This window comes from Streptomyces sp. NPDC019937, from assembly GCF_040631655.1.
GTDB lineage: Bacteria > Actinomycetota > Actinomycetes > Streptomycetales > Streptomycetaceae > Streptomyces.
Window position 1 is genome coordinate 1 of sequence record NZ_JBEYAL010000013.1, and the last position, 115,343, is coordinate 115,343.

Genomic DNA, 115,343 nt, shown 5'->3' on the forward strand with positions numbered 1-115,343 from the left:
GCAACCCGCGTGAGGAGAGCGCAGCGGCGCTGCGTGCGACGAGCGCGGGGCCGCGAGGTGCCGCCCGCCGCGGCAGCGGCTGATGTCACAGCGGCATCGGGAGCCCGGCATGATCCACACGACACCCCCTAGTCCAGGTCGCCCTGGCAGATCCCGTTCTCCCAGGCCCAGGCGGCGATTTCGACACGGTTGCGGGCGGCGAGCTTGCGCTGCACATTGCCGAGGTGGGTCTTGACGGTCGAGAGGGTGACGTAGAGGTCGGCGGCCACCTCCTCGTTGGTGCGGCCACGGGCCACCCGGCGTACGACGTCCAGTTCGCGCTGGGTCAGCGGCTCGATCAGCGCGTCCGGCCCGCCCCCTGGGGTGCGGTCCGGCCGGGCCTCGGAGGGGGCGGGGCCGCGGCGGTGGGGGGCCATCCGCTCGAGGAGGCGGACGGTCACCGAAGGGGAGATCAGCGAGTTGCCCGCCGCCGCGGCCCGCACCGCCTCGGTGAGCAGCCCGGGGGCGCCGTCCTTGAGGAGAAAGCCGCACGCGCCGTCGCGCAGCGCGCGGTAGACGTACTCGTCGAGGTCGAAGGTGGTCGCGATGAGGACGTTCAGCGGGTCGGGGACGCCGGGTCCGGCGAGCAGCCGGGTGGCCTCCAGACCGTCCAGCCGGGGCATGCGGATGTCCAGCAGGCAGACGTCCGGGCGCAGGTCACGGGCCTGCTCGACCGCCTCGGCGCCGTCCGCCGCCTGGGCGACCACCCGCATGTCCGGCTGCGAGTCGATGATCATGCGGAACGCGGCGCGGACCATCTCCTGGTCGTCGGCGAGGAGCACCCGGATCGTCATACCCGACATGATCGCAGGCGTCTGGGCCGTCAACCGGGCAGGGCTCAGGGGGCGTCCAGCGGCAGCACGGCCAGGACGCGCCAGCCGCCGCCGTCCCCCGGCCCCGAGGTGAGACGGCCACCGGCCCGCTCGATCCGCTCGGTCAGGCCGACCAGCCCGTAGCCGCCCCCGTTCCACGCGCCACCGGTCCCCGCGCCACCCGCCTCCGCGCGGGCGGCCGGTGTGCCGCCGCGGCCGTCGTCGGCCACCGACACCTCCAACTCCTCCGGCGTGCCGGGGCGCAGTGTGACCGCCACCTGGACCCGGCCCGCTCCGGCGGCGTGTTTGCGGACGTTGGTCAGGGACTCCTGCACCACGCGGTGGACCGCGGTGGTGATCTCGGGCGGCAGCGGACGGTCGGTGAGCCGTGCGTCGAGGGTCAGTTCGGCGGAGGGGCCCGCCGAGGAGAACTCTGCTGTGAGGTCGCGCAGTCCGGCCAGGCCGCCGGTGGGGCTGGTGGCGGCGGGTGCGGAGGGGTCCCGCAGGCTGGAGACCATGGCGCGCATCGACCCGAGCGCCTGCGATCCGGCCCGCTCGATGTGGGCGAGCATCTGGTCCAGGTCCTCCGGGGACTGGGTGTGACCGGCCGCCGCGGTGAAGCGCGCGGCCTTGGTCTGGGCGACGATCGCGGTGACGTGGTGCGCCACGAAGTCGTGCAACTCCCGTGCGTGTTCGAGTCGTTGAGCCTGGAGGATGGCCTCGCGCCGCCGGGCCCTGAGCGCGTCGTACAGGCGCAGGCACAGCCCCAGCACCGCCATGAACGGCACGAGACCGGCCGCGATGAGGACCATCACGCCGTTGATGTTCTCGCCCCGTTCGGCGATCCGCAGCGGGAGGACGACGGCGGCGAGGGCGGGGGCCGCGGGAAGCAGGAAGGCCATCAGCGGGGAACAGCGCCGCACGACACGGGTGACGAGGCACAGCAGGACGCCCAGCTCGATGAGTCCCGGGGTGTTCTCGGGGCGCCGGGACATCCCGGCTTCCACCAGGGTCAGCCCGCCCGAGAAGACCGTGGCGAGCACGGTGCACCGGACCAGGAGGCGCTGCGGCACCCCCAGGGCGGCCAGGCACAGCGTCCCGGACATCGTCGCCGCCAACGCCACCGCGAGATAGGGGGCGTTCAGCCCCTCCAGGGCGATGAGGACGACCGACACGGCACCGGCCAGGCACAGCTGGACCTGCCGGAGACGGGAAAGGGCCCGGAACTCGGTGATCATGGCAGGTCACGTTACGGCCGTGCCTCCCGTGCCACATCAGCCTTTCGGCCGAGGGCAAGGCGCGGCCCGTCTCGGTCATCCGGTGGATCCGGCGGCCCGCGTCCTCTCGGAAGGATCGGGCCCGCTCGCACCACTCGACACACGCTCTCCTCTAAGGCCGCCGATGCTCCGCACCGCACTGCGCACCCTCCGCTCCCACCGGCTCCGCTTCGCGATGCCCGCCCTGGCCGTCCTGCTCGGGGTGGCGTTCGTGACCGGTTCGCTGCTCTACGGCGACTCGGTGGAGGCGGCCTTCGCCCGGGCGCGGACCGACTCCCCACCCGATGTGTCGGTGACGGTCGCACCGGACTCCCCCGACCACGCCTCCCGGGTCGACGACACCCTGCTGCACGAACTGCGGAAGCTGCCCTCGGCGGCCGCGGTCCGCGGCGTGCTGGAGGGCCGTTCCTTCGTCGCGGGCACCGACGGCGGCCTGGTGGGCGACCTGGCCCGGGCCGTGGGCGTCAACTACGCACCCGACAACCGTGGCGAGGACGCCCGCCATCCGCTCACCGCGGGCCGTGGCCCCCGTACCGCCGGGGAGATCGCCCTGGACCGGCGGACCGCCGAGCGGGCCGGGTACCGGGTGGGCGACCGGGCACGCGTCGTGGTGGGCGGCACGGCCCGAAGCGCCCGGCTGGTCGGGCTCTTCACCGCCCATGACAGCCGACTGCAGGCGGGTGGCACGCTCACCGCCTTCGACACCGCCACCGCCGAGCGGTACTTCGCCCCCGCCCCGGGCAGCTACTCCGCGATCACCCTGCGCGCGGCCCACGGCACCTCGGACGCCCAACTCGCCCGACAGGCACGGACGTTGCTGCCGTCCGGGGTCGAGGCGGCCACCCGGGCGGAGCTGGAGTCCGCGGACGACTCCCTGGGGGACGGCGGCAAGCTCACACAGCTGCTGCTGAGCTTCGCCGGTGTCGCTCTGTTCGTGTCCACCTTCCTGGTCACCAACACCTTCACGATGCTCAGTGCCGCCCGCGCCCGGGAACACGCGCTGCTGCGGGCCGTCGGCGCCACCCGGGGCCATGTGATGCGCAGGGTGCTGACGGAGGCCGCCCTGGTCGGAACGGCCGCCTCGGCCGCCGGATACGCGCTGGGCATCGGCGTCGCGAGGCTGCTGGGCGGCCTGTTCGGCGTCACCGGGGGACCGGCCGCCCCGCCGCGGCTGCTGTCCGCCACGCCCCTGGTCGCGGCGTTCGCGGTCGGCATCGGCGTCACCGTCCTGTCGGCCTGGCTTCCGGCCCGCCGCGCGGCGGGGGTGCCACCGGTGGCGGCGCTGCGCACCGTCGAGCCCTCGACGGCCGCCTCGCTACACCGCCGCACCCGCGTCGGCGTGGCCGTCACGGTGTGCGGCGCGCTGCTGCTGGGCGCCGCCCTCGACGATACGGACGTGCTCTTCGGCGCCGTACCCGTCCTCCTCATCGGCCTGATCGTCCTCACCCCGCTGCTCACCCTGGGCGTCACCGCGCTGCTGCGCGCCCCGCTGACCCGGCTGGCGGGCGTCCGCGGCAAGCTGGCCGTGGAGAACGCCCGCCGCAACCCGCGGCGTACGGCGGCCACCGCGACCACCCTCATGGTCGGGCTCGCGATGGTCACCGCCGTCACGGTGGCCGTGGCCTCGGTGAACCGCATGGACGAGCGGGAGGTCGACCGCTCCATGACCTCGGACCTGCGCATCACGGCCGTCGACTTCGCGGAGGTCGGCGAGGACACCGCCGCGCGGGTGGCACGGCTCGCCGACGCGGAGGCCGTCACCGCCCTCGTGCCCACCTCCTTCGACCTGTCCGGCGACGACTCCCTCCAGGTCACCGCCGTCGACCCCGCGACGGTGGAACGGCTGGCGCCGGTCACCGTCCGGAAGGGTTCGCTGGCCCGTCTCGGCCAGGGCATCGCCGTCACCGAGGAGCTGGCCGCCGACCGCGGCTGGCGGCTCGGCTCCCGCGTCAGCGGCGCCTTCGCCGGCGCGGACGGGCGGACCACGCTGCCCGTCGTCGCGGTCTACGACGGCCCGGACGGGCTGACGCCCGCCCTCGTCGGGGACCGGTCCCTGCCCCGCCCGGCCGGTGCCGAGGACCGGCCGACCATCGAATCGGTGCTGGTCAAGGCCGCCCCCGGCCGTACGGACGCGCTCCGGCGGGAGATCCGGCGCGCCCTGGACAACCCCGCGCTGCTGGTGCGGGACCGCGCCGACGCCCGGGCGGCGGTCACCGCGCGGACGGCCCCGTTCCTCACCATCATGTACGCCATGCTCAGCGTCACCGTGCTGATCGGCGCCCTCGGAGTGGTGAACACCATGGGCATGGCCGTCTTCGAACGGGTCCGGGAGATCGGCATGCTGCGCGCCATCGGCCTGGACCGCCGGGGCATCGCCTCCGTCCTGCGCATCGAGTCGGTGACCATCTCCCTCCTCGGCTCCGCGCTCGGCGTCGCCGTCGGCGGTGTCTTCGGCGCGGCGGCCGTCGCCGGCGAGGGCGTCCCCGTGGTCATCCCGTGGGGCAGGGCGGCCCTGTTCTTCGTCGCGGCCGCCGTGATCGGTGTGCTCGCCTCCCTGTGGCCGGGTCGCCAGGCCGCGCGCGTGCCGATGCTGAAGGCCATCGCCACGGACGCTTCGTAGAGCGTGCGGACGTATCCTGAAATCCGAGGTACCGCGACCGGTGAGCGCGGGAGGTTGCGATGACCGTCGCCCGGAGCCTTCGTCCCCGCAGGGCGGATACACCCCGCTATCTGCCCATCGCGGAGCACGGCCTGATCGGTGATCTGCGGACCGCCGCGCTCGTCGGCACGAACGGCACGATCGACTGGTACTGCCCCACCCGGTTCGACGCGCCCAGCGTCTTCGCCTCCATCCTGGACGCCGACCGCGGCGGCGCGTTCGAGCTGGCCCCGGACGCCCCCGCCCGGACGAAGCAGTTCTACTTCCCCGACACCAACATCCTCATCACCCGCTTCTTCGCCGACGACGGGGTCGCCGAGGTCCAGGACTTCATGCCGGTCGAGGACGACTCCCGGGAGGCCGACCGGCACCGGCTGATCCGCCGGGTGCTGTGCGTGCGCGGTTCGCTGCCCTTCACCGCGCGGGTGGCGCCCCGCTTCGACTACGGGCGGCAGACGCACACGGTGAGCGACCGGCAGGGCCACCTCACGGTCTTCGACTCCCCGGACCTGTCCCTCGCGCTGACCTCCAGCGTCACCGTGGAGACCGACGGCGTCGACGCGGTGTCCTCGTTCAAGCTGGCCGAGGGCGAGGCCGCGGTGTTCGCGCTCGACCGGATCGGCGGCGCGGTGCGGCCACGGTCGTGTCCGCTGGCCGAGGCGGAGCACCTGTTCAACGCCACGGTGCGCTACTGGCGCCGCTGGCTCTCCCAGTCCCGCTACCGCGGCCGCTGGCGGGAGATGGTGCACCGCTCCGCGCTCACCCTCAAGCTCCTCACCTACGCGCCGACCGGCGCCATCGTGGCGGCCCCGACGGCCAGTCTGCCCGAGCAGATCGGCGGGGAGCGCAACTGGGACTACCGCTACGTCTGGATCCGCGACGCCGCGTTCTGCGTCTACGCGCTGCTGCGGCTGGGATTCACCGACGAGGCCGAGGCGTTCGTGCGCTTCCTGTCCGAGGACATCCGGCTCCGGGACGGCCCCGGCGGGCCGCTGCAGATCATGTACGGCATCGACGGGCGCAGCGAACTCACCGAGCAGAACCTCTCCCATCTGGAGGGCCATCTGGGCTCGTCCCCGGTCCGGTCCGGCAACGGGGCCGTCGACCAGCTCCAGCTGGACATCTACGGCGCGCTGGTGGACTCCCTCTACCTCTACGACAAGTGGGGGAAGCCCCTGGCCAGCGACCACTGGGACACCGTGTGCGAGATGGTCGACTGGGTCTGCGAGCACTGGGACCAGCCGGACATGAGCGTCTGGGAGACCCGCGCCGGCCCGCAGTGCTTCCTGTACTCACGGCTGATGTGCTGGGTCGCGATCGAACGGGCGATACGCATCGCCACCCACCGCGGCCTGCCCGCGAACATGCCCCGCTGGTCGCGGACCCGCGACCAGATCTACCGCAGGATCATGCGGCACGGCTGGTCCCCGCGGCGGCACGCGTTCGTGCAGCACGAGGGCGACGACGTACTCGACGCCTCCGTGCTGATGATGCCGCTGGCCAAGTTCATCTCCCCCGCCGACCCCAAGTGGCTGTCCACCCTGGACGCGCTGGGCGAGGAGCTGGTGTCCGATTCGCTGGTCTACCGCTATGACCCCCAGGCCAGCCCGGACGGGCTGCGCGGCGAGGAGGGCACCTTCTCGATCTGCTCGTTCTGGTACGTCGAGGCGCTGTCCCGGGCCGGACGGCTGGACGAGGCGCGGCTCGCGTTCGAGAAGATGCTGACGTACGCCAACCACTGCGGGCTGTACGCGGAGGAGATCGGCCGCACCGGTGAGCAGATCGGCAACTTCCCGCAGGCGTTCACCCATCTGGCGCTCATCAGCGCCGCGTTCAATCTCGACCGTGCCCTGGGCTGACCCGGGGGCGGTCAGGCGCGTGGTGGTCAGGCGCCCGGGTCGAAGGGGATGCCCGACGGCTTGGCCTTCTGGAGGTGGGCGGCGAAGTTGCCGTCCTTCAGGCCGAAGTTGGCGCTGCCGAAATCGGCCTGGCTCAGCTTGTCGCGCAGGCCCGCGGGATAGCCGTTCCAGCCGACCAGGGTGGGGAACTGCCAGGTGTGGTGGTCGTTCTCGGGCGGTTCGTCGCCCGTGTTCGCGGGGCGGAACGCGTGCGTGCTCAGCCCGTCCTTGTGGTAGACGACCTTCGGGTGGTTTCCGTCCCACCGGATCTTGTCGCGGCTGTAGGTGGTGAACCCGCCGTGGGCGGAGGTGGAGACGTACTGGGCCTGGTTGTTCTGCACCCACACCACGACGTGTTCCCAGTCGTGGCGGTGTCCGCCGATCGACGCCTGGTCCTTCTCGAAGTAGAGGCCGTACATGACGGCGCACCATCCGTTGTCGCACTTCGAGCGTGCGTATCCGTTGGTGTTGTCGAGGTCCGGGGCGTCGTGGCACTGCCCGCTCGGTGACCCGGACGGGTTGAGCCCGCCGTTCAGCGTCCCGTCGGGGCCGATGGCGGGGGTGGGGTAGCAGCCGTCGGTGTCGTAGTCGTAGGCGGGCTGGAACGTCGTCTCCAGCGCGTCCGCGTTGCCCGGCAGGGCCTTCGGCGGGTCCGCGAGAGCGCTTCCGGGTAAGGCGACGACCAAGGCGATGGCGCTGCCGAAGACGAACGAGACCTTGCGGATGCGCGAGCTTCCGGGCACTGCGTCCTCCTGGTTGACCTCGTACCACGCGGGCGAGAATGTCAACCAGGAGACTACGTCAACTGCCCATCGCGCAGGGCGTGTTCAGGATCGCTGGGGTGGGATGGGCTGTTCCGTCCAGATGCACTTGCCGTCGGCGGTGTAGCGCGTCCCCCAGCGCTGGGAGAGCGCCGCGACCAGTTGCAGGCCGCGTCCTCCCTCGTCCATCTCGGCGGCCCGGCGGATCCGGGGTGTCGTGGCGCTGCCGTCCGAGACCTCGCAGATGAGCGACCGGCCGCGGAGCAGGCGCAGGTGGACGGGTCCCTTCGCATGCCTCACGACGTTGCCGACCAGCTCGCTGGCGAGGAGTTCGGTGGTCATGACCAGCTCGTCGAGATGCCACTCCCGCAGCCGGCCGCGGACGTGGTCGCGCGCGAGGGAGGCCGCCACCGGCTCGTCGGGGAGCCGCCAGACGGCGATGTTCTCGGGGGCGGTGCGGTGCAGCCGGGCGACGAGCACGGCGGTGTCGTCCGCGGTCAGCTGCTGGGCGGGCAGCATGGTGTCGATGAGGGTGTCGCAGAGGCGGTCGAGCCGCCTGCGGTCCTCGCGGTGGTTCTCGCCGGGTCCGCGGGCCGGGGGCGGACGGCCGGGTACGGCGAGGCGGTGGCCGAGGTCGGTGGCGAACACCCGGGAGCACTCGGCGATACCCACGTCGATGTCGCGGGTGGCCGACTCGACCAGGCCATCGGTGTACAGCACCAGCAGGCTGTGCCCCGGCAGCCGCAGTTCGGCGGTGGTGAACGGGGGGTCGGCGGCGCCCAGGGGCGGGTCGGGCTCGATGTCCAGGCACTCCACGGTTCCGTCCGGGCGCACCAGGAGCGGCGGGGGATGTCCGGCGCGCGCCATGGAGCAGACCCCGGAGGCCGGGTCGTAGACGGCGTACAGGCAGGTGGCGAAGGAGTCGTCGCCGAGGTCGCCGACGATGTCGTTGAGGTGGGCGAGGACCTCCTCGGGCGGCAGCTCCAGGTTGGCCAGTGTGTGCACGGCGGTGCGCAGGCGTCCCATGGTGGCGGCCTCGGCCAGCCCGTGGCCCATCACATCGCCGATGACGAGCGCCACCCGCTCCGCGGACAGCGGGATGATGTCGTACCAGTCGCCGCCGACCTCCGTGCCACTGCTGGCCGGCAGATACCGTACGGCCGCGGTGACGGCGGACGGCGTGGGCAGGTCCTGGGGCAGCAGACCGCGCTGCAGCGCCTGGGCGCGGGCGTGCTCGGCGTCGTAGAGGCGGGCCCGGGCCAGGGCGTGGGCGACCATGCCGCTGAGGGTGGCCAGCAAGGTGCGCTCGTCGTCGGAGAAGCGGTGGGGCTCGGCGAAGGCGACGACGCACACGCCGTTCGGCTCGCCGGAGGCGATCAGGGGCAGCAGGGCCCAGGCGTTCTTCTCCGCGAGGGCCGGATAGCCGGCGAGACCGGGCGCCAGCTCGACGTACTCCTCGGCCGAGGAGATGAAGCGGGGCTGGCGCGAGGCGAGCACATCGTGGAGCAGCGGGTGGCTGTCGGCCGCCGCGATCCCGTCGATCTTGTGCAGGAACGCCTGCGGATACCCCGCGGCCCCGACGACGTGCAGCCGCTCGCCCTCCAGCACCTGGGTCAGCAGGCCCGAGGCGGCGAACGGGGACAGCATGTGGGTGGCGGCCACGCGGACGACGTCGTCGGTGGTCACCGCCTCGGCGAGCGCGCTCGTCAGCCCGCGGATCCTGGCCGCCTGCTCGGCGGCGGACCGTTCGGCCGCCTCGCGCCGCGCGGCCCGGTTGCGGGTGTCGGTGACGTCGGTGAGGTAGGCCGTCAGCCCGTCGGGCCCCGGGACCAGCCGTATGTGGTACCAGCGGCCGTCGGTGGGCCACCGGAGGTCGAATCCGGCCGGTGTGCCGTCGAGCGCGGCGTGCCGGCAGCGGGCCTCCAGACCGGGGACCAGGCCAGCGGGACCGTCCCACAGCGGCCCGCCCAGCACGTCCACGGACGGGCCGACGAGGCGCTCGGCCTCGACGTTGAGGAAGGTGATCCGCCACTCCCGGTTCACCGCCAGGAACGCGTCGCTCATGAAGCGCAGCGCCTGCCCCACGGACTCCCGCGCGATACGGCTCTCGGTGGTGTCCCACACCCGGCCGATCATGCGGATGGGTTCTCCGCGCCCGTCGAGCACCAGATGGGCGCGGCTCTGGACCCAGCCGGTGGTGCCGTCGGGACGGCACACGCGGTACTCGGCCTCGTACACACCGTGCCCGTGCAGCGCCTCCTGCGTGGCGGCCATGACCCGCGGCACGTCCTCGGGGTGGATGAGGCCGACCCAGCTTTCGATGCGTTGTTCGTAGTCCTCCGGTATGCCCAGGAGGGTGAGCCCCGCCGCGTCCCAGACCATCTCGCCCGTACGGATGTCCCACTCCCAGGAACCGACCGTGGCCGCCACCAGCGCCTGACGGACCCCGGAGGCGACCGGCTGCTGCTGCCACCAGGGGTGGGCCCGGCCCGCCACGGGGGAGAAAGCCGAAAGACGCCCGGAGGCCCAGCGGGCCATCCTCACCAGGAATCCGCGCTGCTCGGCGGTGGGCGCGCCGGGCCCGGTGAACACGGACAGCGCGCCGACGGGGGCGCCCTCGGCGAAGAGGGGGACGGCCGCCACCATGGTCGCCCGGGGAAGCCTCCCGTACGCGTACGGCCGGGCACTCCCGGTATCCGGACCGTGGCCGTCGAGGGCGGGCATCCAGACGAACGCGGCATCCTGTACGGCCCGGGCGGGGGCGAGCGCCGGGTCGCCCTCCCGGATCTCCTCCCAGTCCCGGAGGACGGACCGGGGCAGCCCGCCGGCCAGCACCAGGCGCAGCTCATGGCTGCCCGCGGGCCCGCACGACCAGTGCACCGCTCCCGCGATGCCGCCCAGCTCGGAGACCGCCTGCGTCAGGGCGTACTCCATCACCTCGCGGTCCGTGAGCTGCGCGCCGACCGCCGAGAGCAAGGGAAGCCGCTCGTCGCACCAGGTATGCGCGCGACCCACCGGATCCATTGACATATCGGGATATACCCTAAGGTGCGTTCGCGGCACGATCGAGGGTCATGCGGCGCCCTGTCGAATTCTTAGCGCCCGGTCGGCCATGCCGAACGCCCCGGCCGGACGTGTCGCAGAGCGGACCGGTCGCCTGGTACCGCGCCCTGACGGCCGTCACCGTGTTTCCCATCGGCGCGCGACGCGTCATTCACGCAACGCGTCGATCACGCCCTCGAGGTGGGTGCGGACGGCCGCCTCGGCCGCCTGCGGGTCCCTGGACCTGATCGCTTCGATCATGGCCAGATGCTCGCTCAGGGACCGCTGGGGGCGCCGCGGCCGCAGAGCGAGCTGGAAACGGTGGCGCACCAGCTGTGCGTTGAGCCGTTCCAGCAGTTCCACGGTCACCTGCCGACCGGAGATCTCCCTGATCCGGGCGTGCAGTTCTTGGCCACGCACAGCCCTTCGAGGACCATGCGGCATTCGGTGATGGCCACCCCCTCCTCGACGGACACCACCCGCACCCGCGATCCGCGGTTGCGGATCCGTTCCACCAGCCCTTCCGACGCCAGATCGATCAGGGCCGCGCGGATGCTGGCCCGGGTCACGCCGAACTGCTCGGCGAGTTCGTTCTCCACCAGCCGCTGGGCGGGTGCCATCTCGCCGCACAGAATCGCCTGCCTCAGCTGGGTCAGCGCGTGCTGCTGGGCCGGTTCTCCGGTGCCTGGACGGGCTTCCTTCGGCATCGCGCTCTCCCTGAGTGAGTGCGCGTCGCAGGTAATCCAGGTCAACAAGATTGACACCGATTTTGTTGGCCATATCGCCGACAGGGGTCACCACATCGCTCCGACTATGCTGATCACGCGCTGATGCGCGCGACGCAGCAGGCCACCTCGGTGGCGGGAAGGTGGGACGTGTCCAAGCCTGTGCGTGCGGCTCTCGGGGACCGATGGATCACGTGCATGTTCTGCGAGGGGAGCTTCTTCCGCGACCGCGAGGTGAAGCTCAACAGCTCGGGGGCGAGGTCTGACGCCCGCCGCCCGGTGCGGTGTTCAGACCGGGTGGATGGCCAGCTTGAACTCGGCGAGCACCAGCCTCGCCGGGGAGCTGCCGTTGTGAGAGACCATCAGCGCCAGCGGTGTCCGCGGATGGACGAACATCTCGTGGTGCTTGGTGAAGCACTGCATACCGTGGCTCGGGGGCCGGTGGTCGGTGGCGGTCGAGTCCGCGCCCGTCGACAGCCCGAGCGGATCCCGTACGAACCGGTCCCGTAATTCGCCGTATCCCCCGGCCTCCCACTGGATCATCGCCGTCAGCGCACCCCACCCGTCGGCCGCGGGCCATATCAGCCCCGCGCGGTCATCGGTACGCCAGTTCTTGATCGTGTAGCCGTCGGGCTGGGCCACCTGATGCATGCCCAGGGCGTCATAGGACTCGGCGGTGCCGAAGGGGAACCGCACCACGCGATACCCGCCGGGCGGGATCACCTGCGGCTCAGCGACGATCAACGAACAGATCTGCACGGCCACGACGCCTCCAGCGGGTCGGCCGGGGCGAGCCCCGGGATGTGCGGGGTGATCCTGAAGCGTGGGGTCAGTCTGCGTCGGCGCGTGCCGCCTGTCCAATGAACCCCGCCGCACGGACCGATGAGCGGATGTTCCGAGGTGTATCAGGTCTTTACAACGATGTAAGCGGGTGATGGCATACCCCTGCCCGCCGAACCGCTCTTCCCCGCACCGGAGTTGACCATGTCTCGACCCGCCACATCGCCGCTCGATATCCCGAACAACGTTCTACTGCCCGAATGCCCGCACCCGTCCGGCGAGGAGCGACGATGACCGGTCTCACCCGGCGCGGCCTGCTGAGAGGAGCGGTGTACGGCGCGGGCGCGGCCGCCACCGGGTCCGCGCTCGGCGGCTGCGGTTCGATCGCCGGGAGCGTGACGAGCGGGGACGAGATCCGTTACTGGAACTTGTTCACCGGCCCCGACGGCGGGCTGATGAAGGACATGACGCGCAGCGTCGAGAAGCGCGTACCGGGTCTCAAGGTCAGGACGACGGTGCTGGAGTGGGGCCCGCCGTACTACACCAAGCTCGCGATGGCCTCGGCCGGCGGCCGCTCACCGGATGTGGCCGTCCTGCACCTCGCCCGGCTGGTGGGCTACGCCCCCGGCGGTCTGCTCGACCCCTGGGACATGGGCCTGCTGGCCGAGTTCGGCCTGAAGCGGGACGACCTCAACCAGACGCTCGTCAAGCGGAGCCTGTACCAGGGCACTCCGTACGCCATCCCGCTGGACACCCACCCGTTCGTCGTCTTCTACGACCGGGACGTGCTGGACAAGGCGGGGCTGCTCACGAGCGAGGGGCGGCTGGTGCCCTTCGAATCGCCCCAGCACGCCCTGGAGCTGATGGACAAGCTCCGCCGGTCCGGCGGCAAGCTCGGGCCCGTCTTCGGCCATGCCAACGACCCGGCGATGAGCTGGCGGATGTTCTGGTCGCTGTACAGCCAGACCGGCGCCACCTTCGACCTCTCGGGCGAGCGGGCGGAGATCGACGAGGACACCGCCGTGGAGGTGGTGGGCTTCATGGCCGAACTGGCGCGTGACAGCCGCACGATGGACGTCCAGACGGCGATCGCCGCCTTCGCGGGCGGCCGGTCGCCGATGATCTTCTCCGGCGAGTGGGACATGGCCACCTACCGGACCACCCTGAAGGACAGGCTGGGCGGCGCGCCCCTCCCCACCTTCTACGACCGTCCGGCGGGCGCGGCCGACAGCCACGCACTGGTGCTGCCGCACCAGGACAACCCGGACCCGGAGCGCCGGCGGCGCACCCACCAGTTCGTGGCGGAGCTGGTCCGGTCCGGGCTGACGTGGGCGACGGCCGGCCATATCCCGGCGTACCTCCCGGCGGTCTCGTCCGCCGGGTACGCCAAGCTGCGGCCGCAGTCCGAGTACGCGGACGCCGCGAAGCAGCTCGCGCTCGACCCGCCCGTGTGGTTCGCGGGCTCCGGCTCGGACTTCCAGACGCGGATGTCCCAGGCCCTCGACCCCGCGATCGGCGGCTCCTCCGCTGCAAAGGCGGTACGCACGATGGTCTCCCAGATCAACACCCTGCTGGCCCAGCCGAATCCGGCCTGATGGCGACGGCACCGCAACGGAAAGGAGCATCGTCATGACGTCCGTCCCCACCCCCACGCGGCGGGCCGCGTCCGGGTCCGGGTGGCTGTTCGCCACCCCCTTCCTGGTGTTCTTCGGGCTCTTCCTCGTCGTGCCGCTCGGCATCGGCCTGTGGATGAGCCTCACCGACGCGAGCCTGACCGGCTCCGGTGGCAGCACCTTCGTCGGCCTGGACAACTACACCGAGGCGCTCGGTGACAGCCAGGTGTGGCAGACCCTCGGCAACACGGTCTGGTTCACCATCCTGTCCACCGTCCCCCTCGTGGCTCTCGCCCTGGTGATGGCCCTGCTGGTGTACACGGGGATGCCGGGGCAGTGGCTGTGGCGGCTGTCCTTCTTCGCCTCGCATCTGCTGCCGGTCGCGGTGGTCTACCAGATCTGGAACATGCTGTACCAGCCGGACCGGGGCATGCTCAACGGCCTGCTGGACGCGGTCGGGCTCGACGGGATCGGCTGGCTGACGGACGAGAAGTACGCGATGTGGTCCATGGCGCTGGTCACCCTGTGGTGGACGGTGGGCTTCAACTTCCTGCTCTACCTGGCCGCGCTGCAGGCCATCCCCGACCACCTCTACGAGGCGGCCGCGCTCGACGGCGCCGGGGCGTGGCGGCGGCTGTGGTCGGTCACGCTGCCGCAGCTGCGCCGGACCACCGGGATGATCGCGGTGTTGCAGGTGATGGCGTCGCTGAAGGTGTTCGACCAGATCTACCTGCTGACCAGGGGCGGCCCCGACGGGACCACCCGGCCGATCCTGGAGTACATCTACGACACCGGCTTCACCAACTACCGGCTGGGCTACGCCTCGGCGATCTCGTACGTGTTCTTCGGAGTCATCATCATCCTCTCGCTCGCCCAGTTGAAGATCTTCTCGCGCAGGGAGGACTGATCGCGCCATGGCCCCCGACACACTCTCACCCCGTACACCGGGCAAGACGCGCTCGACCATGCCCCGGGAAGTCGCCCGGCGGCGCCGCCACGGCGGCGGCCGGGCCTGGCACCCCACGCTCGGGACCGGGCCCCTCCCCCGCGTGGTGACCCTGCTGGCGCTGGCGCTGATGGCGCTGGCCTGGCTGGTGCCGTTCGGCTGGGGCGTGGACACCTCGTTCAAGTCGGAGGTCGACGCGAGCGCGTCGGGCGTCGACTGGCTCCCCGACGCGGGCTTCACCCTCGACGCCTACCGGACCATCTTCGGCCAGGGCAATCTCCCGGTGTGGGCGGTGAACAGCGTGGTGATCGCGGTGTGCGTCACGGCGCTCACCGTGGCCGTCTCGGCGATGGCGGCGTACGCCTTCTCGCGCACCCTCTTCCGTGGCCGCCGGGTGCTCTTCGCCGTCACCGTGGCCTCGATCATGGTGCCGCCGCAGATCCTCATCGTGCCGCTGTTCCGGCAGATGCTCGCCATGAACCTGGTCGACACCTACGCGGCGGTGATCCTGCCGCAGGTGGTGGCGCCCGCGATGGTGTTCATCCTGAAGAAGTTCTTCGACGGCATTCCGCGCGAGCTGGAGGAGGCTGCCCGGATCGACGGGGCGGGCAGCTTCCGGGTGTTCTGGAACGTGGTCATGCCGCTGTCCCGGCCGATCCTGGCCGCGGTGGCCATCTTCGTCTTCATCAACACCTGGAACAACTTCCTCTGGCCCTTCATCAGCACCAGCGATCCTCAGCTGATGACGCTTCCGGTGGGGCTGTCGACCGTGAAGGACTCCACCGGGCTGCGCAACGCCCAGGAGTCCGCCGCCTCGGTCCTCGGCTCCCTGCCGCTGCTGGTCGTCTTCATGCTGTTCCAGCGCCGCATCGTGAAGTCGGTGGCCACCACCGGCCTGGGAGGCCAGTGATCAGGCGCCGCCCTCGGTCGACTCGCGGGTGCACAGCGTGTGCCCCACGACGACCCCTTGGGGCGGCCGGCCCGGCGCGTCGATCCGCTCCAGCAGCAGGCTGACGGCGTGCCGGGCGATCGCGCCCTTGTCGGGTGCGACGGTGCTCAGGCTGGGCGTGCTGTAGCGGGTGGCCTCGATGTCGTCGAAGCCCATCACGGCCACGTCCTCGGGGACCCGCAGCCCGCGCTCGTACAGGGCGCGCAGCGCGCCGAGGGCCAGCGCGTCGCTGAAGCAGAACACGGCGTCCGGTGGTTCGGGCTCGTCCAGCAGCGCCTCCATGGCCCGCGCGCCCTCCCGCAGGTGGTAGCGGGGTGTCTTCCGCTCCAGCCGGGGATCCAGCGGCAGCCCGGCCGCCTCCAGCGCCTGGCGGTAGCCGGTCCTGCGCAACAGGGGGGTGCCGAGGTACGGCTCGGGCCGCGGGCCGACGGCGGCGATCCGGCGGCGGCCGCCGCGGATCAGATGGGTCACCGCTTCCCGGGCGGCGGCCACGTTGTCGATGACCACGTGGTCGGTGAGGCCGCCGCTGGGGCGTTCGCCGATGAGCACGAGCGGCACCGCGCCGAGATGGCTCGCGAGGGCGCTGCCGTGCAGGGCGAGCGGGCTGACCACCAGGCCGTCCACGAGCTGCTCGCCGAGGCCGTGGATGACGGACACCTCCCGGTCCCGGTCACCGAGGGTCTGCTCGATGAGCAGGGTGCGGCCGTGTTCCTCGGCCGTGGTGAGGAAGTGGCGGCCCAGCTCGGCGAAGTACGGGACGTCCAGCTCCGGCAGTACCAGCGCGATCATGCCGGTGCTGCCGCGGCGCAGATTGCGGGCGGCCCGGTTGGGCCGGTAGCCGAGCTGCCGGATCGCCCGCTGCACCCGCTCCCGGGTCGCCGGCGACACATGGACGAAGCCGTTGATGACGTTCGACACGGTCTTCGGGGAAACCTCGGCGAGCGCCGCCACATCCTTGACGGTGGCGCTCCGGGCCGCGCCCGCACGCGCCTCGCCCGATGACGCCTCACTCTTCGCGGTCTGCTGATTCGCGGCGGTCACCGGGCGATCCTAGGCGCTGCCGGTGACGGACGGCACTCCGCCGGGGCGCCACGGTCACTCGAGGGCGCCCAGGGTGACGCCGGTGCGCCGGTAGCGGCGCATCGCGGTCATCAAGGCGGGCGCGGTGAGGTGGAGAAACCGGTTACGACAGTGGTATGTCGCGGTCGTCAGGAACGGCGGACCGGCGGCTGGACGGAGTTCCGCACGACGACATGCGTACCCAGCACCAGATGGGTACCGTCGCCGCCCGCGCGGCGGCCCGTGCCGCCCTCGCGCCGGTCGGCCACCGCGCGCAGCGCGGCCCGCCCCATCTCCTCGTACGGCACATGAACGGTCGTCAGCTGCGGGGTGAGCTGGGAGGCCAGCGGAATGTCGTCGTAGCCGACGAGCGAGACGTCCTCGGGGACCCTGAGCCCGGCGGCGCGCAATGCCTGCATGGCGCCCGCGGCGACCACATCGGTCCCCGCCAGCACCGCCGTGAAGTCCAGTTCGCGCCGCAGACCCTCCTCAACCGCCTGATACCCGTGGCCGTAGTCGTACGGTCCGTGGAGCACCATGCCCGGGTCGAACGGGACGCCGTACGCCTCGAAGGCCCGCCGCGCGCCCCGCAACCTGCCCTGGGCCGTGGCGAGTTCGGCGTGTCCCGGCAGCACGAGGACCCGGCGGTGCCCGGCGGACAGCAGGTGGCTGGCCATGGCGTAGGCGCCGCCCTCGTTGTCGTAGTCCACCGTGGTGGCCGCCACGTCGCCCTCCAGTGGCGGCCTGCCGACCAGGACCAGGTGCGATCCGGCGGCGTCGAGGGAGCGGGCGAACCGGGCCATCCTCAGCTGGTATTCGTCGAAGTCGTACGCGCCGCCGAGCAGGACCACCGCGGCGACGCCCTGCTGCCGCATGAGGTTCACCAGCGCGTTTTCCCGCTCCGGGTCGTCGCCGGTGGTGCCGACCAGGGAGAGCCAGCCGCGCAGCGTGGCCGCGCCCTCGACTCCCTTGGCCACGTGGGCGAAGGCGGCGCCGGTGATGTTGTTGATGAGGATGGCCACGGTGGGCGTGCCGCCGCCGGCCAGTGAGCGGGCGTGGGCGTTGGTGACGTAGTCCAGGTCCCGTACGACCTTCGTCACCCGGCGGCGCAGCTCGTCCGACACCGGATAGTTGCCGGACAGGACACGCGAGACGCTGGCGACGGAGACGCCCGCGCGCTCCGCCACGTCGCGGATGGTGGCCCGTCCGGCGCCGCCCGACGCCTTGCGCTCGCTCACCGTAGCGGCTCCTTCACCGTAGCGACTTCCCCACCGGCCGGGCCGGGCCCCGCGGCTCCCGCCGGTGCGGAAACCGTATCCCATCGTTACTCCCCTCCGGTGGGCCGCCGGGGCGGCCTTCAGGCGACGCGGGCCAGATCCGCGTGGCGCACCTCGTGGGCCAACGGCAGCCCCGCCGCCACGCGTTCCAGCTCCTCGGCGACGACGCGGCCGAGCCGGGCCAGCTCGTTGCCGAGCGAACCGGCGATGTGCGGGGTGAGGAAGACGTTGGGGAGCGTGTACAGCGGGGACCCGGCGGGCGGCGGTTCGGGGTCGGTGACGTCCAGCACCGCGCTGAGGCGGCCCGCGACCAGCTCGTCGGTGAGGGCGTCGGTGTCGACCAGCGCGCCCCGGGAGGTGTTGATCAGCACGCCGCCGTCCCGGATGAGGGCGAGCCGCTCGCGGTCCAGCATGTGGCGGGTCTCGGGGATGTCGGGGGCGTGCAGGCTCACGATGTCGCTGCGGCGCAGCAGGTCCTCCAGCGGCAGCGGTTCGGCGCCGAGGGCCGCGGCCTCGGCGGCGTCCACGTAGGGGTCGTACAGCGAGACGGCGAAGTCGAAGGGGCGCAGCAGTTCCAGCAGTCGGCGGCCCACGCGTGAGGCACCGATGACGCCGACCCGGCGGCCGAGGTTGCCGATGGCCGCGGTGTCGGCGGGGGTTGGGTGGGTGTGGGTGTGCCGGAAGCGTTCACGGTGTGCGAAGGCGTCCTTGCCCGCGAGCAGGATCATGGCGAGCGTGTATTCCGCGACCGGCAGGGCGTTGCCGGTGACCGCGCTGGACACGGTGATCCCGCCGTCCCACAGGGCGTCCCCGATCAGTGGGCGGACCGAGCCCGCCGCGTGCAGGACGGTGCGCAGCCGGGGCGCCGCGGCGAGGGTACCGGCGTCGAGGCGGGGGCAGCCCCAGCCGGTGATCAGCACGTCGGCCCGGGCCAGCGCGGGGGCGGCGGCGGGGTCGGTGAGGTCCCGTACGACGAGCGCGGTGTCGATGTCGGCCACCTGCCGCAGCCGCGCCATGAGCGGTGGCGGGAAGAGCAGGGGCAGGTGCACCGGGTTCATGGCGAACACGGCTCTCGGCGGCTGGGCAGTGGGCATGACTCTCCTGAGAAGCCGGGGAAACGGTTTCAGAAAGCGCCTTCCACCGTAGATCTGACGGAAAGGCGGGTCAATCGGCAGGCCGCGTCGCGCATACATCGCCGGCGACCGATCCTCTCGAAAGTGCACCCAGGCCCTTGACTCCGGTTCCGGACAGGGCCGAAGCTCCGGCCACGTGGCCGCAGTAACCGGTTTCCGTATGCCACTGCACAGGGAGTCAACCACCCTTCACGCGGCAGGTGCCGGCGTGCACGCCTCGGGCCTGACCGCCACCACCGCCACGGCCGCCCGGGCCGGTGAGGCCGGCGGCGCGGCACGGCCGTGCGGCATCAGCCCCCCGGGTACGCGGCAAGGCGGCCCGGTGCCGGCTCACCGAGTCGCGCGACCTCACCGGGCACGGTGTCATCCACGCGGCGCCCGGCGGCGGCGCCACCGTGGAGGGGTCACCCACCGCTGGGACTACAGCCACGCGCGCCGAGTCCCGGCCCGGCCACCCTCGTGGCCGGTCCGGTTCACCTCGTGGCTACCCTGAATCCCCGAGCTGGGCCCTCCTCACTGCTGACGGCGCCTGAGCCACACCGACGACAGCGAACAGGAGAACGGCCCGACATGAACGCCCGTGTCCGCATCCCCTCCCCCGGCGCCCTGCCACGCTGGGCGCGCCGCGCGGCGCTCGCCCTGGGGCTGGTGGCCTCGGGACTGGCGGCGCTCGTCACCCTCGGTGCGATCATCCCGGCCGTGCCCGTGCTCGGGTATTACGCGACCACCTGGGTCGGGCCCCGGCCGCTGTGGTACGTGGTCTTCGGCCTGGTCATCGCCGCGGGCGCGATGGTGGCGTGGCGGCGCGGGAAGCGCGGAACGGCGGTGTGGACCACCGTCACCTCGGCGGTCACCGCCATCGGTGCGGCCACCGTGCTGATCACCCAGCTGCTCTACGCCCACTCCCAGAACGTGCCGCTGTCCGCCGCCGACGTGCTGGCCGTCGACCAGCCCACGGCACCGCCGGACCAGGTGATCGCCTACGACCGGGTCGAGGGCCGCACGCTCAAGGCCGGGCTGTGGGCGCCGCGCGCGGCACACCGCCAGGGGGACAAGCCCATGGTGATATGGATCCACGGCGGCGGATTCGCCACCGGCAGCAGGGACCAGCGGGCGGGCGACTACCGCTGGCTCGCGAACCACGGCTACCCCGTCCTGTCCATCGACTACCGGCTCACACCGCCACCGCGCTGGAAGGACGCGTCCGACGACGTCGTCTGCGCCATGTCCCGGCTGGCGAGGATGGCCCGCCCGTACGGCGTCGACACCTCCCGCACCGTGCTGGTGGGCGGCTCCGCGGGCGGAAGCCTCGCGCTGAACGTCGCGTACGGGCTGAAAAACGGCCATATCGCCAGCAGCTGCACCGCGCGGCTGCCCGCCCCACCCGTCGCCGTCGCCGGGTTCTACCCCGCCTCCGACCTCAAGGGCACCTGGCAGGACAACGGCCTCATGGGCTTCGGCCGTGAGATCACCGAGGCCTACACCGGCGGCACCCCGACCCAGCACCCGGAGCGCTACCGTTACGCCTCCGCCACCAGCCGTGTCCGCCCCGGCCTGATGCCGTCCCTCCTGGTCACCGGCGCCTCCGACCACCTCATCCGGCAGTCCCGGGTCCGCGGGCTCGCCGACCGGCTGCGCCGGGCCCACGACGACGCCCGGTTCCACGCCATCCCCTACAGCGACCACGCCTTCGACGACACGTACCACAGCATCGCCGGCGCGGCCGGCCGCAACCTCCTCCTGCGCTTCCTGAACGGCACGACACCCGGCGCCTGAGCGCGGTCCAGGAAGTCCCGCCGCTGCCGGGCAGCAGGCTTGATGTTCGCGGTGCCACTACGTGCCCCTACGGGACCCAGTAGCAACGGAGCTGAGAACCGGTGTAGCTGTCAAAATTTTTGCGGGGTGTGAGTCGGGCTGCCAGGGTGGGGGCCCGAGTGGGGCGGGGCGGCCAGCTGGTTCTGGCTCAGAACAGCAGGACGGGACGGCCTCGTACGCCGCCGGCTTCGAAGAGCCGGTGCGCCGCTTCCGCCTGGTCGACGGAAAATGTCGCCGCGACGCGGAGCGTGAGGATACCGGCCTCGGCCTGGTCGCGCAGTTCCGTCAGGGTCGCCGTGTCCCGGACCCGGTCGCGCACGAAGACGGGGCACCAGCGCACACCACGGTCCGCGATCCCGGTGAACCCCTGCACCGTCGCAATGCTTCCGCCGTCGCGTACCGCTGCGGCCACCGTGCCGTTCATCACCGCGCCGTCGATGATCCCGTCCGCGCCGCTGGGGCACAGATCGCGGACCCGTTCGGCGAATCCGTCCCCGCGCGGGAGCACGTGATCGGCACCCAAGCCGATGACGAGGTCCCGGTCCACCTGGGCCGCGTCGGCGATCACCGTCAGCCCGGCGGCCTTGGCCAGTTGCACCGCGTAACCGCCGACCGCACCGGCCGCACCGGTCACCGCGACGGTTGCTCCAGGCGGCAACTCAAGGGCCTCCAACGCCATCCGCGCGGTCAGCGCGTTCATCAGCAGGGTCGACGCCGCCGTCAGGCCGACCCCCTTCGGTGCGCGGATCACCGATTCCGCCGGTGCCACCACGTACTCCGCCTGCGCACCCAGCGCCAGCTTCGGCTCCAGCAGAGCGATCACCTCGGCGCCGGCCGCCAACTCGGCGCGCACTCCCTCGCCGACCTCATCGATCACCCCGGCCGCATCCCATCCCACCACATACGTCTCGGCGGGCGGAAACCATTCCTGGCTGTAGTCGGTGATTACCCCCAGCCGCGCGTTGACATCGGACGGGTGTACAGCGGCGGCGGCCACCTTGATCCGCACCTGCCCGGGCCCGGCATGAGGCTCTTGCAGATCCAGAACCCGCATGACCTCCGGGCCGCCGAACTCGGTGAAACCCACAGCTTTCACTACGCCACCTCACGATCAAGTTGATCATTTCAGAACCCGAGACAAGTGTGTTCCGGGTTCATGCCGGACGCTAACAGCCCGATAGGCTCGATACAAAGTGGTCCTAGTGTGAGAAGAGAGCAGGCATGCCCGATCCCAGTGCGCGACTGCGCCGTCCCCCCGGCGCCTCGGGCCCTCCACGTGACCCCGCCCGGGATGTCCAGATCCTGCGCGCGGCCAGCGAGCTGCTCGCTGAGGGCGGCTATCCGGCGCTGACCATGGACAAGGCCGCGGCACGAGCGGGAGTGGGCAAGGCGACCGTGTACAGGCGCTGGGGGTCCCGCGCAGAGCTTGCCGCCGAGGCGCTGGACCACGCTGGTCTCACCGACGACCTCGTCCCGGTCACGATCGGTCGCGGCCAACTCCGCGCGGAACTCATCGCGACCATGACCCGCGCCACCCGGAGCCCGGACCACTCTCGCGTCGGCCTGCTCTCAGCCCTGCTCGACACAGCTCGCCAGGAACCGGAACTGTGCAGCCTCATCCGCCAGCGCTATATCGACTCCCTGCACCAAGCCGTCGAGGGCGTGCTGGCGCACGCGGTGGAGCGCGGCGATCGGCCCCCGGGCCGGACCGATCCGTCAGGAGATCACCCGATCGCGGTCTCCGCCGCCCTCGCTCTCCTGCTCTACTGGCAGCTTGTCCGCGGCCGGCAGATCACCGACGACGACATCGCAGCGATCGTCGATGGCATTCTCATGCCTCCGTCCTGACGAACGCGTACAGCGGCCACCGGCAAGCGATTGATCAGAAACGCCTGGGCTTCGTGCGCCGCCCGCGCGTCAACTCACGTGCGAGGAACGGGTGAACTGGTTCCCCCGTCATCCCCGTCACCTGACCGGCCCCGCGTCAGGTGCCCGTGCCGGCCCCGCCTGCCCGTCCGGGCGACCCTCTCGCAGGACCGCGAAGAAGATGACGGGGGACCGGCGGGCCGGCTCTCCGGTGCCGACCGGCCGGAACGCGGCCGGCGGGTCGTCGGCCCGGATCCCGGGAGCGGGTCGGCCGCCGGCCGGGGGTCGAGCCTCGTGCGCCCCCGCTCAGGGCGCGGCGTCGCCCCGCTCCGTGGCCCGCGCGAGCACCTCCGGCAGATCGCCCAGCCGGTCCAGTCCCCGGACGGCCTGGACCATGCGGTGGTTCCCGGCCAGGCGCCCCCGGTGCCGGTGCAGGAAGGACCAGTAGCCGGTGGTGTACGGACAGGCCCGCTCACCGGCCCGGTCGCCAGGGCGGTAGGCGCAGGGCCCGCACAGGTCGCTCATCCTGTTGATGTACGCCCCGCCCGAGGTGTACGGCTTGGTGGTCATGAGCCCGCCGTCGGCGTACTGCGACATGCCGACGACGTTGGGCAGCATCACCCAGTCGTATCCGTCGACGAAGCAGCGGTGGAACCAGTCGGTGACCGCCGCCGGGTCCCAGCCGTCCTGCAGCGCGCGGCTGCCGAGCACCATCAGCCGGGGGATGTGGTGGGTCCACCCGGTGTCCCGGACCTGGGCCAGCACCGTGGACAGACAGCGCGCGGTCACCGCGTCGGCGTCCAGCTCCAGGAACCAGCCGGGCAGCGGGGCGGTGTGCCCCAGGGCGTTGCGGCCGCGGTAGTCCTCGCCGAAGTGCCAGTACAGATGCCACACGTACTCCCGCCAGCCGGCGATCTGCCGTACGAATCCCTCGACCCCGGCCAGCGGCGCGGCGCCCTCGCGCCACGCGCGCTCCGCACGGTCCACACACTCGGCCGGATGCAGCAGCCCGAGGTTCAGCGGAGCCGACAGCCGGCTGTGGCACATGGCCGGGTCGGCCGCGAGCATCGCGTCCTCGTACGGTCCGAAGCAGGGCAGCCGGTGGGCGACGAAGTGGCGCAGCGAGGCCAGCGCCTCGCGCCGGGTCGCGGGAAAGCGCCGCGGGCCGTCCCGGCCGACGAAGGAGACCGTGCCCTCGCGTTCCCAGCGGTCCAGGTCATGCCGCACCCGGTCGTCGATCTCGTCCTCCTCGGGGCGCCAGGGCCCGGGGGCGTCGAGGGTCCGCGCCCCGCGCGGCGGCGGCTCGCGGTTCCGGTCGTCGAAGTTCCACCGGCCCCCGGCGGGCTCGTCGCCCTCCATCAGCAGCTCGTGTCCGCGGCGCACCCAGCGGTAGAAGTCCTCCATCAGCAGCCGCCCCCGGGCGTGCTCCCCGGCCCATGAGGCGAAGTCCGCCATCGTCACCAGGAAGCCCTTCGCGGGCAGCACCTCGACCCGGTCGAGCGACCCGACCAGTTCCAGCGCCCGCCGGGAGGTCGGATGGCACACCGTCACCCGGTCCCGGCCCGCGGCCTCGGCCAGCCCCTCGCGGTAGGTCCGGGCCCGGACGTACCGCACCCGGTCACCGAGTTCGGCCGCCCGGTGCCGCATCGCCGACAGCAGCAGATGCGCCTTGGCCCGGTGGAAGCGGCGGCGGCTCAGCACCGACCGCGCCTCGATCATGATCAGTGGGGCCTGGGTGTCGGGGCCGTGGTGGCGGTGGTCGGCGAAGTGCGGGCCGAGCTGATCGCCGAAGAGCCAGTGCTGACGTGCCGCCATCGTTCGCACACCTCTCCGCGGACGCCGGTATGTCAGGCTATGCTCCGCGGCCGTCCCGCCCGCCCCACGACGCGCCACACCGCGCCGCCGACCGCCCGGCGACCGGCGGACAGACAGTAGTGACATCGGATTTAAGGCTTTTGATCACTTGAGGCGTTCCCGCCCGAATGCCGCCCGGGAGCCTCGACAATGTGCCCATGGCCGAACACTGGAAGCGAAAGCTGGACCGGCTCCACGCGGATCTGGTGCGGCGCGACGACCCCGCCGAATGGGTGACCGAAGCCGACGCCGTGGACGCGTCCTCCCGCTATCCGCATCTCGCACTCCGCGGTCCCGTCTTCGGCCTGGCCGTACAGGACCCCGCCGCCGGGGCGCACTGGCGGCTGGTGAAGCCGGTGACCAGCGGCACGCCCCAGGAGGTCCGGGACGAGCTGAACTCGCTCCTGTGGTTCAGGGCCAAGGACGACACCGACGACGCCGCCACCCGTCGCAAGCTGCTGGCGGCGGTCGCCCGGCTCGAGAAGGAGCCGGTCAACGAGATCACCGTGCTCGGCGTCCGCTACCGGATCGTGCGCGGGGACGAGTTCGCCCGCACCGGCGAGCGCAATCTGGAGCCGCCGCGGCCCACCGACCCGGAACCGTCCCTCATCTCCTGGGACGGACGGCACGAGGCGCGGTCGCCCGACACCGGGTTCGTCCTGGACCCCGAGCGGGACGGGGCCGGGCTGATGGCGAGCGCCATGAAGCTGGCGCTGGCCACCTTCGCCTACACCGGCCCGCGGTTCCCCGCCGTCGTGCGCAAGCACTCCGAGCGGGCCGTCACCACCCATCCGGACATCATCCTGCTGCCCGTCGGCTTCGGCGTGGCCGAGCGCTCCGGGCAGCGGTGGCGGCCGCAGGGCGCCCTGATGCCCACCCCGCACGACGCGCGGCGGCTGCTCTACCAGGGCATGGCCGAAGTGTGGCCGCTGCTCTACGAGTACGGCGAGGCCAAGCGGGCGGTGTACGCGCGGGCCGCCGAGGAGTACCGGCGCGCCCGCCGGGCCGACGAAGCCCGGGTGGAGGGCCGCCTGTTCCGGATCTGCCGCATCGAGCGGATGGTGCGCAGCGGCCCCGACGGGCCGGAACCGCCGCGCCCCTCGGACCTCGACACCTACGGGCCCATGAAGATGCACCCGACCATGGACGAGCACGGCACCATCCTCGACAACGGCTGAACCCGCCCGCGTTTCACCCTTCGGCGGCCGCCTGATCCGCGCGGCCCCCGGCCCCGAGGAGCCCGGTCGCCTCGAAGCGGGTCCGCTCGGCCAGCCGGGGCAGCTCCCGCGCGGAGAACCAGGTGACCAGCGGCGGCAGCAGCGGGCGGACCGGCTGGGCGAGGCGCAGCCAGGGCGGTGCGTAGACGGTGGCGGCGCGGCGCTCGATGGCGGTCACCATGCGGGCGGCCACCGTGGCGGCGGGGTGGACGCGCCGGGCCGGTGGCGGCATGTGGGCGCGCAGTTCCCTCAGCACCCCGTACCGGTCCACGTCGCGGATCATGTCGGTGGCGGTCCAGCTCAGATAGCCGATGCCCACCGCGACTCCCTGATGGGCGAGTTCGGCGCGCAGGGACTGGGCGAAGGACTCGGCGCCCGCTTTCGAGGCGCAGTAGGCGCTCATCATGGGCGCGGAGCCGAAGGCGGCCGTGGAGGCGATCTGGAGGAAGTAGCCGCGGGTGGCGAGCAGACCGGGCAGAAAGGCCCGGGCGGTGTTGGCGCTGCCGATGAGGTTCACCTCGATGACGCGCCGCCAGGTGGCCGGGGGCGACTCCCCGAAGGGCCCGCCCTCGGCCACGCCCGCGTTGGCGACGACGACCGAGGGTGTGCCGATACGGTCGTGGATCTGCCCGGCCACCCGGGTCATCGCCGCGTCGTCGGCCACGTCCGCCGCGTAGCAGTGGGTTTTAGTGGGCAGCGATCCGGCCACCCGCGCGAGGCTTTCCTCTTCCCGGCCGAGGAGGACGACGCGTGCGCCGCGCCCGGCCAGTTCCCGGGCCATGGCCGCGCCCAGTCCGCGGGCGGCACCGGTCACGACGGCGAGGCGTCCGGTCAGGGGGCTGGGGTTCCGCACGGCGCGCTCCGGGGCAGCTGGTCGTCGAGGCGGGGCTCAGCCGACCGTACAGGCCCGGCCCGGGCACCGGCCGGACCACCGCCGTGGCCACCGGGCGGCGGCACCTGTTCGGCGGTGGCCCGTCCCCCGCCCGTGGTCCCCGCAAGTGGCCCCCGCCGGTGGCCGGTCATGGCCACCGGCGGGGGCGCCGTCGGAGCGCCGCCGGGTGTCGCGCGGTCGGCCCCCGGCGGGTCAGGCCGCCGCGGGGCGGGGTTCGGGCACCACCGGTGCCAGGCGGCCCGTGCGGTGCAGTCCGAAGAGCGCCGCCGCGCAGGCCAGGCCGAGCGCGAGCAGCACGATCCACGGGACGGCGGGCATGCCCGCTTCACGCGCCGCGTCCAGCGCCGCGCCGGTGAGCAGGTTCCCGAGGGTGATGCCGACCCCGCAGATGGTGTTGTACAGCCCGTAATGGGTGGCGACGAGCCGCTCCCCCGAGAGCCGGACGATGGTGTCCATCTCGAACGGGTAGGCGATCATCGTGCCCAGCGCCAGCAGGAACGCGGCGAGCGCGGGCGGCACGGTCGCGAGGAGCCATCGGCCGGGCCCGCCGTCCGGCACCGGCAGCGCGGTCGCCACCAGCAGCGGCAGGAACGCCACCCCCATGAGGACCAGCCCCCAGCCCAGCGCCCGGCCGGGCGCCATGCGCGCCTTGCACCACGCGGTCACCCGGGTCTGCCCGACGATGGTGCTCAGCCCGGAGACGGCGAAGAGCAGCGCCACCGCCGCGGTGCCGAACTCCCCTTCGCCGCCGAGCCGTCGTACCTCCAGCGGCAGGGCCAGATAGACCTGGAAGGACAGCACATACGAGCCGATCATGGCGACGGAGAACAGCAGGAACGGCCGGTTGGCCACGATCCCGCGCCACTGGGCCAGCACCCGCTCATGGCCCTCCCGCCCCGGGGCCGCGCCGTCGTCGGCGCGGCGGGGCGGCAGCGACCGGATCTGCACGACGCTCAGCACCGCGAAGATCCCGGCCGAGACCAGGCAGGTGACCTGGAAGTCGACGCCCGTCAGCACCATGCCCACCAGCGGGCCGAGCAGGATCCCGGCCTGGTAGAAGATGTTGAACAGGGCGAACGCCTCCACCCGGCGCTCCCCCGCGTCCGCGGCCAGATAGGCCCTGACCGCCGGGTTGAACAGGGCCCCGGCGAGTCCGGTGGCCGCGGAGGCGGCCAGCAGCGCGGGCAGCGACTCCACGAGCCCGAGCGTCGCGAAACCGGCGGTGCGCAGCACACACCCCGCCACGATCAGCGGCTTGTAGCCGAACCGGTCGGCCAGGGCGCCGCCGACCAGGAACATGCCCTGCTGGCTGAAGTTCCGTACGCCCAGGACGAGTCCGACCAGCCATCCGGCCAGCCCGAGCGTCCCGGACAGATGGGCGGCCAGGTAGGGCATGAGCATGTAGAAGCCGAGGTTGATGGTGAACTGGTTCACCATCAGCAGCTGGACGCTGCGCTCGTACGACCGCACCTGGGTGAGTGTCGCCTTCATCGGGCGGCCTCCGGTGCGGCCGGGGCGGCGGGCCGCGACGGCCCGGCGGGGGTGCCCGGCTCGCGCGCGGCGAGCGGGTCGACCACGGCGGTGCAGCGGGTCCAGCGGGTCACCTCCCGCTCGCCGGGGTGTCCCATCATGTCCGGTTCGGGCGCGGGCGGCTGGTCCAGCAGGCCGTTGGCGGCGCAGTAGTCGTCGTTGTACACGGTCTCCAGATAGCGCTGCGGGCCGTCCGGGAACACCGCGACGATCCGGGCGTCCGCGGGGTGGGTACGGGCCAGCCATCCGGCGACCAGCGCGACCGCGCCCACGCTCCAGCCGCCGGTGGCGTAGTGCGACGAGGCCAGCCGGCGGCAGGTCCACACCGCCTCGTGCGGGGCGACCCAGTGCACCTCGCTGAAGTTCTCGTAGGCGACGTTGCGGGGGTAGATGCTCGACCCCAGGCCGCGCATCAGCCGGGTGCGGGCGGGCTGTCCGAAGATGGTCGAGCCGATCGTGTCCACTCCCACCACCGTGATCTCGGGGTAGAGCTGGCGCAGCACCCGGGAGACGCCCGCGGAGTGGCCGCCGGTGCCGACGCTGCACACCAGGATGTCGATGTGGCCGAACCGGGAGGCCAGTTCGAGGGCGAGCGGGGTGTAGGCGGCGGTGTTGTCGGGGTTGTTGTACTGGTCGGGGCACCAGGAACCGGCCTGCCGGGCGAGGAGTTCGGTCACCCGGTCGCGGCGGGCCTGCTGCCACCCGCCTTCCGGATGCGGTTCGGTGACCATGTCGACCCAGGCGCCGTAGGCGGTCAGCAGCCGGGTCATCGACGGCTCCAGGCCGGGGTCGGTGACGAGGGTGACGGGATGGCCGTACACCAGTCCGGCCAGGGCGAGGCCGAGGCCGAGGGTGCCGCTGGTCGACTCGACGATCGCGCCGCCGGGGCGCAGGTCGCCTCGGGCGCGGGCCCGTTCGACCATGTGCAGACCGGGCCGGTCCTTGATGCCGCCGGGGTTGAAGCCCTCCAGCTTGGCCCAGAAGCCACGGTCGGCCGGGGTCAGGGGCTCGGACACCCGCAGCACGGGCGTGTTGCCGACCAGCCCGGACAGGCCGGGGGCGGTGGGGGTGGCGTCGTTGAGGATCAGAGATCGCATCTGTCCGCTTTCGGTGGTTGATGGCTCGTCGGATGCTCATCTCGGGCACGGTGCCGCCCGGTGGGGGCGGGCACCGATCCGCGTCCGGTCGCCGAGGGGCGGCGGCCGGGGCGCGGGCCGCGACGGCCGCCTCTATATGCGCCACCGACTGGTCGAGCAGAGGGTGGATCTGACCGTCGGCGCGCGCGGGGAGAGCGTGCGCGGACGGTCCGGATCCGCCGCGGGGACGATGGCCCGGCAGGTCTCGGCCGCGGCGCAGACGGGCAGGTCGCGCACCGACGGATGGGCGGCCCGGCCGGATGTTTCCCGGGGCGCCGCGGCGCAGTGCTCATGGCCCGCCGGACCGTCGGCGGACGGCTGCCCGGCGATGTCGGCGACCGGGGGCCGGCCGGCGATGTCGGCAGGCGGGGGCTGCCCGGCGGTGTTGGCGACCGGGGGCTGCCGGGAGTCGTCCGCGATCCGCGGACCCTGGGCGTGTTCCGCGCCGGCCGCGTGGCCGAGACAGCCGGGTGCGGTCAGCAGCAGTGCGCACAGGACGAAGGCCAGGAGCCGGCGTGGCCACCATGGGTGGCGAGCGGCCCGGGCACGAGGGCGTGAAGCAGGGAACGGCACGGTTTCTCCGCACGGCGGCCGCCCTCCCGCCGCGTGGCGCGGGAGGTGGCGGACAGGAATCGGCAAGGACGGGTCCGATACCGGTCCGTACTAGACGCGCAGCACCGCGGTCCGCTGGAGATCCGGCGGCACGGAACCGGCCGCCGTGGTCGCGGCCGCGCGCGAGGACGGCGCGTGCCCCTCGGCGCCGGGCGCGCCCCCGGCCGGGAGGGCCGGGCACGGGGCCGCAGGCTCGGGCCCGTGCTCGGGCTGGGCGAGGACGCATTCGTGCGCGGAGTGGGCCGACTCGTCGTCGTGATGCCCGGATCCCTTTTCCTCCGGGGTCCCGCCGTGCGCGGCGGAGGCCACCGGGGAGGACGAGCAGCCGGTCACATGGCCGGACACGGCTTCGGCGCTCACCGCGTGCAGGGACACGAAGCCCAGCAGCAACGCGGCCAGGCACAGCAGACGCAGCGGGCTCGCCACCCCGCGAGCCCACCGGATGCCGAAACGCGACCGGGCCGTGATCATGCGGTGATCCTAAGCGCTTCGTACAGCTACGCTGCGACACCGCCCGGAAACGGGTCGTTAACAAGCCAGACCCGGCCCGCGCACGACGCCCGGAGCCCGGCGCGGCACCGTCGGCCCCGGCGATGTTCCGCCGGATGACCAGGCGGATCGCACTCGGCCCCGGATCGGCCGGAACATGATCCCGCGAGCGCGGCGGCCGACCCTGTCGGCTGGCCGAAAGGAGATGTTATAAATGCCGACATGAGCAATTTTGCTCGTATGGTCCGGGGCCGAATACGGGCGCTGTCACGAGTGCCGAGCGTCGCCGGGCAGGTTTTCGTCCTGCAGGTCCTCCTGACGCTCGCCCTGGTCGCCATGGCGGTGGCGGCGCTCGCCCTGGAGGCCCGCAGCCACGCCACGGACGAAGCCCGCCAGCGGTCCCTGGCCGTCGCCAGGACGTTCGCGCAGGGCCCAGGGACCGCCCGGGCCATGACCGGCGCTCATCCGACGTCGTTGCTCCAGCCCCGCGCCGAGGAGACGAGGAAGCGCACCGGGGTCGACAGCGTCGTGGTCTTCGACCGGCACGGGACGCGCTTCACCCATCCCGAGACGGCGCTGATCGGCAAGCGGATCATCGGCCCCGAATCGGTGGTACGGCAGGAACTGGCCGGGAAGACGATCGCGCGGACCTTCCGCGCGAGCCAGGGCCCCTCCGTGATCTCGGCGGTGCCCGTCACCACGGCCGACGGCGCCCTGGTCGGCGGGGTGTCGGTCGGGGTCCGGATCGAGAGCGTGAACAACGCGGTGGACCGCGAGCTGCCGCTGCTGTTCGGGTCCGGCGGCGGGGCCCTCGCCCTGGCGACGGCCGGGACGGCGCTGGCCGGCAGGCGGCTGCGGCGGCAGACGCACGGCCTGGGACCCGCCGAGATGACACGCATGTACGCCCACCACGACGCGGTGCTGCACTCGGTCCGGGAAGGCGTACTGATCATGGCCGACGACGGGCGGCTGCTGCTGGTCAACGACGAGGCCAGGCGGCTGCTCCAGCTGGCCTCCGACGCCGAGGGGCGGCAGGTCACCGAGCTCGGCCTCGAACCGCCGCTGACCCGGCTGCTGGCCGCCGGACAGCCCGTCACCGACGAGGTGCACGCCGCCGGGAACCGGCTGCTGGCCGTCAACATCCGGCCCACCGACCGGGCGGGCGGCCCCGCCGGGAGCGTGGCGACGCTGCGGGACACCACCGAGCTGCGCGCCCTGTCCGGCCGGGCCGAGGCGGCGAGCGAGCGGCTGCGGCTTCTGTACGACGCGGGGGTACGGATCGGCTCGACCCTGGAGCTGACCGGCACCGCCGAGGAGCTGGTGGCGGTGGCCGTCCCCCGGTTCGCCGACATCGCCACCGTCGAACTGCTGGAGCCGGTGCTGCGGGGCGAGGAGCCGGCGGCGCCGCACGACGTGCTGCACCGCACGGCGGTCGGCGGCGTACCGCCCGAACACCCCCTCTTCCGCTCGGGCGAGCGGGCCGTCCATCCGCCGTCCTCGCCGCAGCGGCAGGCGCTGGAGAGCGGGCAGGCCGTCCTGCGCGCCGATCTGAGCGACACCTCCGCGTGGCCCGCCGGGTACGAGGCCGAGGCCGGGCGCCTGCTCGACCAGGGGATCCGCTCCCTGGTCGCCGTGCCGCTGCGGTTCCGCGGCGTCCCCCTGGGCGTGGCCAGCTTCTGCCGGACCCGGCCGAGCGGGCCGTTCGACGACGAGGATCTGGTGATCGCCGGGGAGCTGGCCGCGCGCACCGCGGTGTGCGTCGACAACGCGCGCCGCTACACCCGCGAGCACACCATGGTCACCACCCTGCAACGCAACCTGCTGCCCGGCGCGCTGCCCGACCAGGACGCCGTGGAGGTGGCCTCCCGCTATCTGCCCGCACGGGCCGGGGTGGGCGGGGACTGGTTCGACGTGCTCCCGCTCCCCGGGGCCCGGGTCGCCCTGGTCGTCGGCGACGTGGCCGGACAGGGCCTGCACGCGGCGGCCACCATGGGCCGGCTGCGCACCGCGGTCCAGAACTTCTCCGCCCTGGACCTGCCTCCCGACGAGGTGCTGGCCCTCCTGGACGAGCTGGTCGCCCGGCTCGACCTGGAGCGCGAGACGGACGCCGACAGCGCCCGCATCACCGGCGCCACCTGTCTGTACGCGATCTACGACCCGGTCTCCGGCCGGTGCAGCGTGGCCCGGGCCGGTCACCCGGGACCCGTCCTGGCATGCCCGGACGGCACCGTACACACCCCCGAGGTTCCGGCCTCCCCGCCGCTGGGCCTGGGAGGGGAACCCTTCGAGGCGGCCGACCTTTCGGTGCCCGAGGGCAGCCGGCTGGTCCTGTACACCAACGGACTCGTCGCCGGCCACGACCGGGACCATGACACCGGCCTGGACCTGCTGTGCCGCACCCTCGGCGCCGCCCCGGAGCTCGATCCCGGCGCCACCTGCCAGGAGCTGTTCGCGACCGTCCTCCCCTCCCGTCCGAGCGATGACGCCGCCCTGCTGGTGGCCCGCACCCGCCGGCTCACCCCGGAGAACGTGGCCCACTGGGAGGTGCCCTCCGACCCGGCGGCGGTGGCCCCGCTCCGCGCCGCCTGCGTCCAGCGGATCCGCGACTGGGGGCTGGGCGACACCGCCTACGCCGCCGAGCTGGTCATCAGCGAGCTGGTCACCAACGCGCTGCGGTACGGCGCCCCTCCGGTACGGATACGGCTGCTGCGCGGCCGCAGCCTGATCTGCGAGGTGTCCGACGGCAGCAACACCTCGCCCCATCTGCGGCGGGCCGGGGTGACCGACGAGGGCGGCCGGGGGCTGTTCCTGGTCTCCCAGCTCGCCCGGCACTGGGGCACCCGCTACACCGCGCGGGGAAAGGTGATCTGGGCCGAGCAGACGCCGCTCGACCCCGGACACCAGCCGCAATGACCACCGTGAGAAGCCCGGCCCGCACCCCTTGGGGGGAGGGCCGTCAGCGGATGGCCGCGGGATAGCCGCGGATGAGGTCGGCGGCCTTCTCCGCGGCCATGATGACGGGGGCGTTGGTGTTCCCCCTCGGCACCGTCGGGAACACCGACGCGTCGACGACCCGCAGCCCCGCCACGTCGAACACCCGCAACTCGGGGTCGACCACGGAGCCGATGGCGCAGGTCGACGTCGGGTGGTACAGCGTCTGCCCGACCCGCTGGGAGAAGGCGAGCAGGTCCGCGTCGGAGTCGGAGTCCGGCACGTCGAACGGCCCGGTGGTGATCCCGGCCAACGCGTCCTGTGCCGCGATCCGCAGGGCGATGCGGACCCCCTGGACCATGCAGTACTGGTCCTCGGCCGTCATCAGGTAGTTGTGCGTGATCCGGGGCGCGGCGTCCGGGCGCGCGGAGCCGAGCGTCACCCGGCCGCGGCTGGTGGGGGCGAGCACACACGGGCCCAGCGCGAAACCGTGCTCGGTGGCGGGGCCCAGCCCCTCCTGGTGGAACAGCACCGGGGCCATGTGGAACTGCACGTCCGGGGCGTCCAGTCCGGCCCGGCTGCGGAAGAAGCCACCGGCCTCGCCGATGTTGCAGGTCAGCGGGCCGCGCCCCTCGTTCGCCAGCAGCGCGGCGTTCTCCGGGCTCGCCGCGGTCATCAGCGATTCGACATCGGTACGGAAGTTCAGCAGCGACATGTAGTGGTCCTGCAGGCCCTCCCCCACCGGGAGGTCGCACACCACATCGACGCCGAAGGCCGACAGGGTGGCGGCGGGCCCGATCCCGGAGAGCATCAGCAGCTTCGGGGATTCGTACGCGCCCGCGGACAGGATCACCTCACGCTCGGCGCGGATCGCCTCCACCGTGCCGCCGCGCTCCACCTCCACCCCTCTCGCCCGGCCGCCCTCGATCAGCACGCGGTGGGCGTGGGCGGAGGAGAGCAGGGTGAGGTTCGGCCGCCCCAGGACGGGGTGCAGATAGGCGACGGCCGCGCTGCAGCGCATGCCACCGCGCTGGGTCAGCTGGAACCGTCCGACGCCGAACTGCGTGGCGCCGTTGAAGTCGTCGTTGCGCGGGTACCCGGCCTGCTCGGCGGCCTCGAGGTACGCGGTGGCGAGCGGGTGGCGGGACCTGCTGTCGCTGACGGTGAGCGGCCCGCCCACCGAGTGGAACGCGTCCTCGCCGCGCTCGTTGTCCTCCGCGCGCCGGAAGTACGGCAGCACATCGGCGTAACTCCAGCCGTCGGCCCCGGCGGCGGCCCAGCCGTCGTAGTCGGCGCGGTTGCCGCGCATGTAGATCATCGCGTTGATCGAGCTGGAGCCGCCCAGCACCTTGCCGCGGGGCAGATAGGGCCGCCTGCCGCCGAGCCCCGGTTCCGGGCCCGAGTGGAGGTCCCAGTCGACCTCGCTCTTGAACAACTGGGCGAAGGCGGCGGGGACATGGATCTCCTCCGCCGTGTCGGGGCCACCCGCCTCGATCAGCGCCACCCGGACCTCGGGGTCCTCCGACAACCGGGCCGCCAGCACACATCCCGCGGATCCGGCGCCGACGATGACGTAGTCGTAAGTGTTCATCCGATTTCCTTCGACGGAGGCTGCGGCGGACCGTACGCACCCCATTGTCGCTGGTGGGCATCATGTGCCCGTCAACCAGGTGGATCTGACGTCGAATCAGAAGGTCCGGGGTTCTTGCCCATAAAGTCCCCCACTGCCACACTCATGCGCGGTAAGCGCTTACTGGACCGAGTACCTGCACTCATCCCCGTTCGAGATACGGAGAAGACAGTGAGCCGACACAGTCGCAGGCACGTGATACGGACCGGTCTCGGCGCGGCGGCCGCGTCCACGGTCCTGGGCGCGGCCGGTGGCACCGCGCGCGCCGAGGCGGCCGCCCGAGGGGCGGCCACCACAGGCCCGGAGGCCGCGGGCGCGCAGGCCGCCCCGGGGCGGGGGCGGCTGCCGTGGGTGGCCGACCTGGGAGACGGCCGCTACCGGAATCCCGTGCTCAACGCCGACTGGTCCGACCCCGACGCGATCCGGGTGGGCGACCACTTCTACCTGGTCGCCTCCACCTTCAACCGCGTCCCCGGACTGCCCGTCCTGCGCTCCACCGACCTGGTCAACTGGACCATCATCGGACACGCCCTGACCGAGCTGCTGCCCAAGGACCACTTCAGCGAGCCGCGACACGGCCAAGGGGTGTGGGCCCCGGCCCTGCGCCACCACGACGGCAAGTTCTGGATCTTCTATCCGGACCCCGACTTCGGGATCTTCGTGGTGACCGCCACCGACCCGCGCGGCCCGTGGAGCACACCGCATCCGCTCAAGCCGGGCAAGGGCCTGATCGATCCATGCCCGCTGTGGGACGACGACGGGCAGGCGTATCTGATCCACGCCTGGGCGAAGAGCCGCAGCGGCATCAACAACCGGCTGACGCTGCACCGGATGAGCCCGGACGGGACCGCCCTGCTGGACGAGGGCCACGTCGTCGTCGACGGCGACGCGTTGCCCGGCTACACCACGCTGGAGGGGCCGAAGCTCTACAAGCGGGACGGCTGGTACTGGATCTTCGCCCCGGCCGGAGGTGTCACCGGCGGCTGGCAGTCGGCGTTTCGCTCCCGCTCCGTCCAGGGCCCCTACGAGGACCGCGTCGTGCTCGCCCAGGGCGACAGCCCCGTCAACGGGCCGCACCAGGGGGCGTGGGTGAGCACACCGGGCGGCGAGGACTGGTTCCTGCACTTCCAGGACCGTGGGGCCTACGGACGGGTGGTGCATCTCCAGCCGATGCGGTGGCGCCCCGACGGCTGGCCGGTGATGGGCGACGACGACGGCAGCGGCCGGGGCACTCCGGTGCTGGTGCACGCCAAGCCACGGGTCCACGGCCGGGCGAGGGTGACGGCACCCGCCACCGGCGACGAGTTCACCGGGCCGGAGCTGGGGAAACAGTGGAGCTGGCAGGCGAACGCCGACCCGGCCTGGTGGTCCTTCCGCCACTTCCCCCGCCGCCTCGCGCTGGCCTGCCACCCCAGCCCCGTCGGTCACGACCTGCGACTGCTGCCGAATGTGCTGGGCCAGCGGCTGCCCGCCGAATCCTTCACCGCCACGACCTCCATGACGCTGTCCGCCACCACCGCGGGAGCCCGCGCCGGGCTGGTCATGCTGGGCGCGGCCTACTGCTGGGCCGGGCTGTGCCACGACGGCGACCGGATCGTCCTGGTGTGCCGCACCGCGCGGGAGGACGCCGCCGAGGTGGACGCCGCGCCACCGGTGGCGCTGGGGAGAGGGCGCGCCACGGTACGGCTGCGGGTGACCGTCGCTCCCGGCGCGGTGTGCCGGTTCGCGGCCGACACGGACGGCCGGGGATTCGCCCCGCTCGGTCCGCCGTTCACGGCGAGTGCGGGCACATGGATCGGGGCGACCGTGGGACTCTTCGCCACCGGTCCGACGGCCGCCACCCGGCGCGGCGCGGCGGAGTTCGACTGGTTCCGGGTGGCCCCGGCGCCCTGACCCTCACCGGCGGCCACGTCTATCCGGTACCGCCCCTTTTCGGCCATCTCCTGTTTACTCGCGTACGGCCCGATCGTCTCCGGCGGTTGGGCCGCTTGGCACACTTTTCTTCAAGAAGGAGGAGGTCGGGGCCGAGGGGTGACAGAGAAGCGCACCAATTGGCCGTAAGGGGGAGCCGAGACGGCCGAGACCTGCGAGGCTGTCTTGATGCAAACCCTTTACAGAAGACTGCTGAGTGTGCTCCCCCGGCTCGGAGTGCAGGTGCTCGACCTCGGCTCGGGTACGGCGGTGCTCTCCCGGCGCGGCAAGCGGAACCGCGTCCCCGTGGGCCGGGAGGCCGACCTGGTGACGCGCGGCAGCAGCCGTTTCGCGGTGACACGGGTGCGGCCGGACACCTGGGTGGTGGCCCGTGGCCGGGGCGACCCCCCGTCCGACGCGTGGACGAACGTACGGCTCGGTGACACCGGCGCCCATCTGCTCTTCGACGCGAAGGCCTCCGACGAACGCTCGCTCCAGCTGGCGGCCGCCACCTATCTGTGCGGCCACCATGTGGCCGGGCTGCTGGAGAAGTACGAGGTGAACTGCGTCTTCGACGTGGGGGCCAACGCCGGTCAGTACGGCAGGCGGCTGCGCGGACTCGGCTATACGGGCAGAATCGTTTCCTTCGAGCCGACCGAGGAGGCGTTCGCGAAGCTGGAGAAGGCCGCCGAGGACGATCCCGAGTGGTGGGTGTTCCCCTTCGCCCTCGGCCGCGAGGAGGCGACCCGGTCCATGCACGTGGGCTGGGCCACCATGAACTCGCTGCTCCCGGCCAGCGACTACGGCAAGGACCGCTACCGGCGGTTCGCGAAGGACCGTACGGAGGAGATCGAGGTCCGCAGGCTGGACAGCGTGATGGACAAGGCGCTGGCCGGTCTCGCCGACCCCCGCCCCTATCTGAAGATGGACACCCAGGGGTACGACCTGGAGGTGTTCGCGGGCGCCGGGGAACGGATCGAGGAGTTCGTGGGGATGCAGTCGGAGGTGGCGCCCCTGCGGCTCTACGAGGGCAGCCCCGGGATGAGCGAGGCCATCGCCGCGTACGAGAAGAGTGGCTTCGGCATCACGGGCATGTACCCGGTGACCCGCGAGGACACGACGGGCCGCGTGGTGGAGTTCGACTGCGTCATGATGCGCGCGGACGCCGTTCCCCGGTGAAGCGATGCCTCACGGGGCCGGGGTCCGGCCCCGTGAGGCCACGGCGGCCGTGCCGACGCCACGTCGCATAGGGTGTCGCACAACTGGTCGCTTGGGGGAGGAAGTCCATGTCGCTGCCGACACCGCCCGGCAACCCGTACGGCGCGGTTCCCGGTACGGGGTACGGAACGGCGCGGCCCGTGGCCGATCGGCCGCCGCTGCCGGGGTATCCCCTTCGCCCCGCTCCGTCGGAGCGCCCGGCCGGGCCGGAGGCCCCGTATGCCGCTCCGTGGCAGCTCGCGTGCCAGCTGTGCGGCGGGTCGCCCGCGGCCACGATGGCCCTCAGGCACCACCAAGGGCTGTTCTTCATCATGCTGTTCCGGAAACGGAAGGGCCAGTTCTGCCGGACCTGCGGCACGGCGCTGTACCGCAAGCACACCGCCATGACGATGTGGCAGGGGTGGTGGCATCCGCTGTCCGCCATCCTGTTCAACCCCGTCACCATCATCCTGAATCTGCGGGTCCACTCGAAGATCGAGCGTCTGCCGGAACCCGGCCCCGACCCCTTCCACAGCCGGCTCCCCCTGGGCAAACCCCTCTTGCTCCGGCCGGGCACCCTCATCGGCCTGCTGCCCGCCGCGGTCGTCCTGCTCTTCCTCACCAATCTGATCACGGGGTAGCGCGAGCCCGGCCGGTGGCGCTCGGTAGAGTCCTGTGTCATGGGTTACGGGGAGGCAAACGCGGTCGGCCATACGGAACTTCAGGCGCCGCCCGCATGGCAGGCGCCGAGTGAGGTCGAGCGGAGGCTGTACGAGGCCAAGCTGCGCGGTGACTGGTCCGCGTTCTTCGATTGTCTGGCCGAGGAGGATCTCTTCTTCGCCGACTCCGTGGCCCTGATCGAGGCCGACCCGGGGACGTATCTGTGCACGCCCTACTGGTACTCCCAGGTCCGGGCCAACTGCCTGCCCCTCCTCACCCATGGCATGCTGCCCGCTCCCGACGCGGAGACCGCCTTCTGCCGCACCGACCTGGGTTGGCTCGCGGACGGGTGGCGGGACAGCGACACCTCATGGATCGTGATCAACCCGGGGAGCCCCTGTGAGGTGTTCTTCCCCGCGACACCGTCCCATCGCGCGCTGTGGCAGCAGCATGTGCGGCGCCTCGAGCAATGCGACTGCGGCCGGCCCCACCACCGCATGCGGCTGCGCGCGCTGGAGGGAAGCGGGGCGGCGACGGGGGCGGTGGCCCACGGGCTGGGGCTGATCGCGCTGCTGTCCGTCAGCAACGGGGATCTGTGGAACGCCATCGACTACCACGGCACGGGCTACAAGGGGGAGAAGAACCGCCTCAAGGAGTGGTGGGGCATCACCAGCCGCGAGGAGTGGCGGCATCACCAGGAGCAGTTGCTCGAAGCGGGTCAGGTCGGCGGTGGCGCCTGGGAGTTCGTCCTCGGGATCCGGCGGTCGCTGTCCCGGGAGTTCGGCGGCCCCGTCGAGGTGGACCAGTGGCGGCAGGCGGCCGAGAAGGTGCTGCGGCGGGGCACCGAGACCACCGAGTACCGGCTGAGCGCCGACGGGGTGACCAAGGTCGGCCCCCTCGACGGCGCCGAGGTGGCGGCGCGGATCGCGGGAGTGCAGCGGCTCATCGGGCGCATCGCCCGCTACGAGAAGCGTTTCCGCGCCGACGGGCTGCTGGCGGAGGGGAAGTTCGTCCCGTCCGTGGAGGCGTGGGATTACGGGCGGGCCGCCGGAATGGCCCGCTGGGGGCTGGGCGCCCGCTACTGCGACCAGCGGGAGGCCGAGAACGCGATCGCCCGTGCCAGCAGGCTCGGCAGGCTCAACTACCGCTCCTGGGAAGAATTTTCCGCCTCCTTCATCCTCGGCCGGTGTCTGCACTTCGACGAGGAGGAATTCGGCACCTGGTACCAGGACATGCTGGAAGCACACCGCATCCTCACCACCGACCCCGGCAGCCCGTGGCTCACGGTCCCCTGGAAATAGGCGCTCAGCCGGACAGGCCCAGCTTGCGGCGCAGGCCCGCCGCCTTGGATTCGGCGTCGCGGGCGGCCCGGGCGCGCAGGGCCAGCACGTAGTTCTCGCGCGTGCGCATGATGTGCGCCTTCAGGATCTCCTCGAGCTCGTCCGTACGGTCCGCGGCGAAGATCTCGATGATCCGCCGGTGTTCCTCGAACGAGCGCGCCGGTTCGGTGGTGGCGAGGAAGGTGAGGTGGACGCGGAGCGCCGAGACGCGGGCCAGGCTCATCTGATAGGCGTCGCCGAGGTAGCGGTTGCCGCAGTGGGCGAAGAACGCCTCGTGGAAGGCGGTGTCGGCGCGCCCGTACGCCTTGGTGTCGTTGCCCGCCAGGGCGTCGGTCATGGCCTCGACGGCGCGGCGCATGGCGGCGAGGGCGGGGCCGGGGTTGCGTTCGAGGGCCAGTTGGGCCGCGCGGACCTCCAGGGTGGTGCGGTATTCGCACAGCTCGAAGATCTCGTCCTCGGTGGGCTGGAAGACGTACGTCCCGGACTTGGGCACGATCTCGACCAGGCCCTGGAGGCGCAGCATGCGCAGGGCCTCGCGGACCGGTGTGCGGCTCACCCCGAGGGCGGAGGCGAGGCCGTCCTCGGACAGCGCCTCGCCGAGGTCGAACTCGCCGTCCACGATCGCCGCACGGAGACGGCGCGCCACCTCGGAGGCCAGCGACGAGGACCGTCCGCCACCCGTCGTGCGTGCCATGCCCCTCCGTCCATGGGTGTGTGTCCGGGGGTATGTCCCCGCCTATCCCGAACGCTACCGTAGCTGCCGTATCGCCGGATCCGGCCCGGCCTGGGCGAGGCGGGCGGTGCGGTGGGCGGCCGTGCGGACGGGGGCGTTGGCGGCGCCGTAGCCGGTGTACCCGCCGACGCGCTGGACGAGTTCGAAGAAGACCGCGCCGCCCAGGATCTCCGTGTAGCAGTGGAGGAACGCGCCGTCGGCGTCGCGGTCGTAGAGGATGCCCAGCTCGCGGAGGTCGGTGAGGAGCGCGGGGCCGGGGCCGAGCCGGGCGTCGAGGTCGTCGTAGTAGTTGTCCGGGACGGCCAGCAGCGGTGCCCCGCGGTCGCGTACGGCACGGGCGGTCGCCACGATGTCGTCGGTGGCGAAGGCGATGTGCTGGGGGCTGGTGACCGGTGGCGCCCAGTCGCCGCGGCGCAGCAGGGTGACCGACAGCGCGATGCGGAGCCGTTCGGCGGGGTCGGTGAAGGCCCGGCTGCGGACCAGGCCGAAGGGGGCGGCGTATTCGGCGGTGGGCTGCGGGCTGAGGCCGAGGACGGCGCGGTAGAAGAGGGTGGCCTCGTCGAAGTGGTCGAACGGCTGGGTGAGGGCGATGTGGTCGACGTGGGTGATGCCCGCGCCGGGCCGGTCCGGTGGGTCGGCGGCGGGTGTGAAGTCGGCCAGCCAGTCGTCGCCGGTGCCGCAGAAGAACACCTCGGTGCCGTCCGGGGCCGCGACGGCGGCGAGGTCGGCCTCGGCCGGGCCCCGGGTGCGCGGCAGGACCGGGGCGAGCAGTGCCTCGGCGCGGGCGGCCGAGGCGGCCGGGTCGGCGGTGTGCAGGCCCAGGGCGCTGATCGCGCCGCCGGGGCGGGTCACACCGGTGTTGAGGAGGAGCCGGGCCTCGCCCTGGGTCCACAGCTGGACGGGTTTGGTGCGGTGGTGTCCGGTGTGGGTGAAGCCGAGCGCGGCCAGCGCCTGAGCGATCAGCGGCCCGGATTCCGTGTCGACGGCGACCTCGGCGAACGCGACGCCGCTGGGGGCGGACCCCGTCGGCACAGCCGGTACGGCGGGCGCGGCACCCGCCGACGGGGCGTCCGCGCGGCGGGCGGTGGCATCGCGCAGCGCCAGCAGCGAGCGGTGGGCGTCGATGGCCGTGCGGCCCGGGTCGGCCTGGCGGAAGACGTCGTTGAAGACTTCCAGGGACAGGGGTCCCCGGTAGCCCGCGGCCAGCACATGGCTGAGGAACGCGGGCAGGTCCCAGGCGCCCTGGCCGGGGAAGAGCCGGTGGTGGCGGCTCCACTGGAGGACGTCCATGTCCAGGTGGGGCGCGTCGGCGAGCTGGAGGAAGAACAGCTTCTCGGCGGGGATGTCCCGGATGCCCGCGGGGTCCGAGCCGCGGGAGAGGATGTGGAAGCTGTCCAGGCACAGTCCGAGCGCCGGGTGGCCGGCGCGCTCGACCACGTCGAGGGACGCCTCGTAGGTGTCGATGTGGGCGCCCCAGGCGAGGGCTTCGTAGGCGATGCGTATGCCGTGGTCGGCGGCGCGCCCGGCCGCCGTGTGCAGCTGCCCGGCGAGCAGGTCGGGGTCGGGGACCGCGTCCGGGGAGACCGAGGAGCACACCAGCAGGGTGTCGGCGCCCAGCCGCCGCATCACCTCCAGCTTGCGCTCCAGCCGGGCCAGGTTGGCGGCGAAGCGGTCCGGCGAGGTGGAGTCGAGGTCGCGGAAGGGCTGGTAGAGGTCGATGGACAGGCCGAGGTCGGCGCAGCGGGCCCGGATCGCGGCGGGGGCGAGCGGGGAGGCGACGAGGTCGGGTTCGAAGATCTCGACCCCGGCGAAACCGGCGTCCGCCGCGGCGGTGAGTTTGTCGTCCAGGGTTCCGGACAGGCAGACCGTGGCCACCGCTGTACGGGTCATGTGGTGCGTCCTCCTCCGGGTCGGGTGATGGCGCGCGGGGCGGGGACGGCGGTGTGCCGCACGTCGTGGTTGACCAGGTAGGTGGGCAGCCGCCCCTGGGCGACTTCTACCACGTTGCGCGCCGTCTTCGTGCGGATCTCGATCTCGGAGTCCTCCGAGTACCAGGCGGTGTGCGGGGTGAGGACCACGTTCTCGCATCGCGCCAGCGGGCTGTCGGGTCCGATGGGTTCGTGCGCGAAGACGTCCAGGGCGGCGCCGCCGATACGTCCCGAGCGCAGCGCGTCGATGAGCGCGGTCTCGTCCACGATCGGGCCGCGCGCGGTGTTGACCAGGCAGGCGGTCGGCTTCATGACGGCGAACTGCCCGGCCCCGATCATCCCTTCGGTCTCCGCCGTCAGCGGGGCGTGCACGGACACCACATCGGCTTCGCGGCAGAGGGTGTCGAGGTCCACGAGCCGGACGCCGAGCGCCGCCGCCCGGGAGGTGTCGGGATGGGGGTCGTGGGCGAGGAGTGTCATCCCGAAGCCGCTCATCTTCTCGGCGAGCCGCTGCGGGATGCGGCCGAAGCCGACGAGCCCGAGTGTGCGTCCGCGCAGCCGCCGCAGCGGCCCGGCGACGGTGTAGTCCCAGGTGCCCCGGCGGATCGCGGCGTCGTAGCGGTGCAGGCCCCGGGCGAGGGTGAGGATCTGTGCGGCGGCGTGGTCGGACACCTCCTCCAGGGAGCCGTCCGGCACGTTGGCGACGGCGATGCCCGCCGCGGTCGCCGCGGGGACGTCGATGGTGTCGAGCCCGATGCCGTAGCGGGAGATCACCTGGCAGCGGGTCAGCTGGCGGATGACGTCGGCGGTGACGGGGGCGTACTGGTTGATCACGGCGTCGGCGTCGGCGCAGATCTCGATCAGCTCGGCCTCGGTACGGGCCCGGGCGGGTACGACGGTGAGCCCGGCCGCCTCCAGGACCTGCCGCTCGGGCTCGAGGTCGGCGAATTCGTAGTCGGTGACGACCACGGTGAACATGATGGCGCTCAGCTCCCGAAGCGGTGGTCGAGGTCCTGGTGGAAGCCGAGGTCGACCAGGTCGCAGAACTCGGCGTAGGTGTGCTGGGCCGGGCCGCCCGCGGGGGTTCCGGCGGCGCGCAGGTGGTCCAGTGCGCCGACGACCGCGCGGGTGGCGGTGAACAGCGCCGTGACCGCGTAGAAGACGATCGAAAATCCCATGTCGGCCAGGTCGGTGGCGGTGAGCCGGGTGGTCTCGTTCCCGTCCACGATGGAGACGACCTTGGGTCCTTCGACGGCCGCGGCGACGGCCTCCACCTCCTCGACGCGTTTGATGCCGTCGACGAAGACGAGGTCGGCTCCGGCGTCCCGGTAGCGGCGGGCGCGGCGTACCGCCGCCTCGATCCCGGCGGCGGGCAGCGCGTCGGTGCGTCCGATGACGAGCAGGTCGTCGTCGCCCCGGGCCTCGACGGCGCAGGCGATCCGGGCGGCGCTCTCGTCCTCGTCCATCAGCCGGATGCCGCTCATCTGGCCGCACCGCTTGGGCGCCACCTGGTCCTCCAGGTGGATGGCCGCCACCTGGGCCTGGACGTACTCGCGCACGGTGCGGTGGACGTTGGAGGGGCCGCCGTATCCGGTGTCGGCGTCCGCGATGACCGGGATGGTCACCGCGCGGGTCATGTTGCGGGCGTGTTCGGTCATCTCGGTCTGGGTGAGCAGCCCGATGTCGGGGGTGCCCAGCCGGCTGGCCGTGGCCCCGAAGCCGGTCATGTAGACCGCCGGGAATCCGGCGGCCTGGACGAGGCGGGCCGTGGCCGAGTCGGGCGCGCCCGGGGCCTGGATGATGCCGGGGCCGTTCAGGAGGGCGCCCAGCGACGTGGCGGCTGACACGGTCGGCTCCTTTCGGTGGGTGTCGAAGAGGGCGCGCTTCAGCGGGTGGTGGCGGGCGCGTCCGCCACGGTCGCCGGGCCGGTTCCGGAGCCGGGCTGCCGCGCGGGGCTGCGCCACAGCAGGATCAGCACGACCGAGACGGCCAGGGACACCACGGGGATGAGCAGGCCCGCGGTCACGGTGTCGCCGTCGGTCTCCTTGCCGACGATGTAGGGGCCGAAGAACCCGCCGAGGTTGCCGATGGAGTTGATGGCGGCGATGCCGACGGCGGCGTGCGTCCTGGACAGGCTGTCGGTGGTGAGTGCCCAGAACGGCGGCAGCCAGGCGAAGGCGCCGATGCCGGTGATGGCGAGCGCCACCACCGCGGGCCCGGGGTGGTGCCGCAGGGCGATCACCGCGGCGAGACCGACGGCCCCCATGGCGAGCGGCACGGCGACCAGGTATTTGCGCTCCCGGGCACGCTTGGACAGCTGGGCGGTGAGCAGCAGCGCGAGCGCGGCGCAGATGTAGGGGACGGCGGCGGTGAAGCCGATGTTGGTGGCCGAGTAGGCCGGGTTGATCTGCTTGATGATCAGCGGCAGGAAGAGGTTGAACCCGTAGGTGCCGATGGCGAGCGCGAGATGGGTGGCGGCCAGGTGCAGCACCCGGCGGTTCCGCAGGGCGACGAGCTGCGCCCGTACACCCTCGTCGTGGCCGGTGCCCTGCTCGGCCTCCAGGGAGGTGCGCAGCCACTCGCGGTCGGCGGGGGCGAGCCAGCGCGCGGTCGCCGGGGAGTCCGGGAGGAAGAGGTACGTCACGACGGCCATCAGGACCGCCGGCAGGCCGGTCAGGATGAACAGCCAGCGCCAGCCCGCCATGCCGAACCAGCCGGTGTGGTCCAGGATCAAGCCGCCGAGGAGTCCGCCGCAGAGGAACGAGACCGGCTGGGCGAGCACCAGCCAGCCGAGCGCGACGGCCCGGTCGCCGGAGCGGAACCACAGGGTGAGGTAGACGATGATGCCGGGGAAGAAACCGGCCTCCGCGACACCCAGCAGGAAGCGCATCACGTACAGCATCTGCACATGGGTGGTGAACCCGGTGATCACGGTGATGATCCCCCAGGTCGCCATGATGCGGGCGAGCCAGGCGCGGGCGCCGAAGCGGCGCAGCAGCAGATTGCTCGGCACCTCGAAGAAGAAGTACGCGACGAAGAAGATCGAGGCGGCGAGGCCGTACGCGGCGGCCTTGATGCCCAGTTCGGTGCCCATGCCCAGCTGGGCGAAGCCGATGTTGGTGCGGTCCACGTACGCGATGACGTAGCCGACCGCGATGAGCGGAAGGAGGCGCCAGGTGATGCGCGAGACGGCTGCCCGCTGCCCGGCCTCGTCCAGAGGCGTGGCGGGGGTGCCGCTGGGTGGGTGTGTCATGTGCTTCCTCGGTCGTGCGGGGAGGAGGGCGGCTCAGCTCATGATCAGTCCGCCGTCGATGTTGACGGCCTGGCCGGTCATGTAGTCGGAATCGGATGAGCAGAGATAGAGGGCGAGGCCCGCGACGTCGTCCGGCCTCTGGGGGCGGCCCATCGGCACGACGGCGGTGCGCCGCGCCCATGCCTCGCCCGCGGTCCACCCCTCGGCGGCGGACCACTCCTGGTCGATCTGGCGCCACATGTCGGTTTCGACCAGGCCGGGGCAGATGGCGTTGACGGTGATGTCCGGCGCCAGCGCGTAGGCCGCGGTCTGGGTGAGGCTGATGACGGACGCCTTGCTGGCGCGGTAGTGGGGCGTGAGGGGTGCCATCGGACCGGCGCCGTACCGTCCGGCGATCGACGACATCGTGATGATCTTCCCGCGCGGACGGGTGCCGTGCGGGGGTTCCTGGGCGCGCATCCGGGCGGCGGCGGCCTGCATGGTCAGGAACGCGCCCTTGACGTTGACGGCGAAGGTGGCGTCCCAGTCCTCCTCGGTGATCTCCAGGAAGGGCTTGACCTGCACGATGCCCGCGTTGCAGACCATGACGTCCAGCCGCCCGAGGCCGTCGGCGGTGCGCCGCACCATCTCGGCGCAGTCCGCCGCGCGGGTCACATCGCCCGCCACGGCGAGCGCCGGACGGCCGAGGTCGGCCACCTCGGCCGTCACGGCCTCGGCGCGGGAGGCGTCGCGGTCGATGACGGCCAGGTGCGCGCCCGCCGAGGCGAGCCGCAGGGCGATGGACCGTCCGATGCCGCGCCCGGCACCGGTGACCGCGACGCAGAGACCGCTGAGGTCTGCCACTCTCGTCCCTTTCGTCGGTGCGCCCGGCCGCGTGGGTGGGCGCGCCGGGCCGCTGAGACTGGGACACTAGAGTTCGGCAATCTGGGATACAAGACATGTGCACAAGATTGCCGCGCGGATGTGGCACGCCGCGTTCCGGTCTCTCGGGGCGGCTGTACGCCTCATACGGGACGCGGGGCGGCGCGGTGTCACCCTCCGCCGAAGTCTCCCCCGCCGAAGCCGCCCCGGAAATCGCCACCGCCGAAATCGCCACCGCCGAAATCACCCGGGTCGAAGTCGCCGCCGGAGTAGTCGCCGCCCGAGTGGTCGCCGCCGGAGTAATCACCCGCCGGACCGGCGCCGTAGTAGTCCCCGTACGCGTAGGGCGAGGCGAGCGAGGCGCCGAGCAGGGTGCCCGTCAGCAGGCCCGGCAGCAGCGCGCCGCCGAAGTAGCCGTACGCCCAGGGCGCGTAGACGGGTCCGGCATCCCAGTACGGGCGCCGCCCCGCGGGGGTGTCGACCTGCCGGGCCATCGGCTCCCGGCCGTCGTCCAGCCGGGCCGCGTCCGCGGCGCAGACCGGAACGGTCCGCTCGGAGGTGCTGCCCGCCGGGGTCCACCGCCGGTCCTCGGCCGAGGGGCCGTGCCGGGGGTCGAAGAAGCACGGGGGCCGGCGCTCCGGCAGCGGCCCGCCCGCCAGCCTGGCCTCCAGGGTGGCGAGCGAGAACCGGCCGTCCGCCAGCGTCTCGCTCACGTCCCGCACCTCCCTGGAGCCCCGCGCCTTCTCCATCGTCGTCTTCGCGCGCTCGTAGGCGTCCAGGGCCCGGGTGTAGTCCTCGCGCATCGCGTCGTCCGCCTTCGGGGACGCCGGGTCGAAGGCGATCCGGGTCAGCTCCTCACCGAAGGCGGTGATGTCCTCGTCCACCAGCGGGCGGAGTTCTTCCAGCCGGACCCGCTCCTGCCGCTGCCGCCGCCTGGTGACGCGCTTGCTCACCAGGTAGGTGCCGCCGACGCCGACGACGAGCAGGATGCCGAGCGTGATGAGGAGCCCCAGCGCGCCGGTGCTTCCGCTGGGGGTGGCGGCACCGTTCCAGGTGGCGGGCGCGTCGCCCTTGGCCTGCCGCACGGCGTGACCGGCGAAGTCGGTGAGCATGGCCCCGGAGTCGTCGGGGTGGGCCCGCCGCGCGGCGCCGGTCAGGTTCCGCACGGCGTCCCGGGAGAGGACCGAGTGGTCGGCGCCCGCGTCGAAGCGGTCGCCGAGCGCGACCGCGTACACGCCGGTGACGCCGACCTTCGTCCGCAGATCCCGCAGCAGGGTCGGCCGGTCGTGCTTCTCGGCGGCGGGGAGCGCGACGGCGAAGACCGGCTTGCCCGCCTTCTCGATCTTCCGCGCCAGGGCGTGGGCCTCGGCCCGGGGCAGGATGTCCCGGGCACGCGGATCGACGTAGACGGGCCCGTCGCGCAGGGAGGCCGCGGCGGTGTCCAGGGAGTCGGCGGCCCGTGCGCCGGGAGCCGCGGCGACGGCGGCGAGCAGCAGTGCCGCGATGACCATCGGAAGCACCAGCGCCGACCGGACGACGCGTCGTACGGTCTCCATGACTACGACGCTAGCCCATTTCGCCCAGTGTGCACGGTTTCCCGCTGGCGGGGGCCCGCGCGCTCCGGCCAGGGCGGTGATCATCGCCGCTCGTCGCGGTGGGTACCGTGGCGGGGACGCGGTACGGGGACGACGACAGGGTTGGGGGCCGGGCGTGCTGATCGAGGAGCTGCGGCAGGAGCTGCCGGACGGGCGGCTGATCGAGGACGAGCGGATCGCGGCCGGGTTCACGCACGACGAGGCGGAGTGGGCGCCGTACGGCACGCCGCGCGTGGTCGTACGGCCGCGTACGGCGCGGGAGGTGCGGTCCGTGGTGCGCGCCTGTCTGCGGCACGGCGTTCCGCTCGTCACCCGGGGCGCCGGAACCGGCCTCTCCGGCGGCGCCAACGCCGTCGAGGGCTGCGTCGTGCTCTCCACGGAGCACATGAACACCGTCCACGAGATCGATCCCGTGGAGCGGCTCGCGGTCGTCGGCCCCGGTGTGGTCAACGACGATCTGCGGGCCGCGTGCGCCGACCACGGGCTCTGGTATCCGCCGGACCCGGCCAGCGCGCCCTGGTCCACCATCGGCGGCAACGTGGCCACCAACGCGGGCGGGCTGTGCTGCGTGAAGTACGGCGTCACCCGCGACTACGTCCTCGGCCTGGAGGCGGTGACCGGCACCGGTGAGCTGGTGCGGCTCGGCCGCAGGACGGCGAAGGGCGTCGCCGGATACGACCTGGCGGGGCTGATGGTCGGCTCCGAGGGCACCCTCGGGGTGATCACCGAGGTCACGGTGCGGCTGCGCCCCCAGCGGGAGGCGGAGCGCACGGTCGCCGGATACTTCTCCTCGGTGGTGGCCGCGGGCCGCGCCGTCACCGCGGTCGGGGCCGCGGGGCTGACCCCGTCCGCGCTGGAGCTGATCGACCGGCACTGCCTGGCCGCGGTCGACCGGTGGAAGAACATGGGCCTGTCCGTCGACGCGGACGTGGTGCTCCTGGGGCGTACGGACGCGCCCGGCCCGGCCGGGGCGCAGGAGGCCGAGCGCATGCTCGCCTGCTTCGAGGAGGCCGGGGCGACCTGGGCCGCGCAGTCCACGGACCAGGAGGAGGCCGACGCGCTGTTCGCGGCGCGGCGGCTCGCCTATCCGGCGCTGGAGCGGCTGGGTCCGGTGCTCACCGAGGACGTGTGCGTGCCCCGGGCGGCCGTACCGGAGATGCTGGCGCGGATCGAGCGTGCGGCCACCCGGCACGACACGCTCATCGCCAACATCGCCCACGCCGGTGACGGCAACCTCCATCCGCTGCTGATCACCCAGCCGGGCGACACCGCGGCCCGGGAGCGGGCCCAGGCCGCGTTCCGCGACATCATCGCCGACGCCATCGACCTGGGCGGGACGGTCACCGGCGAGCACGGTGTCGGACTGCTGAAGCGGGACGGCCTGGAGCGGGAACTCGCGCCCGCCGTGCTGGAGATGCACCGCGCCGTCAAGGCGGCCCTGGACCCGCGGGGGATCCTGAACCCCGGCAAGGTCATCAGCCGCGGCTGAGCGGACATCGGGCCCGCGCCCGTACCCCTCGGTGAGACCTTTCCGGTGACGCCCTGAGCCGGGCGGTGTCCGGCTCCCTGGTGGAGCGCGCGCCGGATGTACATCATCGCGACGTCAGCGGTAGCCCCGGTAGCCCCCTCGTTCCCAGCCGCCGTCGTGTCCGGCCCAGCCCGAGGCCCAGGGCGCCTGCCCGTACTGCCCGTACCCGCCGTACCCGTACTGTCCGTGCCATCCGCGCTGTCCGTACTCTCCGCGTGGCCCCTGGCGGCCGTACCAGGAGCCCGCCTGCCGCGGCGGGGGCGGATCCGCCGCCGGGGGCTTGGAGCGGTGCGGTGCCGTGGACGAGGGGCGCGACGGTGGCGGTGGCGCGGACTTCGGGGGCGCCGAGGGTTCGGGCGTGCGCGCCGGTGGCGCGGTGCGGGCGGGCTTCGGGCGGACGGCGGACACCTGACGGGGCGCCGCCTCCCGGTCCGGGCGGCCCGTCTCGGTCCGGTACCGGTTGTCGTTCGCCGCGCCACCCGCCAGCCAGCGCTGTGACCTCGCGGAGTCGTCACGTGTCTTCAGGACCAGCCCGGCTCCCTTCTCCGTGGAGTCCGGGGTCAGGGCCAGCTCCTGGTTCCAGCGCGGCACCAGGGTGCCCTGGAGGGTGAAGTCGTACCGCACGTTCGCCGCGGCCCGCTGTGACGTGGTGGCGCAGGAGCCCAGCTGAACGGCGAAGCTCAGGCGGGAGTTGAGGCAGAGGTCGGGGTCGGCGCCGCTGCGCAGCAGGCCGTCGGCCTCGTACGACCACTGCTGGGTGGCCGCGGAGGTGCACGGCGTGGCCTCGGTTTCGGCGCCCGCCTCGGGCTTGCCGCCGACGATGTCGAGGCACAGTCCGTTCGCGGCGTTGCGCAGCCGTCCGCGCAGTGTGTCGTCCGGGCGGCCGTCGGCGCCGATCCAGGAGGGGTCCGAGCCGGGGGCCGTCGTGTCGCCCGCCCCCGCGTCCGGCTGCGAGGAGGGGGTGTCGCGGTCGTACGCGGCGTTCTCGCCACCGCCGGAGGGGAGGACCGAGGCCACCGCCACCGACACCAGGACGCAGCCGCTCACGGTGGCCGCCGTCATCACCAGGAGCCGGCCGCGGGTGAGCCCCGGCCGTCGTCTGCGCGCCGCCGGGCGCGCCTTCCACCAGGGGTTCTTCCCCGCGGAGTGGCGGGGGCCGCCGCCACGTGGCGGAACGGAGGGCATGGGAGGGGGAGCCGCGACGGGGCCGGGGTCGGGGATGCGGCGGCCCGGCCGGGAGTCGAGATAGTCCCGCGCGCCCCACCCCAGGACGGCTTCGGCGAGCAGGACGGCCGCCCGGCCGGTGGAGTGGTCCAACTGGTCGGCGGCATGGCGGCAGTGCTCGCACCGGCCCAGATGCTGCCGCAGATCGGGGTCGAGCCGGGTGTCGCCGCGGCGGAGCGAAACGTCCAGCAGCCGGCTGTACTGGCGGCACTCCTCCTCGGGGGCCGTGTCGCGGTGGGCCTCCAGGCAGGCCTGACGCCAGCGCAGCCGGGCCCGCTCCAGCTCGGCGGGGGCGTCGTCGGACAGCCCCAACAGCCCGGCCGGTACGGCCAGTCGCTCCGCCTCGACCTCGGTGTGCCACAGCAGACAGCGGGCCGCCTCGGGGAGCTGCTGGAACGCGCGGAACACCAGGCGTCTGTTCTCCGGCGGACGGAACCGCCCGTCCGCGCGTCCCCGTTCCCTGGGAACGGCCCGCAGTCCGGGATGGAGCAACGCGGCGCGCGGGCCCGCGTTCCACTCCTCCGCCATGCCGCGCACGGTGGCCAGCACCCGTGGCCGCCACGCGGTGGCCGGTGCGTTGCGCCGCAGCACCTCGCCGAACAGCCTGGTGAACGCGGCGGAGGTGAGGATCCCCGCCGGGTGGGAGCCCGTGGTGCACAGGCTCGCGTAGGAGAAGGCCGCCTCCCAGTGACGGCCCAGCAGCTCCCCGGCGGGCTGTTGTTCGGACGGTTTCCCCGAACACTTCTTCATTTCGGCCGTGAGCTGTTCGTCCGTCACGCCGAAGAGGGGGGCGGGGGTTAAAAAGTGCGCCAGGGCGGCATCGTTCACGTCTTTTCCCTTTCACGGGGCAGGGAGAAAAGTCCGTACCAATGGGGAGTGTCGACCCTGTTGGCGGCGCCGAAAACACCTGGCCCAGCTGGCGACACCTGCACCTTTGCACACGGAACCGATGCGGAACAAGGGAGTTCACATTTTTCGGGTTCGGGCGCTACGAGGGGCCACCGAAGTGTGGACTGACGTTGCGAAATGCAAAGTGGCGAACGAATTCACCCATTGCGCCGGGCTACCAGACGGTAGGCATTGGACACCTTCCCCAGCCCGGCCAGTGGCTTGAGCAGCAGCCGGTCCAGTGTGGTGGCCACGACGAGCGGAGGAATGGCCACCAGCAGGCCCGCGCAGCGCAGCAGCCAGCGCGCGCGACCGGTCGGCCTGGCCAGCCAGGGGGCGTCGTCGGGCGGCAGGACCGCGTTGGCAGCCAGCCACACCGCGCCCAGCAGGTCGACGGTGTCCGACGACTCGCGGTGCTGTTCCAGGACCACGGTGAAGCCGAGCGCTTCCAGTTCCTTCCGCAACGCCGCAACGGGGAGGAAGTACAGGTGCTGGGGCTGGAGCCAGGGCAGCCAGAAGCGGCCGAAGAGGCGGGCGAACCAGCACTCGGGGTCCGGCACCTCGATGAGCAGATGGCCGCCGGGGCCCAGGGCGCGGTGGGCCGCGCGGAGTTCCGCGCGGGGGTCCGTACTGTGCTCCAGGTAGTGGAACATGCTGACCACGTCGTAGCGCCCGGCCAGCCGCTCCCCGGCCAGCTCCGGGAAGCTGCCCCGGATCCCGTGGTCGATCCGCCCCTCCCGCTCGGCCAGTTCGACGCCCTCGGTGAAGTCCAGCCCGTCGAAGACCGTGTGGGGGAAGGCGGTGCGGGCCACTTCGGGGAAGTGGCCGTGGCCGGTGCCGACGTCGAGCCACTTCGCCGGGGAGTCGGCGGAGGGCTTCAGGGCCTCGGCACGGCCGAGGTACATCTTCCGCCGGCCGGAGAAGACGTTGCCCATCCCCTCCTCCCCCAGCCCGTCGTAGAAGTCGCGGTAGTAGAACTCCAGCCCGTCGGCGCCCAGCCGGGGGTTCTGGAACACCAGGCGGCAGTCCCGGCAGGTGTCCAGCCGGAAGCCGCCCGGCTTGTTCTGGAACCGGTCCCTGGTGCGCAGGCGGCGCTTCAGCCGGGGCGAGCCGCACCAGGGGCAGTCCGTGCGGCGCGGCTCGAAGAACCGCTCGGTGCCCTGGTCCAGGTCGGCCTGGTAGCGCGGCCGGAGGGCGGCCACGGCCTCGGCGCGGGACGGTCGCGGGGCTTTCGCCCCGGGTCTGCCGGAGGTGGCGTTGTCCTGGCTCATCGTTCCCCCCTCGGGGGTGGTGGTGGGGTGGGTGGCGGCCGGGGCGGCGGCCAGTCGTTCCAGGTGGGCGGCGGCCGCGCGGGCGCCGCCCGCCGCGCGGAAGGACGCGCCGACCCGCTCGGCGGCGGCGCGGTGGCCCGGTTCGTCCAGTACGGCGTCGACGGCCTCGCCGAGCGCCGCCGCCCGGACCCTGCCGAACCTGACCCGGACGCCCGCGCCGGCGGCCACCACCTGGGCGGCCACCACGGGCTGGTCGTCCCGGATCGGGGCCACCACGAGCGGGACACCGTGCCACAGGGCCTCGCACACGGTGTTGTGTCCCGCGTGGCACACGACCGCCGCCACCCGCTCCAGCAGGCGCAGCTGGGGGATCCGCGGGACCGTCAGCAGGTTCTTGTCGCTCTCCTCGGCCACGGGGCCGAGGGTGCCCGCCGGATCGACGATGACCGTCTGGAAGCGGTCGGACCGGGCGCGTACGGCCTCCCGGGACGCGGCGAGGAAGCGGGCGCCCGCGTCGGTGTTCGCGGTGCCGAGGGTGACCAGGACGGTGGGGCGGGCGGGGTCCAGCCACTCCCACGGGAAGTCGGGTTCGTCCGGGCGCCCGGCGATGGACGGGCCCACGTACCGGATGTGGTCGGCCGCCCGGACGGGCCGCCCGGCCAGCTCCTCGGTGGTGAACGCCAGCACCAGATCGGGCGAGAACCGGGGGTCGGCCGTGCCGCGCGGGTCGCCGATCCGGTCCCGCACCCCGGCCAGCAGCCCGTCCAGCCAGGCGTCGATCTTGGGCATGCCGTCCAGCGCGCCGGTGAACTCCGCCGAGGTGGTGGCCGAGGTGGCCCACCGTACGCCCAGCCGCTCGGCCACCAGGGGGCCCGCCACGGTCTGCTGGTCGGCCACCACCACATCCGGGCGGAACTCCTCGACGGCCCGGGCCACGCCGGGGGCCATGGCCTCGGCGAGCGGCACCAGGAAGTCCTCCCACAGGAACTTCAGCGCGCCCGGGCCGCGCACCTCGGGCGGGCGCTCCGCCCCGCCCTCGCCGATCACCGGCCCGGCGCAGCGGTGGACCGTGGCGCCGGGGCCGACCAGCCGCTGGACGACCTCCGGCAGCCCGGCCCAGGCCACCTGGTGGCCACGGGCGGTCAGTTCGGCCGCGACGCCGACGGTCGGGTTGACGTGGCCGACGAGCGGCGGCACGACGAAGAGGAAGCGGCGGCCCGGGGACGTCACGGTCATGAGACATCAGCTCCCTCGGCCCCGGCCGCCACCGGGACGGCGGTCCCCTGTTCGCGGATCCAGGACAGCAGCAGTGCGCGTATCCGCGCGGGCGCCTCGGCCAGCACCGAATGCCCCTCCCCCGGCAGCATGACCGTGCGGGTGCCGGGCGGCAGCGTCTTGAGCCATCCGTCCTCGGCGGCGAGTTCGGAGTCCGCGCCGTACACGGCGAGCGTCGGGCAGCGCAGGGAGCGGACCTGCTCCTCGCTCACCGTCCGGCTCGCCGCCACGTCCTCGGCGATCGTGGTCGTACGCACCAGCCGGGCCGCCGACTTGGCCAGCCGCGCGGTGTGCGCGCCCCGGTGGGCGGTGACCCAGGCCAGCGACTCCGCCTCGTGTGCGACGAGTTCGACGACGACGCGCCGCATGATTCCGCTGATGTCCGCAAGCCAGCTCTCGGTGGCGGGTTTCGCCTCGATCGTCGCGATACCGGCTATCCGTTCCGGGTGGCGCAGGGCGTAGCCGTACGCCACCGTGCCACCGAAGCAGTTGCCCACGAGGTGGACGGGCGTGGTGATGTCCAGCTGGTCCAGCAGCCGCTCCAGGTCGCTGACGAACGTCTCCAGCCGGTAGCCGGATCCGGGGCGCTCGCTGCGGCCGTGCCCCCGCTGGTCGTACATCACCACGTCCAGCCCGGCGGCGGCCAGGTCCGAAGCCACCGTGAAATACCAGCTGGCCAGGGAGTCGGTGAGCAGGCCGTGGACGAGCACGACGGTGGCGGTGGGCGGCCGTCCGCCCGGCGGGGACAGCCGCTGTACGTGCAGGCGGATACCGTCCGGTCCGTCGCCGGTGCCGGGCGGGCCACCGAGGTGGATCATCGCCATGGGTCAGCTCCCCTCGGCCACTCTGAGGCACCGCACGATGTACTCCACGAGCTGCCCGACGGTGAGGCCGATGATCTCGTCCAGCTCCAGGTCCGCCACGAACTCGGCGAAGTTGACCTCCTGCCCGTACCGGTCCTGAAGGGTGCCCGCCAGGGTCACCAGGTCGATGCTCTCCAGCTCCAGGTCATCGGTGAAGCGGGTGTCCATGGTGACCTCGATGTCGTCGAGGCCGTCCTCGTCGAGCATGTCCCGGAGCATTCCGGCGACGTCCGCGAGCACGGCCGGCGCGGCCGGTGTGTCGGGCGCGGGCGCCGGGGCGGTGGGTTCGACGGTGGTCACTGATCGGTCTCCTCGTCCTGATCCCGGTGGCCCGGACCGGTCGTCCAGGCCACGGCGTACTCCCTGCCCGGCAACCCGGACGGGTTGGCGGTCGTCGTGCAGCACACCCGGTAGCGGCGCGGCCGGTGTCCGGTGGCGGTGGCCACCTCGACGGTGAGCCGCGCGTGTTCCGCGTCCTCCGGCTCCACACCGACCACGGTGGCGTCCCGGCCGGTGCCGTCCGCCTTCGCCACCGCCGCCTTGGCGGCGCGGAAGGCCGTGGCCCACCGGACCGTGTGGCTGGTGTCCGATGCGGCCACGGAGGCGAGGAGTTCGCGCTCGGCCGGGCCGAACGGCTCGCCACCGTCGGCGACTTCCTCGATGCCGATGCCGATGCCGGTGCCGTGTTGCTTGTCCGGGTGGCGCGGCACCACCAGGGCGACCCCGGCCTCGGCCCGGGCCGCCAGCGTCAGTTGCAGCGGGGGCAGGGTCCGGCCGTGGACGCCGACGGCGTACGGGCGGCCGCGTTCGTCCTCGCACACCCGGATCTCGGCCGGGAAGACCGGCCCCTCCCCCTGCTCCCACAGCCACCGCCGTACCGCGTCCTTGGCCGCGATCCGGCCCAGCAGCCACTGCCTGCGGCCGAGCGGCGGCTGCCGCGCGTACTCGGCACGCTCGGCGCCGCCCAGGTGGTTGCGCATGATCAGATCCCGCGAGGCCAGGTCCGGCCAGCGCTCGTACACCAGTGACCAGCCACCCGGCTGGGCCTGCGACAGTGTATTGCGCTGCGGGAAGCGCTCCACCGGGCGGGTCTGGGGATGGTTGTCGAACCGGCGGTCGTGCCAGCCGCGCAGCTCCGCCCACACCTGCCCGTCGGCCAGCAGCTGGACATCGGCCTCAAGCGCCGCATCGGTCAGCGCGACGATCCTGACCAGGCACTCCACTTCGGTGCCCGGCCGAGGAGGCGGACCGTAGAAGCACATCAGGCGCATCCCGACGGGAAAGACGACGGAGCGCTCGGTGTGCGTCGCCATGATCCAGTACCCGAGGAGCTGCCCGACGTTGTCCAGGAGCGCCCCGGGCGCGGCCGGTGTGGTGATCGTGCCGCGCACATGCCTCTCGCCGATCGCGGTGAACCGGGTGAGCCCCTGGAACGCCGGGCCGTGGAACATCCAGCGCTCGCCATAGATCTGCGCCGCGGTGTGCTCGGGCACCCGCTCGGTGGCGGGGTCGACACGCCACGGCGCGGGGCGGTCGGCCGGATAGTGGGGCGCGAGCTGGACGGTGCCACGGGCGCTGCGGCCGAACGTGGCGGTGTAGTGGGCGGGGTTGGTGGCGGACGGTGTCACGGTGACCGCGACGGTGCTGGGCGGCGTCGCGGTCACCCACTGATCGAAGCGCGCGCCGTGCACGGCCACGGCCACCCCGCCGCCGTCCGCCGCGTGCTCCGCCGCGTCGATGAGGTGCTGGACGATCGTGGTGGCCGGAACCACGGGCCACCGGTCGGATTCATCGGGCCAGCCGGGACGCTGCGGGAAGAAGCAGTGATCGCGGAGGTAGGGCATGGCCTCGGTGGAGACCCGCACGTCGTAGCGACGCGCACGAGCCGAAGCCCGCCCGGCCCGCCCCGCCGCGACCACCTCGACCGCCACATCGGCCGTCTCCCGAAGGAGCGCGTCAAGCTCGGCAGCCCAGGGCGCGGCGGTCTGATCCGTTCCCGCCGCCACAGACGGCGGCGCGGGGTGGCGCGGCGCGCCCGTCGCCGCCGGGTACGGCGGGGTGGCCTGGGCCGTGCCCGCCAACGTCGGGTGCGGCGAAGCTTGGACCTGGTCCGGTGCGACATGACCTGAGCCCGCCGTCGCCGGGTGCGGCGGCACGGCCTGCCCCGCCAGTGCCGCCGGGTACGGCGGCACGGCCCGACTCGTGCCCGCCGTCGCAGGGTGCGGCGCCTCGGGCTGATCCGTTCCCGCCGCCGGAAGCGGCGGCGCGGCCCGGCCCCTGCCCGCCACCACCGCGTACGGCGGTGTGGCCTGGGCGGCGCCCGCCGTCATCGCGTGCGACGACGCGGCGTACGGCGGGCCCGACGCCGACTGCAGCGGCACGGTGTGGTGGGTGCCGGCCACCGGTTGCGGGCACGGCGCGCTTGTCGCCGGGAGTGGCGGCACGGCCCGGTCCGCACTCGCCACGGCCGGGTACGGCGGTGTGGCCTGAACCGGGCCCGGGGGTGGCCAGGCGTGGTGGGGGGCCGGGGGGCGGAGCCCCTCGGTTTCGGGAAGGGGCGGGGTGGGGAAAGCCCCCTCCCCCACCGACCTCAGCGCATCCCGCAGCTCACCCAGCCGCCGCTCGCCGAGCGAGATCAGCGCGCCGTCCAGGTTCAGCCGCACCGGGGCCGATGGCCGCGCCGCACGCGCCCTCGCGCCGGGGCGCGGGAGGGCGGGGTCCACGGGCGCGCCCTCCGTCCACAGCGCGGTGGCGACGCGCCGCAGCTGGGCGACGCCGTCGCGGTGGGGGGAGTTGGCGGCCACCACGAGGTGGTCGCGGCCCTGCAGCGTGTCGCCGATGAGCGAGGCCAGCTGGCCGGTGCCCATCTGTACGAACGCGCGGAAGCCCGCGTCGTGCAGCGCCTGGATCAGCAGCCGGAACCGCACCGGCTCCAGGAGGTGCCGCACGAACAGCCGCCGCACCCCGGCCTCGGTGTCCGGATACGGCGCGGCGGTGGTTCCGGACCAGACGGGGACGCGAGGTGGCAGGAGCAGTTCGAAGCGTTCCGCCAGGGTTCTGATGGGGTCGAGGAAGGGGGCCAGCATGGGCGTGTGGAAGCCGGACTGGAAGGGCAGGACCTGGGCGATCACGCCCGTCGCGCGCATCGCCCGGACGAACTCCTCGACGTCGTCCCGGGGTCCGCACACCATGGACTGGCTGGGCGCGTTGTCGTGGGAGAGCACGATCCGGTTCTCCGGCCGCTCGGCGAGCGCGGTGAGGACGCGTTCCGCGCCCGTGCCGAGGACGGCGAAGGTCACACCGGGGACGCGCAGGGCGTCGGGGTCGAAGGAGTCGAGGAAGGCGTCGACGGCCTCGCCCGCGTAGAGTCCGCCCGCGGCCATCGCGGACCACTCTCCGACGCTGTGTCCGGCCATCGCGTCCGGCACGATTCCCATCCGTCCGAGCGCGGCGTTCAGCAGGCGTCCGACGCCGAAGACACCGACGCCGTGGCGGCCGATGTCGCCCGCCCGGGCCGCCTCGCCGTAGCGCTCGCCCGGGCGGCCGCCGGTGTGGCGGGACAGGCCGAAGTACTCGGCGATCCCGTCCGTGCGGGGCTCGAACTCGGCTTCCAGGCCGGGGAAGACGAAGGCCAGCTTCCCGGCGGGGCTGCTCAGCAGGGGTTCGGGGGTGAACCAGACGTCGTTGCGGCCGCGCCACGGGCGGCCCTTGGCGACCACGCGCCGTGCGAGGGCGAGCCGCTTGGCGGTGGGCTCGACGATGCCCAGCCGCGTACGGGCACCCCGCCCGGAAGCGGGGGCGGGCGCGGTGGCCCGTACGGCCGCGTCGTCGGCGGCGAGCAGTTCGGCCAGCCGCTCCGGGGTGTCCACGGCCAGGGCGAGCACCCGTTCGGGTTCGGTCACGAGGGCCGCCGGGCGCCGCTTCACCCCCGCGGCCGGCTCCTGCTCCAGCACCACATGCGCGTTGATCCCGCCGAACCCGAAGGCGTTGACCGCCGCGCGCCGCACGGGCGCCTCCCAGGGGGTGGCCGCGTCGAGGGTACGGAAGCGGGTGGACGCCAGCCCCGGGTGCGGGTCGTCGCAGTGCAGGGTGGGCAGCAGCCACCCGCGGTGGACGGCGAGGGCGGCCTTGACCAGCCCCGCGACACCGGCGGTCGGCATGGTGTGGCCGATCATCGACTTCACCGAGCCGATGACGGCGGACCCGTCCGGCGCGCCGCCGGGCCCGAACACCTCGGCCAGCGTGGTGAGTTCGGCCGCGTCCCCGGCGGGGGTGGCCGTGCCGTGCGCCTCCAGCAACCCGATCGAGTCCGCTTCGCGCGGGTCGAGGCCCGCGGCGCGCCAGGCCTGCCGTACGGCGCGGGTCTGGCCGCCGGGGTCCGGGTTGACCAGGCCGGTGGCGCGGCCGTCCGAGGCCACGCCGGTGCCGCGGATGACGGCGTAGACGCGGTCGCCGTCGCGCCGCGCGTCGGCGAGCCGTTTGAGGACGACCACACCGGTGCCCTCGCCGATCAGCAGGCCGTCGGCGGCGCGGTCGAAGGGCCGGATGCGCTGGCTCGGCGACAGGGCGCGCAGCTGCGTGAAGACGCTCCACAGGGTGATGTCGTGGCAGTGGTGGACACCGCCCGCCAGCATCACGTCGCACCGCCCGGAGGCCAGCTCCGCCACCGCCTGGTCGACGGCGACGAGGGAGGACGCGCAGGCGGCGTCCACGGTGTACGCGGGCCCGCGCAGGTCGAGCCGGTTGGCGATGCGGGAGGCGGCCAGGTTGGGCACCAGCCCGATGGCCGTCTCCGGGCGGTCCGGGCCGAGCTGTTCGGTGAAGGCGTCCCGGATCCGGTCAAGGTGGCCGGGGCCGAGGCCGGGCAGCAGCTCACCGAGGGTCCGTACGAGCTGGTGTGCGGTGCGGACCCGCTGGTCGAGCCGGACCAGCCCGGGGGTGAGGTAGCCGCCCCTGCCCAGGACGACGCCCACCCGCTCCCGGTCGGGCAGGTGGTCGTCGCCGCCCGCGTCGGCGATGGCGGCCGCCGCGACACCGAGGGCGATCAGCTGGTCGGGCTCGGTGCCGGAGACCGAGTTCGGCATGATGCCGAAGCGGGCGGCGTCCACGTGCGCGTACGCGTCGACGAAGCCGCCCCGGCGGCAGTACACCCGGTCGGGCGCGGCCGGTGTGCCGTTGCCACCGCCCCGCGGGTCGTAGAACCCCGCGTCCCACCGCCCGGCCGGGACGTCGGTGATGGCGTCCACGCCACCGGACAGGTTGCGCCAGTAGGTGTCCAGGTCCGGGGAGCCGGGCAGCAGGACCGACATTCCGACGATGGCCACCGGAGACGGATGCGGACGTGCCGTCATGGTCACCAGCCCGAGGCGGTGTAGACGACGGCCTGGTCCGGCTCATCGCCCCAGGCCAGCTCGCGCAGCAGCGCCAGCGCGCCCTCTTCGGGGTCGATGAGGGAGATGCCGCGCCGGGCGTACTCCCGGCCCAGCTCCGGGGTGACCATGCCGGCGTGGGCGCCGACCGGGGCCCACGGCCCCCAGTGCACGGTCAGCGCCCGGCGGCCGGTGCGGGCCCGCCACCGTGCGCCGAGGGTTTCCAGGGCGTCGTTGGCCGCGGCGTAGTCCACCTGGCCGCGGTTGCCGAGGGCGGCGGAGATGCTGCCGAACAACACGGTGAACGAAGGGGGTTCGGGCAGTTCCGCGAGCGCGTCCAGCAGGGTCCGCGCGCCGTCCACCTTGGTGCCGAAGACCCGCCCGAAGGACTCGGCGGGCTTCTCCGCGATCAGCCGGTCCTCGATGACACCGGCCGCGTACACGGCGCCGTCCAGCCGCCCGTGGTCGGCGTGGATCTGCTTCACGGCCTGGAGGACCGCCGCGTCGTCCCGTACGTCCACCGAGCGGTAGCGCACCCGGCTGCCCAGCGCGCCCAACTCGGCCAGGGTGGAGGCGACTTCGCGGCCCGCGAGGATCCGGGCGGCCTCCCGCTCGATCCCGGCCGGTGTCGCGCCGCCCCGGGCGGCGAGCGCCGCGCGCAGCGCCGTCTCGTCGTGCGCCGCCGCGGTGTCCGGGGCCTCCGGGCCGGTGGGCTCGGGCGTGCGGCCGAGGAGTTCGATCCGGCAGCGGGCGGCGGACGCCAGGGCGATCGCGCACCGGGCGGTGATGCCGCGCGCCCCGCCGACCAGGACCACGACGGAGTCGCGGTCCAGGCCGAGCGCGGCGGCCTCCGCCGCGCCGTCCCCGGCGGGCCCGGCGCCCGAGGCGGCGAGCGGCCCGAGCGGGGCGTGGGTGAGGTCCAGCCGGTGGCGGCGTCCGTCGGCGGCACGCAGCACGACGGGCGTGCGGTCGGTAGCGGACAGCTCGTCGAGCAGCGCCCCGGCCACGCCGTCGGCGGACACGGGCGCCTCGGCGGCCAGCTCCACCAAGGTGGCGGCCACGTCCGGGTATTCCCTGGCCACCGTACGGAACACCCCGCGCAGCCCGGCCGGGCGCGGGTCGAGCGGATCGGCGGTACGCACGGCGAGCAGCCGGCGTGGCGCGCGACGCAGTGCCGCCTGGAGTACGGCGAACGCCCCGGGCAGCAGGGGTGCGCCGGACCCGGCCAGCGGGTCGAGCAGCAGCACACCGTCCACCGGGCCGTCCTCCTCGGCGAGCAGATGGCCCGCGGCGAGGGTGACGGTCCGGGCGCCGTGTCCGGCGAGCCGGGCGGCGACCGCGTCGGCCACGCCTGCCGTGTCACCGCCGAGCAGGGCGAAACGCCTGCCGGTGAGGTCGAGCGGCCCGGTGCCCTCCGGCTCGTCCAGGGGTACGGGCACCAGCCGCATGCGCCGGGGTGCCACGCCCGGCACGGCGGCGGGCCCGGCCACGGGTTCGGCCGCGGGCGCGGGGGCGGGCTCGGCAAGAGGCGCGGCGGCGGGGGCGAGGCGGGCCGTGAGCCAGTCGGTGACGGCCGCCGTCGTACGGGCCTTGGCCAGCTCCTCCAGCTCCTCGTCGCCCAGCGCGGCGGTTCCGGCGCCCGCGACGCCGAGGCGCCGGGCCAGCTCACCGGCGATCTCGGCGCGTTTGATGGAGTCGATGCTGAGGTCGGCTTCGAGGTCGAGATCGGGTTCGATCATGTCGACGGGGTAGCCGGTGCGTTCGCTGATGATCTCGGAGACCGCGCGCAGGACCTCGGCCCCGGTGGCGGGCGCGGCGGCCGGTTCCTCCGGGGCGGGCACGACGGTGGCGGGTGCGGAAGCGGCCACGGGCTCGGGCAGCGCGGTGGCCGGGGCGGCCACGGGCAGCGGGGCGGTGGCCGGGGGTGGCGCCGCGGGCCGCTCGCCCGGCGCCCCGCCGAAGTAGGTGAGCAGGACGTCGCGCTGGGCGGCGATCATCTCCCGGCTGGTTCTCAGGTATTCGGCGATCAGGGCGTCCCGGTCCCCGTATCCGCCCTCGCCCTTGCGGTCCGTCTGGCTCACCGTCGCCTCCACGACACGTCGGGCCGGTGCCAGCGCACCGGGGAGAAGGTCACCGTCCGCGGTGCGGACCAGTTGTCCGTCGACCGTCCAACCGGGCCGCTTCGGCGGCGCGGTGGACGCCGCGTCCACGGCGTCCCGGCCGTGGAACAGCCAGCCCGTGCGCACCGGGATCCCGGCGATGGCCAGCTGGGCGAGGGCGTCGAGGAAGCCACGCGGCCCCTCGAAGCCGCTCCGCCGCGCCTCGGTGCGGGCCCGTCGCGGGTCGCAGGCGACGGTACGGTGCGGCCGGTCGCCCAGGATCTCCGCCACCAGCCGGGTCAGCACGGTGCCGGGACCGGCCTCGACGAAGATCCGGGCGCCCGCCGCGTACATGGCCTCGATCTGTTCCTGGAAGCGGACCGGGGCGCCGATCTGGGCGGCGAGTTCGGCGCGGATGGCGTCCGGTTCCGCGCCATGCGGTGCGGCGGTGCGGTTGGCCCAGACCGGGAACTCCGGGCTCGCCACGGCGTGTCCGGCCAGCGCCTCGGCGAAGCGCGGCCCGGCCCCGGCGACCAGCGGGCTGTGGAAGGCACAGGCCACCGGGAGCCGCCGGACGGTGTGTCCGGCCTCCCGCAGCAGCTTGATCGCGTCCGACACTTCCCGCTCGGGGCCGGAGATCGCGGTCTGCCGTGGCGCGTTGTGGTTGGCGGCCACCACCTGGCCGGCGAGCCCGGCCTCCCGCAGCAACCGCTCGACGGTGCCGGCCGGAGCGGTCACGGCGGCCATGGTGCCCGGTTCGTGGCCGGCGGCGTCCAGGATGGCGGCCGCCCGCTCGGCGCTGAGCCGGGGCAGGGTGCGCGGGTCGAGGGCGCCCGCGGCGCACAGCGCGACCAGCTCGCCGTAGCTGTGCCCGGCCGCCATCTCGGGCCGCACTCCGGCCGAGGTGAGCAGGGTGTGGGCGGCGAGCCCCACGATGCCCAGGGCGGGCTGGGCGACCCGGGTGTCGGTGAGGGCGGCGTGTTGCGCGGCCTTCCCGGCGTCGTCGAAGGCGGCCGGGGGGTACAGCGCACCGGCGTGGCCGGGCTCGTGGAGGAGGTGCCGCCGCAGTTCGGGGAAGGCCACGAACAGGTCCGCGAACATCCCGGGCCGCTGGCTGCCCTGCCCGGGGAAGAGGAAGGCCACCTTCCCCACCGGCTCCCCGGGGCCGGTGTCCGGGGCGATGTGCAGTCCGTCGTCCACGCCGCCCGGTCTCGGCGGCCCGGCGGGCGACACGTCGCCCGCCAGCACCCGCCGTAACCGCTCGGCCAGGTCGTCCAGGTCCGTGGCCACCACCGCCACCCGCACCGGTTCGTGGCCGGTGTCGGCCCTCCGGGAGGCGGCCAGCGCGAGGTCGCGCAGCCGCCAGGGCCGCCCCGCCGTGTCGTTGGCCCCGACCTGCCGCAGCGTCTCCTCGACCGCGCGCAGCGCCGCCGCCCGGTCGGCCCCGCGGAAGAGGAAGAGTTCGCAGGGCCAGGCGTCGAGCGTGTGCGCGGGGGGCGGCGCTCCCTTGCCGTGTGCCGCGAGCACCACGTGGAAGTTGGTCCCGCCGAAGCCGAACGCGCTGACCCCGGCGACCCGGCGCGCGGGCGCCGTGGCCCAGGGCCGCGCCTCGGTGTGGAAGACGAAGGGGCCGCGCTCCGCGTCCCACGCCGGGCCCGGCCGCGTCAGGTGCAGGGTCGGCGGCTTGACCCCCGTGTACAGCGCCAGCGTGGTCTTCACCAGCCCGGCCAGCCCGGCGGCGCATTTGGTGTGCCCGATCTGGGACTTGACGGAGCCGAGCGCGCAGCCGCCGGGGGCCGCCCCGGCCTCGGCGAACACCTCGCTGAGGACGGTGAGTTCGGTACGGTCCCCCACGACCGTACCGGTGCCGTGCGCCTCGACCAGGCCGACCTCGGCCGGGGAGACCCCGGCGCCCGCGTAGGCGCGCTCCAGCGCGGCCCGCTGGCCCTCGGGGCGCGGGGCGGTCAGCCCGAGCGAGCGGCCGTCGCTGGAGGATCCGACGCCCTTGATGACGCCGTAGATCCGGTCGCCGTCGCGTTCGGCGTCGGCGAGCCGCTTCAGGACGACGCACGCGACGCCCTCGCCGAGCGCGATGCCGTCGGCCGACGCGTCGAACGCCCGGGAACGGCCGGTCGGGGACAGCGCGTGGACGGAGGAGAAGAGCACATAGTCGTTGATGCCGTTGTGCAGGTCGGCGCCGCCGCACAGGACGAGGTCGCTGGTGCCGGCGGTCAGCTCCTTGCAGGCGACGTCGACGGCGGCCAGCGAGGACGCGCACGCCGCGTCCACGGTGTAGTTGGCGCCGCCGAGGTCGAGCCGGTTGGCGATCCGCCCGGAGATGACGTTGGCGAGCATGCCGGGGAACGAGTCCTCGGTGAGCCGGGGCAGCTGCTCGGCCAGAGTCCCGGGCACCTCGCGGAAGTACGACGGCAGGACGGCGCGCAGCGTCTGCGCGTTGGACAGGTCGCTCCCCGCCTCGGCGCCGAACACCACGGACGTGCGCGACCGGTCGAAGTCCCGGCGCCCGTCCCCGGGGTCGCCGTACCCGGCGTCGTCCAGCGCCCGGCGGGCGGCCTCCAGGGCCAGCAGCTGGACGGGTTCGATGCTGCCGAGGGAGGCCGGGGGGATGCCGTAGCGCAGCGGGTCGAAGGGGATGCGCGGCAGGAAGCCGCCCCACCGCGAGGCGGAGGCGCCGTCCTCGTCGCCGGTGTAGTGGACGGCGGGGTCCCAGCGCTCGGCGGGCACCTCGGTGATGGCGTCCACGCCGCCCACCACATTGGCCCAGAACGAGGCCAGGTCGGGCGCCTGCGGGAACATGCAGGCCATGCCGACCACGGCCACGTCCAGCGGCGCGGGCGCCGGTGCCGTCGCGGGGGCCGCTTCCACGCCCAGCCGTGTACGCAGCGCCTCGGCCCGCGCGGTGAGGAAGTCCGTCGCTGCCGGGCCCACCGCGTGGTGCAGCGCGGCGACGGTGGTGGTGGCCGAGCGCAGCACCGCGACCTGCCCGGCCATGAACATGCCGTCGGAGAGCTGGCGTTGCTCGTCGGCCTTGGTCAACCGGCCGTCGGGGCCGCGCTCCAGGCCCTTGCTGGCGATGCGCAGCCGCCCGACGTTCAGCCGCTCCAGCCGCTCCCACAGCTCCCGGTCGGGTACGCCCTCCTGCCGCAGCCGCTCCTTGAGGGCGTGATAGCCCTCGGTGAAGGGGCTCGGCACACAGCGCGTGGCGTGGCCGGGGGCGGTCTCCAGCAGCGCGGTGCGCTCGGCGGCCAGCACCTGGCGCTGGAAGAGGGGTCGCACGGCGCCGTGGGCGACGGCCTCCTCGGTGAACAGGTACGCGGTGCCCATCAGCAGCCCCGCGGCGACGCCGCGCCGGGTCAGCGGGGCGGCGAGCGCGGCCACCATCGCGGCGGACCGTTCGTCGTGCACCCCGCCGGCGAAGTAGACCTCGAGACCTGCGCCGCCGGAGGAGTGCGCGGGGTCGTCGAGGAAGTCCTCGACGACCGCGAGCTGGGCCTCCCACAGCGGGAAACTCGCGCGCGGCCCCACATGGCCGCCGCATTCGGAGCCCTCGAAGACGAACCGCCGCGCCCCGCCCTCCAGGAACTGGCGCAGCAGTCCGGGCGAGGGCACGTGCAGATAGGTGGTGATGCCGTCCCGCTCCAGCGCCGCGGCCTGGGACGGCCGCCCGCCCGCGATGATGGCGTGGCTCGGGCGGATCTCCCGTACGGCCTCCAGCTGGGCGCTTCTGATCTCCTCCGGGGCGAAGCCGAGCACGCCCACCCCCCACGGGCGGCCGGTCAGGGCGGCCGCGGCCTCCTCCAGCAGGGTGCGCGCCTGGTCGCGTCCGGCCAGGGCGAGCGCGATGAACGGCAGCGCGCCGTCCGCCGCGACGGCGGAGGCGAACCCCGCCTGGTCGCTGACCCGCGTCATCGGGCCCTGCGCGACGGGCAGTTGGGGCGCGGCCTGGTGTGCCGTATCCCGTACGGCGTCCTCCACGGCGGCGCGGATGGCGTCGGTCATGCCCCGGACGGCGCGGCCGGTGTCCTGCCAGCGCTCCGCGAAGCGCGCGGCGAGGAACCCGTCCTGACCCACCGGCAGGGGCGGCCCGGTGTGCGGGGAGCGGGCCCGCGGGCGCAGCGCGCGGTGCCCGTCGACGACCGTGGTCTCCGAACCGTCCATCGGCCGGAGCATCGCGGCACGGTCCTCGGGGAGCCCCGATTCGGCGAGCAGGGCCAGCTGGGTGTCCAGGACGACCCCGGCCGCGCCCCCGATCACCGCGGCGGCGGCGGTGCGCGGGCCGATGCCGCCCCAGGCCCACACCGGTACGGACACCCCGGGCTCGGCCAGGAGCCGCTGGAGCAGGACGAAGGTGCTCAGTTCGCCGACCGGGCCGCCGCATTCACCGCCCCGGGCGATCAGCCCGTGCGCCCCGGCCCGGACCGCCGCCAGGGCCTGGTCCAGGTCGGTCACCTCGGCCAGGACGCGGTGGTGGGCGGCGACGGCGGCGAGCGGCCAGGGCGCGCCGACGCCGAGGACCACGGTGTGCGGTCCGGGCCCGGTGCCGTTCCCCGGGGGTCCGGTGTCCGGTGGTGCGGCGTACCGCAGATCCGCGGGCGTGAGGGGGCAGCCCGCCGTCACGCGCACCCCGTAGCGTCCGTCGGGCACCCAGTCGTCGACGCGTTCCCACGCGTCCAGTGCTGTGCGGCGCGTCGTTCCCAGGTCGAGGACGCCGAGACCGCCCGCGCGGCTGACCGCCGCGGCGAGTCGGGGGTCCGGTTCCTCAAACGGAGTGATACCTATAACAAGATCGCCAGGATACGCAACGGATGACATGTTTTCTCCGGATAAATCGCTGGAGCCGCGAAAGGGAGATAATTCTGACATGCACGTCTAACGTACGGCTTGCGCCTTTTACACAGAACGACGCGGAGGCGAAATTAGCGATCCGGTTACTGAGCCGTCAACAAGTTGCGAGCGCCGTACCTGCCATGACGGGCTGGATCTCGCCATAGGTGGGGAGATCGATCGTGGCACCTTATCTCTCTTCCTTTGTTAAATATTGATGTACCTTTCGTAAGCCGGGGCGGAAGAGAACGCGCCACCGGCGTCCCTTGTGCCCCTCGAATACACCATTTACCCAGCGGGAGTCCCGCTGGGTAAACCGCTGGAGCAGGTGGGCCGGGCTCAATCGGCGGAGCACATTCCGGATTCCGATTTCCCTGCGCAGGCGGTGTGTCGCCGGAAAGTGCGGCCGGAATCAGCCCGCGGACGCGACCGCTCAGCTTCCCGGCGGCCGGGCCCAGACCGCGTCGTCGGACGAGAGGCGGTGGGTGGCGACGGCGGTGACGGCGAGCAGCGCCAGAGCCGGCCCCAGGGTGGCGGCGAGCCCGTGGCGCGGCAGCAGCCAGGCGCCGGTGAGCGCTCCGAGGGACATCGCCAGGACGGACAGCACGCGGCGGGCCGTGCCACCGGTCCCGCCGGGGGCGGCGGAGTCGGCGGCGAGACCGGTCAGGGTCAGGGTGAGCACGGTGGTGGTCAGATCGGGGACGCCCAGGCGCCGTACGACCGCGTTCTGGAGCCCCATGCTCAGGCCGAGCAGCACGATCAGGGCGTAACGGACCTCCGTGGCCGCCAGGCCACCGGGGGCGAGCGCCGGTACGGCGGTGGCGGCCGCGACCAGCGCCGTCTGGGTGCCGGTGGCGACGGCGAGCAGCCGCCCCCGGTGCGCGGGCGGCCGGGCGCCGACGCGGCCCCCGGCGAACGCGCCGGTGAGAAAGGATCCCAGGGACACGAGGGCGGCCGGGGCGGACAGGCCCGGGGCGCCCGCCAGGGCGAAGCCGAGGAAGACCACGTTGCCGGTCATGTTGGCGACGAAGACATGGCCGAGGCCCAGGTAGCTCACGGCGTCGACCAGCCCCGTCACCACGGTCAGCGCCAGCAGCAGCGGCGGCAGCGGGCCATGGCGGTCCGTCACGCGCGGCCCCAGGGTCCGGGCGGCGTCCGTCAGCAGTCTGCGCATCCTCATCGGTCCGCTCCTCGGCGGTCGGTACACCGATGGCGGCGCCGTGGCCGCCATCGGTTCTGAACGGGCCTCAGCCGGCGGCGTGTTCGCCGAGCATGGACTGGGCGTACAGCACCCCGAGCCCGTAGGCCCCCGCGTGGCCCTTCACCACGTCCATGACCGGGCCGTACGTCGCCGTACGCGACCAGTCGCGCTGCAGCTCCAGCAGGACCTGCACCCAGGTGACGGGGGCGGCACCGGCCTGCACCATGCGCTGGACGGCGTGCTCGTGGGCCTGCGGGGTGACGCCGCCGGACGCGTCGGTGACCACGTACACCTCGTAGCCCTGGGCGATGGCGGACAGCACCGGCAGGACCAGGCACACCTCGGTCCACAGCCCGGAGACGACGAGCTTCTTGCGGCCGGTCGCCTTGACGGCCTCGACGAACGCCACGTCCTCCCAGGCGTTCATCGAGGTGCGGTCGATGACCTTCTGGTCGGGGAAGACATCCGCGAGCGGCGGGAGGAGCGGGCCCGAGAAGGTCTCGGCGGCGACGGTGCTCAGCACGACGGGCACGTCGAACACCTTGGCCGCCTTCGCCAGGCCCACGGCGGAGTTGATGATCGCGGTGCGGTCGTGGCTGCCGGTGCCGAAGAACATCTGCGGCTGGTGGTCGATGAACAGCATCACCGCGTTGTCCGGGGTGAGCAGGGCGGGGCTGGGGGTGGCGGTGACCTCGGCGATGTCGGCCATGGTGGGCCCTTTCTCTCTGTGCGGATGGTGTGGGGTGGGTGCGCGCGATGTGCGGGGGTGGCGGGCCGCGTGCCGCGCCCGCGCCGCTCACAGCACGAAGCAGCTGTCGAACGCCGGGGAGTGGTCCTCGGGGAGGTCGCCGCGCCGGACGCGCCACCGCCGGTGCTGCTCCGACTCGGCGACGGCCTGGCCGAGCGACTCCGCCTGGCGGGCGCCGGAGCCGCCCCGCTCTCCCGTGGCCTGATAGCCGCCGAAGCGTGCCACCGGGCTCCACTCCGGGGTGACCGCCGGGATGTCCTCGTCCAGGCCCTCGTACTCGGCGGCGGCGTACACGATGCGGCCGCCGACGATCGTCAGCACCGATTCGATGTGCGGGATATCCCGCTCGGGCACGGTGAAGTAGTCGTCGGACAGGATCGCCAGATCGCCGTAGAAGCCCGGCCGCAGCGCGCCCTTGACCTCGTCCTCGCCGGTCAGCCGGGCCCCCGCCCGGGTGTACATCGCGAGCGCGGTCTCCCGGTCGACCCGGTTCCGCGGGGGCCGCAGCGCCAGGTCCGCGGCCGAGCGGCCGGAGACCAGCCAGTGCAGGGCGACCCACGGGTTGTACGAGGACACCCGGGTGGCATCGGTCCCGGCGCCGACGGTCAGCCCCCGGCCGAGCATCGCCGCGAGGGGCGGCGCCTCGGCCGCCGCGCCCGCTCCGTACCGGCGCAGAAAGGCCTCGCCCTGGAACGACAGCCGGTTCTGCACGGACAGCGCCCCGCCGAGCGCGGCGATGCGGTCGAGGCTGTCCCGCGAGACGGTCTCCGCGTGGTCGAACAGCCACCTGTTCCCGGCCGGGAACAGGCCCTCGGCAGCGAGTTTTTCGAAGACGGCGAGGTCGCGCCGGATGGTCTCGTCATAGGTGGCGTGCAGCCGGAAGCCCCAGCCGTTCTCCATGAGCAGGCGTAACGCCTGCTCGAAGTCGGCCTCGTAGTCGCCGGTGAGGTACGGGCGGGGCTGCGCGAAGTTCTCGAAGTCGGCCGCGGCCCAGGTGAGGTTCTCCCCCGCCCCATTGAGCCGCAGCCACGCGTCCCCGTCGCCGGGGCGCACCATCTCGATCCAGCGCGTCAGGTCCTCGATCTCCTGGCCCGCGGTCTGCGGGAACAGGTGGTAGGCGATGCGCAGGGACAGCAGGCCGCTCTCGGCCAGCTCGGTCACCGTGCCGTAGTCGCCGGGGAAGTTCTGGAAACCTCCGGCGGCGTCGATCGCCGAGGTCAGCCCGAATCGGTTCAGCTCCCGCAGGAAGTGGCGGGTGGAGGTCTTCTTGTCCTCGCCGTGCGGCGTCGGCGCCTTGGCCAGGGTGGAGTACAGGATCAGGGCGCTGGGCGCGGCCAGCAGCAGGCCGGTCGGCTCACCGTCCCGGCCCCGCACGATCTGCCCGCCCTTGGGGTCGGGGGTGGCCTTGGTGAATCCGGCCGCCGTGAGGGCCGCCCGGTTCAGCAGGGCCGACTGATAGAGGTGCAGGACGAACACCGGGGTGTCGGGGGCCGCGGCGTTGAGTTCGGCGACGGTCGGCATCCTCCGTTCGGCGAACTGCTCGGCGGACCAGCCGCCCACCACCCGCACCCACTGGCCCTTCGGGGTGCGCGCCGCCTGCTCGCGCAGCATGGCCAGGCCCTGGCGCAGCGAGCGGACGCCGTCCCAGCGCAGTTCCAGGACGTAGTTGAGCCCGCCGCGGATGACGTGCAGATGGGTGTCGTTGAGTCCGGGGACGACCCGGCGGCCCAGCGCGTCGACCACGCGCGTCGTCGTGCCCAGGTACGGGGCGATGTCGGCGTCGTCCCCGACCGCCCGCACCACACCGTCGCGGATGGCGACCGCACCGGCCTGTGGGCGTGCCGGGTCCTGGGTGTACACCTTCGCGTTGCGGACGATCAGGTCCGCGGCCTCGTCGTCGGTGGCGGCGGGAACGAGCCCGCCGACCGGCATCGTGGACACCTCGGCACCCTCCGGGGAACAGCGTGGCTTCGGTGGCCGACTCCCTCGGTCACCAGGTGTCCCGCACGCTAGGGCGGTCCGGCCGCCGCGCGTTGTCCGGCAGCGCACCGGGGGTTTCCCCTGCGCGCACGGTGGTGTTCGCGAGCGTCCTCAGGCGAGGCCGCGTTCGCGTGTGCGGTCCCGCATCCGGGCGCGGACCTGTTCGGCCTCGTCGGGCCTGCCCAGCTCGGTGAAGAGGGTGAGGGCCTGCCGCCACGCCTCCCCGGCGGTGGTGTGCTCCCCCGTCGCGTGGTGGGTGTCGCCGAGGCGGGCCAGGGTGTCCGCTTCCTGGTACGGCACCCCGAGTTCCCGGTACACGGTGAGGGCGTTGTGGAAGCCGATGACCGCCTGTTTGTACTGGCCGAGATGGTGGTGTGCGTGGCCGACGCTGTCCCAGGTGGCGGCCTCGCCGTAGCGGTCGCCGGTTTCGCGCATCATGACGAGGGCCTGCTCGCAGTGGGCGAGGGCCTGGTCGTACCGCCCCAGCAGGGACAGGTACCAGCCCACCGCGTTCAGGACACGGGCCTCGGCGGCGCGGTGGCCCGCCGCCCGGAAGAGGTCCAGGGCCCGCTGGTTGTGGGCGAGGGCCGCGGTGAGATCGCCCTGCTGGTCGGAGGTCCAGCCCAGGCTGCGGTGGGTGTTGGCGAGCCGGACGGTGTCGCCCAGCCGGTCGAACGCCTCGGCGGCCCGGTCCAGGCGGGTCCGCGCCTCGGCGTAGTGGCCGAGCCTGCCGTCGACGCGGGCGAGGGAGCGTGTCGCGAAGGCTTCCCACTCCGGGTCGGCCAGCCGTCGCGCCGCCGCCAGCGCGGCGCGCTGGGCGGTGTGCCAGTCGTGCCAGTGTCCGCGCCGGTCGAAGAACGCCTCCAGGGCCCAGGCCAGCCGGCAGAGGTGGGCGTCGAACCCGGACGCGGCGGCCCGTTCCAGCGCCGGGAGCAGCCCGGTGTACTCGGCGGTGAGCCAGTCCAGGGCCTGCCGGTCGTCGGTGAGGGTTTCGGGGGTGACACCGGGCAGCGCCGGGCCCGGCGGTATGAGGTCGGCGTCCGGGGAGAGCAGCAGCGCGGCCGGGTGGGCGGTGTGGACGTAGTGGTCGAGCATCCGGTGCAGCGCGCAGCGGCGGGTGGCGTCGGTGTCCTGGTCCTCGACGAGTTCGGTGGCGTACGCGCGCACCAGGTCGTGGAAGGCGTAGCGGCCCCAGCTGTGTTCGGTGAGGAGATGGGCCCGGGTGAGTTCGGCGAGCAGGGTGCGGGTGCGGCGCGGGGGCAGGCCGGTGAGGCTCGCCGCCGCGGCGGCGGTGAGGTCGGGGCCGGGGTGCAGGGCCAGCAGCCGGAAGGCGCGGGCGGATTCGGCGGAGAGGGCGTCGTAGGACCAGGAGAAGGCGGCGCGCGCGTCGATGGCGCTCCCGGTGTCGGCGAAGGCGTCGAGGCTGCCGTGGGTGCGGCGGAGTTCGGTGGCGACGGCGGCCAGCGGGAAACCCGGGTGGAGGGCGGCGCGGGCGGCGACGATGGCGAGCGCCAGCGGGAGCCGGCCGCACAGCTCGACGATGTCCTCCACGGCCCGGGGCTCGGCGGCGGCCCGCTCGTGGCCGATGCGCCGCACCAGCGCGGCGCGGGCGTCGTCGGCGGGCGGCAGGCGCAGCGGCACCGGCACGGCCCCGTCCGAGGCGACCAGGCCCGGCAGCTGGCTGCGGCTGGTGACGAGGGCCAGGCAGCCGGGGCCGCCGGGGAGCAGCGGACGGACCTGGTCGTGGTCGCGGGCGTTGTCCAGCACGACGAGGACGCGCCGGCCGGCGAGCAGGCTGCGGTACAGCGCGGCCTGGGCGTCCAGCCCGGTGGGCAGGTGGCGCGGGGGCACGCCCAGGGCGTGCAGCATTCCGGCGATGGCCTCCGCGGGCTGGGTGGGCGGCCCGCCGGGGTCGAAGCCGCGCAGGTTGAGGTACAGCTGTCCGTCGGGGAACCGGTCGGCGATCCGGTGCGCCCAGTGCACCGCCAGGGTGCTCTTGCCGATCCCCGCCATGCCGCTGATGACGGCGGCGGTGGCTGCGGCGGGCTGTCCGGTGCCGGGCAGCATGGCGAGCAGCTGGTCGAGTTCCGCCCGGCGCCCGGAGAACACCGCGAGGTCGGCGGGGAGTTGGGCGGGCGGTACCCAGGGGGGCTGCCGCTCTCCCGCGGGCGTGGAATGTCGTACGGTCGCGCCGGTCACCCGCTGGTGGGCCGCGCGCAGTTCGGCGCCCGGCGGGACGTCCAGGTCCTCGGCCAGCCGGGTGCGGATGTCGTCGTACACGGCCAGGGCCTGGGCGCGGTGGCCCGACGCGGCCAGGGCCAGGACGAGCCGGGCATGCAGCGGCTCGTCCAGCGGGTCGAGGGTGACGGCCTGCCGGAGCGGTCCGACCACGCGCTCCGCCCGGTCGCAGCGCAGCGCCGCATCGGCGGCCCCGGCCACGGTGTCCAGGTATTCGCGGTCCAGGGCGCCGAACACCTGGTGACGGCGCACCCGCTCCGGAACGCCCGTCGCCACCGGGCCCCGCCACAGGGCGAGGGCGTCCGTGAACAGCTCCAGGGCCGCCTCGAGGTGGCCAATGGCGGCGGCCTGCCCGGCCCGGTGCGCGAGGTCGCGGTGGCGCAGCAGATCCACCGAGTCCCGCGCCACCAGCAGCCGGTAGCCGCCCGCCTCGCGCGGCAGCAGAGTGCCCGCCGCCCGGGGCGGCAGCTCCGGCTCCAGCAGCCGGCGCAGCAGGCCGACATAGCGGTGGACCACGTTCACGGCGGTGGCGGGAGGCCGCTCCGCCCACAGTACGTCGACGATCTCGCTCAGCCGCAGGTGTTCCCCGGCCCGTATCAGCAGCAGGCCCAGCAGGGCCCGTTGCTGCGGAACCCCCAGATCCAGCTCGGCCGTCGACCGCCAGGCGCGCATCGGCCCCAGGATCTCGAACCGCAAGGACTCACCCGCCCGGGGCACCGGACCCGGACGCGCCCCCGTTTTCACTGTTCTTTCACCGCACGAACCTACGCTCTCCACACCGACCGCGAACGGTACCCGAGGAGGACTGTGTGGTGTACAGGAATGCGCCAGAGGGCGGGAATTGAACGGCAACCCGCCTGCCGAGCGCAGGTTATCCGCCGGGCACGCGCTGCATTGTCCGGCGACGCTTCCGCCGGACGACAAACGGGCGCAGTGGAGCGGCGCCGTATCGCGCGCTCTTCTCTCCGTCGACACGCGCCCGAAGAGGCCGGACCGATGGTCGGCCCGCATCACGACCGAAGAAATCGACCCGGTGCGCATAGCCGCCGTCGATTCGGATCCGCTGACTTTGTCGCGTAATCCGGGGCACATCGCCGCGGACGGCCGCGATTTCCTGATGGCCCGTCTGCAGGAGGACGGAATCTCCACGGTCCATCAGGACGGCCGCACGGGATCGCTCGTCCCCGGAGCCCTGGCCTTCTGCGACGCCTCGCGCCCCTTCACCCTGGTCATGCCGGAGGCGTACCGGGCGACGGTCATCGTGATGCCGCGCAGGGCGCTGGGGCTGCCCGAATCCGAGCTGCGCCACCTCACCGCGCGGCCCATCGGCGCCGACACGGCGCTGTCGGCCATGCTGGTGCCCATCATCTCGCGGCTGGCGGGCGGCGCCGGTCCCCACCCGTGGCACATCCGGCGGCAGCTCGCCCGCACCCTGCTGGATCTGCTGACCACGCTCGCGACCGGCACCCTCGACTCGCTCGGCACGCGCGACGTGGAGGACCGGCGGGCCGGGGCGGACCGCGCGCATCTGGCCCGCCTGCACGCGTTCATCAACAAACACCTGGCGGATTCCGGGCTTTCACCGGAAACGATCGCGCGGCAGCACGGAATCTCCGTGCGCTATCTGCACAAGCTTTTCCAGGAACAGGGCACCACGGTCGGCCGGTGGATCCGGCAGCGGCGGCTGGAGGAATGCCGGAAAGAGCTGGCGCGCGGCGGCCGGTCGAGCCGGACGGTCGCCGCCGTGGCCCAGCACTGGGGATTCATCAGCCCGGCCCATTTCAGCCGGGTCTTCCGGGCCGCCTACGGAATGTCCCCCCGCGAATGGCAGGCGCTGTGGCGGGAACCGGTGGGCGCCTCCCACGACCGCGCGATCGACGGGAGCGCCGGCCCCGCGGCCCTCGTCGGCCCGGCCGGTGCGCTCATGGACGACACGGCGTGCGCCCCTGGTCAAGGCGGGGCGCGGCATCGCGCCTAGCGTCCTGCCGACGAGTCTTCGTGCCGGGCGACCGCACGAGCCCCCCTCCCCCTTCGCCGCCGGAACCACTCTGTCTGGTTTCCACCGGCGTACGACACCACGGCTTCAAGGAGTGACACATGTCCGACGGCATCGAGCCGGTCCAGCCGGTCCTGGAACCGGCGGCGGCCGCCTTCGCGGAGGCGACCGCCAACCCGCCGTACCTGTACGACCTCGACCCGGCCGAGGGCCGCAAGGCCGTCGACGAGGTGCAGTCCGGCGAGATCGGCAAACCGGATGTCGACGAGGAGTGGATCACCGTCACCGGTGGCCCCACCGGCAGCGTCCGGGTCCGTATCGTCAAGCCGTCCGGCGCCGCCGGGACACTGCCGGTGATCCTCTACCTCCACGGCGCGGGCTGGGTGTTCGGCAACGCCCACACCCATGACCGGCTGGTGCGCGAACTCGCCGTCGGCGCGGACGCCGCCGTGGTGTTCCCCGAGTACGACCTCTCCCCCGAGGCCCGCTACCCGGTCGCCATCGAGCAGAACTACGCGGTCGCCCGGTGGATCGTCCGGGACGGCGCGGGCAAGGGCCTGGACGGCACCCGGCTGGCGGTGGCCGGGGATTCGGTCGGCGGCAACATGTCCGCCGCGCTGACCCTGATGGCCAAGGAACGCGGCGATGTGCCCCTGCGCCGGCAGGTGCTGTTCTACCCGGTCACGGACGCGGCCTTCGACACCGCCTCGTACCACCAGTTCGCCACGGGCTACTTCCTGCGCCGCGACGGCATGCGCTGGTTCTGGGACCAGTACACCACCGACGAGGGCGAACGCGCCGAGATCACCGCCTCCCCGCTGCGGGCCACCGCCGAGCAGCTCGCCGGGCTGCCCGCCGCCCTCGTCATCACCGCGGAGGCCGATGTCCTGCGCGACGAGGGCGAGGCGTACGCGAACAAGCTGCGCGCGGCCGGTGTCCCCGTCACCGCGGTGCGCTTCCAGGGCGTCATCCACGACTTCGTCATGCTCAACGCGCTGCGCGGGACACCCGCCGCGCAGGCGGCCATCACCCTCGCGGCGGACACGCTGCGCACCGCGCTGCACGACTAGCTGGGACCGCCCGGGCGACGCCTCGCGGCTCAGAGGGCGTTGACGAGCGCCACGTAGACGGCGGTGCCGATGCCGACGCTCAGGATCGTGCGGCGGCCGAGCGCGAGGTGGACGCCCGCCGTGACGGCCACGGCGAGCAGCGCGTACGGCGTGGTGTGCGGTTCGGCGGCGACGCTGCCGTGCAGGGCGGTCACCGCGAGGATCGCGAGGATGCCCACCGGCATCCACGCCGACAGCTGCCGCACGATCGGCGAGGTGCGCAGGGTGCGCAGCACCGCGAAGGGCACGGCCCGCAGCGCGAGGGTGATCGTGAAGACGATCGCGAGGACGGCGACCAGGTACGGGGTGCTAGGCATCGGTGGCCTCCTCGGCGGGGCGGCGGGTGGTGCGGGCGTGGCGGGCCAGCAGCAGGGCGACGAACAGCAGCAGCGCGGTGAACAGGGCGGCCCCCGGGGTGAACACGAGCGCGACCGTGACACTGGCCCCGGCCAGAGCCACGGAGGGGATCTCGTGGCGTGAGCGGAACGCGTCCAGCGTGAGCACGGTGAACAGGGCGCACAGCGCGAACTCCAGGCCCTTGATCGGCCCGGGCAGGGCCGCTCCCAGGGCGACCCCGGCCAGGCCGCCACCGACCCAGTAGATCTCGCAGGCGATCTGCATGGCCAGCAGACGGTGCGCGGAGCGTTCCGCCTCGGGCAGGGAGGCGCTGACGGCGTATGCCTCGTCGATCATCGCGTAGACGGCGTACGCCTTCGCGAACGGGTTCCTGACCAGGTGGAGGGGGAAGGAGAAGGCGTAGAACACATGCCGGAAGTTGACCACCAGGACGGTCAGCGCGACCGAGGCCAGTGGCGTGACGGTGGCCACCATGCCCACCAGGAGCAGTTCCAGGGACCCGGCGAACGCGGACAGGGACAGCGCCGGGGCGAGCCACCACGGCAGACCGGCCTGGATGACCAGCAGGCCGAGCGCGATGCCCAGCGGGAAGATCCCGAGCCCCGCCGAGAAGGAGTCGCGCACCCCCGCGGTGATGCGTTGCCTTCGGACGTCCGGGGCCGGTGCGGGATCCGGCGCCGCGGTCTGTGGGAGAACGTCGTGTCGCACCCGCTCATCGTTTCGTGAAACCCGCGCCATGTGGTTGCGAATATTGCTGATCAAGGGCGTGATCGTGCAATCTTTGAGCCATGGATGCCATGGACCGAGCAATCATCGCCGAGCTGGAGCGCGACGGGCGGTTGACCAACGTCGAGCTGGCCCACCGGGTCGGGCTCACCACCGGCCCGTGTCTGCGGCGGGTCCAGCGGCTGACGGCCGACGGCGTCATCCGCGGCTACCGCGCCGTCATCGACCCCACCGCCGTGGGGCGCTCCTTCGAGGTGCTGCTCGACCTCACCCTCGACTCCCAGGACGCGGAGACCACCCAGCACCTGGAGCAGACCCTGGCGCGGGCCGAGGAGGTCCTCGAACTGCGTCGGCTGTTCGGCAGCCCGGACTACTTCGTGCGGGTGGCCGTGGCCGATCTGGCCGCCTACGAGGCCTTCCTCAGCGGGCACGTCATGACCATCCCCCGGGTCAAGAACGTCACCTCGCACTTCACGATGAAGAACCTCAAGCCCGCCCCGTAGCGGCGCTGTCACCCCACACCGGTGGGCCGGAACTGAACGCTGATCCGCGGGCCCGTCGTCCGTGAGGTCTTGGGGACGGCGTGTTCCCAGGTGCGCTGGCAGGAGCCGCCCATCACGATGAGATCGCCGTGTCCGAGCGGCCGCCGCACGGTGGCCCCGCCGCCACGGGGGCGGAGCAGCAGATCACGTGGCGCACCCACGGACAGGATGGCGACCATGGTGTCCTCGCTGCTGCCGCGGCCGGTCCGGTCGCCGTGCCAGGCCACGCTGTCGTGACCGTCGCGGTAGTAGCACAGCCCGGCCGTGGTGAACGGTTCCCCCAGCTCGGCGGCGTAGTACGCGCAGAGCGCGTCCCGGGCCTCGGTGAGGACGGGGTGGGGCAGGGTGTCGTCGGCGCCGTAGAAGGCGAGCAGCCGCGGGACGTCCACGGTGCGGTCGTACATCCGCCGCCGCTCGGCCTTCCAGGGGACGTCCGCGGCGAGCCGCACGAACAGGTCGTCGGCTCCCCGCAGCCATCCGGTCAGCAGATCGATCCAGGCCCCGTCCCCCAGCTCGGTCCTGCGCACCCCGCGCAGGGGGCCGAGCACGGCGTCGTCGGACTGGTCGAAGAGCGAGCCCTGGAGATACGCGCCCATACCGGCAGTGTACCCAGGTAATCGAGCATGTGTGCGATCAGGCGTGACCCGCGCCGCGTCGTGCGGCCTTGAGCGGGTGCGTGCGCCCGGGCCGGTACACGGTCACCGCGCCCTCCTCCGGTTCGGCACCGCCGCCGCGCCGGGCGCGTGGCCGGCCGGGGCCGCGATGCGGGCGGCGGCCGCGGTGCCGGGGGCGGTGCACGGCTTGCCGTTCAGGGTGAAGTCCCGTGGCGCGGGGTTGCCGCCGGCGTAGGAGCCGTTGAAGCCGACCGTGGTGGAGCCGCCGGTGGCCAGGGAGGCGTTCCAGCCCGCGTCGTCGACGGTGACCGCGGTGGCGTTCTGGCGCCAGGTGCCGTTCCAGCCGGCTGTCACCTTCTGGTTGCCGGTGAAGGAGAAGCCGAGACGCCAGCCGTTCAGCGCGGGGCCCTTGTTGGTGATGGTGGCGGTAGCCGTGAAGCCGGTGCCCCAGTCGTTGCCCACCGCGTAGCCGACGGTGCAGGTGGCCGCCGGGGCCGTGGCGGTGGTCACCCGGACCGGGGCCGATGGCGGGGAGCTGCGGCCCGCGGTGTCCTTGGCCACGACGCGGAAGGTGTAGGCGGTGGCCGGGGACAGCCCGGTGACGGTGGCGCTCGTGGCGGGGGCGTCGACCGTGGCGACCGGGGCGCCGGTGGTGTCGCCGGAGTACACCTGGTAGCTCGCCACCGGGGACGACCCGGCGGTGGACGCGCCCCAGGTGAGGGTGGCCCGGTCGGAACCGACGGCGGTGGCGGACGGGGTGCCGGGCGCGGTGGGCGGCTTCGCCTCGGAGGATCCGGCGGGCAGGACGTACTCGGTGATGGAGTAGGCCGGGAAGGTGGTGGTGAAACCGCCGTCGGTCAGCGGCTGATCGGCGAGGTGCTTGATCGCGGTGACGTCGTCCTGACCGTACCGGTAGACCTGCGCCGAACCGCCCGGCGCGGTACCGCCGGTGATGGACACCGGGGCGGTCAGATCGCCGGTGGTCTTGTTGACGACGATCATGGTCAGCGCCTTGTCGCCGCTGCGCTGAGCCGCGTAGACCGCGAGCTTGTCCTGGTCGGCGCTGGCGGCGTGGACCGAGGTGTCGCCGAAGGAGCCGCCGTCGCCGTCGTAGTTGCGGAACATGCGGAAGGCGAAGGCGCCCGGCTCGGTGGAGGTCGGTGGATCCCACAGGGTGGCGAGGTCCAGCCCCTCCCGGCCGAAGATGCCGAGCACATCGGCCTGGGCGAGGGCCCCGTTGATGTGGTCCAGCGCGCCCCAGTTGTACTCGGTGATGGCGAGCTTGGTGCCCGGGTAGTTCTCGTCGACCAGGGAGCGCATGCGCGGGATGAACTGGACGGGCTGGTTGATCCAGCTCTCGTCCACGTACGTGGGGTCCCACAGCTGCCGCGTGGAGCGCAGCCGCAGCGCCTGGGTGGCCGCGTCCACGTTGTCGCCGAACACCCCGGTCTGCTGGGGGTAGATGTGCTCGTCGAAGTAGTCCAGGACGCGGCGGCCGTGGCTCTGCTCGTACGCCTTCATCTGCTGGAGGTACCAGGGGGCGAACAGCTGCCCGCCGTGGGCCGCCCGGTCCGGCGGGTCGGACCAGCAGTCGCCGCCCTTCTCGTTGCAGGTCTTCTGGTCCAGGCCGGAGTAGATCAGGGAGTTGAAGCCCCAGCCGACCGGGCCGAGGGTCTTCGCCCCCGGGTCGGCGTCCTTGATGGCGTTGGCGGTGGCGTAGGTGCGCTCGCGCATCTCGTCATAGCCCGTGCCCTGCGGGTGGACGTCCCGGTGGGTGCTCCACCACAGGTCGGGCTCGTTGTCGAGGTTGTAGAAGCGGACGCCGCCGTCGTCCGCGGTGCCGTAGGTGCGGTTCAGGTACTGCACCCAGTCCTTGGTGAACTCCGGACCGGCGGGGACGCTGGTTTCGGCCGGGTCGTTGCCGGTGACGTTCGTGCCATCGGCCTTCACACCGTTGCCGCAGTCCGGGCGCCACTGGGCGTCGCTGGCCTTCTGCGGGCCGTACTTGGCGATGCTGAAGCCGCAGGCGGCGTTGCGGGCCGCGGTCGTCCAGCCGCTCATCGGCACGGTCAGCACGGTGTCGGTGCCGGTGCGGCGGTTCTGCTCGACGAACTTGTCGGCCTCCGAGCCGTTCGGCAGGTCGGCGGTGCCGTTCTCGTAGTACAGGTTCTCGAAGTACCAGTCGGCGCCCGCGTTGTACGCGTCGAGCTTGTAGTTGTAGCGGGTGGTGGCGTTGCCGCCCCACCGGCGGACCGGCAGGCGCAGTTCCCGGGCCAGCGCCTCGTCGGCGAAGTTGATTCCGTAGATGTGCGGGTCGATCGCCTTGCGGCCGGTGGTGGCGTCGACGCTGAGGGCGGGGCCCTCCGGGGCGGCGGAGGAGGCGACGGACCGCGCTCCCCCGCCCGGTAACGCGCTCGCCTGGCCGGGACCGGCCAGACCGGCGGCGGCCACCAGCAGCACCACGGCCGCCGGCGCGGCTCTCGCGGTCATGCGCCGGGGCCTGGGAGTCATGCGCGTGGTTCTCGGAGTCACGGGCCTGGGTCTCGGAGTCATGCGCGTGGGTCTCCTTCGGGGCGGGCCGTGCCGACGACAGGGACAGGACGGCGGGAGCCGGGAGATGGGAGCGCTCCCACCTTGCGCATGGTCAGCGAGCCCCGCGGGAGTGTCAACCGTCTCGACCGAACCCGGCCGACACCTCGTGAGGCACGGGAGACTTCAACGGAGGTCGGTCACGCGGTCGGCAGCAGGACGACTCCGTCCTCGTCGGCGTGGAGGAGGCCACCGGGGGTGAAGGTGACGCCGCCGAAGGACACGGGAACGTCGACCGCGCCGCGGCCGGCCTTCCCGCTCTTGCGCGGGATGGTGCCGAGGGCCTGGACGCCGACCGGCACACCGGCGAGGTGCTGTCCACGGGATCGCCCGTGTGCGTCGTCTTCTCGCGGACCCCCCAGGAGGCCCGGACCTCTTAGGATGAAGTGTCCTCGTCCACCACGTGAAGAGCGCAGGGGCTGATGTCGCGGCCGAACCTGACCACCTCCATCGCCACCCGTCTGGTGGACCTCGTCCGCCACAGCGGCCTCGAGGAAGGGGCCCACGTCACCGAGCAGTGGGCGGCCGACGCGCTGGAGGTCTCGCGCACCCCCGTGCGCAAGGCCATGGTCTTCCTCACCGAGGTCGGCATCCTCACCCGGGTCCCGAACCGCGGCTTCTTCCTGTCCCGCAGCGCGGCCACCCTGACCCGGCCCGATCTGTCCGGGGACACGGACGTCGAGCAGGAGGCGTATTTCCGGATCGCCGACGACTACGTCGGCGGCCGCTTCACCGGCTCGTTCACCGCCGCCGACATCAGCCGCCGCTATCAGCTGACACCGCGCCAGGCCGACCGGGTGCTGGCCCGGATGGACGGTGAGGACCTGGTGCGCCGCCGGGCCGGGGGCCGTGGCTGGGAGTTCCAGCATGTGCTCACCACCGTCGAGGCGCACGACCAGAGCTACCGCTTTCGGATGATCATCGAGCCCGCGGCGCTGCTGGAGCCCGGCTTCGCCGTGGACACCGAGGCGTTCGCGCGGCACCGGCGGCAGCAGGAGGCGCTGCTGTGCGGGGACATCCTGCTGCTGCCCCGGGCCGAACTGTTCCAGGTCAACGCCTCGTTCCACGAGATGCTGGTGGGCTGCTCGGGGAATCAGTTCCTGCTGGACGCCGTACGGCGGCAGAACCGGCTGCGCCGTCTGATCGAGTACCGCCACCAGGTCGACCGCTCCCGGCTGACCCACCAGGCCCGCGAGCATCTACGCCTGCTGGACCTGGTGGAGAACGGCGGCATCGAGGAGGCCTCGGCGTTCCTCCAGGGCCATCTGGACAAGGTCCGCTCCCTCAAGACCGGGATCGGCGGGGAAGCGTAGGGCCCCTCAGGCGCGCAGCGTGGGCCGGGGCGTCTCATCGGGCCCGGGCACGCGCGGCGCGGGGTGCGGAGCTGACGCGTACGGCGAGGGTGAGGGTGAGCCAGGTGGCGTCGGCCGGGCGCTCGGTCAGGACGAAGAAGCAGGCGATCCCGAGCAGTACGGCCGGGGCGCCCTCCAGGATGAACATCCAGCGCCAGCCGCTGAGGCCGAACCAGTCCACATGGTCCATGATCAGCGCGCTGAGCGGGGCGGCGAGGACGTAGGACGCGGGGATCGCGGTCAGGAACGGCGCGGTGGCAGTGGCCCGGCGTCGGCGCCACCGACCTCGCCCTCACCCTGACCGAGCGCTTGCGCGCCAGGGACGTGGTGGACGCGTTCGTCGAATTCTGCGGCACCGGTGTCACGACGCTGGGCTGGGCGGAACGCGCCGCGGTCGCCAACATGGCGCCCGAGTACGGGGCCACCTGCGTGTACTTCCCGTACGACGACGAGACCGCCGCCTATCTGCGGCTCAGCGGACGGGACGAGGCGCACGTCCGGCTGGTCGACGCCTATCTGACCGCCCAGGGCCTCAAGCGCACCGAGGACCGGCCCGAACCCCGCTACGACGATGTCCTCGACCTCGACCTCGGCACGGTGGAGCCGAGCATGGCCGGGCCGGACCTCCCCCACCAGCGGCTGTCGCTGTCGCGGGTACCCGCGTCGTACCGTACGGCGACGGCGGCCACCGGCCGGGCGACGGCCGCCACCGATCCGGCCTTCGGTGAACCGCTCCCCGAGGGCCCGGTGGCCATCGCCTCGATCACCAGCTGCACCAACACCGCCAACCCCGCCCTCATGGTGCAGGCGGGGCTGCTCGCCGAGCGGGCCGTCGAGGCAGGGCTCGCCGCCAAGCCGTGGGTGAAGACGTCCCTCTCCCCCGGTTCACGGGTCGTCGAGGAGTATCTGCGGGCGGCCGGACTGCTGCCCGCGCTGGAGAAGACCGGCTTCCACATCGTCGGCTTCGGCTGCATGACCTGCATCGGCAACTCCGGACCGCTGCACCCGGCGATGGAACACCTCGCCGAGCAGGACGCCATCGAGCCCGTCGCCGTCCTGTCCGGCAACCGCAACTTCGCCGGCCGGGTCAACCCGCGCACCGCCCTCTCCTATCTGGCCTCCCCGCCCCTGGTCGTGGCCTATGCCCTGGCCGGGTCGATCCTGCACGACTTCGACCGCGACCCCCTGGGCACCACCCCCGACGGCCGTCCCGTCCACCTGACGGACCTCTGGCCCACCGACGAGGAGGTGAACGCCCGCATCGCCGAACACGTCCGCCCCGAGCTGTTCCGGGCGAACGCCGCCCGCCTCCACCACGGCACCGACGCCTGGCGCCGCGTCGAAGCCCCGGGCAGCACCCGCTTCCCCTGGAGCCCCGGGTCGACCTACGTCCGCCGCCCGCCGCATCTGACCGGGCTGCCGGCCACCGCCCCGGACCGCGTCACCCTGGGCCGGGCGAAGGTGCTGCTGCGGCTCGGCGACGACGTCACCACCGACCACATCTCCCCCGCGGGCCGGATCCCCGCCGACAGCGCGGCGGGCCGCTGGCTGGCCGAACGCCACGTCGCCCGCCGCGACCTCAACCAGTACTCCACCCGCCGCAGCAACCACGAGGTCATGCTGCGCGGCGCCTTCACCAACCCGGCGGTGACCAATCTGCTGCCCGGCACCCAGCGGGGAGCGGGCGCCCACGCGTACACCGCCGACCGCGCCCAGGTCCTGCCCGTGTACGAGGCCGCGCCCACCTACCGCGACGCGGGCTACGACCTGGTCGTCGTCGCGGGCCGCAACCACGGCGCCGGCTCCAGCCGCGACTGGGCGGCCAAGGCCCAGGCCCTGCTGGGGGTGCGCGCGGTCGTCGCCGAGTCGTACGAGCGCATCCACCGCAGCAATCTGATCGGCATGGGCGTCCTGCCCCTGGAGTTCACCGAGGGCGACAGCGCGTCGGCCCACGCGTTCACCGGCGAGGAGGAACTCTCCTTCGAAGGACTCGGCCATCTGCGCGTCGGCACCAACCGGGTGATCCTCCACCTCCACGGGGACGACGGCCGCCACACCACGGCGGAACTACGGCTGCGCGTCCACTCCCGCCAGGAGCTCGCCTACCTCCGCCACGGCGGCATCCTGCCGTACGTGGTCCGGCGCTCCCTTCAGGGCCCATGATGTCCGTGCGGGGATGTTGGCGAGAGAGACGGTGCACATGGACTGGGAGAGCTTCGCGGAGCAGATGGCCGTGATGGCGCGGGACCTGCTGGCGCAGGAATCGGTGGACTCGACGCTGGACCGGATCACCGAATGCGCCGTGGAGATCGTCGAAGGGTGCGACGCGGCCGGGATCCTCGTCCTCCACGGCCGGCGGGTGGAGACCCTGGCCCCCACCGACGGTCTGGTGGTCCGCTCCGATCAGTTGCAGGAGAAGACCGGCGAGGGACCGTGCTTCGACGCCGCGCTCCGCAGCGAGCCCGCCTACCGGATCAAGGACCTCGCCGAGCCGCAGGAGAAGTGGCCCGAGTACGGGCGCCGGGCCCACGAACTGGGCATCGGGAGCATGATGGGATTCCTGCTCTACACGAGAGAAGAGGAACTGGGTTCGCTGAACCTGTATTCACGGAGCACGGGCACCTTCACCAAGGGCAGCGAGACCGCGGGCTGGCTGCTGGCCTCGCACGCCGCGGTCGCGTTCTCCAGCGCCCGCACCGCCGACCAGCTCCAGCAGGCGCTCTCCACCCGGCACACCATCGGTGAGGCCATGGGCATCCTCATGGAACGCCTCAAGATCGGTGAGGACGATGCCTTCAACGTGCTGCGGCGCGTGTCCCAGGAGCGCAACATCAAGCTGCGGGACATCGCCCGGCAGGTCTGTGAGAGCGGCGGTCTCGACTGACCGCCGAGCCGCCGCGGGGCGGCTCCACCGGCCCGCATTCTGGACCGGAAGAGCCTGGCCATCGTGTTCCCCCGGGGGATCAGCTGACGGCGTGGCCCGCGAGTACCCGGCGCCCGGTCCGGTATGCACGCGCGCCGGGCCGAATGATGGCGGTCAGCGGGCGAGGGCCGGGATGATCCCGCCCGCGAGGACCGCCTCGCACTGCCGGGGCGAGAGCCGGTGGCGCAGCGGGTATTCCTCGTCCCGGGTGGTGTTGCGTACGCGGAGCACGGGGTCGTCCGGCCGGGCCAGGGCCTCGCGCAGACCGGACAGCCGCAGCCGGTCGCCGGTCTCGACGCGCTCGTAGTCGCCGGGGTCGTCGAATTCGAGGGCGAGGACGCCGAAGTTGGCGAGGTTCTGCCAGTGGATGCGGGCGTACGACTTGGCGATGACCGCCCGCAGCCCGAGGTAGCGCGGGGTGATGGCGGCGTGTTCGCGCGACGAGCCCTGGCCGTAGTTCTCCCCGGCCACGATGAGGTGCCCGGTGTCGTCCCGGACCGACGCGGCGCGCCGGGGGTAGTCGGGGTCCAGCCGGGTGAGGGTGAACTCGGCCAGCTTCGGGATGTTGGACCGGTAGGGCAGGGCCTTCGCCCCGGCCGGGGAGATCTCGTCGGTCGAGACATCGTCACCGGCCTTCAGCAGGACCGGGCCTTCGAGGGTGTCCGGCAGCGGATCGAGATCGGGCAGGGCGGAGATGTTGGGGCCGCGCCGCAGCCGGACGCGGCGGGCCTCCTCCGGCGGCAGCGGTGGCTCCAGCATGGCGTCGTTGACCGACGGCGGTTCGGGGGCGTGCGGGGTGGGAGGGGTCGCCGACAGCCGGTCGGCCCACTCACGCGGATCGGTGATGACGCCGGTCAGTGCGGAGGCCGCGGCGGTCTCCGGTGAACACAGCCACACCGCGTCGTCCTCGGTGCCGGAGCGGCCGGGGAAGTTGCGCGGGAAGGTACGCAGCGAATTGCGCCCCGCCGCGGGCGCCTGACCCATGCCGATGCAGCCGAGACAGCCCGACTGGTGGATGCGGCCACCGGCCGCGATCAGGTCGAACGTGGCGCCCGAACGCGTCAGGTCCTGAAGGATCTCGCGGGACGTCGGGTTGATGTCCAGGCTCACCCCCGGCGCCGTCTGCCGCCCCGCCACCATGGCCGCCGGTACGGCGAAGTCCCGGAAGCCGGGGTTGGCGGAGGAGCCGATGACCGCCTGCCCGATGGGCTCCCCGGCGGCCTCCCGGACCGGCACGACGTTTCCCGGGGAGGTGGGCCGGGCGATCAGCGGCTCCAGGGACGACAGGTCGATCTCCTCGTCGAGGTCGTACGAGGCGTCCTCGTCGGCGGTGATCGGGACGAAGTCCGCGCCGCGCCCCACCCCCTCCAGGAAGCGGCGCACCGCGTCGTCGGAGGGGAAGACGGTGGTGGTGGCGCCGAGTTCCGCCCCCATGTTCGCGATGACGTGGCGGTCCATGGCGGTGAGGGAGGCCAGCCCCGGCCCGTGGTATTCCAGCACGCGGTGGACGCCGCCCTGCACCCCGTGACGGCGCAGCAGCTCCAGGATCACGTCCTTGGCGCTGACCCATGGTGGCAGTTCTCCGGTCAGCCGGATGCCCCAGATCTTCGGCATGGTGAGGTGGAGCGGCCGTCCGGCCATGGCGAGGGCGACTTCCAGGCCGCCGGTGCCGATCGCCAGCATGCCCAGGGAGCCGCCCGCGCAGGTGTGCGAGTCGGACCCGGCGAGTGTTCTGCCGGGGGCGCCGAAGTGCTGCATGTGGGTGGGGTGGGAGACCCCGTTGCCGGGTTTGGAGAACCACAGGCCGAAGCGGCGGGCGGCCGAGCGCAGGAACTCATGGTCCTCGGCGTTGCGCTCATCGGCCTGCAGGATGTTGTGGTCGACGTACTGGACGCTGACCTGTGTCCGGACCCGGTCCAGCGCCAGCGCCTCCAGTTCCTGCATCACCAGGGTGCCGGTGGCGTCCTGGGTGAGCGTCTGGTCCACGCGCAGCGCGATCTCCTCCCCCGGCACCATGCGGCCGGACACGAGGTGGTCGCCGATCAGCCGCTGTGTCACGGTGCCGTGTGCGTGGCCATGGGGCAGACCCATAGCGGTACCGCCTTCCCGGTGCGGCGCGACCGGACCGTCCGGGGCGCCACCATGCGGGTTCCCGTTCCGCGGCCGCCATGCGGGGCCCGCCCCGGCACAGTCACCCGGACGGGCGCCCCCGGGCGCGGGGCCGGGGCCGTCAGGCGCGCGAGGTGAGGATGCTGAGCGCGTTGGCCGCGACGATGGCGCCGATGCTCGCCCACTCCGTCCAGCCCAGGTTCTGGCCGAGGAGGATCCATCCTACGACGGCGGCGAGGACCGGGTTGACGCTCATGAAGAGCCCGAAGGTCTGGGCGGGCACGCGGCGCAGGGTGAACAGGTCGGCGAGGTAGGGCACGGCGGAGGAGAGGACACCGGCGACGATGGCGTACCCGGCCGCCCCCGGGGTCGGCGGGTGCCGCACGGCGATGACGATTCCGACGGGCAGGAACAGCAGGGCGGAGAGCGCGGCGGCGGCCGCCGACCCCTGCGCTCCGGGGACGCGGCGGCCGACGGTGCGGTTGAGCAGGATGTACGACGCCCAGCAGGCGGCGGCCAGCAGCCCGAGGCCGAGGCCCGCGTAGTCGGTGGAGGGCTGGGGGCGCATCAGGGTGACGACGCCCGCCAGCGCGACCAGCGCGCAGCACGCGTCCGTGCGGCGGTGGGAGGCGGACAGGGCGATGGTGAGCGGGCCGAGGAATTCCAGGGTCACCGCCAGCCCGAGGCCGATGCGGTCGATGGCGCTGTACAGGGACAGGTTCATGGCGCCGAAGACCAGGGCCAGCAGCAGTACCGGCCCCCACTGTTCCTTGGTGAAGGTCCGCCAGCGGGGGCGCCCGACGGCCAGCAGGACGATGGCGGCGACGTACTGGCGCACCGCGACGACGCCGGTGGCTCCGAGCACGGGGAAGGCGAGGGAGCCGATCGCGGCGCCGGTCTGGTTGGACAGGCCGCTGCCGGCCATGGTGAGCACACCGGCCGGAACCCGGCCGGCCGGTTTCCGGCCCGCTGGGCGGGGCACGTCCGGGCCGGTGTGGTGTGAGGAGGCGATCCGCTGGGCGGAGACGGGGGCGGGGGCTGCGTCCATGCCCCGATCGTGCGGTGGCGGGACCGTTGCGCAAAATGCGTTGGACGACGTACCTATACGCTTGGGTTATGGATGTGGAGCTGCGGCAGTTGCGCTGTCTCGTCGCGATCGTGGACGAGGGCACGTTCACCGATGCCGCGATCGCGCTCGGGGTCTCCCAGGCGGCCGTGTCCCGCACCCTGGCCTCGCTCGAACGCGCCCTCGGGGTGCGGCTGTTGCGGCGGACCTCCCGGACCGTGGCCCCGACCGCCACCGGACTGCGGGTGGTGGCGCACGCCCGGCGGGTGCTCGGGGAGGTGGACGGTCTGGTGCGGGAGGCCAGGTCGGGCCACACCCGGCTGCGGATCGGCTACGCCTGGTCGGCGCTGGGCAGCCACACCCCCGCCTTCCAGCGCCGCTGGGCCGCCGCGCATCCGGAGACCGATCTGCACCTGGTGCGGGTCAACGCCACCACGGCCGGTCTGGCGGAAGGCGCCTGCGATCTGGCCGTGCTGCGCAGGCCCCTGGAGGACCGCCGCTTCGACTCCGCCATCGTGGGTCTCGAGCGGCGGCTGTGCGCGATGGCGGCGGACGACCCGCTGGCCTCGCGCCGCTCCCTCAGGCTCGCCGACATCGGCGACCGCACGCTGCTGGTCGACCGGCGCACCGGGACCACCACGCCCGAGCTGTGGCCGCCCGGCTCCCGCCCGGCCACCGAGGAGACCCAGGACATCGAGGACTGGCTCAACCTGATCTCCACGGGCCGCTGCGTGGGGATGACGGCCGAGTCCACCGCACACCAGTATCCGCGGCCCGGCGTCGCCTACCGGCCGGTGCGCGACGCCGAGCCGATCGCGGTGCGGCTGGGCTGGTGGCGGGACGATCCGCATCCCGCGGGGCAGGCGGTGATCGAGCTGATCACCGCGCTCTACCGCACGGGGTGACCGGACACCCCGGCCGGGGCACGCGGATACGGCCCGTGCATCGTAGGGGGACATAGTCCCCTACGGACCCATTCCCGAGGCACGTTGAGGAGTCATCGATGACGACAGCCGAGTCCCGCGCGACGGCGGCCGGGTCCGCCGAGCCCGTGGTGCGCACCGCCGCCGGTGCGGTGCGTGGCCGCCGGGAGGACGGTCTGGCCGTGTTCCGCGGCATCCCGTTCGCCGAGCCGCCGGTGGGGGACGCGCGGTTCCAGGCGCCGCGCCCGGTGCGCGCCTGGGACGGCACGCGGGACGCCTTCGTCTTCGGCCCGCCGCCCCCGCAGGAGTCGGCGTTCTTGGGCCGCGCCGGTGTGCTGGAGGCGCCGACGGGCGACGACTGGCTGACGGTCAACGTCTGGACGCCCGAACCGGATCCGGCGGCCCGCCGCCCGGTGATGGTGTGGATCTACGGCGGCGCCTACAAGCTCGGCCACTCCGGCAGCCCCGGCTACGACGCCCGGCACATCGCCCGCGACGGCGACGTCGTCGTGGTCACCCTCAACTACCGGGTCGGCGTCGAGGGCTTCGCCCACCTCGACGGGGCGCCCGCCAACCGGGGTCTGCTCGACCAGGTCGCGGCCCTGGAGTGGGTGCGGGAGAACATCGCGGCGTTCGGCGGCGACCCCGGCCGGGTCACCGTGTTCGGGGAGTCGGCCGGAGCCGGATCGGTCGCCGCGCTGCTGGCCATGCCGAGCGCGGCGGGGCTGTTCCGGCGCGCCATCGCGCAGAGCGTGCCGGGCACGTACTTCTCCGGCGAGCTGGCCGGGGACATCGCGGGCGCGCTCGCCGCCGAGGCGGGCCTGCGGCCGACGGCCGCGGATCTGTCCACGGTGGATCCGCGCCAACTCCCCGCCACGGGTGAGGCGCTGGGTCCCAGGATGCGCCGGTACGAGGAGCGGTGGGGGCAGGTCGTCCACACCCTGACCCCCTTCGCGCCCGTCGTGGACGGCGAGGTGCTGCCGACCACCCCGTGGCAGGCGCTGGCGACGGGGGCGGCACGCGATGTGGAGCTGATCGCCGGGCACAACAGGGACGAGTACCGGCTGTTCCTCGCCCTCGGCGGGCAGCTCGGCCGGGCCGGTGAGGAGGAAGCGGCGGCGGCACTGCGCGCGTTCGGGCCGGGGCCGGACGGCGAACGGGCCTATCGCGCCGCCTTCCCCGAAGCCTCGCCCGCCGAGCTCCACGAACGGGTCCAGTCCGACTGGCTGTTCCGCATGCCCTCGCTGCGGCTGGCCGAGGCCCAGGTGGCCGGGGGCGGCCGCGCCCACCTGTACGAGCTGACCTGGCCCGCCCCGGCGGGCGGCGGCGCCATGGGCGCCTGCCACGGCCTGGACATACCGCTGCTGTTCGGCACCTTCGACGCCGACCTCGGCATGCTCCTGTTCGGCGGCTCCGGCCCCTCGCCGGAGGCCGAGGCGCTGTCGTCCCGGTTCCGCACGGCCTGGACCGCGTTCGCCACGACGGGCGACCCGGGCTGGCCCCCGTACGACCCCGACCGCCGCCTCACCCAGGTCTTCGACGCGCCCCCCGAGGTCACTCCCTACCCGGAGGAGGCCTCCCGCCGCCTCTGGCAGGACCACACCTTCCCGGCCCTGCCGCTGCTCACGTAACGCCCTCGGCGCGCTGGACGTTGGCGACCATCGTGCGCAGCACCGTGAGCGCGGCCACGTACTCCTCGTCGCCGACGCCCTCGTGGACGACGGCCCGCACCTCGGTGACCAGCGCGCGCAGCCGGACGCGGGCGGCTTCGCCCGCGCCGGTGAGGTGCAGGCACTGCCCGGCGTCGGCCCGCAGCCAGTCGCGGTGCAGCAGCTGGTCGATGACACGGGCGATCTCGTGCGGCCCGTCCGCGAGGGGTGTCAGCCGCGCGGTCACCTCCGCACGGCTCGGCGGGGCCGGCCAGGAGTGCACGCAGTTGAGCACCCAGTACTGCGGCTGGGTGACGTCGATCCTGGCCATCGCGTCGCGCAGATGCCGGGTGACGGTGGTGTGGGCCAGCCCGGTCCAGTAGCCGACGGGCTGGTTCGCCAGCACGTCGTCGGTGGCGGCGGGATCGGCCGGGGCCTGGTCGGTGAGGTCGTCGCGTAACGGATGCATGATCGCGACGCTACCGCCCGGCGGCGGGCGTGGACATGGCCGCGTGGCGCAGGCCGCGGGTCCGGGCGCCCCCGGTGCCATCCGGGCACGGCGGGCGGCCGTACGCTGGGGGCCGTGCACATCTGCTTCGTCTGCAGCGGGAACATCTGCCGCTCGCCGTCCGCCGCGCTGGTCTTCGCCGAGCATCTGCGCCGCGCGGGGCTCGACGGTGCGGTACGGGTCACCAGTGCCGGTATCGGCCCCTGGCACGTCGGCGAGGCCGTCGACGAGCGGGCCGGTGAGGTGCTGGCCCGGCGGGGCTATCCGGTCGGACACGTCGCGGCCCAGGTCGGCGCCGAGCATCTGGACGCCGACCTGATCCTGGCGATGGACGGCGGCCACGCGCGGGCGCTGCGCCGGCTGGTCGACGATCCGTCCCGGGTCCGGATGCTGCGGTCCTTCGACCCGGACGCGACGGGCGACCTGGATGTGCCCGATCCGTACTACGGCGGCCCGGAGGGATTCGACACGGTGCTGGACATGATCGAAGCCGCGACGCCCGGCCTGCTCGCCTGGGCGCGCGAGCGCGTGGGCGCATGACCGGCGAAGGCCCGGGAGCGGCGGCGGGCCGTCTCACCGGCCGCCCGGTGACCGGTGAGCGCGCGATGTCCGGGGCGCTCGCCGAAGTCACCCTCGACGGCGGGCAGGTGGTGATGGTCAAGCGCGGTGACGACCCCGGCGCGGTGGAGGCCGAGGCGGCCGGGCTGCGCTGGCTGGCCGACAGCGGCACGGTCCGCGTCCCGGCCGTGCACGGCCACGACCCGCGCTGGCTGGTGACGGGCCGGGTGCCGTCCGGTCGGCCGGGTGCCGGGGCGGCGGTCCGGTTCGGGCGCGAGCTGGCCGCGCTGCACGCGTCCGGCGCGCCCGCGTTCGGCGCCCCGCCGCCGGGCGGTCCGAAGGACGCGTACATCGGGCTGGCCCCGATGCGCAACGTCACCGGCGAGGACTGGCCGCGCTGGTACGCCGAGCACCGGGTGCTGCCCTATCTGCGCCGCGCGGTGGACGACGGCACGGTGCGTGCCTCCGAGGCGCCCGCGATCGAGCGCGTCTGCGAGCGTCTGCCGGATCTGGCGGGCCCCGCCGAGCCGCCCGCCCGGCTGCACGGCGATCTGTGGAACGGCAATGTGCTGTGGGACGCCGACGGGCGGGCCTGGCTGATCGATCCGGCCGCGCACGGCGGCCACCGGGAAACCGATCTGGCGATGCTGCACCTGTTCGGCTGTCCGCATCTGGACCGGGTGCTGGAGGGCTATCAGGAGGCGGCACCGCTCGCCGACGGCTGGGCGGACCGCATCGGGCTGCACCAGCTCTTCCCGCTGCTGGTGCACGCGGTGCTGTTCGGACGCGGCTACGCCGAGCAGGCACTCGCGGCGGCCCGGGCCGCATCGGCGCGCTGAACGCCCCTCATGCGCGGGCCGCGCGGGCGAGCCGGTCGGCGAGCGCCGCGACGAGGTCGCGCAGCTCGTCGGGGCGCTCGATGACGAACGGCAGGTCCAGCGACGCGAGCACACCGGGCAGCCAGTCGAGCCGTTCCACGCGCAGTTCGACGCGGGACCAGGGCGGGGACGCGGGCCGGGAAGGGATCTCCTCCACGATCGCGACGCTCGCCGGCAGCCGGGTGTGGATCCGTTCGGCCGTCCCCTGGATCCGCAGGGTCACCCGGTGCCGGTACGGCGCGGTGGCGAGCCCTTCCAGGACGCGCCGCGCCGGGTCGGGACCGGTGGGCGGTTCGAAGGAGCCGGGCAGGGTCCGCGCCTCGGCGACGCGGTCCAGCCGGAACGTGCGGTCCTCGCCGATCGCGGGGTCCACGCCGGTCACGTACCACTTGCCCGCGTGGGCGACGAGCCCGTACGGGTGCAGGGTGCGGTCGCCGCTGCGGCCGTCGGCGGCGGTGTACCGGATCCGGACCGGCCGGTGATGGCGCACCGCGTCGGCGACCGTCAGCAGGACCGGGGCCTGCGGGGCGGCCGACGCATCGGGAGGCGGGGCCGTGAAGGCGAGGGAGTCGAGCACGGCGTCGAGCCGGCGGCGGAGCCGTTCGGGCAGCACCCGCCGGATCTTGGCCGCCGCCGTCTCGCCCGCGGTGTCCGTGGCCGCCGTGCCGGTGGCCGCCGTCAGGCCACCGCGCCGGCCGGCGGCCAGGCCGAGCAGCACGGCGAGCGCTTCGTCGTCGGTCAGCATGAGCGGGGGCAGGCGGTATCCGGGGGCGAGCCGGTAGCCGCCGTAGCGGCCGCGCACCGACTCGACGGGCACGTCGAGGTCGATGAGGTGGTCGGCGTACCTCCGGACCGTGCGCTCGTCCACGCCGAGCCGGTCGGCGAGTTCGGAAACGGTGCGGAGGCCGCCCGACTGCAGAAGCTCCAGCAGGGTGAGCACACGGGCGATGGGTCGCGGCATACGGGCAAGTCTGCCGCAAATACCGGGCGGGTTCTGCCCGGTATCCGCCGTAGCGTGCGCTCCGAAGCACCGGAAAACCCATGCCAGGAGAGCAACCATGAACTTCGTCTCGATCCGCGTCATCACGGGCGACATCACCCGCCTCGTCGGCTTCTACGAACGCGTCACCGGCGTGCGGGCGCACTGGTCCACCGAGGACTTCGCCGAGCTGAGGACTGCCTCGGCCACTCTGGCGATCGGCAGCACCCGCACCGTCCCGCTGTTCGCGCCCGGCTCGTCCCACCCGGCCGACAACCGCAGCGTCATCCTGGAGTTCCGGGTGGACGACGTGGACGAGGTGTACCGGAACCTGACCGGCTTCGTGGAGGATGTCGTCAAGGAGCCCACCACGATGCCCTGGGGCAACCGGTCGCTGCTGTTCCGTGACCCGGACGGCAATCTCGTCAACTTCTTCACACCCGCCGTCGAACGAAGCTGACGTCAGAGAAAGCTGACGTTCTGGGCGAGGGCGAGCCGGCTGGAGTAGTTGATGGTGTTGGTGGCCGGGCGCATGTAGGCGCGCCAGGAGTCGGAGCCGGACTCGCGGCCGCCACCGGTTTCCTTCTCGCCCCCGAAGGCGCCACCGATCTCGGCCCCGGAGGTGCCGATGTTGACGTTGGCGATGCCGCAGTCGGATCCCTCGGCGGAGAGGAAGAGTTCGGCTTCCCGCTGGTCGCGGGTGAAGATGCTGGAGGACAGGCCCTGTGGGACGTCGTTGTGCAGGGCGATGGCCTCCTCGAGGGTGTCGTAGGTCATGACGTACACGATCGGGGCGAACGTCTCCTCCCGTACGACCTCGCTCTGCTCGTCCACGCGGACGATGACGGGTTCGGCGTAGGCGGCCAGCGGCAGCTCCTCGGCCAGGCGGCGGTTGCCGCCCGCCAGGATCTTGCCGCCTTCGGCCTGGACGCGGGTGAGGGCGTGTCGCATGCCGTCGAGGGCCGTGGTGGAGATGAGTGGGCCGACGAGGGTGTCCTCGTCGAAGGGGTTGCCGATGGGGAGTGTGGTGTAGGCGGCGGTCAGCCGGGCGATGAGGGTGTCGGCGATTGTCCGGTGGACGATGAGGCGGCGCAGCGTCGTGCAGCGCTGCCCGGCGGTGCCGGCCGCGGCGAACACGATGCCCTGGACGGCGAGGTCGAGGTCGGCGGAGGGGGCGACGACGGCGGCGTTGTTGCCGCCGAGTTCGAGCAGGCTGCGGCCGAAGCGGGCGGCGACGCGGGGGCCCACCTCACGGCCCATGCGGGTGGAGCCGGTGGCGCTGACGAGGGCGACCCGGGGGTCGTCCACGAGCTTCTCGCCGATGGCGCGGTCGCCGAGCAGCAGCCGGTGGACGTCGCGGGGCGCGCCGACGTCCTCGGCGGCCCGGGCGAGGAGCCGGTCGCAGGCCAGGGAGATCAGCGGGGTGAGGTCGGACGGCTTCCAGATCACGGTGTCGCCGCAGGCCAGGGCGACGGCGGTGTTCCAGGACCAGACGGCGGCGGGGAAGTTGAACGCGGAGATGACGCCGACGACACCGAGCGGGTGCCAGGTCTCGGCGAGCCGGTGGCCGGGGCGTTCGGAGGCGATGGTGCGTCCGTAGAGCTGGCGGGACAGGCCGACGGCGAAGTCACAGATGTCGATCATTTCCTGGACCTCGCCCAGCGCCTCGGAGCGGATCTTGCCCGCCTCGATGGTGATGAGGTCGGCCAGGTCGCCCTTGTGGTCGCGCAGCAACTCGCCCAGGCGGCGCGGTAGTTCGCCGCGCCGGGGCGCGGGGGTGGTGCGCCAGGTGAGGAAGGCCGCGCGGGAGGCGGCGATGGCCTCCTCGGCGCCGGCCGGGGTCGCGGCGGCCAGGCCGAACAGATCCTCGCCGGTGATCGGGGTGCGGGCGGTGAGACCGCTGCCCTCCGGGACGCGGGCACCGACGCGCTCCAGGGCGGTGCGGGCCCGGCCGCGCAGCTCCTCGGTGGTGGGAAGGGCGGTGCTCGTCATGGGTACTCCCTGGAGAGGTCGGGGGTGGGCGGGGTGCGTCGCGGTGTCAGCCGAGCGCGCCGTCGAGTTCCAGCGCTCCGGCGGCCTCGGCGATGGAGCGGTTCTGCTGCTGCTCGTAGAGGGCGAAGGGGTCGAGGACGTCGCGGCCGATGGCGCCGGACAGCCAGGCGCTGTCGTAGGCGGTTCCCGCGTGGTCGTTGTTGCGGGCGCCTTCTCCGGTGAGGTTGGACTGGAAGATCCCGGCGGCGGAGCGGGGCAGGAAGTCCTCGTAGACGATGGGTTCGGCGCGCAGCCAGCCCTGGGCCACCAGGTCGCCGAGGTCGGCGGGCGGGCGGCTGCCGTCCCGTGGCCGGCCGGGCACGGCGTGGTAGGTGAAGTAGCCCAGTTTCCGGTCGGCGAGCTGCTGTTCGGTGGCGGGGACGTGCGCGGCCCACAGCGCGCGGGCGATGTCACCGCGGTCCGCATCGGGGCGGGTGGCGGCCTCCTCGTCGATACGGGTCAGCAGCCGGTCGTAGAGGGCGCGGCCCTCGCGGGTGAGGGCGATGCCGCGCGCCTCGACCTCACCGAACCGCACCCGCAGCGCCCCGCTGGTCACGCCGCCGTCGGCGGTGCGCATGGCGCGGGGTTCGGCGAGGGCGCGGAAGGAGGTCTGGCGCAGCAGCAGATCGGGGCCGTCCCAGCGCGGGGGCCCCTGGATGGTGTCGATCATTTCGATGCCGCGGTCGGTCATGCGCCGGTACAGCTCGTCGATGTCCAGCACGCGCGGGGTGAGGTGGTTGATGTGGGTGGAGCGGACGCCGCCGATGTCCGCGGCGACGGCGGAGACCCGCTCCAGGGTCGCGTACCAGCCCCGGTCGATCGGCTCGGTCGACAGCTCGAAGGCCCGCACCGCCAGGTGGAGGAAGCGTTCCGCCTCCGCTTCGGGCAGTTCGCCTGTCGCCTCGGCCCGGTCGGCGAGGGCGAGCAGTTCCGGCGGGAACAACTCACGGGCGGCGAGGAAGGTTTCCAGCCGGGCGCGCAGGTCGTCGTCGAAGAAGCGCGGGTCGGCGGGGGTGAGCATGGAGGTGAAGACGCGGAACGGGTTGCGCGCCAGCTCCTCGCCGTCGGTGGGGCGGAAGGCGGTGGAGACGACGGGCACCGCGCTGGCGGCGGCCTCGCGCAGGTCGTAGAAGCCGGTCGGGTGCATGCCGAGGGCGCCGAAGACGCGCGCGACCTGGCTCATCTCCCGCGGGGTGCCGACCCGGATCGCGCCGTGGCGCTCCGCGGTGACCCGGCTGATGGAGCCCAGCCGCTCGGCGTCGGCGCCCCGGGTGCGCAGCACGTCGTCGTTGACCTCGCGGGAGACGTCCACAAGGGTGGTGTAGGCGGGGACCTCCCGCCCGTACATGTCCGAGAGCCGGGCGGCGAACGCGGCGCGCAGCTGCCACTGACGATGTGTCCGGCTGGTCATCGGAAGTGCTGCCTTTCGGTTGGCGGTTCACACCACGTGGGCGGTTCACACCACATGGGCTTCGGGACGCGCCTGCGCTCCGGTGGTGAAGCGGTCGGCGCTGAACGGCGTGACGTCGAGGAACGGTGTGCGGTCCAGATACAGGTCCCGGACGATCTCGCCGACCGCCGGGGCCTGCAGGAAGCCATGCCCGGAAAACCCGGTCGCGTAAAGCACGTTGCCCGATTCGCCGGAGCGGCCGATCAGCGCGTTGTGGTCCGGGGTGATCTCGTAGAGCCCGGCCCAGCCGCCGGACGTCTCCATGTCGGCCAGGGCCGGGGCCCGACGGCGTGCGGCGGCGCGGAACAGCTCCAGCCACTCCGGGGTCCAGGTGGTGTCGTAGCCGTCGGCCTGGCCGGGGTCGGCGAGGCCGAACAGCAGCCCGTCGTCGCTGTTGTGGAAGTAGGCCGTGGAGGAGAAGTCGATGGTGAAGGGGATGCGCGGGGCGGGCGGGCTGAGCGGGGCGGTGAAGGCCACCTGACGGCGCACCGGGCGCACCGGGAGGTCGATGCCGAGCATGTCCCCGATCCGCGCCGACCAGGCGCCCGCGGTGCAGATCACGGTGGCGCAGGAGATCGGCCCGTGGTCGGTGTGCACGGTGGTGGCCCGGTCCCCGGCGGTGTCGATGGCGGTGACGGCGGTGTGCGTGGCGAAGGTGACTCCGGCCCGGGCGGCGGCGCGCGCGTAGCCCTGGATGACCAGCCCGGGGCGGGCGTGGCCGTCGGTGGGCGAGTGGACGGCGGCCACGAGCCCGTCGGTGCTGATGTAGGGGCACAGCCGCTGTGCCTCCCGCGGGCCGATCATGCGGCTGGGCACGTCGAGGCCGTTCTGGGTGCGCACGCAGGCCTCGAAGTCCGTGGCCTGCTGCTCGCTGGTGAGCAGGAAGAGGTAGCCGACCCTGTCGAGCCGGATGTCGGCGCCGGGGCGTCGCGGGAAGTCCTGGTAGGCGCGCAGGCTACGGCTGCCCAGCTGGATGTTCAGCGGGTCGGAGAACTGGGCCCGGACGCCGCCGATGGGCTTGCCCGAGCTGCCGCAGCCCAGCTCTCCGCGTTCGACGACGACGATGTTCGCCACTCCGGCCTCGGCCAGGTGGAAGGCGGTGCTGGTGCCCATGACGCCACCGCCGATGATCACGATGTCGGCGGCCGGCGGAACGGTGCGGAAGGAGGAGGGGGACGCGGAGGGCGAAGGGGGCGAGGAGGACACGTGGCCGATCCCTTCCCGAGGCGGGCGCCGGGCCGGAAGGTTCTCCGGCCCGGGCGCGGCGCGGCTGTCGCAGTGCAGGACGATGCCGATCAGCTGTCTGCCGGTCATCGTGCAGCACCCGGACCGTTGACGTCCATGAACAGTTACTGCTCGTGATCTATTAGGGTCTCTATATGGACTGGACGAGTGCCCAGCTGCGTTCCCTCGTCGAACTGACCCGGCGCGGCACCATCACCGCGGTGGCGGAGTCGCTGGGGTACACCCCCGGCGGGGTCTCGCAGCAGATCGCCGCGCTGGAGAAGGCGACCGGCATGGAGCTGCTGCGGCGGACCGGGCGCAGGGTGGAGCTGACCGACGCGGGGATGACGCTGGCCCGGCACGCCGAGCGGATCCTGACCACGGAGGCCGAGGCGGTGGAGGCCCTGGAGCGCACCCGCAACGACGCCTCGGGCACGCTGCTGGTCGGCCTGTTCACCACGGCCGCCGCCGAGATCCTGCCGCCCGCGCTGCGCAAGGCGCGCGAGGACCATCCGGGGCTTGCGGTCCGCAGCCGCGACATGGACGTGGACGAGGTGTACGACGCGGTGGCGTCCGGGGCCGTGGACCTCGCGATCGGCCTCGACTACCCGGACGTGCCGATCCCGCGCGACCCGGCGCTGCGGGTGACGCGGCTGCACCGGGAGCGCTTCTCGCTCGCGGTGCCGACCGGTTCGATGGGCCGCCGGGAGGCCGTCTCCATGGCGCAGACCCGGGACCTGAAGTGGATCCTGCCGTCCGCCGAGAGCTACTACGGGCGCGCCGTGCGCACCGCCTTCCGCCGGGCGGGCGTCGAGCCCGAGGTGCTGCACGAGGTGACGGACACCGCGGCGACCCTGGCGCTGGTCGAGGCGGGGGTGGGGGTGAGCACGGTGACGGATCTGATGCTGCGGCTGCGGCCCTCCCGCTTCGATGTGGTGCGGCTGCGCGAGACGATCGAGCGGCACATCGTCGTGGTGTTCCGCTGCGCCGCGGAGCGCAGGCCCACCGTGGTGGCCCTCGTCGACGTCCTGCGCGCCGTGACGCGGTCGGGGCTGGGCGGGCGAGCATAAGCGTTCCCTGCTCCCCGGTAGCGATTCCGTCGCCCTGCCGGCCCTTGTGGGGCCGGGTCACCGGCCCCATCGTGAGGTGGACCACGGATCCATCGATCTACGGAAGAAGGACGGCAGACGTGGCTGACGCACTCTCGCTCGTTGACGACTGGGGTCCCGAGAAGATCGTCGTCGTCTCCCACCGGCGCACCGGCATGAAGGGCGTGCTGGTCGTGGACAACACGGCCCGGGGTACGGCCAAGGGCGGCACCCGTATGAGCCCCACGGTGACGGTCGGGGAAGTCGCCCGGCTGGCCCGCGTCATGACCTGGAAGTGGGCCGGTGTCGACCTGTTCTACGGTGGCGCCAAGGCGGGCATCGTCGCCGATCCGGCGTCCCCCGACAAGGAGGCGATCCTGCGCGCGTTCGCCCGCGCGCTGTCCAACGAGGTGCCCCGCGAGTACGTGATGGGGCTGGACATGGGGCTGACGGAGAGCGACGCCGCCATCATCCAGGACGAGTTGGGAGACCGTGGCGCGGCCGTCGGCACCCCGGAGCACCTGGGCGGCGTCGCCTACGACAAGCTCGGGGTCACGGGCTTCGGCGTCGCCGAGGCCGCCGACGCGGCCGTACAGCGCCGCGGACTGTCCTTGTCCGGCTGCCGGGTGGCCATCCAAGGGTTCGGCGCCGTGGGCGCGGCCGCGGCGGCGCGGTTCGCCGAACTGGGCGCCACCGTGGTGGCCGTGTCCACCGCCCGTGGCGCGCTGCACGATCCCGGCGGGCTGGGCGTGCCGTCCCTGCTGGCCGCCCGCGAGGAGCACGGCGACGACTTCGTCGTCCGCCACGCCCGGGGCGAGGCGCTCGCCCCCGGTCAGGAACTCACCGTCGACTGCGACATCCTGGTGCCCGCCGCCCTGCAGGACGTCATCGACGACCGGACGGCCCAGCTGATCAAGGCCGGGCTGGTGGTCGAGGGCGCCAATCTGCCCACCTCACCGGCGGCTCGGGAGATCCTCGCCGGGCGCGGTGTCACCGTGCTGCCCGACTTCGTGGCCAACGCCGGCGGTGTCGTCGCCGCCGCGTTCGCCATGGACGCCCGCTACTCCGGGTTCCGTCCGGAGACCCGCACCATCTTCGAGACGATCTCCGGTCGGCTGCGCGCCAACGCCGTCACCGTCCTGGACGAGGCCGAGCGCCGTGGCACCACGCCGCACGCGGCCGGGCTGGGGCTGGCCGAGGAGCGCGTCCGCGCCGCCATGCGCAGCAAGGGACGCCTGCCCCGCTGAGCAGGGGCCGCACACGATCCACCACAGCCATACCTGATCGTGGAGATTTGTTGAAGAAATAAAAGAGAAAGTGACGACAGGTACGTCAGAGTTAAAGCACCGGTGCCCGAATGCGGTACGAAGCCCGGCGCGCAAAGAGCGTTTCGTCCGCTGATTGGCCGTCATCCGGCAATCCGCGTCCGCCGTTGACATGTGAAGACCCGGTGCCGGTCCCACGATCACGGGACCGGACATCGGAGGGAAACCGCAGACCGGGCGGTAGGGTGACGTCGCAATCCCGGGCCGGTCCAGAAACAGCACTTGCAGCGCACCTCACTCTTGCAGTAACCAGATGCCCCATGAAACTTTTTACTCGCAACTTTTCGCCCCGCTCCGCGGTGACCCAGGACACCCCGGCCTCTTCCGATCGCGACATCCGGCAGGGTCCCGGGCTTTCGGCCCTCACCGGGGAATGGATTATCGACGCGGCGCACAGCAGGATCGGTTTCTCCGTCCGGCACGCCATGGTGACCACGGTGCGCGGCGCCTTCACCGAGTATGAGAGCCGTCTCTACTTCGACGGCCACGACCCGTCCCGCTCCCGGGCCGAGATCGTGCTGGCCAGCGGCAGCGTCGACACCGGTGTCGAACAGCGCGACGCCCATCTGATGAGCCGCGACTTCCTGGACGCCCGGGCCTACCCGCGCATCAGCTTCCGCAGCACCGAGGTGCGGCTCGCCGGCCAGGACGTCTACCGCATGTCCGGTGACCTCACCCTGCGAGACACCACCCGTCCGGTGGTCCTGGAGCTGACCTACATCGGGCACGTCACCGATCCCTTCGGCGACGAGCGGGTCGGCTTCGACGGCACCACCACCATCAACCGTTCCGAGTGGGGCCTGACCTACAGCGCCAAACTGGCCCAGGGCGGCGCCATGGTGAGCGAGAAGGTCCGCCTGCAGTTCGACATCGCGGCCATCCGCACCCCCGGCACCTGACCCCGCGTCGTACGCCCTCCTGACAACTGCCGCCTCCCGGCGCCCCCGTGCCGTGGAGGCCTCTACACTTCCTTCGCGTCACCGCATCAGCAAGCGCTTACGACGAGAATCGCGAGGGCAGCATGACGGCGCCTACCTCCCCCGGCCGGTCCGCGAGACCCACCCTGGACCGCAGGGGTTTCCTCCGGCGTTCCGCCTCGGTCCCGGCGGGGCTCATCGCCGCCCCGACGGCGTCGGCCCTCCTGTCCGGCCCTCCGGCCCGGGCGGCGGAGAGGACGGCCGGGCGGACCCTCACGTCCTTCGTCGACGACTACCGGACCAACACCACCGCCAACCTCACCCCCGAGACCAACGCGGCCCTGCGCATCCTGAGCGGTGTGCGGCGACTCTGGCACACCGGCACGGCCTGGAACAACGGCACCCCGCTCGCGGCCGCCGTACTGCGTGCCAACATGCGCTACTCGATCGCCCTCACCGCGCGGCGCACCGACGCACAGGCCCGGGAATCCTTCCTCTACGACCGGCAGGACCAGAGTTACGCGGCCACCGCCGGTCTCGGCCCGCTCACCGAGGTCTACCGCACCGGCGCCAAGGCCGTCACCAGCATCACCAGCGCCCCGGACACCACCCCGGCCGGCACGGTCGGCGACGCCGTACCGCCCGGCGCGCCCGCCGGTTCCGCCATCGGGGCCGGGGCCACCGACTCCGACCTCGGCGAGGTCGTCCGGCTCGTGCGGACGCTGCGCGGCCCGTACGCGTCGAGCAACCCCGCCAAGTACGGCTACCAGTACCCGCGGCCGTGGCGGATGACCGAGCACAGCGAGGTCGTGGACACCGGCGCCACGGACCCCTTCGGCTTCCCCGTCTACGCGTCCGAGGTGACCGTCACCCCTCAGCTGCTGCGTCAGCGCGGCGGCAACCCGGCCGAGGACGGCGGTTTCCCGAGCGGTCACACCAACGCGCTCCACCTGGCCGGGCTGGCGCTTGCGTACGCCATACCCGAGCGGTTCCAGGAACTGGTGACCCACGCCTCCGCGGCCTCCCACACCCGGATCGTGTCCGGCATGCACTCCGCCCTCGACGTCGTCGGCGGCCGCGTCCTGGCCACCGCGCTGGCCGCCGCCGCGCTGTACGACCCGGCCAACGCCGGGCTCAAGGCCGCCGCCCGCCGGCAGGCCGCCGACTACCTCCGCTCCCGGACCGGCACCACCGCCGACACGCTCTGGGCCTACGCCCACTCGGCGGGCACGGACACCGATCCGTACGCCGATCGCGCCGCCAACGCGCGCGCGTTCACCGCACGGCTGACGTACATCCTGCCCAGAGGCGGCCGGCACCGCGAGATGACGGTGCCCAAGGGCGCCGAAGTGCTCATCGAGACCCGGCTGCCCTACCTCACCGCGCACCAGCGCCGGGAGGTGCTGCGCACCACCGCCCTGCCCGGCGGATACGCCCTGCTGGAGGGGCCCGAGCAGTGGGGGCGGCTCAACCTCTTCGCCGCCGCGGACGGTTACGGGGCCTTCGACCGCGACGTACGCGTCGAGATGGACGCGGACGACGGCGGCTTCAGCGCGGCCGACGCCTGGCGCAACGACATCACCGGCGACGGCGGCCTCATCAAACGGGGCACCGGCACCCTGACCCTCACCGGCCGCAACCGCTACACCGGCGGCACCCGTGTCGAGGCGGGCACCCTGGTCGCGGGGTCGCCGGAAGCCCTGGGCGCCGGAGACGTCCTGGTGCACGGAGGCACCCTGCGGCTCGCGACGCCCGGTGGCGTACGGGCGCGGCGCGGTCTCGTCGTCGCCTCCGGTGCCACGCTGGAGCTGGCGGCGGACACCGGAGACGGTGGTACACCCGCACTCTCCGTCGCCCGGTCCGCGGTGCTCGGCCGCGACAGTGTCCTCGACATCCACCTGGACGGCCGCCACTCCCCCGCCCGGCACACCCGCGTCAAGGTGCTGCACGCCCCCGGCGGGCTGCACGGGCGGTTCGCCGCCATCAGGGTGCGGCGGGGTGGGCACACGTACACCGCCGTACCGTCGTACTCGCGCGACACACTCACCGTACGGCTGACGTAGACCGTCGGGTCAGCGATCGGCGTGGCCGCAGCGCTCCGGCTGCGGCCACGGCAGATACGCCCCGTCCTCCCGCTCCACCAGGAGCCGCTTGTCATGGGCCAGCACCCCGCGCGGGGCCACACGGTCAGCGCCGCTGATCAGACATATGCTCAACGTCGCCGAGGTAGGAGGCAACCCAGGCCAGCGGCGCGTTCCAGTTGATGGTGATCTCGTTGGTGGAGAACGCCATGATGTCGTCCACGTAGCACATCGCCGGGGCGCAGCCCTTCAGCTTCTTCTTCGCCACCGGGTCCTGCAGTCCGGAGTTCGGGCCACCGGCCAGGGAACCGCGCGCCGGGCTCGGCAGCCTGGGATCGAGCTGGTGCGCCCAGAAGCGGTGGTGCTGGTGGTGGGAGTTCCGTTCGCCGTAGCCCGTGACATAGGACTGGTTGAGCGGGTTGCCGCCCAGCAGATAGTCCATGCCGCGCAGCACCGCGTCGCGGTAGCGGGTCTTCCCGGTCAGCTCGTGCGCGGTGGCGAGCACGACCATGTTGTTCAGCACCTGGCTGTTGGAGCCCCACTCGTACTTACCGTCCTTGGGCGCGTACGGCACCCCGTAGGCCGACTTCGCGGAGTCCGCGGCGTAGCGGTCGGCGGCCTTGATCACCGTCGCGCGCACGGCGGCGCGCTGGGCGGGGTCGAGCTTGCTGGGCACGGTGGCCAGGTCGAGCGCGCCCAGGCCCGCGGTCGCCGACCAGGACAGGGCGCCGCCGCGCGGGAAGAGGGCGTCGACGTCGCCGTTGAGCGGTGAGCCGAGGACCGCCGTGCGGTAGGTGTGCTCACCGGTGGTGAGGAACAGCTCGGCGGCGGCCCAGTAGAACTCGTCGCCGACGTGGCGGTCGCCGTACGCGCCGCCCCCGGTGGAGTCCTTGTCACTGGCGAACATCCTCGGATGCTTCTTGGCGGCGGCCCAGGCGGTCCGGGCCGTGTCCAGGCACCGGGCGGCGAAGCGCGGGTCGTAGGGCTTGAAGAGGCGGGCGCACTGCGCCGCGGTGGCCGCCAGGTTGAGGGTGGCCGCGGTGGACGGCGGGCGCAGCACCCGTGGCTGCTGGTCCTGGTCCGGCCGGGTCGGCAAGCCGGTCCAGTGCTTGTCGTGCACCTTGTGGAAGGCCATACCGGCGTACGGCTTGCCCCGGGGCACCTGCATGCGCAGCAGGAAGTCCATCTCCCAGCGCGCCTCGTCGAGGATGTCGGGGACGCCGTTGCCGCGCTCGGGCACCCGCAGCTTGCCGTCACCCAGCGCGTCGCCGCTTACCCCCGGAGTGGTGCGGGTGCGCTCGTACGCGGACATCAGCTGGGCCACCGAGATGCCGCCGTTGACGACGTATTTGCCCTGGTCACCGGCGTCGTACCAGCCGCCGGAGACATTGCGCCGGTAGTCGGACCCATGCCATCGGAACGGGACGTCGGTGTCGCCACGGTGCGGGGCGGACCGGTCGTGGCCCGCGGGGCGGGCGTACCGGGCCCCGACCAGGTTCTTGTCGATCTTGATGCCGCTGCGGTTGTGGTAGAAGTACGCCAGCGAGTCGGTGCGCAGCGTGTCGTAGAGGTGGTCACCGATGGTGAACGGCTCGCTCTTCTTCCCGCCGATGGTGACGGTGTAGCCCTCGCCCGCGTCGGTGACCTTGCTGAAGTCGAAGGTCTGGACGCGCCGGCGGGAGCTGGGGTCGATGCCCGCGGGGGTGGTGACGCCGCCGGCCCGCTTCGTGCCGTCGGCGGTCCGTAGCGTCCACGTCAGGGGCCTGGTGGCATGGGTGACGACGATGCCCTTCTTGGGGCCGTACGTCGGATAGCCGACCTGGTTCACCCGCACCGGCGAGCCGGTGCGGTCCGTGGAGCCGGGCTTCTCGGCGGCCGGCCGGGCCCGGTGGTCCGCGGCCGCGGCGGCGGGGGCGGCCAGGGCACCGAGCGCGAGGCTCGCTGCGACGGCCGCGCCCAGCACGCGCGGGCGTCGTTCGACGTGTATAGCCATGCCCCAGAGCCTAGGAAGACGGCCTGACCTGCGGCTTCGTACGCTTAGCCGAAATCCGTCTCCCCACATCGACCGAGTCCCGGCTACCTCAATTGAGGTAGCCGGGACTCGGAAAGGGGTCAGCTCACCTCGGAGACCTTCCAGCGCTGGTTCGCTCCGGAATTCGGGGTCCAGGTGTCGACGGCGGCGCCGTCGTGGGTGGCCTGGCCGCCGACCTCCAGCAGCCGTCCGGTGGCCGCGTTGACCAGGGTCCAGGTGCCGTCACCGGTGGTCGACATGATCCACTGGGTGGCCTTGTCCCGTTTCCCGTGGTCCGCCTCCAGCACCGGGGCGCCGTCGCGGACGGCCAGCCGCTTGCCCGCCACGGGGTTGGTGAACACATACCGCTGCCGGTTGCCGGTGTCGCCACTGATCTGGCGCAGCTGCCACCGCTGGCCGGGGGTGGCCGCCTCGGCGCCCTTGATGACGAGCTTGGTGCCGTCGTCCGCGACGGTGAGCGCCTTGCCGCTCTGGACACCGGTCAGCTCGTACGTGTGGCCCTCGCGCAGCAGCGCGGCGTCCTTGGCCACCCCGGAGACGCCCTTGACGAGGAAGGTCGTCACGGACTGGGCGGGCGCGGTGAAGGTGGCCTTCCGGTCGGTCACCTTGATGGTGTCCTGGCGCTCCAGCTTGCCGTCGGCGCTGGTCACCACGGGGGTGACGGTCGCGTGGCGGGCGATCGTGCCGAACTTGGACAGGTCGAGGGTGACGTCGCGCTCACCCGCGCCGCTGTTGACGTGGACGACGGTGGCCGCGTCGCCCTTCCGGGAGACGGCGGCGGCGCTGGAGGTGTCGTCGGTCTTGATGAGCCGGTCGCCGGGCTTGATGTAGTGGGTGAAGTTGCGGGCCGTGTCGAACTTGGTGTTCGTCCGGATGGGGCAGGTGTCGAGCGTGTCCTTGGAGGTGCAGTTGAACGGGAGCTGGATGCTGCCCCAGTTCCCGCCCTTGGCCGACTCCCCGCCGGGCTTCATGTTGTCGTAGTCCTCGACGGGCTGCCAGAACACCCAGGCGCGGGGCTCCAGTTCGCGCAGGTCGTCGACCATCTGCTTGGCCAGTCCGAGGCCGGGCCGCATGTCGGTGAAGCTCTGGCCGTCGCCCCAGTCGCCCTCGACCTCGCTCATCCACAGCGGCTTGTCCGCCGCCTTGGCCAGGTCGCGCACGCTGGTGCGGCCGCCGGTGCCATAGGTGTGGACGTTCATCTGGCCGACGAGATCGCGCACCGCTTGGGGGTAGGTGTTCCAGTTCTGCGTGAAGATGCCGGGGTTGGTCTCGTCCATCGCGGAGATCTTGGTGCCGGTCCGCGCCTTCTTCAGGGCCGGGGCCAGCGCGCTGATCACCTTCTGCTGGAGTTCGGGGCCGATGTGGGCCCCCTCCTGCCGTCCGCCGACCGGTTCGCCGTCGGCGCCCAGTCGGGTGCTCCAGTAGTTGGTGTTGGGTTCGTTGAACGGGTCGAGGGTGTCGACCTTGATGCCGTGCGCCTTCTCCAGCCGCTTGGTGGCGCCCGCCAGATAGGCGGCGAAGTCGTCGACGGAGTCCGGCTTGAGCTGGTCGTCGGTGGCGTTGAAGCCGCCGGAGACATAGCCGCTCTTGGTCATGAACCAGGGCGGCGAGTTGCTGAACGTCTCCCAGTGGTCGATGTCGCCCTTGATGCGGTCGATCCACCAGCGCTGGGTGGCGTCGGCGTCGGGGTTCCAGTCGGCCTTGTCGTCCGCGTTCCACCAGCCGGTGTCCTCGCGCGTGGTGCCCGCCGGGGCCTTCCACCAGCCCTCGACCGCTCCCCCGGCGCGGAGGTAGTCCTTGACGTCGGGGGCGTTGCCGCCGCCGATGTTGTAGCGGGCGATGTTGAGGGCGAGGCCGTCGTCCCCGAAGAGCAGCTTGGCCAGCTTCTCGCGGATCTCCTTGGGGTAGTCGCCGGTGGCGTTGGCGAACCAGACCAGGCTGGTGCCCCAGCCCTCGAATCTCTCCGCCTTGTACGAGGGGTCGGGTGAGACGGTGACGGCGTCGGCCGTCGCCGCAGCCGGGGCCTGCGCGGTCACCGGCGGGGCGGTGATCAGGGCGGCCCCGGTGGCCAGGGCGGTGACTGAGAGGGTTCCCAGGAGTCGTCGTGTGCGGGTACGGCGTGCCAACGTGTGCTCCCAACTCGTGTGCGGACGCTTCGGTGGACCGGCCGCCGTGCCCGCGCGGGCGACGACGGAGTTTCAGGAGGCTGGAGGAGGCTTCGGGAAGCCGCGACGGACGCGGCGGGTCCCGCCCGTCAGGTCGCGGGCTGCCGCAGCACGGCGACGCCCCTGGGGGCCAGGATGAGCGCGCCGTCGTCCGCGCCGCCGCCGATCAGGGGTTCCCCGGCGAGTCCGGTCAGCGGCACCGTGGCGTCGGTGCGGTTGACCAGGAACAGATAGCGGCTGCCGCCGCCGTGGCGCACGGCCAGCTCGACGCTTCCCCGTGCCTCCTCGGGGAGTTCGCTGCCCACACCGGCGGGCGCGAGCAGCCCCGGCAGCAGCCCGGCGAGCCCGTCCGGGCCGAGCCGGGTGGAGACGTACGCGGCCGATCCCCCGCCCACGGCGCGGCGGGTGACGGCGGGGCGGCCCGTGTACGTCCCGCTGCGGTAGTGGGCCAGGACCTCCACCTCGGGGTCGGTGACGGTGATCCGGTCGGTCCACAGGGTGCCGGTGGCCGTGCCGTCGGATACCGACCGGGCCTCGATCAGAGCCGTCTCGCCGTCGAGCAGCGGGCCGAACTCCTCGATGCGGATGCCGAGCAGTTCGCTCAGGGCCCCCGGGTAGCCGCCGAGCCAGATGTGGTCGTTCTCGTCCACGACGCCGGAGAAGTAGGTGGCGATGAGGTGGCCGCCCTGCTCGGCGTACCGGGTGAGGTCCTTGGCCAGCGCCGCGGGGACCATGTGCAGCACCGGCGCGATCAGCACCTCGTACCGGTCGAGGCCGCTCTGCGCGGTGATGACGTCGGCCCGGATGCCGAGGGCGAGGAGGGCGGAGTACCAGTCCAGCGCCTCCTGGCGGTAGTCGAGGCGGGAGGTCGGGTGGGAGTCCTGTTCGCTCGCCCACCACGACTCCCAGTCGAAGACGATCCCGACCCGGGCCGGTTCGCGTGTCGTGCCCGCCACCGGGGCCAGGGTCCGCAGGGTCCCGCCGAGCGCGGCCACCGCGCGGAACACCTCGCTGTCGGGCCCGGCGTGCGGCACCATCGCCGAGTGGTACTTCTCGGCTCCGGCCGCCGACTGCCGCCACTGGAAGTAGCACACCGCGTCGGCGCCGTGCGCGACGTGCAGCAGCGCGTCACGGGCCAGCTCGCCCGGCCGCTTGGCCACGTTGACCGGCTGCCAGTTCACGGCGCTGGTGGAGTGCTCCATCAGGAACCAGGGGCGGCCGCCGGAGATGCCGCTGACGAGGTTCGCGGAGAAGGACAGCTCGTCGCGGTCCTGCGGGCCGGGCCGGACGTAGTGGTCGTTGGAAACGAAGTCGATCTCACCGGCCCAGTCGGCGTAGTTCATGCCCTTGGTCTCGCCCATCACCATGAAGTTGGTGGTGACGGGGATGCCGGGGGTCAGCTCGCGCAGGATGTCCCGCTCCGCGCGCAGGTGCTCCTTCAGCGCGTCGGAGGAGAAGCGCTTGAAGTCCAGCTGCTGGGTGGGGTTCGGGTGGGAGGCGGCCAGCCGGGGCGGCAGGATCTGCTCCCAGTCACTGTACCGCTGGGACCAGAACGCGGTGCCCCAGGCGTGGTTGAGGGCGTCGAGGGTGGTGTAGCGGGCGCGCAGCCAGTCGCGGAAGGCACGGGCGGCGTCGTCGGAGTAGTCGTAGATGTTGTGGCAGCCCAGCTCGTTGGAGACGTGCCAGGCCACCAGGGCGGGATGTCCCGCGTACCGCTCGGCCATCTTCCGCACCAGGCGCAGCGCGTGGGTGCGGAAGACGGGCGAGGTGGGGCGCCAGTGCTGCCGCGCCCCCGGCCACACCGTCTCACCGGAGGCGGTCACCGGGAGGATCTCCGGGTGCGCCGTGGTGAGCCAGGGCGGCGGGGACGCGGTGGCGGTGGCCAGGTCCACCCCGATGCCACCGGTGTGCAGCAGGTCCATGATCTCGTCGAGCCAGCCGAAGTCCCACTCGTCCTCGGCCGGCTGGATGCGGGCCCAGGAGAAGATCCCCACGGAGACGATGGTGACACCGGCCTCGCGCATCAGCCGGATGTCGTCCTCCCACACCTCGCGGGGCCACTGCTCGGGGTTGTAGTCCGCGCCGTAGCCGAGGCGTGGGGTGGGGTCACCGTCCGTCCCGTGCGGAGGCTGGGACTGGAGGGTGGAGATCATGGTGGTCCTTCCGGTGAACCGTACGGGGCGGCGCGGGGGGCTGGTTACTTCTCGACGGTGAAACCCTGCTCTTCTCCGTACTTGACGGAGGCGTCCTGCCAGGCCTTCAGACCGGCGGCCAGCTTGGTCTTCGAGACGTAGGCCTTGCCGACGGTGTCGTTGAAGATGTTGTTGGCGTAGACCTGGTAGGGCAGGTACGACCAGCCGCGGCCGACGTTCGCGGCCGACTCGGCGAAGATCTTGTTGGCCTTCTGACCGCCGAAGTACGGGAACGCGGTGTCCTGGAACGCCTTGGACTCCAGGTCCGCGGTGGTCGCCGGGAAGGCGCCCTCCTTGATCCGGGTCTGCACGCCCTTTCCGGCGTTTGCGTACTCGGCGAAGGCGTAGGCGAGTTCCTTGTGCTTGCCGAGGGTGGGCAGAGCCAGGGAGCTGCCGCCGTTCTCCGCGGTGGTCTTCTCCCCCGCCTTCCACTGCGGCATCGGTGCCACGCGCCAGTCGCCGGAGGCTTCCTTCACGCCGGAGGCGAAGTTGGCGGGCATCCAGGCGCCGGCGGTCAGGGTGGCGATGGTGCCGTCGCCGAGGCCCTTGTACCAGTCGTCGGTCCAGCCGGTGATGGGCGCGACCAGCTTCTCGTCGAGCAGCTTCTGCCAAGTGTCGGTGTACTTCTTGGCGCCCGCGTCGGAGAAGTCGATCTTCACCTTGGTGCCGTCGACCTTGTACGGGCGGGAACCGGCCTGCCACAGCATGCTGGTGGCGGTGCCGCCCTCGCCCGTGTCGGCGGTGATGAACGCCTTGGGGTCGGCCTTGTGCAGGGCGCGGGCGGTCTTGACGTACTCGTCCCAGGTGGCCGGCACCGTGAGCTTGTACTTGTCGAAGACCTTCTTGTTGTAGAACAGCGCCATGGGCCCGGAGTCCATGGGCAGGGCGTAGACGTCCTTGCCGGACTTCACGGAGTGCCACGGGCCCGGGGAGTACTTGCCGGCGAGCTTGTCGGCGCCGTACGGGCCCAGCTTGTCGAGGGCCTTGGTCAGCGCGTACTCGCCGAGCGCGTAGTACTCGATCTGCGCGACGTCGGGGACGCCCTTCTTCGCGGCGATGGCGTTCTGCAGGGCCTTGTACTGGTCCTTGTTGGTGCCCGCGTTGACGAGGTTGACCTTGACCTTGGGGTGTTCCTTCTCGAAGTCCTTGGCGACCTTCGTGAGCGTGGGCTCCCAGGCCCACACCGTCAGGGTGCCGCCCTTCTTCAGGGCCGCGTCGATGTCCTTGGCGGACACCGGCTTGCTCTCGGCGGCGCTGTCGTCGGAGCCGCCGCAGGCGGTTGCCCCCAGGGTGAGGGCGGAGACCAGGGCTATGCCGCGCAGCAGGCGGCGGGTGTTCTTGCGCATGGGCGTGCTTTCCACTTCTTCGTGTGCGGTGCGGAGGGTGCGGGGCTGCGGGGCTACTCCTTGACGCTTCCGGCGGCGAGCCCGGACTGCCAGTACTTCTGGAGCAGGAGGAACGCGGAGATCAGCGGCACGATGGTGATCAGGGAGCCGGTGATGACGAGGTTGAACACGGCCTTGCCACCGGCGGTCGCGGCCTGCAGGTTCCAGCTGTTGAGGCCGACGGTCAGCGGATACCAGTCCGGGTCCTTCAGCATGATCAGCGGAAGGAAGTAGTTGTTCCAGGTGGCGACCATCGTGAACAGCAGGACGGTCACGATGCCGGGTGCGAGCAGCGGCAGGACGACCTGGAAGAAGGTACGCACCTCACTGGCGCCGTCGATGCGGGCGGCCTCCAGTAGTTCCTCCGGTACGGCCTCGGTGGCGAAGACCCACATCAGGTAGAGGCCGAACGGCGAGATGAGGGACGGGATGATCACCGCCCAGGGGGTGTCGGTCAGCCCCATCTTGCTGAACATCAGGAAGGTGGGCACGGCCAGCGCGGTGCCGGGCACCGCGACCGCGCCGATGACGACGGCGAACACGGCACGCTTGCCCGGGAAGGTGAACTTCGCCAGGGCGTAGCCGCCGAGCACCGCCAGCAGGGTGGCGCCGCCGGCGCCGACCGCCACGTACAGCAGGGTGTTCAGCAGCCAGCGGACGAAGACACCGTCGTTGTAGGTGAACGTCTCGCGGATGTTGTCCCACAGGGCGAAGTCGCCGCTGAACCACAGCCCGAACGACCGGGCCAGCCCCTCCTGGGTCTTGGTGGCGCTGATGACCAGCCAGGCGAGCGGCACCAGCGAGTACAGCAGGACCAGCCCGGTGAGGACGGTCAGCAGCACGCTGCGGCGCGGGCGGCGCTCCGCGGCGCGCTTCCGGGGCCCGCGCAGCCGGGGCGAGGAGCCCGGCGAGCCGGCCGGGGCGGGGGCGGGAGGGGAGACGGTGGTGGCGGGTGTGGACATCGCTTCACGCTCCCTTGCGCATGCCGCGCAGCTGGACGACATAGGCGATGACCATGGTGATGAGCCCCATGATGATGGCGACCGTCGCGGAGTAGTTGTGCTGCTGGCCCGAGAAGGACAGCGAGTACGTGTAGAAGTTCGGGGTGTAGTCGGTGGTGATGGAGTTCGGTGCCAGCTTCTGCAGGATGTTCGGCTCGTTGAACAGCTGGAACGTGCCGATGATCGAGAAGATGGTGGCGATGACCAGGGCGCCGCGGATCGCGGGGAGCTTGATGGCGGTGATGACGCGGATCTGCCCGGCGCCGTCGATCTCCGCGGCCTCGTACAGGGAGTGCGGGATGACGCGGAGCGCGGAGTAGAAGATCAGCATGTTGTAGCCGACGAACTCCCACGTGACGATGTTGCCGATGGACGTCAGCACCAGCTCGGGCGACAGCGGGTTCGGCAGCGACACCCCGAGGGCGTCGTTGATGTCGCTCACCAGGCCGAAGCGGGTGCCGTACATGAACCCCCACATGAGGGTGGCGACCACGGCGGGCACCGCGTACGGCAGGAAGATCGAGATCCGGAAGAAGTCCCGCCCGTAGAGCCGCCCGCTGTCCAGGGCCAGGGCCACGAGCAGGGCGATGCCCAGCATGATCGGCACCTGCACCAGCAGGAACAGCGACACCCGGGTCAGGGACGTCCAGAACCGGTCGTCCTGCAGGGCCTGCTGGTAGTTGTCCAGGCCCACGAAGGTGGTGCCGCCGATGAGCTGGTCACGGAAGAGGCTGAGGTAGACCGAGTAGGCGATGGGGGCCAGGAAGACGAAGGCGAAGACCACCACGAAGGGCCCGATGAACCCCCACCCCGTCCAGGAGCGGCGGTCCCGCTTCGCCGGAGGCCGGGCCGGGCGCCGTTTCACGGCGGCGGGGGGTTGCAGCGTCGTCATGTCGTTCCTCGCTCGTCCATCTCGGAGCCGGCGCCATGCGCCGTCGCGATGTTTGCGTAAACATTTCGGCGCTCAAGGGAACGTGGAGGTGTTATGTTTACGTAAACATCTGATGGCGGAATGTCTACACTGCCCCAATGACGGTGGTCAAGAGCCATCTGGCAAAACCGGGACGCGACGTGGCGAGGGAGAAAGTGGAAGCAGCGGAAACCCCCTCGGCGGACGGCCCCCCGGCGGGCGGCGGCACCCGGACACGGACCCCCGGGCGGGCGCAGCGCGCGTCGATGGCGGACGTGGCCCGGCTCGCCGGTGTCTCCGCGCAGACCGTCTCCCGGGTGTCCAACGGCTACCCCGGTGTCACCGAGGAGACGCGGCGGGAGGTGCTGGCCGCCATGAAGCAGCTCGGCTACCGGCCCAACAGCGCGGCGCGGGCGCTCAAGCGCGGCGAGTTCCGCACCATCGGCGTCATCACCTTCACCCTCTCCACCACGGGCAATGTGCGCACGCTCGAAGCGATCGCCACCTCCGCGGCGCACGAGGGCTACGCCGTCACCCTGCTCCCCGTCGCCGTCCCCACCCAGGACGAGGTGCGCGGCGCCTTCTCGCGGCTGGGCGAACTCGCCGTCGACGCCGTCATCGTCATCATGGAGGTCCACCTCCTCGACGCGGCGGCGCTCTCCCTGCCGCCCCACGTCCAGGTCGTCGTGGCCGACTCCGACGCCGGGGACCGCTA

General features: G+C 72.9%; 81 protein-coding genes and 3 pseudogenes (1 of these 84 running past the window's edge). 30 read left to right on the top strand and 54 right to left on the bottom strand.

The features are described from left to right. Nucleotides 1–128 precede the first annotated feature (128 nt). Nucleotides 129–833 carry a response regulator transcription factor gene (locus tag ABZ562_RS15160; RefSeq protein ID WP_361478508.1) on the bottom strand — a complete coding sequence of 235 codons (705 nt, stop codon included), beginning with the start codon at nucleotides 831–833 and terminating at the stop codon, nucleotides 129–131. Between the two features lie 44 nt (nucleotides 834–877). Further along, nucleotides 878–2,089, bottom strand: a complete 1,212-nt coding sequence (locus ABZ562_RS15165; RefSeq protein WP_361478511.1) for a histidine kinase — start codon at nucleotides 2,087–2,089, stop codon at nucleotides 878–880. A 163-nt stretch (nucleotides 2,090–2,252) separates the two neighbouring features. On the opposite strand from ABZ562_RS15165, the gene ABZ562_RS15170 reads away from it, so the two are divergent. Together ABZ562_RS15170 and ABZ562_RS15175 are read left to right on the top strand one after the other, a co-directional pair. Beyond that, a complete protein-coding gene (locus tag ABZ562_RS15170) occupies nucleotides 2,253–4,748 on the top strand; it encodes an FtsX-like permease family protein (RefSeq protein ID WP_361478514.1) in 2,496 nt (831 codons plus the stop codon). Between the two features lie 59 nt (nucleotides 4,749–4,807). After that, nucleotides 4,808–6,646, top strand: coding sequence for a glycoside hydrolase family 15 protein (locus tag ABZ562_RS15175; RefSeq protein ID WP_361478517.1), 1,839 nt, complete (start codon nucleotides 4,808–4,810; stop codon nucleotides 6,644–6,646). Between the two features lie 26 nt (nucleotides 6,647–6,672). On the opposite strand, the gene ABZ562_RS15180 is transcribed toward ABZ562_RS15175, so the two are convergent. From ABZ562_RS15180 to ABZ562_RS15195, 4 genes and pseudogenes are all read right to left on the bottom strand, one after another. Next, nucleotides 6,673–7,428 (bottom strand): NPP1 family protein, encoded by a 756-nt coding sequence (locus tag ABZ562_RS15180; protein ID WP_361478520.1) that lies wholly within the window; start codon nucleotides 7,426–7,428, stop codon nucleotides 6,673–6,675. Nucleotides 7,429–7,512: 84 nt separating this feature from the next. Further along, on the bottom strand, nucleotides 7,513–10,461 hold the full coding sequence (locus ABZ562_RS15185; RefSeq protein WP_361478523.1) for a SpoIIE family protein phosphatase: 2,949 nt from the start codon (nucleotides 10,459–10,461) through the stop codon (nucleotides 7,513–7,515). A gap of 195 nt (nucleotides 10,462–10,656) precedes the next feature. Next, nucleotides 10,657–11,195 (bottom strand): annotated as a pseudogene (locus ABZ562_RS15190) (GntR family transcriptional regulator). 306 nt (nucleotides 11,196–11,501) lie between these two features. Continuing rightward, on the bottom strand, nucleotides 11,502–11,978 hold the full coding sequence (locus ABZ562_RS15195; RefSeq protein WP_361478525.1) for a hypothetical protein: 477 nt from the start codon (nucleotides 11,976–11,978) through the stop codon (nucleotides 11,502–11,504). 305 nt (nucleotides 11,979–12,283) lie between these two features. On the opposite strand from ABZ562_RS15195, the gene ABZ562_RS15200 reads away from it, so the two are divergent. The 3 genes from ABZ562_RS15200 to ABZ562_RS15210 are packed head-to-tail and all read left to right on the top strand — an operon-like array spanning nucleotide 12,284 to nucleotide 15,462. After that, a complete protein-coding gene (locus ABZ562_RS15200; protein ID WP_361478528.1) occupies nucleotides 12,284–13,588 on the top strand; it encodes an extracellular solute-binding protein in 1,305 nt (434 codons plus the stop codon). Between the two features lie 34 nt (nucleotides 13,589–13,622). After that, complete coding sequence (locus tag ABZ562_RS15205; RefSeq protein ID WP_361478531.1) at nucleotides 13,623–14,513, top strand: sugar ABC transporter permease; 891 nt, start codon at nucleotides 13,623–13,625, stop codon at nucleotides 14,511–14,513. Between the two features lie 58 nt (nucleotides 14,514–14,571). Beyond that, a complete protein-coding gene (locus ABZ562_RS15210) occupies nucleotides 14,572–15,462 on the top strand; it encodes a carbohydrate ABC transporter permease (RefSeq protein ID WP_361478868.1) in 891 nt (296 codons plus the stop codon). On the opposite strand, the gene ABZ562_RS15215 is transcribed toward ABZ562_RS15210, so the two are convergent. From ABZ562_RS15215 to ABZ562_RS15225, 3 genes are all read right to left on the bottom strand, one after another. Then, complete coding sequence (locus tag ABZ562_RS15215) at nucleotides 15,463–16,542, bottom strand: LacI family DNA-binding transcriptional regulator (protein WP_361478534.1); 1,080 nt, start codon at nucleotides 16,540–16,542, stop codon at nucleotides 15,463–15,465. Between the two features lie 167 nt (nucleotides 16,543–16,709). Next, on the bottom strand, nucleotides 16,710–17,798 hold the full coding sequence (locus ABZ562_RS15220; protein WP_361478536.1) for a LacI family DNA-binding transcriptional regulator: 1,089 nt from the start codon (nucleotides 17,796–17,798) through the stop codon (nucleotides 16,710–16,712). 119 nt (nucleotides 17,799–17,917) lie between these two features. Continuing rightward, entirely contained in the window at nucleotides 17,918–18,931 is a 1,014-nt protein-coding gene (locus ABZ562_RS15225; protein WP_361478539.1) for a hydroxyacid dehydrogenase, read from the bottom strand. Between the two features lie 609 nt (nucleotides 18,932–19,540). Between ABZ562_RS15225 and ABZ562_RS15230 the strand changes: the two genes are divergently transcribed. Beyond that, nucleotides 19,541–20,746 (top strand): alpha/beta hydrolase fold domain-containing protein, encoded by a 1,206-nt coding sequence (locus tag ABZ562_RS15230; RefSeq protein ID WP_361478542.1) that lies wholly within the window; start codon nucleotides 19,541–19,543, stop codon nucleotides 20,744–20,746. 187 nt (nucleotides 20,747–20,933) lie between these two features. Here the strand turns inward: ABZ562_RS15230 and ABZ562_RS15235 are convergent, their stop codons facing one another. Further along, nucleotides 20,934–21,881 (bottom strand): NADP-dependent oxidoreductase, encoded by a 948-nt coding sequence (locus ABZ562_RS15235; RefSeq protein WP_361478545.1) that lies wholly within the window; start codon nucleotides 21,879–21,881, stop codon nucleotides 20,934–20,936. Between the two features lie 125 nt (nucleotides 21,882–22,006). Here ABZ562_RS15235 and ABZ562_RS15240 point away from each other — a divergent pair, with 125 nt between their 5' ends. Then, nucleotides 22,007–22,633 (top strand): TetR/AcrR family transcriptional regulator, encoded by a 627-nt coding sequence (locus tag ABZ562_RS15240; RefSeq protein ID WP_361478548.1) that lies wholly within the window; start codon nucleotides 22,007–22,009, stop codon nucleotides 22,631–22,633. Between the two features lie 324 nt (nucleotides 22,634–22,957). Here the strand turns inward: ABZ562_RS15240 and ABZ562_RS15245 are convergent, their stop codons facing one another. Continuing rightward, nucleotides 22,958–24,466, bottom strand: coding sequence for a cryptochrome/photolyase family protein (locus ABZ562_RS15245; protein WP_361478550.1), 1,509 nt, complete (start codon nucleotides 24,464–24,466; stop codon nucleotides 22,958–22,960). A 197-nt stretch (nucleotides 24,467–24,663) separates the two neighbouring features. On the opposite strand from ABZ562_RS15245, the gene ABZ562_RS15250 reads away from it, so the two are divergent. Beyond that, entirely contained in the window at nucleotides 24,664–25,683 is a 1,020-nt protein-coding gene (locus ABZ562_RS15250; protein ID WP_361478553.1) for a DUF5954 family protein, read from the top strand. Nucleotides 25,684–25,696: 13 nt separating this feature from the next. Here the strand turns inward: ABZ562_RS15250 and ABZ562_RS15255 are convergent, their stop codons facing one another. The 5 genes from ABZ562_RS15255 to ABZ562_RS15275 form a co-directional block, all read right to left on the bottom strand. After that, entirely contained in the window at nucleotides 25,697–26,575 is an 879-nt protein-coding gene (locus tag ABZ562_RS15255; protein WP_361478556.1) for an SDR family oxidoreductase, read from the bottom strand. 231 nt (nucleotides 26,576–26,806) lie between these two features. Continuing rightward, on the bottom strand, nucleotides 26,807–28,105 hold the full coding sequence (locus ABZ562_RS15260; protein ID WP_361478559.1) for an MFS transporter: 1,299 nt from the start codon (nucleotides 28,103–28,105) through the stop codon (nucleotides 26,807–26,809). Next, a complete protein-coding gene (locus ABZ562_RS15265; RefSeq protein ID WP_361478562.1) occupies nucleotides 28,102–29,241 on the bottom strand; it encodes a PLP-dependent cysteine synthase family protein in 1,140 nt (379 codons plus the stop codon). The genes ABZ562_RS15260 and ABZ562_RS15265 overlap by 4 nt, the downstream gene beginning before the upstream one ends. 132 nt (nucleotides 29,242–29,373) lie before the next feature. Next, nucleotides 29,374–29,853: a hypothetical protein gene (locus ABZ562_RS15270; protein WP_361478565.1), complete on the bottom strand. Its 480-nt coding sequence runs from the start codon at nucleotides 29,851–29,853 to the stop codon at nucleotides 29,374–29,376. A gap of 90 nt (nucleotides 29,854–29,943) precedes the next feature. After that, the gene (locus ABZ562_RS15275; protein ID WP_361478568.1) at nucleotides 29,944–30,363 is read right to left on the bottom strand and encodes a DUF6153 family protein; all 420 of its coding nucleotides are present in this window, start codon (nucleotides 30,361–30,363) and stop codon (nucleotides 29,944–29,946) included. Between the two features lie 240 nt (nucleotides 30,364–30,603). Here ABZ562_RS15275 and ABZ562_RS15280 point away from each other — a divergent pair, with 240 nt between their 5' ends. After that, nucleotides 30,604–33,294: a SpoIIE family protein phosphatase gene (locus ABZ562_RS15280; RefSeq protein WP_361478571.1), complete on the top strand. Its 2,691-nt coding sequence runs from the start codon at nucleotides 30,604–30,606 to the stop codon at nucleotides 33,292–33,294. 43 nt (nucleotides 33,295–33,337) lie between these two features. On the opposite strand, the gene ABZ562_RS15285 is transcribed toward ABZ562_RS15280, so the two are convergent. Next, on the bottom strand, nucleotides 33,338–34,903 hold the full coding sequence (locus ABZ562_RS15285; protein WP_361478574.1) for a GMC family oxidoreductase N-terminal domain-containing protein: 1,566 nt from the start codon (nucleotides 34,901–34,903) through the stop codon (nucleotides 33,338–33,340). Between the two features lie 399 nt (nucleotides 34,904–35,302). On the opposite strand from ABZ562_RS15285, the gene ABZ562_RS15290 reads away from it, so the two are divergent. The 4 genes from ABZ562_RS15290 to ABZ562_RS15305 all read left to right on the top strand — a co-directional run bounded on the left by ABZ562_RS15290 (nucleotide 35,303) and on the right by ABZ562_RS15305 (nucleotide 40,011). Then, the gene (locus ABZ562_RS15290; RefSeq protein WP_361478871.1) at nucleotides 35,303–36,835 is read left to right on the top strand and encodes a glycoside hydrolase 43 family protein; all 1,533 of its coding nucleotides are present in this window, start codon (nucleotides 35,303–35,305) and stop codon (nucleotides 36,833–36,835) included. A gap of 207 nt (nucleotides 36,836–37,042) precedes the next feature. Then, the gene (locus ABZ562_RS15295; RefSeq protein WP_361478577.1) at nucleotides 37,043–38,032 is read left to right on the top strand and encodes an FkbM family methyltransferase; all 990 of its coding nucleotides are present in this window, start codon (nucleotides 37,043–37,045) and stop codon (nucleotides 38,030–38,032) included. A gap of 107 nt (nucleotides 38,033–38,139) precedes the next feature. Beyond that, the gene (locus ABZ562_RS15300; RefSeq protein ID WP_361478580.1) at nucleotides 38,140–38,691 is read left to right on the top strand and encodes a hypothetical protein; all 552 of its coding nucleotides are present in this window, start codon (nucleotides 38,140–38,142) and stop codon (nucleotides 38,689–38,691) included. 39 nt (nucleotides 38,692–38,730) lie between these two features. Beyond that, entirely contained in the window at nucleotides 38,731–40,011 is a 1,281-nt protein-coding gene (locus ABZ562_RS15305) for a DUF1266 domain-containing protein (protein WP_361478583.1), read from the top strand. A 4-nt stretch (nucleotides 40,012–40,015) separates the two neighbouring features. Here the strand turns inward: ABZ562_RS15305 and ABZ562_RS15310 are convergent, their stop codons facing one another. From ABZ562_RS15310 to ABZ562_RS15340, 7 genes are all read right to left on the bottom strand, one after another. Next, nucleotides 40,016–40,744: a GntR family transcriptional regulator gene (locus ABZ562_RS15310; protein ID WP_361478585.1), complete on the bottom strand. Its 729-nt coding sequence runs from the start codon at nucleotides 40,742–40,744 to the stop codon at nucleotides 40,016–40,018. Nucleotides 40,745–40,798: 54 nt separating this feature from the next. Beyond that, the gene (locus ABZ562_RS15315) at nucleotides 40,799–42,673 is read right to left on the bottom strand and encodes a TIM barrel protein (RefSeq protein ID WP_361478588.1); all 1,875 of its coding nucleotides are present in this window, start codon (nucleotides 42,671–42,673) and stop codon (nucleotides 40,799–40,801) included. Further along, the gene (locus tag ABZ562_RS15320; RefSeq protein WP_361478591.1) at nucleotides 42,670–43,689 is read right to left on the bottom strand and encodes a C-terminal binding protein; all 1,020 of its coding nucleotides are present in this window, start codon (nucleotides 43,687–43,689) and stop codon (nucleotides 42,670–42,672) included. The genes ABZ562_RS15315 and ABZ562_RS15320 overlap by 4 nt, the downstream gene beginning before the upstream one ends. A gap of 8 nt (nucleotides 43,690–43,697) precedes the next feature. Next, on the bottom strand, nucleotides 43,698–44,558 hold the full coding sequence (locus ABZ562_RS15325; protein WP_361478594.1) for an isocitrate lyase/PEP mutase family protein: 861 nt from the start codon (nucleotides 44,556–44,558) through the stop codon (nucleotides 43,698–43,700). 38 nt (nucleotides 44,559–44,596) lie between these two features. Further along, nucleotides 44,597–45,964, bottom strand: a complete 1,368-nt coding sequence (locus tag ABZ562_RS15330; protein WP_361478597.1) for an MFS transporter — start codon at nucleotides 45,962–45,964, stop codon at nucleotides 44,597–44,599. Between the two features lie 33 nt (nucleotides 45,965–45,997). Continuing rightward, nucleotides 45,998–46,807 (bottom strand): glucose 1-dehydrogenase, encoded by an 810-nt coding sequence (locus tag ABZ562_RS15335; protein WP_361478600.1) that lies wholly within the window; start codon nucleotides 46,805–46,807, stop codon nucleotides 45,998–46,000. Between the two features lie 188 nt (nucleotides 46,808–46,995). After that, entirely contained in the window at nucleotides 46,996–48,381 is a 1,386-nt protein-coding gene (locus ABZ562_RS15340) for a hypothetical protein (protein ID WP_361478603.1), read from the bottom strand. 181 nt (nucleotides 48,382–48,562) lie between these two features. Here ABZ562_RS15340 and ABZ562_RS15345 point away from each other — a divergent pair, with 181 nt between their 5' ends. Further along, entirely contained in the window at nucleotides 48,563–49,909 is a 1,347-nt protein-coding gene (locus ABZ562_RS15345) for an FAD-linked oxidase C-terminal domain-containing protein (RefSeq protein WP_361478874.1), read from the top strand. 114 nt (nucleotides 49,910–50,023) lie between these two features. Here ABZ562_RS15345 and ABZ562_RS15350 read toward each other — a convergent pair whose 3' ends face one another. The 11 genes and pseudogenes from ABZ562_RS15350 to ABZ562_RS15400 all read right to left on the bottom strand — a co-directional run bounded on the left by ABZ562_RS15350 (nucleotide 50,024) and on the right by ABZ562_RS15400 (nucleotide 74,645). Continuing rightward, nucleotides 50,024–52,000 carry an RICIN domain-containing protein gene (locus tag ABZ562_RS15350; RefSeq protein ID WP_361478606.1) on the bottom strand — a complete coding sequence of 659 codons (1,977 nt, stop codon included), beginning with the start codon at nucleotides 51,998–52,000 and terminating at the stop codon, nucleotides 50,024–50,026. Between the two features lie 218 nt (nucleotides 52,001–52,218). Beyond that, on the bottom strand, nucleotides 52,219–53,331 hold the full coding sequence (locus tag ABZ562_RS15355; protein ID WP_361478877.1) for a class I SAM-dependent methyltransferase: 1,113 nt from the start codon (nucleotides 53,329–53,331) through the stop codon (nucleotides 52,219–52,221). Between the two features lie 48 nt (nucleotides 53,332–53,379). Next, a pseudogene (locus ABZ562_RS15360) lies at nucleotides 53,380–54,567 on the bottom strand (glycosyltransferase); the annotation flags it as partial. Then, nucleotides 54,564–55,430 (bottom strand): alpha/beta hydrolase, encoded by an 867-nt coding sequence (locus ABZ562_RS15365; RefSeq protein WP_361478609.1) that lies wholly within the window; start codon nucleotides 55,428–55,430, stop codon nucleotides 54,564–54,566. The pseudogene ABZ562_RS15360 and the gene ABZ562_RS15365, both read right to left, overlap by 4 nt. A 3-nt stretch (nucleotides 55,431–55,433) precedes the next feature. Beyond that, entirely contained in the window at nucleotides 55,434–55,688 is a 255-nt protein-coding gene (locus tag ABZ562_RS15370) for a phosphopantetheine-binding protein (protein ID WP_234357018.1), read from the bottom strand. 77 nt (nucleotides 55,689–55,765) lie between these two features. Then, entirely contained in the window at nucleotides 55,766–60,820 is a 5,055-nt protein-coding gene (locus tag ABZ562_RS15375; protein ID WP_361478612.1) for a beta-ketoacyl synthase N-terminal-like domain-containing protein, read from the bottom strand. 2 nt (nucleotides 60,821–60,822) lie between these two features. After that, complete coding sequence (locus ABZ562_RS15380; protein WP_361478615.1) at nucleotides 60,823–67,770, bottom strand: SDR family NAD(P)-dependent oxidoreductase; 6,948 nt, start codon at nucleotides 67,768–67,770, stop codon at nucleotides 60,823–60,825. A 445-nt stretch (nucleotides 67,771–68,215) separates the two neighbouring features. Next, complete coding sequence (locus ABZ562_RS15385; protein ID WP_361478880.1) at nucleotides 68,216–68,956, bottom strand: YoaK family protein; 741 nt, start codon at nucleotides 68,954–68,956, stop codon at nucleotides 68,216–68,218. Between the two features lie 73 nt (nucleotides 68,957–69,029). Beyond that, on the bottom strand, nucleotides 69,030–69,692 hold the full coding sequence (locus ABZ562_RS15390) for a hydrolase (RefSeq protein ID WP_361478618.1): 663 nt from the start codon (nucleotides 69,690–69,692) through the stop codon (nucleotides 69,030–69,032). 87 nt (nucleotides 69,693–69,779) lie between these two features. Further along, nucleotides 69,780–71,663: an amidohydrolase gene (locus tag ABZ562_RS15395; RefSeq protein ID WP_361478883.1), complete on the bottom strand. Its 1,884-nt coding sequence runs from the start codon at nucleotides 71,661–71,663 to the stop codon at nucleotides 69,780–69,782. A 159-nt stretch (nucleotides 71,664–71,822) separates the two neighbouring features. Further along, complete coding sequence (locus tag ABZ562_RS15400) at nucleotides 71,823–74,645, bottom strand: BTAD domain-containing putative transcriptional regulator (protein WP_361478621.1); 2,823 nt, start codon at nucleotides 74,643–74,645, stop codon at nucleotides 71,823–71,825. A gap of 145 nt (nucleotides 74,646–74,790) precedes the next feature. Between ABZ562_RS15400 and ABZ562_RS15405 the strand changes: the two genes are divergently transcribed. Continuing rightward, the gene (locus ABZ562_RS15405) at nucleotides 74,791–75,927 is read left to right on the top strand and encodes a helix-turn-helix domain-containing protein (protein ID WP_361478624.1); all 1,137 of its coding nucleotides are present in this window, start codon (nucleotides 74,791–74,793) and stop codon (nucleotides 75,925–75,927) included. A 119-nt stretch (nucleotides 75,928–76,046) separates the two neighbouring features. Next, on the top strand, nucleotides 76,047–77,015 hold the full coding sequence (locus tag ABZ562_RS15410; RefSeq protein WP_361478627.1) for an alpha/beta hydrolase: 969 nt from the start codon (nucleotides 76,047–76,049) through the stop codon (nucleotides 77,013–77,015). 29 nt (nucleotides 77,016–77,044) lie between these two features. Here the strand turns inward: ABZ562_RS15410 and ABZ562_RS15415 are convergent, their stop codons facing one another. Both ABZ562_RS15415 and ABZ562_RS15420 read right to left on the bottom strand, forming a co-directional pair. Next, nucleotides 77,045–77,371 carry an AzlD domain-containing protein gene (locus ABZ562_RS15415; protein ID WP_361478630.1) on the bottom strand — a complete coding sequence of 109 codons (327 nt, stop codon included), beginning with the start codon at nucleotides 77,369–77,371 and terminating at the stop codon, nucleotides 77,045–77,047. Next, nucleotides 77,364–78,119 (bottom strand): AzlC family ABC transporter permease, encoded by a 756-nt coding sequence (locus ABZ562_RS15420; RefSeq protein ID WP_361478633.1) that lies wholly within the window; start codon nucleotides 78,117–78,119, stop codon nucleotides 77,364–77,366. Before ABZ562_RS15420 ends, ABZ562_RS15415 begins: the two co-directional genes overlap by 8 nt. An 80-nt stretch (nucleotides 78,120–78,199) precedes the next feature. Here ABZ562_RS15420 and ABZ562_RS15425 point away from each other — a divergent pair, with 80 nt between their 5' ends. Continuing rightward, on the top strand, nucleotides 78,200–78,640 hold the full coding sequence (locus ABZ562_RS15425) for an Lrp/AsnC family transcriptional regulator (RefSeq protein ID WP_361478636.1): 441 nt from the start codon (nucleotides 78,200–78,202) through the stop codon (nucleotides 78,638–78,640). An 8-nt stretch (nucleotides 78,641–78,648) separates the two neighbouring features. Here the strand turns inward: ABZ562_RS15425 and ABZ562_RS15430 are convergent, their stop codons facing one another. From ABZ562_RS15430 to ABZ562_RS15440, 3 genes are all read right to left on the bottom strand, one after another. Beyond that, a complete protein-coding gene (locus ABZ562_RS15430) occupies nucleotides 78,649–79,275 on the bottom strand; it encodes an alpha-ketoglutarate-dependent dioxygenase AlkB (protein ID WP_361478639.1) in 627 nt (208 codons plus the stop codon). Between the two features lie 102 nt (nucleotides 79,276–79,377). Beyond that, a complete protein-coding gene (locus tag ABZ562_RS15435; protein WP_361478642.1) occupies nucleotides 79,378–81,783 on the bottom strand; it encodes a glycoside hydrolase family 44 protein in 2,406 nt (801 codons plus the stop codon). Nucleotides 81,784–82,022: 239 nt separating this feature from the next. Further along, nucleotides 82,023–82,184, bottom strand: coding sequence for a hypothetical protein (locus ABZ562_RS15440; protein ID WP_361478645.1), 162 nt, complete (start codon nucleotides 82,182–82,184; stop codon nucleotides 82,023–82,025). Nucleotides 82,185–82,304: 120 nt separating this feature from the next. Here ABZ562_RS15440 and ABZ562_RS15445 point away from each other — a divergent pair, with 120 nt between their 5' ends. After that, entirely contained in the window at nucleotides 82,305–83,195 is an 891-nt protein-coding gene (locus ABZ562_RS15445; RefSeq protein ID WP_361478647.1) for a GntR family transcriptional regulator, read from the top strand. Nucleotides 83,196–83,229: 34 nt separating this feature from the next. Here the strand turns inward: ABZ562_RS15445 and ABZ562_RS15450 are convergent, their stop codons facing one another. Then, nucleotides 83,230–83,424: a hypothetical protein gene (locus tag ABZ562_RS15450; protein WP_361478650.1), complete on the bottom strand. Its 195-nt coding sequence runs from the start codon at nucleotides 83,422–83,424 to the stop codon at nucleotides 83,230–83,232. Between the two features lie 86 nt (nucleotides 83,425–83,510). Between ABZ562_RS15450 and acnA the strand changes: the two are divergent. Both acnA and ABZ562_RS15460 read left to right on the top strand, forming a co-directional pair. Then, a pseudogene (gene acnA / locus ABZ562_RS15455) lies at nucleotides 83,511–85,397 on the top strand (aconitate hydratase AcnA); the annotation flags it as partial. A 37-nt stretch (nucleotides 85,398–85,434) separates the two neighbouring features. Beyond that, nucleotides 85,435–86,118, top strand: a complete 684-nt coding sequence (locus ABZ562_RS15460; protein WP_361478653.1) for a GAF and ANTAR domain-containing protein — start codon at nucleotides 85,435–85,437, stop codon at nucleotides 86,116–86,118. Nucleotides 86,119–86,271: 153 nt separating this feature from the next. Here ABZ562_RS15460 and ABZ562_RS15465 read toward each other — a convergent pair whose 3' ends face one another. Together ABZ562_RS15465 and ABZ562_RS15470 are read right to left on the bottom strand one after the other, a co-directional pair. Further along, nucleotides 86,272–88,248 (bottom strand): aconitate hydratase, encoded by a 1,977-nt coding sequence (locus ABZ562_RS15465; protein ID WP_361478656.1) that lies wholly within the window; start codon nucleotides 88,246–88,248, stop codon nucleotides 86,272–86,274. Nucleotides 88,249–88,387: 139 nt separating this feature from the next. Next, a complete protein-coding gene (locus ABZ562_RS15470; RefSeq protein WP_361478659.1) occupies nucleotides 88,388–89,314 on the bottom strand; it encodes an EamA family transporter in 927 nt (308 codons plus the stop codon). A gap of 68 nt (nucleotides 89,315–89,382) precedes the next feature. On the opposite strand from ABZ562_RS15470, the gene ABZ562_RS15475 reads away from it, so the two are divergent. Together ABZ562_RS15475 and ABZ562_RS15480 are read left to right on the top strand one after the other, a co-directional pair. Further along, nucleotides 89,383–90,237 (top strand): LysR family transcriptional regulator, encoded by an 855-nt coding sequence (locus ABZ562_RS15475; RefSeq protein ID WP_361478662.1) that lies wholly within the window; start codon nucleotides 89,383–89,385, stop codon nucleotides 90,235–90,237. A 98-nt stretch (nucleotides 90,238–90,335) separates the two neighbouring features. Continuing rightward, a complete protein-coding gene (locus ABZ562_RS15480; protein ID WP_361478666.1) occupies nucleotides 90,336–91,886 on the top strand; it encodes a carboxylesterase family protein in 1,551 nt (516 codons plus the stop codon). Here the strand turns inward: ABZ562_RS15480 and ABZ562_RS15485 are convergent. Further along, nucleotides 91,879–92,373: a MarR family winged helix-turn-helix transcriptional regulator gene (locus tag ABZ562_RS15485; protein WP_361478669.1), complete on the bottom strand. Its 495-nt coding sequence runs from the start codon at nucleotides 92,371–92,373 to the stop codon at nucleotides 91,879–91,881. The two genes, ABZ562_RS15480 and ABZ562_RS15485, sit on opposite strands and share 8 nt — an antisense overlap. Before the next feature lie 114 nt (nucleotides 92,374–92,487). On the opposite strand from ABZ562_RS15485, the gene ABZ562_RS15490 reads away from it, so the two are divergent. Together ABZ562_RS15490 and ABZ562_RS15495 are read left to right on the top strand one after the other, a co-directional pair. After that, complete coding sequence (locus tag ABZ562_RS15490) at nucleotides 92,488–92,952, top strand: low molecular weight protein-tyrosine-phosphatase (RefSeq protein WP_361478672.1); 465 nt, start codon at nucleotides 92,488–92,490, stop codon at nucleotides 92,950–92,952. After that, nucleotides 92,949–93,809 (top strand): fructosamine kinase family protein, encoded by an 861-nt coding sequence (locus ABZ562_RS15495; protein ID WP_361478675.1) that lies wholly within the window; start codon nucleotides 92,949–92,951, stop codon nucleotides 93,807–93,809. The genes ABZ562_RS15490 and ABZ562_RS15495 overlap by 4 nt, the downstream gene beginning before the upstream one ends. Nucleotides 93,810–93,816: 7 nt before the next feature. Here ABZ562_RS15495 and ABZ562_RS15500 read toward each other — a convergent pair whose 3' ends face one another. Further along, nucleotides 93,817–94,809 (bottom strand): WYL domain-containing protein, encoded by a 993-nt coding sequence (locus tag ABZ562_RS15500; protein ID WP_361478678.1) that lies wholly within the window; start codon nucleotides 94,807–94,809, stop codon nucleotides 93,817–93,819. A 97-nt stretch (nucleotides 94,810–94,906) separates the two neighbouring features. Here ABZ562_RS15500 and ABZ562_RS15505 point away from each other — a divergent pair, with 97 nt between their 5' ends. Further along, nucleotides 94,907–95,287 (top strand): VOC family protein, encoded by a 381-nt coding sequence (locus ABZ562_RS15505; RefSeq protein ID WP_361478681.1) that lies wholly within the window; start codon nucleotides 94,907–94,909, stop codon nucleotides 95,285–95,287. 2 nt (nucleotides 95,288–95,289) lie between these two features. Here the strand turns inward: ABZ562_RS15505 and ABZ562_RS15510 are convergent, their stop codons facing one another. Genes ABZ562_RS15510 through ABZ562_RS15520 form a run of 3 tightly spaced genes read right to left on the bottom strand, consistent with a single transcriptional unit; the run spans nucleotide 95,290 to nucleotide 99,514 of the window. Further along, nucleotides 95,290–96,819, bottom strand: a complete 1,530-nt coding sequence (locus tag ABZ562_RS15510; protein WP_361478684.1) for an aldehyde dehydrogenase family protein — start codon at nucleotides 96,817–96,819, stop codon at nucleotides 95,290–95,292. A 46-nt stretch (nucleotides 96,820–96,865) separates the two neighbouring features. Continuing rightward, nucleotides 96,866–98,269 (bottom strand): VOC family protein, encoded by a 1,404-nt coding sequence (locus ABZ562_RS15515; RefSeq protein ID WP_361478687.1) that lies wholly within the window; start codon nucleotides 98,267–98,269, stop codon nucleotides 96,866–96,868. Between the two features lie 45 nt (nucleotides 98,270–98,314). Continuing rightward, complete coding sequence (locus ABZ562_RS15520; protein ID WP_361478886.1) at nucleotides 98,315–99,514, bottom strand: FAD-binding oxidoreductase; 1,200 nt, start codon at nucleotides 99,512–99,514, stop codon at nucleotides 98,315–98,317. A gap of 173 nt (nucleotides 99,515–99,687) precedes the next feature. On the opposite strand from ABZ562_RS15520, the gene ABZ562_RS15525 reads away from it, so the two are divergent. The 4 genes from ABZ562_RS15525 (at nucleotide 99,688) to ABZ562_RS15540 (ending at nucleotide 104,925) form a co-directional block, all read left to right on the top strand. Continuing rightward, nucleotides 99,688–100,602 (top strand): LysR substrate-binding domain-containing protein, encoded by a 915-nt coding sequence (locus ABZ562_RS15525; protein WP_361478690.1) that lies wholly within the window; start codon nucleotides 99,688–99,690, stop codon nucleotides 100,600–100,602. 119 nt (nucleotides 100,603–100,721) lie between these two features. Next, nucleotides 100,722–101,867 carry a Glu/Leu/Phe/Val dehydrogenase dimerization domain-containing protein gene (locus tag ABZ562_RS15530; protein ID WP_361478693.1) on the top strand — a complete coding sequence of 382 codons (1,146 nt, stop codon included), beginning with the start codon at nucleotides 100,722–100,724 and terminating at the stop codon, nucleotides 101,865–101,867. Nucleotides 101,868–102,205: 338 nt separating this feature from the next. Then, the gene (locus tag ABZ562_RS15535; protein ID WP_361478696.1) at nucleotides 102,206–102,844 is read left to right on the top strand and encodes a YceI family protein; all 639 of its coding nucleotides are present in this window, start codon (nucleotides 102,206–102,208) and stop codon (nucleotides 102,842–102,844) included. 122 nt (nucleotides 102,845–102,966) lie between these two features. Further along, nucleotides 102,967–104,925 carry a phosphatase PAP2 family protein gene (locus tag ABZ562_RS15540; protein WP_361478699.1) on the top strand — a complete coding sequence of 653 codons (1,959 nt, stop codon included), beginning with the start codon at nucleotides 102,967–102,969 and terminating at the stop codon, nucleotides 104,923–104,925. Between the two features lie 124 nt (nucleotides 104,926–105,049). On the opposite strand, the gene ABZ562_RS15545 is transcribed toward ABZ562_RS15540, so the two are convergent. The 6 genes from ABZ562_RS15545 to ABZ562_RS15570 all read right to left on the bottom strand — a co-directional run bounded on the left by ABZ562_RS15545 (nucleotide 105,050) and on the right by ABZ562_RS15570 (nucleotide 114,610). Beyond that, nucleotides 105,050–106,936, bottom strand: a complete 1,887-nt coding sequence (locus tag ABZ562_RS15545) for a glycoside hydrolase family 9 protein (RefSeq protein WP_361478702.1) — start codon at nucleotides 106,934–106,936, stop codon at nucleotides 105,050–105,052. A 119-nt stretch (nucleotides 106,937–107,055) separates the two neighbouring features. Then, the gene (locus ABZ562_RS15550; protein WP_361478704.1) at nucleotides 107,056–109,101 is read right to left on the bottom strand and encodes a glycoside hydrolase; all 2,046 of its coding nucleotides are present in this window, start codon (nucleotides 109,099–109,101) and stop codon (nucleotides 107,056–107,058) included. Between the two features lie 128 nt (nucleotides 109,102–109,229). Beyond that, nucleotides 109,230–111,293, bottom strand: coding sequence for a beta-galactosidase (locus tag ABZ562_RS15555; protein ID WP_361478707.1), 2,064 nt, complete (start codon nucleotides 111,291–111,293; stop codon nucleotides 109,230–109,232). A 44-nt stretch (nucleotides 111,294–111,337) separates the two neighbouring features. Continuing rightward, entirely contained in the window at nucleotides 111,338–112,678 is a 1,341-nt protein-coding gene (locus tag ABZ562_RS15560) for an extracellular solute-binding protein (protein ID WP_361478710.1), read from the bottom strand. 53 nt (nucleotides 112,679–112,731) lie between these two features. Further along, nucleotides 112,732–113,679: a carbohydrate ABC transporter permease gene (locus ABZ562_RS15565; RefSeq protein WP_361478713.1), complete on the bottom strand. Its 948-nt coding sequence runs from the start codon at nucleotides 113,677–113,679 to the stop codon at nucleotides 112,732–112,734. A 4-nt stretch (nucleotides 113,680–113,683) separates the two neighbouring features. Then, on the bottom strand, nucleotides 113,684–114,610 hold the full coding sequence (locus ABZ562_RS15570) for a sugar ABC transporter permease (RefSeq protein WP_361478716.1): 927 nt from the start codon (nucleotides 114,608–114,610) through the stop codon (nucleotides 113,684–113,686). 194 nt (nucleotides 114,611–114,804) lie between these two features. Here ABZ562_RS15570 and ABZ562_RS15575 point away from each other — a divergent pair, with 194 nt between their 5' ends. Next, nucleotides 114,805–115,343, top strand: the 5' end (the start) of a protein-coding gene (locus ABZ562_RS15575; RefSeq protein ID WP_361478719.1) for a LacI family DNA-binding transcriptional regulator. The gene runs 556 nt beyond the window's last position; 539 of the gene's 1,095 nt are visible here — the first part of the coding sequence; the start codon lies at nucleotides 114,805–114,807; its stop codon lies off the right edge, out of view.

Coding starts and splice junctions, on each gene's coding strand:
- ABZ562_RS15475 (WP_361478662.1), top strand. CDS start 89,383: ATGGATGTGGAGCTGCGGCAGTTGCGCTGTCTCGTCGCGATCGTGGAC.
- ABZ562_RS15375 (WP_361478612.1), bottom strand. CDS start 60,820: ATGACGGCACGTCCGCATCCGTCTCCGGTGGCCATCGTCGGAATGTCG.
- ABZ562_RS15225 (WP_361478539.1), bottom strand. CDS start 18,931: ATGCCCACTGCCCAGCCGCCGAGAGCCGTGTTCGCCATGAACCCGGTG.
- ABZ562_RS15370 (WP_234357018.1), bottom strand. CDS start 55,688: ATGCTCCGGGACATGCTCGACGAGGACGGCCTCGACGACATCGAGGTC.
- ABZ562_RS15330 (WP_361478597.1), bottom strand. CDS start 45,964: ATGACACACCCACCCAGCGGCACCCCCGCCACGCCTCTGGACGAGGCC.
- ABZ562_RS15525 (WP_361478690.1), top strand. CDS start 99,688: ATGGACTGGACGAGTGCCCAGCTGCGTTCCCTCGTCGAACTGACCCGG.
- ABZ562_RS15160 (WP_361478508.1), bottom strand. CDS start 833: ATGACGATCCGGGTGCTCCTCGCCGACGACCAGGAGATGGTCCGCGCC.
- ABZ562_RS15380 (WP_361478615.1), bottom strand. CDS start 67,770: ATGTCATCCGTTGCGTATCCTGGCGATCTTGTTATAGGTATCACTCCG.
- ABZ562_RS15485 (WP_361478669.1), bottom strand. CDS start 92,373: ATGCATCCGTTACGCGACGACCTCACCGACCAGGCCCCGGCCGATCCC.
- ABZ562_RS15285 (WP_361478574.1), bottom strand. CDS start 34,903: ATGAACACTTACGACTACGTCATCGTCGGCGCCGGATCCGCGGGATGT.
- ABZ562_RS15545 (WP_361478702.1), bottom strand. CDS start 106,936: ATGGCTATACACGTCGAACGACGCCCGCGCGTGCTGGGCGCGGCCGTC.
- ABZ562_RS15295 (WP_361478577.1), top strand. CDS start 37,043: ATGCAAACCCTTTACAGAAGACTGCTGAGTGTGCTCCCCCGGCTCGGA.
- ABZ562_RS15515 (WP_361478687.1), bottom strand. CDS start 98,269: ATGACCAGCCGGACACATCGTCAGTGGCAGCTGCGCGCCGCGTTCGCC.
- ABZ562_RS15560 (WP_361478710.1), bottom strand. CDS start 112,678: ATGCGCAAGAACACCCGCCGCCTGCTGCGCGGCATAGCCCTGGTCTCC.
- ABZ562_RS15250 (WP_361478553.1), top strand. CDS start 24,664: ATGGCCGAACACTGGAAGCGAAAGCTGGACCGGCTCCACGCGGATCTG.
- ABZ562_RS15565 (WP_361478713.1), bottom strand. CDS start 113,679: ATGTCCACACCCGCCACCACCGTCTCCCCTCCCGCCCCCGCCCCGGCC.
- ABZ562_RS15245 (WP_361478550.1), bottom strand. CDS start 24,466: ATGGCGGCACGTCAGCACTGGCTCTTCGGCGATCAGCTCGGCCCGCAC.
- ABZ562_RS15415 (WP_361478630.1), bottom strand. CDS start 77,371: ATGCCTAGCACCCCGTACCTGGTCGCCGTCCTCGCGATCGTCTTCACG.
- ABZ562_RS15310 (WP_361478585.1), bottom strand. CDS start 40,744: ATGGCACGCACGACGGGTGGCGGACGGTCCTCGTCGCTGGCCTCCGAG.
- ABZ562_RS15535 (WP_361478696.1), top strand. CDS start 102,206: ATGAAACTTTTTACTCGCAACTTTTCGCCCCGCTCCGCGGTGACCCAG.
- ABZ562_RS15410 (WP_361478627.1), top strand. CDS start 76,047: ATGTCCGACGGCATCGAGCCGGTCCAGCCGGTCCTGGAACCGGCGGCG.
- ABZ562_RS15210 (WP_361478868.1), top strand. CDS start 14,572: ATGCCCCGGGAAGTCGCCCGGCGGCGCCGCCACGGCGGCGGCCGGGCC.
- ABZ562_RS15240 (WP_361478548.1), top strand. CDS start 22,007: ATGCCCGATCCCAGTGCGCGACTGCGCCGTCCCCCCGGCGCCTCGGGC.
- ABZ562_RS15480 (WP_361478666.1), top strand. CDS start 90,336: ATGACGACAGCCGAGTCCCGCGCGACGGCGGCCGGGTCCGCCGAGCCC.
- ABZ562_RS15205 (WP_361478531.1), top strand. CDS start 13,623: ATGACGTCCGTCCCCACCCCCACGCGGCGGGCCGCGTCCGGGTCCGGG.
- ABZ562_RS15425 (WP_361478636.1), top strand. CDS start 78,200: ATGGATGCCATGGACCGAGCAATCATCGCCGAGCTGGAGCGCGACGGG.
- ABZ562_RS15275 (WP_361478568.1), bottom strand. CDS start 30,363: ATGATCACGGCCCGGTCGCGTTTCGGCATCCGGTGGGCTCGCGGGGTG.
- ABZ562_RS15395 (WP_361478883.1), bottom strand. CDS start 71,663: ATGCCGGTCGGCGGGCTCGTTCCCGCCGCCACCGACGACGAGGCCGCG.
- ABZ562_RS15540 (WP_361478699.1), top strand. CDS start 102,967: ATGACGGCGCCTACCTCCCCCGGCCGGTCCGCGAGACCCACCCTGGAC.
- ABZ562_RS15200 (WP_361478528.1), top strand. CDS start 12,284: ATGACCGGTCTCACCCGGCGCGGCCTGCTGAGAGGAGCGGTGTACGGC.
- ABZ562_RS15500 (WP_361478678.1), bottom strand. CDS start 94,809: ATGCCGCGACCCATCGCCCGTGTGCTCACCCTGCTGGAGCTTCTGCAG.
- ABZ562_RS15570 (WP_361478716.1), bottom strand. CDS start 114,610: ATGACGACGCTGCAACCCCCCGCCGCCGTGAAACGGCGCCCGGCCCGG.
- ABZ562_RS15365 (WP_361478609.1), bottom strand. CDS start 55,430: ATGGCGATGATCCACCTCGGTGGCCCGCCCGGCACCGGCGACGGACCG.
- ABZ562_RS15505 (WP_361478681.1), top strand. CDS start 94,907: ATGAACTTCGTCTCGATCCGCGTCATCACGGGCGACATCACCCGCCTC.
- ABZ562_RS15230 (WP_361478542.1), top strand. CDS start 19,541: ATGAACGCCCGTGTCCGCATCCCCTCCCCCGGCGCCCTGCCACGCTGG.
- ABZ562_RS15340 (WP_361478603.1), bottom strand. CDS start 48,381: ATGGAGACCGTACGACGCGTCGTCCGGTCGGCGCTGGTGCTTCCGATG.
- ABZ562_RS15470 (WP_361478659.1), bottom strand. CDS start 89,314: ATGGACGCAGCCCCCGCCCCCGTCTCCGCCCAGCGGATCGCCTCCTCA.
- ABZ562_RS15460 (WP_361478653.1), top strand. CDS start 85,435: ATGGACTGGGAGAGCTTCGCGGAGCAGATGGCCGTGATGGCGCGGGAC.
- ABZ562_RS15305 (WP_361478583.1), top strand. CDS start 38,731: ATGGGTTACGGGGAGGCAAACGCGGTCGGCCATACGGAACTTCAGGCG.
- ABZ562_RS15495 (WP_361478675.1), top strand. CDS start 92,949: ATGACCGGCGAAGGCCCGGGAGCGGCGGCGGGCCGTCTCACCGGCCGC.
- ABZ562_RS15170 (WP_361478514.1), top strand. CDS start 2,253: ATGCTCCGCACCGCACTGCGCACCCTCCGCTCCCACCGGCTCCGCTTC.
- ABZ562_RS15280 (WP_361478571.1), top strand. CDS start 30,604: ATGAGCAATTTTGCTCGTATGGTCCGGGGCCGAATACGGGCGCTGTCA.
- ABZ562_RS15315 (WP_361478588.1), bottom strand. CDS start 42,673: ATGACCCGTACAGCGGTGGCCACGGTCTGCCTGTCCGGAACCCTGGAC.
- ABZ562_RS15430 (WP_361478639.1), bottom strand. CDS start 79,275: ATGGGCGCGTATCTCCAGGGCTCGCTCTTCGACCAGTCCGACGACGCC.
- ABZ562_RS15175 (WP_361478517.1), top strand. CDS start 4,808: ATGACCGTCGCCCGGAGCCTTCGTCCCCGCAGGGCGGATACACCCCGC.
- ABZ562_RS15300 (WP_361478580.1), top strand. CDS start 38,140: ATGTCGCTGCCGACACCGCCCGGCAACCCGTACGGCGCGGTTCCCGGT.
- ABZ562_RS15385 (WP_361478880.1), bottom strand. CDS start 68,956: ATGCGCAGACTGCTGACGGACGCCGCCCGGACCCTGGGGCCGCGCGTG.
- ABZ562_RS15260 (WP_361478559.1), bottom strand. CDS start 28,105: ATGAAGGCGACACTCACCCAGGTGCGGTCGTACGAGCGCAGCGTCCAG.
- ABZ562_RS15510 (WP_361478684.1), bottom strand. CDS start 96,819: ATGACGAGCACCGCCCTTCCCACCACCGAGGAGCTGCGCGGCCGGGCC.
- ABZ562_RS15265 (WP_361478562.1), bottom strand. CDS start 29,241: ATGCGATCTCTGATCCTCAACGACGCCACCCCCACCGCCCCCGGCCTG.
- ABZ562_RS15450 (WP_361478650.1), bottom strand. CDS start 83,424: ATGGACCATGTGGACTGGTTCGGCCTCAGCGGCTGGCGCTGGATGTTC.
- ABZ562_RS15165 (WP_361478511.1), bottom strand. CDS start 2,089: ATGATCACCGAGTTCCGGGCCCTTTCCCGTCTCCGGCAGGTCCAGCTG.
- ABZ562_RS15390 (WP_361478618.1), bottom strand. CDS start 69,692: ATGGCCGACATCGCCGAGGTCACCGCCACCCCCAGCCCCGCCCTGCTC.
- ABZ562_RS15435 (WP_361478642.1), bottom strand. CDS start 81,783: ATGACCGCGAGAGCCGCGCCGGCGGCCGTGGTGCTGCTGGTGGCCGCC.
- ABZ562_RS15465 (WP_361478656.1), bottom strand. CDS start 88,248: ATGGGTCTGCCCCATGGCCACGCACACGGCACCGTGACACAGCGGCTG.
- ABZ562_RS15555 (WP_361478707.1), bottom strand. CDS start 111,293: ATGATCTCCACCCTCCAGTCCCAGCCTCCGCACGGGACGGACGGTGAC.
- ABZ562_RS15445 (WP_361478647.1), top strand. CDS start 82,305: ATGTCGCGGCCGAACCTGACCACCTCCATCGCCACCCGTCTGGTGGAC.
- ABZ562_RS15355 (WP_361478877.1), bottom strand. CDS start 53,331: ATGAGCCAGGACAACGCCACCTCCGGCAGACCCGGGGCGAAAGCCCCG.
- ABZ562_RS15320 (WP_361478591.1), bottom strand. CDS start 43,689: ATGTTCACCGTGGTCGTCACCGACTACGAATTCGCCGACCTCGAGCCC.